The organism is Streptomyces sp. NPDC002958 (assembly GCF_055563255.1).
The window spans coordinates 1-115,343 of sequence record NZ_JBVHDS010000004.1 but is presented as its reverse complement, the minus strand read 5'-3'; the positions used below and the strand labels follow the sequence as shown (position 1 = coordinate 115,343).

At 68.6% G+C, this 115,343-nt stretch carries 83 protein-coding genes and 7 pseudogenes (1 of these 90 running past the window's edge); 43 read left to right on the top strand and 47 right to left on the bottom strand.

The annotated features are described in order from the left end of the window. Positions 1 to 116 carry the start of a cytochrome P450 gene (locus tag ACZ3IC_RS09355; protein ID WP_467414726.1) on the bottom strand. It extends 976 nt beyond the left edge of the window, so only the first 116 of its 1,092 coding nucleotides appear in the window; the start codon lies at positions 114 to 116; its stop codon lies beyond the left edge, outside the window. Between the two features lie 353 nt (positions 117 to 469). Here ACZ3IC_RS09355 and ACZ3IC_RS09350 point away from each other — a divergent pair. Continuing rightward, a pseudogene (locus tag ACZ3IC_RS09350) lies at positions 470 to 628 on the top strand (GNAT family N-acetyltransferase); the annotation flags it as partial. 115 nt (positions 629 to 743) lie between these two features. On the opposite strand, the gene ACZ3IC_RS09345 reads toward ACZ3IC_RS09350, so the two are convergent. Beyond that, entirely contained in the window at positions 744 to 1,874 is a 1,131-nt protein-coding gene (locus ACZ3IC_RS09345) for an alpha-L-fucosidase (RefSeq protein WP_467414235.1), read from the bottom strand. A gap of 220 nt (positions 1,875 to 2,094) precedes the next feature. Between ACZ3IC_RS09345 and treZ the strand changes: the two genes are divergently transcribed. After that, a complete protein-coding gene (gene treZ / locus ACZ3IC_RS09340) occupies positions 2,095 to 3,876 on the top strand; it encodes a malto-oligosyltrehalose trehalohydrolase (protein WP_467414234.1) in 1,782 nt (593 codons plus the stop codon). Between the two features lie 197 nt (positions 3,877 to 4,073). Here the strand turns inward: treZ and ACZ3IC_RS09335 are convergent, their stop codons facing one another. The 6 genes from ACZ3IC_RS09335 to ACZ3IC_RS09310 all read right to left on the bottom strand — a co-directional run bounded on the left by ACZ3IC_RS09335 (position 4,074) and on the right by ACZ3IC_RS09310 (position 9,515). Then, positions 4,074 to 5,201 carry an aminopeptidase P family protein gene (locus ACZ3IC_RS09335; protein WP_467414233.1) on the bottom strand — a complete coding sequence of 376 codons (1,128 nt, stop codon included), beginning with the start codon at positions 5,199 to 5,201 and terminating at the stop codon, positions 4,074 to 4,076. Between the two features lie 71 nt (positions 5,202 to 5,272). Beyond that, a complete protein-coding gene (locus tag ACZ3IC_RS09330; protein ID WP_467414231.1) occupies positions 5,273 to 5,518 on the bottom strand; it encodes a hypothetical protein in 246 nt (81 codons plus the stop codon). A gap of 126 nt (positions 5,519 to 5,644) precedes the next feature. Further along, positions 5,645 to 6,577 (bottom strand): LysR family transcriptional regulator, encoded by a 933-nt coding sequence (locus ACZ3IC_RS09325; RefSeq protein WP_467414229.1) that lies wholly within the window; start codon positions 6,575 to 6,577, stop codon positions 5,645 to 5,647. A 90-nt stretch (positions 6,578 to 6,667) separates the two neighbouring features. Continuing rightward, complete coding sequence (locus ACZ3IC_RS09320) at positions 6,668 to 7,861, bottom strand: glycine C-acetyltransferase (protein ID WP_467414227.1); 1,194 nt, start codon at positions 7,859 to 7,861, stop codon at positions 6,668 to 6,670. Between the two features lie 36 nt (positions 7,862 to 7,897). Then, on the bottom strand, positions 7,898 to 8,926 hold the full coding sequence (gene tdh, locus ACZ3IC_RS09315; RefSeq protein ID WP_467414226.1) for an L-threonine 3-dehydrogenase: 1,029 nt from the start codon (positions 8,924 to 8,926) through the stop codon (positions 7,898 to 7,900). A 379-nt stretch (positions 8,927 to 9,305) separates the two neighbouring features. Then, entirely contained in the window at positions 9,306 to 9,515 is a 210-nt protein-coding gene (locus tag ACZ3IC_RS09310) for a hypothetical protein (RefSeq protein ID WP_467414223.1), read from the bottom strand. On the opposite strand from ACZ3IC_RS09310, the gene ACZ3IC_RS09305 reads away from it, so the two are divergent. After that, entirely contained in the window at positions 9,510 to 9,707 is a 198-nt protein-coding gene (locus tag ACZ3IC_RS09305) for a hypothetical protein (RefSeq protein ID WP_467414221.1), read from the top strand. The two genes, ACZ3IC_RS09310 and ACZ3IC_RS09305, sit on opposite strands and share 6 nt — an antisense overlap. 200 nt (positions 9,708 to 9,907) lie before the next feature. Beyond that, complete coding sequence (locus ACZ3IC_RS09300) at positions 9,908 to 10,681, top strand: sugar phosphate isomerase/epimerase family protein (protein WP_467414219.1); 774 nt, start codon at positions 9,908 to 9,910, stop codon at positions 10,679 to 10,681. Positions 10,682 to 10,969: 288 nt separating this feature from the next. On the opposite strand, the gene ACZ3IC_RS09295 is transcribed toward ACZ3IC_RS09300, so the two are convergent. The 4 genes from ACZ3IC_RS09295 to ACZ3IC_RS09280 form a co-directional block, all read right to left on the bottom strand. Beyond that, entirely contained in the window at positions 10,970 to 11,398 is a 429-nt protein-coding gene (locus ACZ3IC_RS09295) for a TIGR03668 family PPOX class F420-dependent oxidoreductase (RefSeq protein ID WP_467414216.1), read from the bottom strand. A 98-nt stretch (positions 11,399 to 11,496) separates the two neighbouring features. Continuing rightward, entirely contained in the window at positions 11,497 to 11,754 is a 258-nt protein-coding gene (locus ACZ3IC_RS09290; protein ID WP_467414214.1) for a hypothetical protein, read from the bottom strand. A 44-nt stretch (positions 11,755 to 11,798) separates the two neighbouring features. Next, positions 11,799 to 12,917, bottom strand: a complete 1,119-nt coding sequence (locus ACZ3IC_RS09285; protein ID WP_467414211.1) for a hypothetical protein — start codon at positions 12,915 to 12,917, stop codon at positions 11,799 to 11,801. Next, the gene (locus tag ACZ3IC_RS09280) at positions 12,917 to 13,585 is read right to left on the bottom strand and encodes a hypothetical protein (RefSeq protein WP_467414210.1); all 669 of its coding nucleotides are present in this window, start codon (positions 13,583 to 13,585) and stop codon (positions 12,917 to 12,919) included. The genes ACZ3IC_RS09285 and ACZ3IC_RS09280 overlap by 1 nt, the downstream gene beginning before the upstream one ends. Before the next feature lie 113 nt (positions 13,586 to 13,698). Between ACZ3IC_RS09280 and ACZ3IC_RS09275 the strand changes: the two genes are divergently transcribed. Together ACZ3IC_RS09275 and mtnK are read left to right on the top strand one after the other, a co-directional pair. Beyond that, a complete protein-coding gene (locus ACZ3IC_RS09275; protein ID WP_467414207.1) occupies positions 13,699 to 15,264 on the top strand; it encodes a flavin monoamine oxidase family protein in 1,566 nt (521 codons plus the stop codon). Positions 15,265 to 15,323: 59 nt separating this feature from the next. Continuing rightward, positions 15,324 to 16,583, top strand: a complete 1,260-nt coding sequence (mtnK, locus tag ACZ3IC_RS09270) for an S-methyl-5-thioribose kinase (RefSeq protein ID WP_467414205.1) — start codon at positions 15,324 to 15,326, stop codon at positions 16,581 to 16,583. A gap of 370 nt (positions 16,584 to 16,953) precedes the next feature. On the opposite strand, the gene ACZ3IC_RS09265 is transcribed toward mtnK, so the two are convergent. After that, complete coding sequence (locus ACZ3IC_RS09265; RefSeq protein ID WP_467414202.1) at positions 16,954 to 17,559, bottom strand: helix-turn-helix domain-containing protein; 606 nt, start codon at positions 17,557 to 17,559, stop codon at positions 16,954 to 16,956. 87 nt (positions 17,560 to 17,646) lie between these two features. Here ACZ3IC_RS09265 and ACZ3IC_RS09260 point away from each other — a divergent pair, with 87 nt between their 5' ends. Both ACZ3IC_RS09260 and ACZ3IC_RS09255 read left to right on the top strand, forming a co-directional pair. After that, positions 17,647 to 18,273: an SAM-dependent methyltransferase gene (locus ACZ3IC_RS09260; RefSeq protein WP_467414201.1), complete on the top strand. Its 627-nt coding sequence runs from the start codon at positions 17,647 to 17,649 to the stop codon at positions 18,271 to 18,273. A 1,197-nt stretch (positions 18,274 to 19,470) separates the two neighbouring features. Continuing rightward, positions 19,471 to 20,496, top strand: coding sequence for a cytochrome P450 (locus ACZ3IC_RS09255; RefSeq protein ID WP_467414199.1), 1,026 nt, complete (start codon positions 19,471 to 19,473; stop codon positions 20,494 to 20,496). A 263-nt stretch (positions 20,497 to 20,759) separates the two neighbouring features. Here ACZ3IC_RS09255 and ACZ3IC_RS09250 read toward each other — a convergent pair. Next, positions 20,760 to 21,101, bottom strand: a pseudogene (locus tag ACZ3IC_RS09250) (ATP-binding protein); the annotation flags it as partial. Positions 21,102 to 21,103: 2 nt separating this feature from the next. Here ACZ3IC_RS09250 and ACZ3IC_RS09245 point away from each other — a divergent pair. After that, positions 21,104 to 21,238: pseudogene (locus ACZ3IC_RS09245) on the top strand (transcriptional regulator); the annotation flags it as partial. Then, positions 21,235 to 21,480 (top strand): DUF397 domain-containing protein, encoded by a 246-nt coding sequence (locus ACZ3IC_RS09240; RefSeq protein WP_467414197.1) that lies wholly within the window; start codon positions 21,235 to 21,237, stop codon positions 21,478 to 21,480. The pseudogene ACZ3IC_RS09245 and the gene ACZ3IC_RS09240, both read left to right, overlap by 4 nt. A gap of 95 nt (positions 21,481 to 21,575) precedes the next feature. Here ACZ3IC_RS09240 and ACZ3IC_RS09235 read toward each other — a convergent pair whose 3' ends face one another. Beyond that, positions 21,576 to 21,782, bottom strand: coding sequence for a hypothetical protein (locus ACZ3IC_RS09235; protein WP_467414195.1), 207 nt, complete (start codon positions 21,780 to 21,782; stop codon positions 21,576 to 21,578). Positions 21,783 to 22,086: 304 nt separating this feature from the next. Here ACZ3IC_RS09235 and ACZ3IC_RS09230 point away from each other — a divergent pair, with 304 nt between their 5' ends. Both ACZ3IC_RS09230 and ACZ3IC_RS09225 read left to right on the top strand, forming a co-directional pair. Continuing rightward, entirely contained in the window at positions 22,087 to 24,525 is a 2,439-nt protein-coding gene (locus tag ACZ3IC_RS09230) for a GTPase-associated protein 1-related protein (RefSeq protein ID WP_467414193.1), read from the top strand. Positions 24,526 to 24,662: 137 nt separating this feature from the next. After that, on the top strand, positions 24,663 to 25,133 hold the full coding sequence (locus tag ACZ3IC_RS09225) for a hypothetical protein (RefSeq protein ID WP_467414192.1): 471 nt from the start codon (positions 24,663 to 24,665) through the stop codon (positions 25,131 to 25,133). 147 nt (positions 25,134 to 25,280) lie between these two features. Here ACZ3IC_RS09225 and msrB read toward each other — a convergent pair whose 3' ends face one another. From msrB to ACZ3IC_RS09205, 4 genes are all read right to left on the bottom strand, one after another. Further along, a complete protein-coding gene (gene msrB / locus ACZ3IC_RS09220) occupies positions 25,281 to 25,688 on the bottom strand; it encodes a peptide-methionine (R)-S-oxide reductase MsrB (protein WP_467414189.1) in 408 nt (135 codons plus the stop codon). A 9-nt stretch (positions 25,689 to 25,697) separates the two neighbouring features. Then, positions 25,698 to 27,092, bottom strand: a complete 1,395-nt coding sequence (gene murC, locus ACZ3IC_RS09215; RefSeq protein ID WP_467414188.1) for a UDP-N-acetylmuramate--L-alanine ligase — start codon at positions 27,090 to 27,092, stop codon at positions 25,698 to 25,700. Positions 27,093 to 27,133: 41 nt separating this feature from the next. Next, a complete protein-coding gene (locus tag ACZ3IC_RS09210; RefSeq protein WP_467414187.1) occupies positions 27,134 to 27,586 on the bottom strand; it encodes an indole-3-glycerol phosphate synthase in 453 nt (150 codons plus the stop codon). Positions 27,587 to 27,735: 149 nt separating this feature from the next. Beyond that, on the bottom strand, positions 27,736 to 28,500 hold the full coding sequence (locus ACZ3IC_RS09205) for a pyrimidine reductase family protein (RefSeq protein WP_467414184.1): 765 nt from the start codon (positions 28,498 to 28,500) through the stop codon (positions 27,736 to 27,738). Between the two features lie 37 nt (positions 28,501 to 28,537). Between ACZ3IC_RS09205 and zapE the strand changes: the two genes are divergently transcribed. The 3 genes from zapE (at position 28,538) to ACZ3IC_RS09190 (ending at position 31,729) form a co-directional block, all read left to right on the top strand. Then, a complete protein-coding gene (gene zapE, locus ACZ3IC_RS09200; protein ID WP_467414183.1) occupies positions 28,538 to 29,677 on the top strand; it encodes a cell division protein ZapE in 1,140 nt (379 codons plus the stop codon). A 118-nt stretch (positions 29,678 to 29,795) separates the two neighbouring features. After that, positions 29,796 to 30,221: an OsmC family protein gene (locus ACZ3IC_RS09195; RefSeq protein ID WP_467414181.1), complete on the top strand. Its 426-nt coding sequence runs from the start codon at positions 29,796 to 29,798 to the stop codon at positions 30,219 to 30,221. Positions 30,222 to 30,346: 125 nt separating this feature from the next. Next, the gene (locus ACZ3IC_RS09190; protein WP_467414180.1) at positions 30,347 to 31,729 is read left to right on the top strand and encodes an alkaline phosphatase PhoX; all 1,383 of its coding nucleotides are present in this window, start codon (positions 30,347 to 30,349) and stop codon (positions 31,727 to 31,729) included. 408 nt (positions 31,730 to 32,137) lie between these two features. On the opposite strand, the gene ACZ3IC_RS09185 is transcribed toward ACZ3IC_RS09190, so the two are convergent. Continuing rightward, a complete protein-coding gene (locus ACZ3IC_RS09185; RefSeq protein ID WP_467414177.1) occupies positions 32,138 to 32,815 on the bottom strand; it encodes an AIM24 family protein in 678 nt (225 codons plus the stop codon). A 72-nt stretch (positions 32,816 to 32,887) separates the two neighbouring features. Here ACZ3IC_RS09185 and ACZ3IC_RS09180 point away from each other — a divergent pair, with 72 nt between their 5' ends. Together ACZ3IC_RS09180 and ACZ3IC_RS09175 are read left to right on the top strand one after the other, a co-directional pair. Beyond that, positions 32,888 to 33,658, top strand: coding sequence for a peptidyl-tRNA hydrolase (locus ACZ3IC_RS09180; RefSeq protein WP_467414176.1), 771 nt, complete (start codon positions 32,888 to 32,890; stop codon positions 33,656 to 33,658). Positions 33,659 to 33,846: 188 nt separating this feature from the next. After that, entirely contained in the window at positions 33,847 to 35,175 is a 1,329-nt protein-coding gene (locus ACZ3IC_RS09175; RefSeq protein WP_467414173.1) for an MbnB/TglH/ChrH family RiPP precursor modification enzyme, read from the top strand. 390 nt (positions 35,176 to 35,565) lie between these two features. On the opposite strand, the gene hemQ is transcribed toward ACZ3IC_RS09175, so the two are convergent. Together hemQ and hemG are read right to left on the bottom strand one after the other, a co-directional pair. Beyond that, positions 35,566 to 36,279, bottom strand: a complete 714-nt coding sequence (gene hemQ, locus ACZ3IC_RS09170) for a hydrogen peroxide-dependent heme synthase (protein WP_467414172.1) — start codon at positions 36,277 to 36,279, stop codon at positions 35,566 to 35,568. A gap of 4 nt (positions 36,280 to 36,283) precedes the next feature. Further along, the gene (gene hemG, locus ACZ3IC_RS09165; protein WP_467414169.1) at positions 36,284 to 37,771 is read right to left on the bottom strand and encodes a protoporphyrinogen oxidase; all 1,488 of its coding nucleotides are present in this window, start codon (positions 37,769 to 37,771) and stop codon (positions 36,284 to 36,286) included. 127 nt (positions 37,772 to 37,898) lie between these two features. On the opposite strand from hemG, the gene ACZ3IC_RS09160 reads away from it, so the two are divergent. Together ACZ3IC_RS09160 and ACZ3IC_RS09155 are read left to right on the top strand one after the other, a co-directional pair. Further along, positions 37,899 to 38,888 (top strand): DUF4349 domain-containing protein, encoded by a 990-nt coding sequence (locus ACZ3IC_RS09160; protein WP_467414166.1) that lies wholly within the window; start codon positions 37,899 to 37,901, stop codon positions 38,886 to 38,888. A gap of 21 nt (positions 38,889 to 38,909) precedes the next feature. Further along, positions 38,910 to 39,196: pseudogene (locus tag ACZ3IC_RS09155) on the top strand (FAD-dependent oxidoreductase); the annotation flags it as partial. Between the two features lie 28 nt (positions 39,197 to 39,224). Here the strand turns inward: ACZ3IC_RS09155 and hemE are convergent. Beyond that, positions 39,225 to 40,298 carry a uroporphyrinogen decarboxylase gene (gene hemE, locus ACZ3IC_RS09150; RefSeq protein WP_467414163.1) on the bottom strand — a complete coding sequence of 358 codons (1,074 nt, stop codon included), beginning with the start codon at positions 40,296 to 40,298 and terminating at the stop codon, positions 39,225 to 39,227. Positions 40,299 to 40,389: 91 nt separating this feature from the next. Between hemE and ACZ3IC_RS09145 the strand changes: the two genes are divergently transcribed. The 5 genes from ACZ3IC_RS09145 to ACZ3IC_RS09125 all read left to right on the top strand — a co-directional run bounded on the left by ACZ3IC_RS09145 (position 40,390) and on the right by ACZ3IC_RS09125 (position 47,043). Next, positions 40,390 to 41,049, top strand: coding sequence for a DUF3000 domain-containing protein (locus ACZ3IC_RS09145; RefSeq protein ID WP_467414161.1), 660 nt, complete (start codon positions 40,390 to 40,392; stop codon positions 41,047 to 41,049). Between the two features lie 260 nt (positions 41,050 to 41,309). Further along, the gene (locus ACZ3IC_RS09140; RefSeq protein WP_024488613.1) at positions 41,310 to 41,972 is read left to right on the top strand and encodes a helix-turn-helix transcriptional regulator; all 663 of its coding nucleotides are present in this window, start codon (positions 41,310 to 41,312) and stop codon (positions 41,970 to 41,972) included. A 116-nt stretch (positions 41,973 to 42,088) separates the two neighbouring features. Then, the gene (locus ACZ3IC_RS09135; RefSeq protein WP_467414158.1) at positions 42,089 to 43,363 is read left to right on the top strand and encodes an HRDC domain-containing protein; all 1,275 of its coding nucleotides are present in this window, start codon (positions 42,089 to 42,091) and stop codon (positions 43,361 to 43,363) included. Positions 43,364 to 43,687: 324 nt separating this feature from the next. Next, positions 43,688 to 44,908 carry a thiolase family protein gene (locus ACZ3IC_RS09130; RefSeq protein WP_467414156.1) on the top strand — a complete coding sequence of 407 codons (1,221 nt, stop codon included), beginning with the start codon at positions 43,688 to 43,690 and terminating at the stop codon, positions 44,906 to 44,908. Further along, a complete protein-coding gene (locus ACZ3IC_RS09125) occupies positions 44,905 to 47,043 on the top strand; it encodes a 3-hydroxyacyl-CoA dehydrogenase NAD-binding domain-containing protein (RefSeq protein ID WP_467414154.1) in 2,139 nt (712 codons plus the stop codon). The genes ACZ3IC_RS09130 and ACZ3IC_RS09125 overlap by 4 nt, the downstream gene beginning before the upstream one ends. 360 nt (positions 47,044 to 47,403) lie before the next feature. Here the strand turns inward: ACZ3IC_RS09125 and galE are convergent, their stop codons facing one another. After that, a complete protein-coding gene (gene galE, locus ACZ3IC_RS09120) occupies positions 47,404 to 48,411 on the bottom strand; it encodes a UDP-glucose 4-epimerase GalE (RefSeq protein ID WP_467414153.1) in 1,008 nt (335 codons plus the stop codon). A gap of 208 nt (positions 48,412 to 48,619) precedes the next feature. Between galE and ACZ3IC_RS09115 the strand changes: the two genes are divergently transcribed. Beyond that, entirely contained in the window at positions 48,620 to 49,018 is a 399-nt protein-coding gene (locus ACZ3IC_RS09115; RefSeq protein ID WP_467414151.1) for an NTP pyrophosphohydrolase, read from the top strand. Between the two features lies 1 nt (position 49,019). Here ACZ3IC_RS09115 and ACZ3IC_RS09110 read toward each other — a convergent pair whose 3' ends face one another. The 11 genes from ACZ3IC_RS09110 to acnA form a co-directional block, all read right to left on the bottom strand. Further along, a complete protein-coding gene (locus ACZ3IC_RS09110; protein ID WP_467414148.1) occupies positions 49,020 to 50,531 on the bottom strand; it encodes an amino acid permease in 1,512 nt (503 codons plus the stop codon). A 173-nt stretch (positions 50,532 to 50,704) separates the two neighbouring features. Continuing rightward, the gene (dxs, locus tag ACZ3IC_RS09105) at positions 50,705 to 52,633 is read right to left on the bottom strand and encodes a 1-deoxy-D-xylulose-5-phosphate synthase (protein ID WP_467414146.1); all 1,929 of its coding nucleotides are present in this window, start codon (positions 52,631 to 52,633) and stop codon (positions 50,705 to 50,707) included. Between the two features lie 215 nt (positions 52,634 to 52,848). After that, on the bottom strand, positions 52,849 to 54,120 hold the full coding sequence (locus ACZ3IC_RS09100) for a sugar ABC transporter permease (protein WP_467414143.1): 1,272 nt from the start codon (positions 54,118 to 54,120) through the stop codon (positions 52,849 to 52,851). Then, complete coding sequence (locus tag ACZ3IC_RS09095) at positions 54,117 to 54,905, bottom strand: ATP-binding cassette domain-containing protein (protein ID WP_467414140.1); 789 nt, start codon at positions 54,903 to 54,905, stop codon at positions 54,117 to 54,119. The genes ACZ3IC_RS09100 and ACZ3IC_RS09095 overlap by 4 nt, the downstream gene beginning before the upstream one ends. Positions 54,906 to 55,159: 254 nt before the next feature. Further along, positions 55,160 to 56,275, bottom strand: coding sequence for a substrate-binding domain-containing protein (locus ACZ3IC_RS09090; protein ID WP_467414138.1), 1,116 nt, complete (start codon positions 56,273 to 56,275; stop codon positions 55,160 to 55,162). 116 nt (positions 56,276 to 56,391) lie between these two features. Beyond that, positions 56,392 to 57,594, bottom strand: coding sequence for an ROK family transcriptional regulator (locus ACZ3IC_RS09085; protein WP_467414135.1), 1,203 nt, complete (start codon positions 57,592 to 57,594; stop codon positions 56,392 to 56,394). Between the two features lie 197 nt (positions 57,595 to 57,791). After that, positions 57,792 to 58,709: a carbohydrate ABC transporter permease gene (locus ACZ3IC_RS09080; protein ID WP_467414133.1), complete on the bottom strand. Its 918-nt coding sequence runs from the start codon at positions 58,707 to 58,709 to the stop codon at positions 57,792 to 57,794. A 91-nt stretch (positions 58,710 to 58,800) separates the two neighbouring features. Further along, the gene (locus tag ACZ3IC_RS09075) at positions 58,801 to 59,724 is read right to left on the bottom strand and encodes a carbohydrate ABC transporter permease (protein ID WP_467414131.1); all 924 of its coding nucleotides are present in this window, start codon (positions 59,722 to 59,724) and stop codon (positions 58,801 to 58,803) included. Positions 59,725 to 59,777: 53 nt separating this feature from the next. Then, entirely contained in the window at positions 59,778 to 61,223 is a 1,446-nt protein-coding gene (ngcE, locus tag ACZ3IC_RS09070; protein WP_467414129.1) for an N-acetylglucosamine/diacetylchitobiose ABC transporter substrate-binding protein, read from the bottom strand. A 452-nt stretch (positions 61,224 to 61,675) separates the two neighbouring features. Continuing rightward, positions 61,676 to 62,320, bottom strand: coding sequence for a histidine phosphatase family protein (locus ACZ3IC_RS09065; RefSeq protein ID WP_467414126.1), 645 nt, complete (start codon positions 62,318 to 62,320; stop codon positions 61,676 to 61,678). A gap of 502 nt (positions 62,321 to 62,822) precedes the next feature. Then, positions 62,823 to 65,537, bottom strand: coding sequence for an aconitate hydratase AcnA (acnA, locus tag ACZ3IC_RS09060; protein WP_467414123.1), 2,715 nt, complete (start codon positions 65,535 to 65,537; stop codon positions 62,823 to 62,825). A 414-nt stretch (positions 65,538 to 65,951) separates the two neighbouring features. On the opposite strand from acnA, the gene ACZ3IC_RS09055 reads away from it, so the two are divergent. Beyond that, entirely contained in the window at positions 65,952 to 66,683 is a 732-nt protein-coding gene (locus tag ACZ3IC_RS09055) for a TnsA-like heteromeric transposase endonuclease subunit (protein WP_467414121.1), read from the top strand. A 231-nt stretch (positions 66,684 to 66,914) separates the two neighbouring features. On the opposite strand, the gene ACZ3IC_RS09050 is transcribed toward ACZ3IC_RS09055, so the two are convergent. Beyond that, complete coding sequence (locus ACZ3IC_RS09050; protein ID WP_467414120.1) at positions 66,915 to 67,460, bottom strand: GNAT family N-acetyltransferase; 546 nt, start codon at positions 67,458 to 67,460, stop codon at positions 66,915 to 66,917. Between the two features lie 273 nt (positions 67,461 to 67,733). Here ACZ3IC_RS09050 and ACZ3IC_RS09045 point away from each other — a divergent pair. Beyond that, positions 67,734 to 68,189 (top strand): annotated as a pseudogene (locus ACZ3IC_RS09045) (RraA family protein); the annotation flags it as partial. Between the two features lie 477 nt (positions 68,190 to 68,666). Then, positions 68,667 to 69,314 carry a class I SAM-dependent methyltransferase gene (locus ACZ3IC_RS09040; RefSeq protein ID WP_467414117.1) on the top strand — a complete coding sequence of 216 codons (648 nt, stop codon included), beginning with the start codon at positions 68,667 to 68,669 and terminating at the stop codon, positions 69,312 to 69,314. A 187-nt stretch (positions 69,315 to 69,501) separates the two neighbouring features. Here ACZ3IC_RS09040 and ACZ3IC_RS09035 read toward each other — a convergent pair whose 3' ends face one another. Beyond that, positions 69,502 to 69,870, bottom strand: a complete 369-nt coding sequence (locus ACZ3IC_RS09035) for a YrdB family protein (protein WP_467414115.1) — start codon at positions 69,868 to 69,870, stop codon at positions 69,502 to 69,504. A 184-nt stretch (positions 69,871 to 70,054) separates the two neighbouring features. Between ACZ3IC_RS09035 and ACZ3IC_RS09030 the strand changes: the two genes are divergently transcribed. The 4 genes from ACZ3IC_RS09030 to ACZ3IC_RS09015 all read left to right on the top strand — a co-directional run bounded on the left by ACZ3IC_RS09030 (position 70,055) and on the right by ACZ3IC_RS09015 (position 75,422). Further along, positions 70,055 to 71,116, top strand: coding sequence for a LysR family transcriptional regulator (locus ACZ3IC_RS09030; protein WP_467414112.1), 1,062 nt, complete (start codon positions 70,055 to 70,057; stop codon positions 71,114 to 71,116). Between the two features lie 68 nt (positions 71,117 to 71,184). Continuing rightward, positions 71,185 to 72,399, top strand: a complete 1,215-nt coding sequence (locus ACZ3IC_RS09025) for an MFS transporter (RefSeq protein ID WP_467414109.1) — start codon at positions 71,185 to 71,187, stop codon at positions 72,397 to 72,399. A gap of 357 nt (positions 72,400 to 72,756) precedes the next feature. Further along, positions 72,757 to 74,286: a helix-turn-helix domain-containing protein gene (locus ACZ3IC_RS09020; protein WP_467414107.1), complete on the top strand. Its 1,530-nt coding sequence runs from the start codon at positions 72,757 to 72,759 to the stop codon at positions 74,284 to 74,286. Positions 74,287 to 75,116: 830 nt separating this feature from the next. Next, positions 75,117 to 75,422 carry a hypothetical protein gene (locus ACZ3IC_RS09015; RefSeq protein WP_467414105.1) on the top strand — a complete coding sequence of 102 codons (306 nt, stop codon included), beginning with the start codon at positions 75,117 to 75,119 and terminating at the stop codon, positions 75,420 to 75,422. Positions 75,423 to 75,481: 59 nt separating this feature from the next. On the opposite strand, the gene ACZ3IC_RS09010 is transcribed toward ACZ3IC_RS09015, so the two are convergent. The 4 genes from ACZ3IC_RS09010 to ACZ3IC_RS08995 all read right to left on the bottom strand — a co-directional run bounded on the left by ACZ3IC_RS09010 (position 75,482) and on the right by ACZ3IC_RS08995 (position 79,655). Continuing rightward, positions 75,482 to 75,610 (bottom strand): DUF4839 domain-containing protein, encoded by a 129-nt coding sequence (locus ACZ3IC_RS09010; RefSeq protein WP_467414102.1) that lies wholly within the window; start codon positions 75,608 to 75,610, stop codon positions 75,482 to 75,484. 118 nt (positions 75,611 to 75,728) lie between these two features. Further along, on the bottom strand, positions 75,729 to 76,454 hold the full coding sequence (locus tag ACZ3IC_RS09005) for an 8-oxoguanine DNA glycosylase OGG fold protein (RefSeq protein WP_467414099.1): 726 nt from the start codon (positions 76,452 to 76,454) through the stop codon (positions 75,729 to 75,731). A gap of 148 nt (positions 76,455 to 76,602) precedes the next feature. Then, positions 76,603 to 78,693, bottom strand: coding sequence for a DUF262 domain-containing protein (locus tag ACZ3IC_RS09000; protein ID WP_467414096.1), 2,091 nt, complete (start codon positions 78,691 to 78,693; stop codon positions 76,603 to 76,605). 443 nt (positions 78,694 to 79,136) lie between these two features. Then, complete coding sequence (locus tag ACZ3IC_RS08995; protein WP_467414093.1) at positions 79,137 to 79,655, bottom strand: hypothetical protein; 519 nt, start codon at positions 79,653 to 79,655, stop codon at positions 79,137 to 79,139. A gap of 532 nt (positions 79,656 to 80,187) precedes the next feature. Here ACZ3IC_RS08995 and ACZ3IC_RS08990 point away from each other — a divergent pair. From ACZ3IC_RS08990 to ACZ3IC_RS08965, 6 genes are all read left to right on the top strand, one after another. Continuing rightward, entirely contained in the window at positions 80,188 to 81,375 is a 1,188-nt protein-coding gene (locus tag ACZ3IC_RS08990) for a serine/threonine-protein kinase (protein WP_467414092.1), read from the top strand. Positions 81,376 to 81,518: 143 nt separating this feature from the next. Further along, the gene (locus ACZ3IC_RS08985; protein WP_467414090.1) at positions 81,519 to 84,683 is read left to right on the top strand and encodes an SNF2-related protein; all 3,165 of its coding nucleotides are present in this window, start codon (positions 81,519 to 81,521) and stop codon (positions 84,681 to 84,683) included. Further along, a complete protein-coding gene (locus ACZ3IC_RS08980) occupies positions 84,683 to 90,328 on the top strand; it encodes a hypothetical protein (RefSeq protein ID WP_467414087.1) in 5,646 nt (1,881 codons plus the stop codon). The genes ACZ3IC_RS08985 and ACZ3IC_RS08980 overlap by 1 nt, the downstream gene beginning before the upstream one ends. Then, complete coding sequence (locus tag ACZ3IC_RS08975; RefSeq protein ID WP_467414085.1) at positions 90,325 to 97,173, top strand: DEAD/DEAH box helicase; 6,849 nt, start codon at positions 90,325 to 90,327, stop codon at positions 97,171 to 97,173. Before ACZ3IC_RS08980 ends, ACZ3IC_RS08975 begins: the two co-directional genes overlap by 4 nt. Further along, positions 97,173 to 99,500, top strand: a complete 2,328-nt coding sequence (locus ACZ3IC_RS08970; protein ID WP_467414084.1) for a UvrD-helicase domain-containing protein — start codon at positions 97,173 to 97,175, stop codon at positions 99,498 to 99,500. Before ACZ3IC_RS08975 ends, ACZ3IC_RS08970 begins: the two co-directional genes overlap by 1 nt. A gap of 199 nt (positions 99,501 to 99,699) precedes the next feature. Then, a complete protein-coding gene (locus ACZ3IC_RS08965) occupies positions 99,700 to 99,933 on the top strand; it encodes a hypothetical protein (protein ID WP_467414082.1) in 234 nt (77 codons plus the stop codon). An 817-nt stretch (positions 99,934 to 100,750) separates the two neighbouring features. Here the strand turns inward: ACZ3IC_RS08965 and ACZ3IC_RS08960 are convergent. Beyond that, positions 100,751 to 101,662, bottom strand: a complete 912-nt coding sequence (locus ACZ3IC_RS08960) for a Dyp-type peroxidase (RefSeq protein ID WP_467414079.1) — start codon at positions 101,660 to 101,662, stop codon at positions 100,751 to 100,753. A 491-nt stretch (positions 101,663 to 102,153) separates the two neighbouring features. Between ACZ3IC_RS08960 and ACZ3IC_RS08955 the strand changes: the two genes are divergently transcribed. Next, positions 102,154 to 102,498 (top strand): transposase, encoded by a 345-nt coding sequence (locus ACZ3IC_RS08955; protein WP_467414077.1) that lies wholly within the window; start codon positions 102,154 to 102,156, stop codon positions 102,496 to 102,498. A 653-nt stretch (positions 102,499 to 103,151) separates the two neighbouring features. On the opposite strand, the gene ACZ3IC_RS08950 is transcribed toward ACZ3IC_RS08955, so the two are convergent. Beyond that, on the bottom strand, positions 103,152 to 106,415 hold the full coding sequence (locus ACZ3IC_RS08950; RefSeq protein WP_467414075.1) for an RHS repeat-associated core domain-containing protein: 3,264 nt from the start codon (positions 106,413 to 106,415) through the stop codon (positions 103,152 to 103,154). A gap of 37 nt (positions 106,416 to 106,452) precedes the next feature. Here ACZ3IC_RS08950 and ACZ3IC_RS08945 point away from each other — a divergent pair, with 37 nt between their 5' ends. Together ACZ3IC_RS08945 and ACZ3IC_RS08940 are read left to right on the top strand one after the other, a co-directional pair. Then, entirely contained in the window at positions 106,453 to 107,004 is a 552-nt protein-coding gene (locus ACZ3IC_RS08945; protein ID WP_467414073.1) for a hypothetical protein, read from the top strand. Then, positions 107,004 to 107,192 carry a tyrosine-type recombinase/integrase gene (locus ACZ3IC_RS08940; protein ID WP_302217024.1) on the top strand — a complete coding sequence of 63 codons (189 nt, stop codon included), beginning with the start codon at positions 107,004 to 107,006 and terminating at the stop codon, positions 107,190 to 107,192. Before ACZ3IC_RS08945 ends, ACZ3IC_RS08940 begins: the two co-directional genes overlap by 1 nt. Before the next feature lie 886 nt (positions 107,193 to 108,078). On the opposite strand, the gene ACZ3IC_RS08935 is transcribed toward ACZ3IC_RS08940, so the two are convergent. The 4 genes and pseudogenes from ACZ3IC_RS08935 to ACZ3IC_RS08920 form a co-directional block, all read right to left on the bottom strand. After that, positions 108,079 to 109,173 carry a ComEC/Rec2 family competence protein gene (locus ACZ3IC_RS08935; RefSeq protein WP_467414069.1) on the bottom strand — a complete coding sequence of 365 codons (1,095 nt, stop codon included), beginning with the start codon at positions 109,171 to 109,173 and terminating at the stop codon, positions 108,079 to 108,081. After that, positions 109,170 to 109,880 (bottom strand): response regulator, encoded by a 711-nt coding sequence (locus tag ACZ3IC_RS08930; protein ID WP_467414068.1) that lies wholly within the window; start codon positions 109,878 to 109,880, stop codon positions 109,170 to 109,172. Before ACZ3IC_RS08930 ends, ACZ3IC_RS08935 begins: the two co-directional genes overlap by 4 nt. 2 nt (positions 109,881 to 109,882) lie before the next feature. After that, positions 109,883 to 112,096 (bottom strand): sensor histidine kinase, encoded by a 2,214-nt coding sequence (locus ACZ3IC_RS08925; protein ID WP_467414065.1) that lies wholly within the window; start codon positions 112,094 to 112,096, stop codon positions 109,883 to 109,885. Between the two features lie 154 nt (positions 112,097 to 112,250). Next, a pseudogene (locus ACZ3IC_RS08920) lies at positions 112,251 to 112,973 on the bottom strand (transposase family protein). A gap of 160 nt (positions 112,974 to 113,133) precedes the next feature. Here ACZ3IC_RS08920 and ACZ3IC_RS08915 point away from each other — a divergent pair. Together ACZ3IC_RS08915 and ACZ3IC_RS08910 are read left to right on the top strand one after the other, a co-directional pair. Then, positions 113,134 to 113,589 (top strand): annotated as a pseudogene (locus tag ACZ3IC_RS08915) (IS110 family transposase); the annotation flags it as partial. A 445-nt stretch (positions 113,590 to 114,034) separates the two neighbouring features. After that, positions 114,035 to 114,469: a transposase gene (locus ACZ3IC_RS08910; protein WP_467414063.1), complete on the top strand. Its 435-nt coding sequence runs from the start codon at positions 114,035 to 114,037 to the stop codon at positions 114,467 to 114,469. Positions 114,470 to 115,343: the final 874 nt, after the last annotated feature.

Sequence of the window (115,343 nt, the reverse complement as noted above, 5' to 3'; positions counted from 1 at the left end):
GCCGCGCCGGGCGCGAGCAGGCTGGGGCCGGCGCCCGGGCGGGGGCCGCGCACCGTTCGGCCGGCTCGGCGGCCGAGGTCCGGTGCGGATATGCCTTCGGGCGCGTCGGCCTGCATCCGTACCCCCGGGGCGTCAGGGCGCCGGTGTGCGGCGCGGTTCCTCACCAGGGGATCACTGTCGGGGGCGGTGCGCAGTCGGCAAACGGCCGTCCGGGTGACGGAGGTGTGCCCGGTCGGGCCGGGTTCCAGTGCGTGGGTGGCCGGGCGGAACGGGCGGGAGGATGCCGACGGCCGCCGCGTGCACCGTCACCATGTGCGGCGCGCTCCGCGCCCACCGCCCTGGTCCACACCACAGCCTCCTCCGCACCGCGGGCCCTCCGCACCCGCCGCCGCTCTGCCCCGCAGCAGCCGTCGCCCTGGCCCGCAGCAGCCGGGCCTTCGGCGGGCTCTCAGGCAGGGGGGCCGAGGAATTGACCATCCGTCCGCTCGCCGGACCGCAGGAGCTCGGGCTGTTCCGCCGGCTGTCGTACGTACTCGATCACGAGCTCGCCGAGGACCTGAAGAGCGGGCGTCGTCGGCCCGAGTGGATGTGGGTGGCGCTGCGCGGCAAGCGCGTGGTGGCGCGGATCCGCGCGGCCCGCCCTACGCACTTCCTGGCGGCCGAGGGCGCCGAGTTGATCGCGGGCGCCACCGACCGGGGCGATGCGCCGGTGGCTGCCGCGTTCGCTCGGGCCGGTCATCGCATCAGCCAGGAACGCATCCATCCGGTGCGAGTCCGGGAGTGAGTTCCGCCAGCCAGTCCAGGCGGAGCTGCTGCTCGGCGGGGATCGTCGCGTCCTCGCCGCGCGGCCCCACGTTGAGCAGCAGATTGCCGCCGTCGGACGCCGTCTCCCGCACCAGCGATTCCAGCGCCTGACGGCCGAGGAACGCCTCGGGCGGGGAGTTGCGGTTGTAGCCGAAGCTGTGGTCGATGCCGCGGTTGATCTCGTACGGGTCGGGGCCGGTGTAGCGGGCGAATTCGGGTGTGCGGAAGTCGTAGTACGGAGGTTTGCGCGGGACGAAGCCTTCGCCCTGGGCAATGGTGCGGCGCTCCCACCGGTCGTACAGGGCTTTGGCGCCCGGGAGTCGCAGTGCGCGCCACATCGGGGCGTAGGGGAACAGCCGGTCGTTGACGACGCCGTGCGGGACGGTGAAGCGGTAGTACTCGACGAGCCGCTGGATGTCGGTGCGGGAGCCGGGCCAGGCGATGTCGTTCCAGAGGATGTCGGGGTGGTAGCGGCGGATCAGTTCGCGTATCTGCGCGCCCGCGTACGCGGGGTAGCTGCCGCGCGGGACGGCCGAGACGGTGTCCGCACCGGTACCGATGGGCCGGTCGTCGAAGGTCCAGTCGAGGCCGCCGGAGTAGTAGACGCCGAAGCGCAGCCCCTCGGCCCGTACGGCTTCGGCGAATTCACCGACCACGTCGCGCGAGGTGTGCCAGCCGGTGCGGTGCGGATTGCCGACCTCGGAGGGCCAGAGACAGAAGCCGTCGTGGTGCTTGGTCACGAGGACGGCGTAACGGGCGCCCGCGGCGCGGAAGCTGCGGGCCCATGCGGCGGGGTCCCAGGTGTCCAGGGCGTCGTTGAAGTCGCCCCCGAAGGCGGTGTACGGGCGGGTGCCGTAGGTGGCGCGGTGGTGGGCGGAGACGGGGCTGTCGGGGAAGCGGAGCGCGTTCTCGTACCACTCGGCGTACGACGTCCAGCCGAGCGGTGAGCGGCGGCCCGCCAGGGGCAGTTCGTCCGCGGGGACGTACGGCGGGGCCCAGCCCGGTACGGAGGCGGGCGTCCAGTGCACAAAGATCCCCAGTCGGGCCCGGGACCACCATGAAGCAACCATGGCGCGAAGTATTGATCACTCAGTGGGCCGTTCGAAAGATCCGGGCACCTAGCCGCAAGGGGAGTGCGTATTGAGGAGTACGTATTGAGCAGAACCTGGCGGGGCAGTGATCAGAAACAGACCTTAATCGCCAGTATCGGGCTCGATCCGGTGTTGTGAGTCAGCCGTCGCGGCTACTGCCGACCATGGGGCACGGGGGCGAGGAGACGAGGAGCGTTGCATGCTGTTCGAGGTATGGGCACCGGATGCGGACTCGGTCGAACTGCGGCTGGCGGGTGCGCCGCGGGCGATGGGGCGTGATCCCCTGCGGGACGGCTGGTGGACGGCCGAGGCGGAGGCGTCGGACGGGGACCGCTACGGCTTCGTTCTGAACGAGGGCGAGGGCGGCGGGACCGATGCGCCCGTGCTGCCCGATCCGCGATCGCGCCGCCAGCCGGACGGACCGGACGGCGAGAGCGCCGTCGTCGACCACTCGGCGTACACCTGGCGCAGCGACTGGGCGGGCCGGGGGCTCCCGGGCGCCGTCCTGTACGAGCTGCACATCGGTACGTACACCGACGAGGGCACCTTCGACGCCGCGGCGGAGCGGCTCGGCCATCTCGCCGAACTGGGCATCACCCATGTGTCGCTGATGCCGGTCTGCCCCTTCCCCGGTACCCATGGCTGGGGGTACGAGGGGGTGTCGCTCTGGGCCGTGCACGAGCCGTACGGCGGCCCGGAAGGGCTCAAGCGTTTTGTCGACACCGCACATGGTCTCGGGCTCGCGGTCGTCCTGGACGTGGTCCACAACCACCTCGGCCCGTCCGGCAATCACCTCCCGGCCTTCGGCCCGTACTTCACCGAGACCCATCACACGCCGTGGGGCGCGGCGGTCAACCTCGACGCCCCCGGTTCGGACGAGGTTCGGGCCTATCTGCTGGGCAGCGCGCTCGCCTGGCTGCGGGACTACCGGCTCGACGGGCTGCGGCTGGACGCGATCCACGCCCTGGCCGACACCCGGGCACTGACCTTCCTGGAGGAGCTGTCCGAGGCGACCGACGCGCTCGCCTCGGAACTGGGCCGTCCGCTCTCGCTGATCGCCGAGTCCGACCTCTGCGACCCACGGACCACGACACCGCGCACATCCGGCGGCATCGGTCTGCACGCCCAGTGGAACGACGACTTCCATCACGGCCTGCACGCCGCGCTGACGGGTGAGTCCCAAGGCTATTACGCGGACTTCGCCACGGCTCCGCTGGCCGCCGTCGCCAAGACCGTGACGAGCGCGTTCTTCCACAACGGTACGTACTCCAGCTTCCGCGGCCGTACGCACGGCCGCCCCGTCGACGTCGCGCACACCCCCGCCCACCGCTTCGTCGGCTACGCCCAGACACATGACCAGATCGGCAACCGGGCACTGGGCGACCGGCTGTCCGCCACGCTCTCCCCCGGACTGCTGGCCTGCGCCGCGGCCCTCGTGCTGACCGGGCCCTTCACCCCGATGCTGTTCATGGGCGAGGAGTGGGGGGCCCGCACCCCCTGGCAGTTCTTCACCGATCACACCGATCCGGCGGTCGCCGAGGCGGTCCGGGACGGCAGACGGCGGGAGTTCGCGGCGCACGGCTGGGCGTCGGACGACATCCCCGACCCGCAGGACCCGGCCACCCGGAACCGCTCCTGCCTGGACTGGAGCGAACCGGCGCGGCAACCGCACGCCCGCCTGCACGCCTGGTACCGCGAGCTGATCGCGCTGCGCCGCGCACTGCCCGACCTGTACGACCCGGATCTGGCGTCGGTGCAGACCGCCCACGACGAGCAGGCGCGCTGGCTGGCGTACCGGAGGGGCGATTTGCGGATCGCGGTCAACCTCGGCAATAAGCCGGCCACGATCCCGCTGGGCGGCGGCCGGCGCCGGGGAGGCGCGGGCAGGGTGGTGGCCGCGTGGGAGCCGGTTCAGGCGCCGGGCGGCGACGGGCTGCTGCATCTGCCGCCGGAGTCGTGTGTGGTGCTGGCCGACGACTGATCTCGGGCGACCGGGCGTCACGGCCCCCATCATCGGCGCGCTCACGGTCGAGCAGCTCACCGACAATCTCGGCGCCGTGGGCTGGGAGCTGACGGCCGGACACGGCGAGCGCCCGCCCGCTGCCATATCCGTACGACGTCCGGGAGCGGCTGAGCGACCGCGACCGGTGGGGCCGGGCCCGTCCGCCCCGCGTCCGGCTACTCGACGATCGCCAGTTCGCGCGCAGTGCTGTTGAGGCGCCGACCGCCGTCCTCGGTCACGGTCACGATGTCCTCGATCCGGACACCGAACCGGCCCGGCAGGTAGATGCCGGGCTCCACGGAGAAGCACATGCCGGGCACCAGCGGCTGCTCCTCGCCCTCGATCATGTAGGGCGGTTCGTGGGTGGTGACACCGATGCCGTGGCCGGTGCGGTGGATGAAGCGCTCGCCGTAGCCGAATTCGGTGATGACGGCGCGGGCCGCCCGGTCGATCTCCTGGCAGGCGACACCGGGCCGGACCGCGTTGCAGCCCGCCTCCTGGGCCTCCCGCACGATGTCGTGGACCCGCTGCTCCTCGGCGGTGGGTTCACCGACATGCACCGTACGGGAGGTGTCGGAGCCGTAGCCGTGCTTGAGGCCGCCGAAGTCGAGCACGACCATGTCGCCGTGCTCGATGGTGCGGTCGCCCGCCTCGTGGTGCGGATTGGCGCCATTGGGGCCGGAGCCGACGACGGTGAAGTCGACCTGGGAGTGCCCGAACTGCTTGAGCAGTGCGGCCAGATCGGCGGCGATGTCGGTCTCCTTGCGGCCGGCGAAGCGCACCTTGAGGATCTCGCCGTACGTGGCGTCGGCGGCGGCCCCGGCGGCCGCGATCCGCTCCAGCTCGGCGGCGTCCTTCACCGCGCGCAGCATCGGCAGGGCCTCGGTGAGGGAGACGTACGAGCTGTCCGGGAGCGTCCGCTGGAGACCGAGCAGATGCATCGCCCAGGCGTTGTCGCTGACCGCGAACCGGCCCCGGCCGTCGAGCAGCGGGGCGGTGACGGCGTACGGGTCCTTGCCGTCGGTCCAGTCCCGGAGGGTCAGGGCGGGCGCACCAACGGCCTTCTCGGCGTCCGGGGCCTCCAGGGTCGGAACGACGAGGACCGGGTCCTGGCCCGGCGTGAGTACAAGGACGGTGAGGCGTTCGGTGTTCACGGGCTGGTAGCCGGTGAGATACACGAGATCGGGTCCGGGGGCGACCAGCACGCCCGCGAGCCCGGCCTTGGCGGCGCTCGCGGCGGCACGCGTCATCCGGGCCCGGTAGTCGTCGGCAGTGAACGGTACGGGCTGGTTCGGGCTGGACATGCGGGACCTCCTGGCGACGCGACACGGCATACAGCATCCTGCCCGTGCGTGCCGGTCCACGCGAGCAGGGGTCAGGTTTCCGGAGGCCGCCGTACGACGAGGCCGGCGCGGGGACGGCCCCGCTCGACCAGGCGTCCGTTGGGCTCGTCGGCCCCGGCCACCCAGTGCTCCGCGTACGGACGGGGCTTGCCGAACCGCACATACCGGTCGACGAGTCGGCGGACCCGCAGGCCCGGTTCGAGCTCCAGGAACCAGGCCGCGTCCAGCAGACCGTGCACGGGCGCCCAGGCCCCTTCGTCGTGCAAGTTCGTGCTCACGCGCCGGCGGTGAGCCCGTATGGCACCCCCGGTGCGGCCGGCTCGGTCCGTGACGGCCGTGCGGGCGAGGACGGCACCACCACGGACGCGCGTCGCGGGCGGCCGACATCCCGCCCCCGGCGCGCGTCAGGGCAGGGCGGGCAGCGCCGGCGCCGCCTCCCGTACCGCCGCCGTGGCCAGCGCGTCAAGCACCGGCGCGATCAGCGGATGCCCTTCCGCGCCGTGCCGCACCGCGGCGAAGACGCGGCGGGTCGGCGCGCTGCCCTTCACCGGCCGCACCACCACCCCGGTCAGCTCCATCCCCCGCAGCGCCGACCGCGGCACCAGCGCCACCCCGGCACCCGCCCCGGCCAGCGCGACCACCGCGCGGAAGTCGTCCGAGGAGTGCTCCAGCCTCGGCTGGAACCCGGCGAACTCGCAGGACAGGACAACCACGTCATGGCAGGGGTTGCCGGGGTACGGGCCGATCCACGAGTCCTTCTCCAGGTCGGCGATCGCCACCTGTTCCTGACCGGCCAGCCGGTGTTCCACCGGCAGCACCGCGTCGAACGGCTCCGAGTACAGGGGCACCCGGGTCAGCCGCCGGTCGTCCTCGCCCGGGGCGCCGCGGTACTCGACGGCGACCGCGACGTCGACCTGCCGGTCCAGCACCATCGGGACGCTCTCGTCGCCCTCCGCGTCCTGAACACGGACCCGGATGCCGGGCGCGGTGAGGGTCAGTTCGGCGATCGCGGGGGCGAGGACCAGGCCGATGCCGGTGGCGAACGCGGCGACCGTGACCGTGCCGGCGTCCCCCGCGTCGTATGCGGCGAGCTCCGCCTCGGCCCGTTCCAGCTGGGCGAGGACCGCGTTGGTGTGGGTCAGCAGGATCTCCCCGGCGGGGGTGAGCCGGGCGCCGCGCGCGTTGCGTTCGACCAGCCGGTGCCCGGTCTCCTGCTCCAGCGCCGCGAGCTGCTGGGAGACGGCGGAGGGCGTGAGATACAGCGCGGCTGCTGCGGCAGTCACCGTGCGATGGTCCGCCACCGCACGGAGGACGCGCAGCCGTCGTGCATCGATCATGTGACCCATTGTCCCAGGTCACGGAGGGAACCCGGCCGCCCGGGTGAGGCTCCCGGGCGGGGTCGCGTACGGCGCCCCGCCCCGGCGCCGCTACTCCCCCAGCGCGGCCCGCGCGTCGACGAACGCGTCCACGGCCCGGTTCACATCCGCCGTGGAGTGGGCGGCGGAGAGCTGGACGCGGATACGGGCCGCGCCCTGCGGGACGACCGGGTACGAGAACCCGATCACGTACACACCGCGCTCCAGGAGCAGCTCCGCCATCCGGCCTGCCTTCGCCGCGTCCCCGATCATGACGGGGGCGATGGCGTGGTCGCCGGGCAGGACGTCGAAGCCTTCCTCGGTCATCCGGTTACGGAAGAGCGCGGTGTTGGCATTGAGCTGCTCGCGCAGGTCGCCTGCGGCCTCCAGCAGGTCCAGGACCTTGAGCGAGGCCGCCGCGATGACCGGGGCGAGCGAGTTGGAGAAGAGGTACGGGCGGGAGCGCTGGCGCAGCAGCGCGACGATCTCGGCGCGGGCCGCGACATAGCCGCCGGACGCACCGCCGAGCGCCTTGCCGAGGGTGCCGGTGATGATGTCGACGCGGTCCATCACATCGTGCAACTCGGGCGTTCCGCGGCCGCCGGGGCCGACGAAGCCGACGGCGTGCGAGTCGTCGACCATGACCATGGCGTCGTAGCGCTCGGCCAGGTCGCAGATCTCGCGCAGGGGGGCCACGTACCCGTCCATGGAGAAGACGCCGTCGGTGACGATGAGCCGGCGCCGGGCGTCGGACGCCTCCTTGAGCTGCTTCTCCAGGTCGTCCATGTCGCGGTTGGCGTAGCGGAAGCGCTTGGCCTTGGAGAGGCGGATGCCGTCGATGATGGAGGCGTGGTTGAGGGCGTCGGAGATGACCGCGTCCTGCGGGCCGAGGACGGTCTCGAAGACACCGCCGTTGGCGTCGAAGCAGGAGGAGTAGAGGATCGTGTCCTCCTGGCCGAGGAACGTGGAGAGCCGCTGCTCCAGCTCCTTGTGGACCTCCTGGGTGCCGCAGATGAAGCGGACCGAGGCCATGCCGTAGCCCCAGCGGTCCAGCGCCTCGTGGGCGGCGGCGATCACATCGGGGTGGTCGGCGAGGCCCAGGTAGTTGTTGGCGCAGAAGTTGAGCACCTCGCCGGGGCGGCCGCCCGCGGTGACGGCGACGGTCGCGGACTGCGGGGTGCCGATCACGCGCTCGGGCTTGTGCAGTCCGGCGGCCTGGATCTCGTCGAGGGTGGTGTGCATGTCGTCGCGTACGGAGTCGAACATGAGGGGTGTCTCCCAGCTGTCTTCGAGGGCGTCGGGTCAGGAGGTCCAGTCGAGGATGACCTTGCCGCCGCGGCCGCTCGCCGCGTCGTCGAAGGCCGCTTCAAAGTCTCGGTAGCCGTACCGGCCGGTGATCACGGGGGCGAGGTCGAGGCCGCCTTCCAGAAGTACGGACATGGCGTACCAGGTCTCGTACATCTCGCGGCCGTAGATGCCCTTGATGGTGATCATCGAGGTCACGATGCGGGACCAGTCGACGGCGAACTCCTCGGACGGCAGTCCGAGCATGGCGATCCGGCCGCCGTGCGTCATGTTCGCGATCATGTCGCGCATCGCCTCGGGCCGACCGGACATCTCCAGGCCGATGTCGAATCCCTCGCGCAGTGCGAGGCGCTTCTGCCCTGCGGCAATGGTCTCCTCGCCGACGTTGAGGGCGAGGCTGACGCCGACCTTCCTGGCCAGTTCCAGCCGGGCCTCGCTGACGTCGGTGATGACGACGTTACGGGCGCCCGCGTGCTTGGCGACGGCGGCGGCCATGATGCCGATGGGGCCGGCGCCGGTGATCAGTACGTCCTCGCCGACCAGCGGGAACGAGAGCGCGGTGTGCACAGCGTTGCCGAACGGGTCGAAGATCGCGGCGACATCGAGGTCGACGGGGACCCGGTGCACCCAGACGTTGGACGCGGGCAGGGCGACGTACTCGGCGAACGCCCCGTCCCGGCCGACGCCGAGCCCGAGCGTGGAGCGGCACAGGTGGCGACGTCCGGCCAGACAGTTGCGGCACTTCCCGCACACCAGGTGGCCCTCGCCGCTGACCAGGTCGCCGACGGTGATGTCGACGACATCGGCGCCGGTCTCCGCGACCTCGCCGACGAACTCGTGGCCGAGGACGAGCGGGGTCTTTACGGCCTGCTGGGCCCAGCCGTCGTAGTTCCGGATGTGCAGATCGGTGCCGCAGATGCCGGTGCGGAGCACCTTGATCAGTACGTCCGAGGGGCCGATCTCCGGCTCGGGCACGTCCATCAGCCAGAGTCCCGGCTCGGCCTTCTGCTTCACGAGTGCCTTCACGGCTGTGGCTCCCTGCGCTGTACGGCGTTGAGTACCCCGGGCCGGGGGCAGCTCTGAGGAAGCCTGCGGCCCGGGGAAGAATGAGAGGGACGGCATGGCAGCACGCGTCGATCGGCTGCCGCGCACCATCCTCTGCCGTCACGGAGAAATCTGCCGCACCCCGCGCCACAGGTCCATCGAGGTTTTCTTAAGCGCGCCCGCAGCTCCGCTTCATGCCGGCGGCCGGTGCCGCCGGAGGGCCGGCCGCCTCTCAAGCAGGTCAAACGGGCGACCGGCCCCCGCGAACGTGCCCGTGATCAGTCGCCGAGCTCCTGCGGCAGGTTGTCGCGGCCCGTACCGCCGTGCCGGGGCCGCCAGTGCCGGTGCGGCTTCTGCGACGTCAGGCCAGCGACGCGGCGCGGGTGGGGTCGATGGCGTACTGGAGAGGCTGGTCCCGTACGAAGCGGCGGAGTTCGTCGAGCACAAGCCGTCCGAGACGGTGACGCTCGGCCCCGAGGGCACCGGCGAGGTGGGGCCGGTACGCCCAGCCGCGGGGGCTGTACGGATCCGGCCCGGTACGTCCTTGTCGCAACAGGAGGCCATCATGCAACGACGCACGTTCCTCAGGAGCACGGGAAGCCCGGCAATCGGCGCGGCCACGCTGGGCAGCCCTGCCGTGACCGATGACATCGACGACAACCCGCGCGGCAGCACGCGGGACACCGGTGCTGACGAATACTCGACACTGCCCGCCCTCCGCCATCCCCTCACGACCGCGGACGTAGGTCCGAACGCATCGTGAGCGGCCACCGGTGACGGGGCGCCGGCGAGACGGCCCGCCGACCCGCCGACCCGCCGGCCGCCACCGTACGGCCCCGAGAAGGGCCACAGAAGAGCCGCCGCGAGGCGACCGCAGAAAGGGGATGTCCTGACCGTGAGGAGAAGATGCGTAGTGCGGCGTACCGCGTTCCGAGCCGTCCACCGACCGGATCGGGTGACACCGTGACCAGGCTGGGTCTGTGCTCGGTCACCTTCCGGCGACTGCCCGCCGACGAGGTCGCACGCTGCGCCGCGGACGCGGGCCTGGAAGTGGTCGAGTGGGGAGCGGACGTGCACGCGCCGCCGGAGGAGCCCGGCGCTGTCCGCGCGGCCCGTGACGCTTCCGACAGGTACGGGCTCGTCTGCTGCTCGTACGGCTCGTACTTCCGCGCCACCCCGGGCGAGTCGGCCCAATTCCCGGCGGTCGCCCGTGCCGCGGTGCTCCTCGGGGCGCCGCGGGTGCGGGTCTGGGCGGGCGAAGTCGGGTCGCGGGCCGCCACGCCGCAGGAGCGGCGCGGGATCGTGGCCGGCCTGCGGGAGGCGGCCAAGATCGCCGCGGACCACGGGGTGGAGCTCGCGCTGGAGTTCCATTCGAGGACCCTCACCGACACCGTCACCTCGACCCTCCGGCTGCTGGACGAGGTGGGCGCGGACAATCTCCGCACTTACTGGCAGCCGCCGCTCGACGCCGCCGACGAGGAGGCGCTGGCGGGACTTGCCGAGCTCGGCGACCGGGTCAGCGCGGTGCATGTCTTCTCGTGGTGGCCGGGCAATCACCGACTGCGGCTGGCAGATCGTGAGGACCTGTGGGCCGGGGTCTTCGACCTGCTGAAGGGCCGACGCGTCGGGCTCGATGCGCTCTTGGAGTTCGTGCCCTGCGACGATCCCGCCGTGCTGGCGCGCGAGGCAGCGACGCTGCGGCGCGTGGCAACTCACCGACCTGGTCCTACGGCGTAGCCGAACGCACACCGCGCAGAAACTGTCCGCACAACTGGTCGTCATCACCCCTTTCCTGCTCCCGGTCACCTCCGACCAGCAGGACTGGTACGAGGACTTGTCGCCCCGTACCGACGCCGTCCTTCGCGCCGCGCTCGCCAACGACGCCCAGGTGGTTCGTGCGGACCTCGCCCTGCCCCGTGCCGCAGAGGAGAGGGGGCGGCGGAGCTGGCCCCGGACGGAGTTCACCCAAGTCCCCTCGGTCACAGGCTGATCGCTGCCGTGCGCGCACTCTCCGACGACATGCTGTCACGACGCGCGCCAGCCGCTCCAGCACAGAACCGAGACTTCGACCACCGGTCCGCCGGGCGGCAGGTCGGCGTACTGCTGGTATTTCGCCCTGAGCAGGCCAATGCAGCGGGCTGCCTCGGGGGACCGATCCGGCGGCGGGAGCAATCGAGCCGTGCCGTCGGCCCGTGCCCACCACAGGCAGTCCCAGTCCTCCTCGTAGTGATCGGTGAGCAGGCAAACCGACGGATTGGCGGCTATGTTGGCCAGGCGCTTCAGCCACGTCGTCCGCTTCGGTTTCTGGTCCACGGCCAGCATCACCGCGTCACCGTCCAGGGCGAACACCACCGGAACCAGGTGCGGGCGGGCCTCCGTATCGGCCGTCGCGAGGTGGGCGATGCGCGCCGCGGCGAACCGCTCCCGTGCCTCAGCGCTCGTCAGAGTGGGCATCGCACCTCTTTCCGGCGGTCACGGCGGTCACGGTGGTCACGGCGGTCACGGGATTCGAATCTGTCCCACATTCCCGAGACGCAGCGGTTCCCGGCACCTCAGCGGTACCGGGCAGTGACTTCGGCCAGTCGGTCCAGGTACTCCAGCGTCTCCCGTTCGGGCATCGTCGGCACGTGGAACAGCAGCCTCTCGACCCACAGACGGCGGTAGCCCTCGATCTGCTCGGCATCGTCGGGCACCGCGTACACCATCGCCGGCACCTCTCGGCCGGCAAGGGCGCGCAGCCGCTCGATCTGCGGACCGAGCTCCTGCGGCGACACGCTGTTGGCCGACCACGCGTCTCCGAACTGCGCCACCCGTCGGAACGCGCCCTCGCCGCCGCCGACGTAGACCGGCGGATCTACAACCGGCGCCGCCGCCACTCCGCGCTCGGCGGCGACCGGTCGTCCTGGCTCGCCAGGACATGCGCAGTGTGGGCGCCCGTGAGGTGGGCGTAGGCGTCCTTGGCCTCCGCCGTCTGGCCGTGAACCAGGTGGAACGAGGCTTCCGCCATCAGCCTCGCCGCCGTGGTGTCCGATCCCATGGCCCGGGCACCGGACGCCGCTACGCACGCGGTGGCGCTGCGCAGCGCCAGGTCGACGGCGGCCGCGCGGGTCGCGACGCGTTCCTCGGTCGCCTCGTGAGGCGACCGCGTGTCGATCAGGCCGTACGCACGGTCGCGGAGCCGGTCGGCGAGGAGCGCCGCGCTGTCGGCCCAGCCTTTGAACGCCTCGTACCGGCCGAGGTACTGAGTGGTCGCCCGCAGATGACCGAAGACGGCTGGGTGGGTGTTGGCGTTGTGGTGGAGGTAGGTGCGCAGCCAGTCCTCGTGGCGGGACACACTCACGACCTGGTCGTGCGTCACGGGCACGTCGTGGAGGTCGACCGCCACCGCGTGGGTGGCCGACATGCTCCACAGGCTGTGCCGTTGCACCGCCTGTGGCACGTCGAGGTCCTCGGCGGGGAGCAGGGCGAACAGGACGCGGTCGGCGGGGGTGGTCGCGCCGATCAGGATGACATCGGCCAGTCCCCAGCTGGTGAGCCAGGCGATGCGGCCGTTCAGCGTCCAGCCGCCGGACCGGCCGGGTGTGGCGGTGATGGCGGGTGGGCCGGGGCGGGCGAGGTGGGAAACGGCGTGGCCGCTGAGGCAGTGCCCGGTGACCAGCGGAGCGAGCCATCGCTCCCGCAGAGTGCGGTTGTCGCTGGCGGCGACCGCCCGCACGGGCTGGTGGTGTTGGGCGTAGACGAACCAGGTGGCGCCGTCGGCCGCCGAGATGATCTCCGTGGCGTTCCGGAGCGACACCGGGTCCCGGGCGGCGAGACCGAGCGCGCCGGCCTCGGCGAGGGCGTCCAGGTGGGCGCGGGGCACTCCGTCGCGTGCGGTCCGGTCGGCGTGGGGGCTCAGCAACTCGTCGGCCACGCGGGCCGTCTCGGCCAGCACCTCGGCGTCGGGACGCGCTCGGGCCGTAGAACCCGCCATCAGGCGGTCGCCGAGCCGATCAGTGCGGTGAACTTCTCGCCGAGCGGCCTGATGACGTTGCGCTCGACCTCGTAGTAGCTGGTCAGCTCCGCCATGGGGGCACGGCGCAGGTGCCAGCGACCGCCGAGGTTGCAGCCGATGTCACGGCCGGCGAAGGTGCCGGTGGCCCAGCCGTCCTTCTCGTCGTCCAATGTGCGCTCGACGCGGAAGTAGTTGAACAGGCTGGTGGCCGTGGTGCGTACGGTCTCGTGCGGGTCGTCCGGGCGGGGGTCCGCGACCCCGAACCAGACCTCGGGTCCGTCGGCGTCCTTGACGTAGGCGTCGTTGAAGCCGAGCCAGGGCCAGATGAAGGCGACGAGGCCCGCCTTGTCGGTGGGACACTCGTCCACCGGGCACCCCGCGGGAACGCGCTCGGGGTCGATGTAGAACCGGCCGAGCCAGGTGGGCATCCACAGGTAGTAGGGGTAGGAGCTGTTGTCGGACAGCAGATAGCTGTTGGCGTTGGCGTGCAGCTCGTTCCCGGCGAGGGGCGTGAGGCGTACGCCGTACTCGGGTATCGCGAATCGGACGCTGATGACTTCGTAGAAGGCGCGGATGTCGCGGAAGTATTCGGCCAGCGCGTGATAGCCGGAGGGGGCCTGGGCGAGAACGTTGGTCCTGAAGATCACATGGTCTCCTTGTGCCACGACAGCCACGGGATTTTCTCCACCCGATGTTCCATGTGGGGTCTACAGCGGTAAAGACTGACGAGTCGGATTGGCTCGATCTGAATGGAAGACACGTGACGGGTGTGGCCGTGATCGGCGCGGGAGTGGGAGGGTGTTACGCCGCCTATCGGCTGGCCGCGAGCGGGCAGCGGGTGGCGCTGTACGAGAGCGGTCACCGGGTGGGCGGCCGTATCCGGTCCGTACCGGTGCGAGACGGGGGGTGGGCGGAGCTGGGTGCCATGCGCCTGAACAGAGAAGCCACGCCGGTGATGGAGTTGCTGAGTCACCTGGGGCTGGACGGCTCGTTGATCCCCTTTCATTTCGGTCGGCCGGAGAATGTGGTGCGGGCACGGGGAATTCTCGTGCACCAGCGAGATTTCGCCGATTCCACCCGCATCCCGTACCGCTTGGTAAAGCGGGAAAAGGGATCGGACGCGGACGGGCTGACGTTCCTGGCCGTCGAGTCGGCGGTGCCTGAATTCGGACGGCTGCGGGAGAAATACCACCGAGCGATACGGGAGGACTCGCACGCGGACGCGGCATCGGCCCACGCCCAGTACCAAGCGGCACGGGGTGCGGCTCTGGTCGGCGGTGAGCCCCTGGCGGAAGTCTCCTGGCCGTGGGTCCTCGCGGCTGCCCTGAGCCGCGAGGCGTTGCGGCTCGTCGCCGACACCGATGGGTACGACGTACACCCGGGCGGCGCGGCAGCATGGATCGACGTCCTGTTCCGGACACCGCCGCGGGCCCAGTACGTCACGCTCTCTTGTGGCATGGAGGCTCTGCCCAGGGGCTTGCACACCGCGTTCGAGGAGTTCGGCGGCCGCACGCGTCGGGGCCGGCGACTGTGCCGGATCGACCGCGTGGGCAAGACCGGCAAGGCCTATGAGCTGACGTTCGCCGTCGACGACCCCGCGGGCCGGGACACCGGCCGGCGTGAGCGCGTCCAGGCAGACACGGTGGTGCTGGCACTGCCCCAGGGTCCCCTGCGGTGCCTCCAGGCCGGGCCCGGGGTGTTCGGGCCCTCGTGGGCCGATGACCTGGAAGCGGTCGAGCCGGTGCGGGCGTCGAAGCTGTTCCTGGCCTACGACGAGCCGTGGTGGCGCGCGAGCGGCGTACGGTCTGGGCGCAGCACCACCGACCTGCCGCTCCGCCAACTGTGGTACGAACCGGGAGGGGCCTCCCGATTGCTGCTGGCCGCGTACCCCAGTGGTCCGTCCGCGTCCTACTGGGACCGGTTCGGGACGGAGCCCACACAGGACGAGCCGGCGAGTTCCGCCGCTTTCGAGGGCGGCCCGCCCGCTCCGGCCGCGGTCGTATCCCACGCCCATCGACTGCTGTGCCGCATGCACGGGGTATCGGCCCGCCCGCCGGTGGCGGCCTGCTGGCAGGACTGGGGGCACCGACCCCACTCGGAAGCCTGGCACGTGTGGCGGGCCGACCAGGACCCGGAACAGGTCGCGGCCCGCATGCGCGCTCCGGCACCCGGATCGTCCGTGCACGTGGTCAGCGACTGCTGGACCGAGGACCCGGGTTCGATACCCGGCGCCCTCGGCTGCGCCGAGCAGGTGCTGCAGCAGCACCTCGGTCTGCCCCGGCCGCCCTGGGCGTCTTCGCTCTCCCTTTCCCCCTCGTCCTCGTGACGTTGACGCCTCACCGCCCGTCCACGGCCCGATCGAGCCCTCGCCGCAGGAGGAAGAACATGACCACTCACCTCTCCCCCGTCGAACCCGACTTCGCGAAGCTCCTCGACCACCTGACCCGACAACCCGCGCTCGCGCGCAGACTGGGCGGCGTCCGGGAAGAGTGGTCCGTCCAGGAGATCGGTGACGGAAACGTCAACCTGGTCTTCGCCGTCCGCGGCCCGGCCGGAGCCGTATGCGTCAAGCAGGCGCCCCCGTACGTGCGGGCGGCCGGCCCGAGCTGGCCGCTGACGCCACGGCGAATCGAGTTCGAGCACCGCGCCCTGGTCGAGCACCGGCGCCACGCCGCCCAGTACGTGCCGGAGCCGCTACACATGGACCCCACCGAGCATCTCCTCACCGTGGAGTACCTGGAAGGGCACAGGGTCATGCGGACCGGGCTGACGGCCGGCGCGTGTTACCCGCACTTCGCCGAGCAGGCTGCCCGATACCTGGCACACACCCTCTTCTTCACCTCGGACCTCGCGTTGCCGGCCGGGCGCAAGCGGGAGCTGGCGTCGTTCTTCGAGACCAACACGGCCATGTGCCAGATCATGGAGGACATGGTCTTCACCGAGATCTTCCTGCCACACCCACGGAACCGGTGGACCAGCCCGGAGCTCGACGGGGAGGTGAAGGACCTCCAGCAGGACATCGAGCTGAAACTCGCCTTATCCCGGCTGAAGTTACGCTACCTCTCCTCCCGCGACGCACTCCTGCACGGAGACCTGCACACCGGCTCGATCATGATGACCGAGTCCGGGACCGAGCCGTCCATCGGCGTCATCGACCAGGAGTTCGCCTGCTACGGACCGATGGGCTTCGACCTCGGCACCCTCCTGGCCCACCTGCTCATCGCGTACTTCGCCGCCGGTGCACACGGATCCGACCGGTCGCTGCAGCGGAACTGGCTTCTGTCCGCCTTGGAGCAGCTCTGGGACGGCTTCCGGACGCACTTCGCCCGGTTGTGGCACAGCCACGCGGACGGGGACGCCTATCCACTCGCCCTCTTCGCGGAGGCAGCGGCAGTAACGGCGCTGGAGACCGAACGGCAGCAGTACCTCGACGAGTTGTTCACAGAGACACTGGGCTACTGCGGCGCGGAGATCATCCGACGGATCGTCGGTTTCGCACGCCCCGCCGACTTCACCACCATCGCCGACACCACCGCTCGCGCCGAGGCCGAACGCCGAGCACTGACCCTGGCCCGCTCGCTCGTGACAGCGCCGACCGCCTACCGCACCGCCGCCGACCTCACCGCAGCTGCCCGGAGCGCCTGACGGGCAGCGCGTCGCCCGGCACCACGGCCGGTCGGCGCTCTCCTCCTGGCAGCCATGCACGGGCGGATGGTGACGTAACGAACCGTTACGGCGTGTCGTACCTGCTCGTGGGGCTCCGCACCCTCGCACCAATCCTGCGCGCGCCGCCTCACCGGACTCCCGCCTGCTCGTGCTGGAGGACCTGTACCCGCGCACCGAACTGGCCGAACTGCTGCACCGCGACGGCCACACCCCGGCCCTGGACGCCGAACTGACTGCCTTCGCCTCCTCGATGGGCGAGCTGGCCGCCGCATCCGCTGGCCGCGCCGCGCTGTTCAACGCCCGCCGCACGGCACTGGGCACCGGCAAAATACAGGATCTCTCACTGAGTTCACCGTCGGCTCCCGGCCTGAGACGACCGATGAGGGTCGGTGCGTACGTGCGCACGCATCCCGTGCAGGCCGAACAGGATGAGAAGTTCAACCACGCCGCCGTCGGCGCTGCCCAGCCAGTGGGGCAAGGACGTGTCGAACTCGGCCGCCTCACCGGGCGGCGTCAGGTCGCGCTCGCCGATCACGAGTCGCAGGCGTCCATTGAGCACGTAGAGCCATTCGAAGCCTTCGTGAGTCTGCGGGGTCGGTTCGAGTGGTTCCGGCTGGGCGGGGATGATCATCTTGAACGCGTGAACACCGCCCGGTCGCCGGGACAGGGGCACAAAGGTCATTCCGTACCGTCTGATCGGCTTGAGGTGGATCCGGGGGTCGCCGGTGCGCGGGGCACCGACAAGGTCGTCCAGCGGAACGTCGTAGATACGGGCCAGCGGCAGCAGCAGTTCCAGGCTCGGTCGGCGCTGCCCGCTCTCCAGCCGGGACAAAGTGCTCTCCGACACGCCGGTCGTCGCCGCGAGGTCGGCGAGGGTGAGGCCGCGGTCACGACGCAGAGCACGAAGTCGCGGCCCCACCGCGTCAAGCACGTCGTCGTCCGTCTTGCGATCCACGCGGCCATCTTGCCATTACCGCAAGATTCCGTGCCAGATCTTGGGGAGCCTGGCAAGACTGAGTGCATACCAACACAAGGAGTCTTGATGAGCACCACCGATGCGGTCGCCTTCTGGGACGGCGTCTACGCGGCCCGACCGGCAGTCAGCAACCCGCAGCCGAACGCTCGCCTCACCGAGACGGTGACAGGCCTGCCGCCCGGTGACGCGTTGGACCTCGGATGCGGCGACGGCGGCGACGCGCTGTGGCTCGCCGGTCAGGGGTGGCAGGTCACCGCCGCCGACATCTCGACCGTGGCGGTCGAGCGGCTCGCCGCCCTCGCCCGCTCACGCGGCCTGGGCGACCGCGTCATCACCGTGCGGCACGACTTGCACAAGACTTTCCAGCCCGGCGGATTCGACCTGATCTGCGCCCACTACCTGCATACCCCCTGTGACCTGGACCGGGCAACCGTCCTGCGCTCGGCCGCGCACGCACTGCGCCCGGGCGGGCGGCTGCTGGTCGTCGACCACGGCTCGGCCGCGCCGTGGTCGTGGAACCAGGATCCCGACATCCGCTACCCGAGCCCGCGGGAAGTCGCCGCTGGTATCGACCTGGCTCCGGAGACATGGACGGTCGAGCGGGCCGACGCCCCCCGCCGGATCGCAACCGGACCGGACGGGCGCACCGCCGAGGTCACCGACCACGTCCTCCTCATCCGCCGCGCCGCCTGACACGGCGATTGGCGCCGCCCTCGACAAAGGAAGGGAGACCACGATGCCCAGCACCACACGCCGCAACCGCCGCCGCGATCGACGGCACGACCGGCCGCTGATCCACCTTCTCCAGGAGGGGAACACGTGCTCACAGCACCACGCCGGTTCCGCGCCGCTTCCTCCGATCCGCGCACGCGGTGGCCCCGCGCATGACCAACATCGTCGCCTGGGCGTGGACCACCAGCAGCTCCAGCAGTTCGTCTCTTCCTCCACCTGGGACTACTCCAAGGTCCGGAAACGGCTGGCACGTTGGCTGCGGCGCATATCTCGCTCGATTCACGAGCTGAATCGACCTCAACTGATCTGGTCGTCGCAAGTCACAGTCACCGCCACGGACTTGATCGTTTAAGACGGGACAGCCGCCTTGCCGAGGCGCGAGGTGACCAGTTCGCACGAAAGTCGTTCCGTTCCTTCGGGGCGCTGGCGCCCCCGGTCTTGAGGTGACCGGAGCCCCACAACTCGCGGCCTGAGGCGGCACTGACCTCCAGCACCGGGGCGACGGTGGCTGACTGCGGACCCAGCCCGCAAGCACGCGCCTTATGTCCATGCGTGCGACTGATGCCCTGAATGTGACATACATGGCATGTGTGACAAAATGGTGTATGGGGTGTTTGGCGGTGGCGGGAACTTGAACTTCTTTACTGAACCCTCGGCTGGGAGGGCTCAGACAAGCGAGAGGAGCGCATCATGATCGCCAAGCTGCTCGGCAAGCTGACCTTCACCCGCCACTACGGTGCGTACGGGGCCCACGAATGGGATGCGTACGCCGGCGACGACTGGGTCTGACCGCACTGCCGGCGGGCGCCCCCGGGCGGCCGCCGGCTCCCAGCCACGCTGCCGACGATATCGGCCTCAGGTACGAGAGTCAGGGACGATCTCATGGGCCGAATGAATGAGCCGCCGCGGTTGCCCGAAGGCAGCTTCGCGGCCTGGAGCCGCGACCGGCTAGCACTGGCGCGCCGTGGCGCTGACGAGTGCGGGGACGTTTGGCAGCTGGAGCCGGGTGTCTATGTAGCCGCTACGGCCGGGCCGTGTGAAGCAGTCCTGCGCCGCGCGCAGGACTTCCCCAAGGCATCCTCGCCTCTCTTCCCGCCGTTGAGGCGGTCGAGCGGAGCACCGACGCCTGAGGAGCGTGCGCACGCTCACGCCGCCCGTATGCGCGGACTACGCCCGCAGGCGGTTGCAGCCCGGATCGGTGAGATTGCGCCCAGGGCCGCTCGATTTGCTGACCAGTGGCCCACGGGCCAGGACGTCGAGGTTCTGCCCCCGGTCCGGCACGCCCTGGCAGAGATCGGCGTGGGCTACCTCTTCTCCGAAGACGCTCCCACCCTGCTGCCCTTTGCCTCACAGCTCTTCCTGGCCCGGGAGGTGCTCGTACGCCCCTCGCGCTGGGTATGGCCGCGCTGGATCCCCACACCGGCACGGCGGTTCCGCACACGGCAGCAAGTCGCCTTCACCGACGCTTTGCGGCCCATCGTCCACCGACGCCGTTCATCGGGCCGACTCGGTGACGACATGCTGGGACAGATGCTCCGGCCCTCCTCCCACTACGGCCTACTGCCGGAAGAGGCCATCCTCGACACTCTCCCCGGAATCACCGTCGCCACCTTCGAGACACCTTCCCGGGCAGCCGGATGGATCCTGCTCCACCTGGCCCGGCACCCCCAGGCAGCCGACCGCGTCGCGGCCGAAGCCGCCTTGCTGCCCGCGGACCCGGCCGCGACGACCAGCACCCACCTCGACTGCCTGCAATACACCCAGGCACTGGTACGTGAGGTGCTCCGACTGTATCCCCCGAGCTGGCTACTGACCCGTCGCGCCAAGCGACAGGCTCAGCTCGCCGACTACACCATCGACGCCGGGTCCACCGTTCTCGTCTGCCCCTACACCGCCCAACGCGACGCACGGGAACACTCCGAGCCGGACCAGTTCAAGCCCGAGCGCTGGCTCGATGATTCGAACTCGCCAGCGAAACCCGGGGTCTTCCTCTCCTTCGGTACCGGGCCGCATGGCTGCGAGGGAGCCGCTCTGGCCATGGCGATGCTGACGCTCCTGACTGCGCAGACCGCCCGCTGCTACCACTTGAGCGAGCCGCCCGGACCGGAACCCAGCTACCAGGTCACCACCCTCGAAGGTCTCGCAACTGTCGGCTTGCGCCTGCGTGCCACCTTGCGCAGCTGAGGGCATTCCTGCTTTCAGTGACAGGCCGCCTCCCCCGCGAACAACGACCGCGGCGCCATCGTCGCCCCCACTGCCGCTGGGTGGCTACTGGATGCCGACTGGACACCGCACGCCCTCTACATCACCGTCGGCGTGATCTTCGCGGCTGCGGGCCTGCTGTTGTTCTTCATGCAGTCCGGCAGTAGGCCCGCTGTCGTGTCTGCCGACCAGGCCGCCGCTACGGTGTAGACCGACCGGGGCTGCGACCGGCGGTCCCGCGACGGTCAGTACAGCAGGTCCAACTCGGCGCGGACCGTCTTTCCCGGCGGTACGCGGTCCAGCACCGCCCACCGATCGGCCAGCGCCTCGACCAGGATCAGCCCGTGCCCGCCGCCGGAACCGGGCGGCGGCGGTACGAGCTCCCCCGGCCCCGGCGGGCGCCGCTCGCCCCGCGTATCACTGACCTCGACGCGTAGAACGCCAAGCATTTCTGCGTCGCCCGGTGCGTGGGTGAGCCGCAAGTCGAAGTCGCGGCCCGGCACCCGGCCGTGCGTTGCCGCATTCGTGGCCAGTTCGACAACGATCAGCGCCGCCGTCTCCGATGCGTCACTGCGGTACGGGATGCCCCTACGGCGAAGGCCAGGAGCATGGCCACTTCATGTCCGACCCAAAGGTCGTCAGCACACTCCAGATGCGGTATGCCAGGATGCGTTCACAGGCTCACTCCCTCGGCCTGTTGCAGCGGATGCGAGGAGCAGCATGAGCACCACAGACCTGGCCTGGTTCAAGAGCAGCTACAGCAGCCCCTCAGGCGACTCCTGCGTAGAAGTCGCCCTCTCCTGGCACAAGTCCACCTACAGCGGCGGCTCCGGCGACGACTGCGTAGAGGTGGCCACCTGCCCCACCACCGTCCACGTCCGGGACTCCAAGGTCGAGCAGGGCCCCCAGCTCGCCCTCTCCCCCGCCGCCTGGAACGGCTTCGTCGCGTACGCCGTGAACGGCTGACCTGACTCGGACCGGCACGACACCGCGCCGCGCACCGGATCAACTCCGTTGCGCGGCACGGCGGGTATCAGTGGTCAAGCGTCATGCGTCGGACGTCAGGACAGCGCCAGCTCGATGACGCCGTCGGCCTCCAAGACCCACGTCGCGCTCAGGCCGCCCTCCTTCACGTACGCGCCGCCGTTGCCCTTCACGATGCCGATACGGTCGCCAAACAGGGCGATCTGCTGAACGTCGTCGGCCTCCCGGACCCAGGTGGCACTGAGGCCGCCCTCCAGCGAAGGGTTCGCCGGGCAGGCGATCACCGAGCCGTCGTCGCGGGCGGCGACGGTGCGGTCCAGCCGCTCGCGATGTCCGCGGCGCTCGCCGGCCCCATGTCCGAGGCGGAGAAGCGGCGTTGCGCCGCCTCTTCCGGGGTTGTTCAGGTGACCTTCCGGCAGGGTGCATGCGGGAGCGGCGTGCCTTGATAGCGTCGCTCCCGCGATTGCGGACCGCTCCCCGCCGGGGTCGTCGCTGCGCCCGGACAGCCCTGCCCTCGACGGACGGCCGACTGAGCGAGCGTGCTGACGGTACGGGGAAGTTCGCGGCAAGGACGAAGAGGGCCGACGCATGAGCCTCGCGCAGTTGCACTACACCTCTGCCCCTGCGGGGGACGACGGGGGCGGTGCACGGTTCACGGCGGTCAGCGCCGGCCTACCCACGCCGGTGCTGGCCGAGGCCGAGCAGCTCCTCGGCTACGAGCCGCCCGCCGACGCCCCGTACCGCCCGACCACCGACGAACTCCGTTCATTCCCCGAGGCGTTCGCGTTCAGCGCGCTGCCCGACGGCAGTCATCTGCTGAGCCGTACGGTGGCGCTCGGCGGCCCCGGTACCGGCCGCTTCCACGCGCACGCGGTGCATCTCCCGGCCGGTACCCGGCTGCCGGGAGACGCGCTGCCGATCACGGCGTGGCAGTCACCGAACTGGGCCTCCACGCCACCGGTCGGCGGCACACCCGGCCGAATAGTCTCCCTGCCCGCCTCCGCCGCCTTCGGGCCGGAGGCACTGAACGACTTCGCGGTCTCCCGGAGCCCCTGGCTGGCGGCGGTCTTCGCCGATCTGCGCCGTGCGAGCGAGGAACCGTCGTCGGCGCGAGTCGTGCTCGTGGAGCGGCAGAGTGCCGATGTGGCCCGGTGGATCGCCCTGGCCGGAGCCGTGCTCCCGCCGGAGCACGCGCAGCGGCTGACCTTCACCACTTACACCCGCCGTCCGGCGCGGTCCCCGCACCAGGTCGTCGGCGTGCTGCCACAGGACGCACCGGAACCGACCGGCTCCGACAACGGACTGCGGGTGCACACCTGCACCGGGGCGCGCCGGGAGGGTCCGGTGGGCGACGCCTGGGCCGAGACCTGCGCCCGGATCTGGCGGAACCGGTCTCCGGAGCTGTTGCGGGCGGCGGCGGAGCTGCCCGGCGAACCCTTCGCCGCCGGACCGCTCGCGGTCACGGCACTCTGCGCGGGCGTCGCGCTCGGCCCCGACGAGCGTGCGGCGGCAGCCGACTGGACCGCCGAGCGGCCGTACGCGCTGGACGAAGAGCGGACGCGACGGCTGACCGACGCGCTGACCGCTCCCGGAATCGATCGCACGCCCTATGAACTCTCTTGTGTAGCACGCCTGTTGACCGCTCTTGACGGGCGGTCCCCCGCCGCCACTACCGCATCGCTCGCCGCTCTGCTGGTGACGGAGGCGGTACGTGGTGGTGATGTCACACTCGCGCCGCCCGCGCGCTCGGCCTTCGCCGAACCGGACGGGGAGCGTGCTGCCGCCGCACTCGTCGCGGCCCTGGGCGACGACCTGCGTACCGAACTCGCCACCGGTGCGCCCACCTCAGCCACCGCACCCGGCCAGGGCGTGGCGCGGACTGTGCAACTGCTGCGGATCGCACGGCTGCTCGACGTGGAATGCTCCGACCTGCTCCCCGATGTCGTACGCCGGATGGCCCGGTCCCTGCTGGACGAAGGGGCGGCCGGCTGCGCGCCGGTGCTGCTCGACCTCCTGGACGAACAGTTCGATGTCCGTACGGCGCTGCTGGGCGAGCTGGACCGGATCACCCCGCACGATCCGGCGGCAACGGAGCGGCTGCTGACCGGTGTCGCCCTGCCGTTCACCGGGGCACAGGCGCTGCCGCATCTACGGATGTGCGTGGCGGCGCCGGACGCCAGGGCGGGAGGTGGCGACCGGGTGAAGGTGCTGCACACGGTGCTCCGCGCCGGTGGAATGTCACCTTTCACCGAACCTCTGGTGCTGCGGACCGCCGTGGGGCTGGTGTGGGGCGAGGACACGCCCACGGCGGGCGAGGCCCGGCTGCTGCTGGGCGAAACCACCTCCGACGCGCACCGCACGGCCGGTACATGGTCCGTTCTCGTCGCGGCGGCGCTCGGCGCCCTGGCCGACGACGAAGAGGCCCCCGAACTCGCCCATGACCTGCTGCGCGGCTTCCCGCAGGAGATCGACGCGCGGATGCGCGGCGCCCTGCTGCTCCTGGAGTTCGCGCGGGACGTGCGGTCGGGGGCGGCGGAGCCCGGCTGGGCGGAACGGGCCCGGAAGCTGTGCGCCGGGGCCGAACCGGTGGAGCCGGGCGTACGCGACCAGGCGTTCAGCGCCCTGGCCGAGAATCTGCTCGCTCCGGACCGGCCCGAGGCGGAGCTGTATGCGTTCGTCCACAGCGGCGACGCGGACCTCATCGCGGCCTACGGCAGGGCCGCCCGCCATGACACCGTCCTCGCCCGGCTGCGCTCCGAGCCTGCTTATGTGGCCGACTGCTTCACCGTCTGGAGCTCGCACCCGCATGCGGGCCGCGCCTGGAGCGAGACGCGGGCAGCGCTGCTGGAGGAGGTGCTGCGGCCGGTGGTGCGCGGCCTGTCCGCCGGCGAGGTGGCGGCCGTGGAGGAGGCCGCCGAGCATATGGGCAGCAGCCGCACGGCGGAGGCGTTCCGGGCATGGAACCGGCCGGGCGGCTTCGGCAGACGGTTCGGCAGCAGGCTGACGGCACGGGTGCGGCGGTCGTAGGGGCAGCAGCCCTGTCGGGAACCACGAGCGCCGTCGGGAACCCTGGGTGTCACGACCCGTCCGGGGCGACCGGTACCGTGTGACATATCGATCTCGTGCGCTCCCGGCGGGCTGCGTGACACCCCCAGGAGGAACAGATGACGACGAACCGCGGACGCAAGGACGTCATCCGGGACCGGATGGCCGCGACCGGCGAGTCGTACAACGTCGCCGCCCGCAATCTGAAGGCGATGAAGGACATGGGCGCCACGCGTGAGGCCGTCCTCACGCAGCGCTGGCGTCCCGCCGACTCGCTCGACGTTCCGTGCCCCTGCGGTGGTACGTGCGAGCCGGGCGAGCGGTGCGAGCGCTGCCACGCGCAGCACCGGCATGTGGCGCGCTACCCCGGCAGTGTCACGGACGTGGAGACCTGGGCGGACCGTTACGACTGCATGGGCTGCGCGTCCTCGTACATCCTGACCGTGGCGCTGCCCGGCCGTCCGTGGGGCGTCGCCGAGACGGTGATCCTGGGCGGGTCCGGGGAGCCGGTCGTGCGGGCCCGGGTCTTCCCCGGCGTCGCCCACCCGCTGCTGCGGCCGGAGAACCCCGAGGACGAGAACGCGGGCTGACGCCCGGCGTCAGCCCGCGCCCAGTCATGGCCGTGAGCCCTCGCTCACGTCGTGGGCGTCCGCCCTCGCTCACGTCGTAGGCCTCAGCGTGGGCGTCAGCCCTCGCTCACGTCCGTGCGCGCCAGCCCTCGCTCACGTCCGTGGGCGTCAGCCCTCCTCGGGCGTCAGACGCAGTGAGATCGAGTTGATGCAGTACCGCTGGTCCGTCGGGGTCGGGTAGCCCTCGCCCTCGAAGACATGGCCGAGGTGCGATCCGCAGCGGGCGCAGCGGACCTCGGTGCGGACCATGCCGTGGCTGCGGTCCTGGATCAGTTCGACCGCGTCCGTGTCCTTCGGGTCGTAGAAGGACGGCCAGCCGCAGTGCGACTCGAATTTGGTGTCGGAGCGGAACAGCTCCGCGTCACAGGCGCGGCAGGAGTAGACGCCCGTGGTCTTGGTGTCGGTGTATTCGCCGACGAAGGCGGGTTCGGTGCCGGCCTGGCGCAGGACCGCGTACTCGGCGGGTGTCAGCTCCGTCCGCCACTGTTCGTCCGGCTTCTCGATGTCGTACGACACGTCGCTCCCTCAGCTCGACAGGTGGTCCAGGATCTGCGGGCCGAGGTCCGTGACGTCGCCCGCCCCCATGGTGAGAACGAGGTCTCCGGGCTTCGCCATTCCCGCGATGACCTCGGGGACCGACGCCTTGTCGTGGACGGCGGTGACATCGGCTCCTGCGGACCTCGCGGCGTCGATGATCAGGGCGCTGGTGATGCCGGGGATCGGGTCCTCGCGGGCCGGGTAGATGTCCAGGACCACGGAGACGTCGGCCAGTGCGAGGGCCTGGCCCATCTCGGTGCCCAGCTCCTGGGTGCGGGAGAAGAGGTGGGGCTGGAAGACGACCAGGAGGCGGGCTTCGGACGCGGCGCCGCGCATCGCTTCGAGGTCCGCGGTCATCTCGGTGGGGTGGTGCGCGTACGAATCGATGACCTGCACGCCCGCCGCCTCGCCCTTGAGCTGGAGGCGGCGCTTGACCCCGGTGTACTTGCCGAGGGCCGAGGCCAGGTTGTGGGCCGGGATGCCGAGGGCGACACCGGCGGCGAGGGCCGCGACCGCGTTGTGGGCGTAGTGGCTGCCGGGCACGGAGACCGTGAACGTGAGGTACTTCCCGTTCAGGATGACCGTGACCTCGCTGGTCAGACCACGTGGGGTGACCTTGTGGACGCGTACGTCGGCGGTCTCGGACTCGCCGTAGGTGACGACCTTCAGCGAGGAGAGGTCGCGCACCCGCTTCGCCAGCTCGACGGCGCCGGGCTGATCGGCGGAGATCACCAGGGTGCCGTCGGGGACGATCTTACCGGCGAACGTCTCGAAGGATTCGTAGATCTCGTCCATCGAGGCGTAGTTCGCGTGGTGGTCCAGCTCGACGTTGAGGACGATCGCGACCTCGGGGTCGTACTTCTGGAAGCTGCGGTCGCTCTCGTCCGCCTCGGCGACGAAGATGCTGCCCTCACCGTGCGCGGCGTTGGTGCCGGGGCCCGCGAGGTCGCCGCCGATGGCGTACGAGGGATCGAGGTTCAGCTCGGACAGGGCGACGGCCAGCATCGATGTGGTGGTCGTCTTGCCGTGCGTACCGGCCACCGCGATCGCACGCAGGCCCCCCATCAGGGAAGCGAGCGCGTCGGAGCGGTGCACGACGGGGATCGACAGCTCGGCGGCGCGCATCAGCTCCGGATTGTCGGGGCGGATGGCGCTGGAGACGACCACGCACGAGGCGTCGTCCGCCAGATGTCCGGCGGCGTGTCCGATGTGGACGGTCGCCCCCAGCGCCCGCAGCGCCTCGGCCGTACCCGACTCCTTGGCGTCGCTGCCCGCGACCTTCGCACCGCGCTGGGCGAGGATCTTCGCGATGCCCGACATTCCGGCGCCGCCGATGCCGATGAAGTGCGGCCGTTCCATGGCGGCAGGAATACCGGGTGCCATGCGTGTGTCTCCCCAGAAGTCGAAACAAGTACCCGCCCAGCCTATTCGCTGTGCGCGAAGAGCTTGAGCACCGGTACGCCGACCTTGTGCCGGGCCCTGGAGGCCCAGTCCCGGTGGAAGAACTCTTCCACGTAGTGCGGCGCGGTCAGCACGATGACTTCGTCCGCCCCCGCGTCGTCGACCACGGACTTCAGCTTGTCCAGGGGGTGCTCCTCGATCACCTGTCCGACGGCTTCGGAGCCCGCCTGCCGCAAGGCCTCCAGGGACACTTCGAGCGCCAGTTCGGCGGGCTGCCTGGCGTTCTTGCCTTCCGGCTCCTCACTCTCCCGGGCGGCTTCCTTGAGTTCTCCCATCGCCAGGTCGTCGATGGCTCGCAACAGCACATCGGCCTGGTCACCGCGCGGCTGCATGAGTACGACGAAGGAGGTCCGCTCTTCCCCGTGCAGGGTGGTGACGAACTCGACGTCCTCGGAAGTGAGGGGCTTCTCGATCATCAAAACGCTGGTGAACACCACAGGCGCCCTTCTGCTTCAGTGACCGTCGCCGGTCTCTGCTGAAACCATCCTTCCCCGTGCGCGCACGGGGTCTGCGAGAGTAATTGTGCCCACCGGAAGCTAACCGGAGCGGCACATTCCGCCGATTGTCAGATCCGACGGTATCGGGAGAAGAGGAACCCGGCCTCTTCCAGCAGTGATGCCAGGGCGAATCGTTCCGGCACGGCCACCGAGGGGCCACCGGCGATCCGCTGCGCGTCTCCGGCGGTCAGCATCGGCGACAGGGTCAGACAGAGCTCGTCCAGCACCCCGGCCGCCACGAACTGGCCCAGCATCCTGGGGCCGCCCTCGGTCAGCTGCCGCGTGAGTCCGCGGTCCGCCAGCTCCCGTACGGCCCTGGCGGGGTCGACCCGTGAGCCCTCCCCCGCGACCACCACCTGGGCGCCGGCCTTCCGTGCCGCCTCGACCCGGCCCGCAGGGGCTCCGGCGCCGGTCAGCACGAGGGTCGGGACGAGCGGCGAGACGAAGAGCGGCAATGAGAAGTCCAGATCCAGGCTGCCGCTCACCACGGCGATCGCCGGTGCGGGCCCCTGCCCGGCCGCAGCCCGGCGGGTGGCGAAGGCCTCGCGCGCCCTGGCGGGCCGGTAACCCTCCAGCCGTACCGTCTCCGCCCCCGCGACGACCACATCGGCCAGTCCGCGCAGGGTGCCGAAGATCCGCATGTCGCTCTCGCAGGAGATCGGCTGCGAGCGCCCGTCGTGCTGGGCGGCGCCGTCGAGCGTCGAAACCATGTTGGCGCGCAGCCAGGGGCCGGCCTGCTCGGGGTACGCGTACGCGTCGGCCAGATCGTCCAGGGTCCACTCCCCCTCGTCGTCAGCCGGTGTCAGGTCGGTCACAGGGAAGAGGCGTCGCATGTCCTGCAGTCTGGCACGGCGCTTAAAGTGGAGAGTTGTGTCGTCCTCCATCGCCGTGCCGGGGCAGAGCCCCATAGCCGAAACGGCCCCGCTGTCCCTGTGCGCCCGTGAGCCGCATGTCCCCGCCGACCGCCTGGTCGCCGAGATGGTGCCGCCGCCGCGCTTCGACTCCGTGCGCTTCGATACGTACGTCCCGGACCCCAACCAGCCGAGCCAGATCGACGCGGTCACGGTCCTGAGCGGCTTCGCGGCCGGACTCGGCGGGGCGCACGCCACCGGCTCCGGCAAGAACAGAAGAGCGCGAAGCGCATCCTCGGAGGGGTGGTGGCGGGCGACGGGTGGGCGGTTCAGCAAGAAGCCGACGGCCCCGTCGACACCCCTCGGGGTCTATCTCGACGGCGGCTACGGCGTCGGCAAGACCCATCTGCTGGCCTCCCTCTGGCACGCCACGCCCGCCGCGCCCTCCCTGAAGGCGTTCGGTACGTTCGTCGAGCTGACGAACCTGGTCGGTGCGCTGGGTTTCCAGCAGACCGTGCAGACGCTGAGCGGGCACCGGCTCCTGTGCATCGATGAATTCGAGCTGGACGACCCGGGCGACACCGTCCTGGTGTCGTCGCTGCTCAGCAGGCTGGTCGAGGCGGGGGTCGCGCTCGCCGCCACCTCCAACACGCTGCCCGGCAAGCTCGGTGAGGGCCGGTTCGCCGCCGCCGACTTCCTGCGGGAGATCCAGGGGCTGTCCTCGCACTTCCGCCCGCTGCGCATCGACGGCGAGGACTACCGCCACCGAGGGCTGCCCGAGGCCCCCGCGCCGTACTCCGACGAGCAGGTCACCAAGGCCGCGTACGCCACCGAGGGCGCCAGCCTGGACGACTTCCCCTCGCTCCTCGACCATCTCGCCCGGGTCCATCCGAGCCGCTACGGCGCGCTGACGGACGACCTGCGGGCCGTCTGCCTCACCGAGGTCCAGCCGGTGCCGGACCAGTCCACCGCGCTGCGACTCGTCGTCCTCGCCGACCGGCTGTACGACCGGGAGGTTCCGGTGCTCGCCTCCGGGGTCCCGTTCGACAAGCTGTTCAGCGAGGAGATGCTGAACGGCGGGTACCGGAAGAAGTACTTCCGGGCGATCTCCCGGCTGACGGCGCTGGCGCGCGACGCAAAGGGTCTGGTGGCGCAGTAGGTTCGGGGCGTACGGCCACCCGAAGCCGATTCGGGTGGTACCACCCGAGGTGCCTTGAGGTGCCTCGAGGTGCTCGTATCTCCCGTATCACCGCGCACACCGTTCGAAGGGATCCATCATGGCTACCACGCGTCAGGCGCACACCGTCTGGGAAGGCAACCTGATCGAGGGCAAGGGCGTCGTCACCTTCGACTCCTCCGGCATCGGCGACTACGCCGTCTCCTGGCCGTCCCGCGCGGAGAAGGCGAACGGCAAGACCAGTCCCGAGGAGCTCATCGCGGCGGCTCACTCCAGCTGCTTCTCGATGGCGCTGTCCAACGGCCTGGCCACGGCCGGCACCCCGCCGACCCGGCTGAACACCCAGGCCGAGGTCACCTTCCAGCCCGGTACCGGCATCACCGGTATTCACCTCACCGTCCAGGGCGAGGTACCGGGTCTCGACGAGGCGGGCTTCGTCAAGGCCGCCGAGGACGCCAAGGCGAACTGCCCGGTCAGCCAGGCGCTCACGGGCACGACGATCACGCTCAGCGCGTCCCTGGCCTGACCCCACGGGCCCCTGTGGGCCCGTGACGCGCACGAGGCTCAGTGGCCCGCATGGTTCCCGCGCGACGATACGCGTGATACACACATGCGGGTCACTTCTCCTGTCCGCCAGCAGGGAGTTGCCTCATGTCATCAGCAGCAACAGCACGACACCTCGCGACACGACGACAGGTCCTGGCCGGCAGCGGCGCGGCCGTTGCCTCGATCGCCTTCGCCGGGGCGTTCTCCGAACTCTTCGCCGGTACCGCCGCCGCCCGGGGACACAGCGGCTACGGCCCGCTCGTGCCCGACCCCGACGGTCTGCTCGACCTCCCGAAGGGATTCCGCTACCGGGTCCTGTCCCGGGAGGGCGAACCGCTCCGCTCCGGCGAGGGCCAGGTCCCCAGCAACCACGACGGCATGGCCGCCTTCGCGGGCCGGCACGGACATGTCCGTCTCGTCCGCAATCACGAGAACCGCGCCACCGGAAGAATCCCGGTCCCGACCGTTGAGGGTCTCACCTACGACCCGATGGGCAAGGGCGGCTGTACGGCCCTGGAGCTGGACGGCCGCAACAACGTCCTCGGCGAACGCGTCGCCATCGCCGGTACGGCGGTGAACTGCGCGGGCGGCCGCACCCCTTGGAACACCTGGCTGACCTGCGAGGAGACCGAGGACAAAGCCGGCACCAACGGCTACACCAAGGACCACGGCTTCATCTTCGAGGTGGACGGCGCCGATCCGCACCGCACCGGGGCCGTGCCGCTGACCGCGATGGGCCGCTTCCAGCACGAGGCGATCGCGATCGATCCGAAGAGCGGGATCGTGTACGAGACGGAGGACGCGTTCGACAAGCCGTTCGGGCTCTTCTACCGCTTCCTGCCGAGTAAGCCGCTCGGCGGGACGGGCTCGCTGCGGGCCGGCGGCCATCTGGAGGCCATGCGGGTGCCGGGCGTCCCCGACCTCTCCGTGGTCCAGGAGACCGGTGCGTGCTTCGAGGGCATCGAGTGGGTTCCCGTACCAGATCCACTGGCGTCCGAGACCCCGATCAGGTTCCAGGACTTCGGCCCGAAGGGCATCACGCACGCGCAGAAGCTGGAGGGCTGCTACTGGGGCGGGTCCTCGGTCTACTTCGTCTCCAGTTTCGCCCGGAGCTCGCAGGGTTCGGCGGCCGACCACTACGGCCAGGTGTGGCGGTACGAGCCGAAGCGGCGCCGCCTCACCCTCGTGATCGTCTTCGGTCCCGGTACGGACATCCAGCTGCCCGGCGAGTCCCCCGACAACATCTGCCTGGCTTCCGACGGGGGGCTGATGGTGTGCGAGGACGGCGACGGCGCGCAGCATGTGTTCGGCCTGACGCGGGGCGGCGAGGTGTACGCGATGGCGCGGGGCCGGCAGAACGTCGGGACGCCCGAGGAGCCCGAGTGGGGCGAGTTCGCCGGGGTCACGTTCGCGCCGGACGGCGGGACGATGTTCGTCAACTGCTATACGCCGGGGACGACGTTCGCGGTGACGGGGCCCTGGCGCTGACGCGTTGACGCGCAGGTGGCGGGCAGCTGCTGTCCGCCGCCTGCGCACTGCGGGGCGCGGGCTCCCGCGAAGCCTTCCACCAGTTGGTGAACGCCCCGTCCACTGTGCGCAGATGGGGCCGTTCGGCCGCGGTGGCCCACTGCAGGTGAGCGCGGCCGCTGCCGCGGCGAGGGCGGCGGCTGCGACGCGCGGCAGGACCGGCACGCACACCGTGCCGGTCCGCGGTCCGGTGACCAGACCCGTCACAGCGTGGTTCGCGGGCGATCCGCTGGTCATCAGGGCCAGCAGTGCGCGGGCGATCCGCTGGTCACCAGAGCCAGCCGTGCGGCAAGCACGGTGGTGGCGACGGACAAGCCGCGCCGGTGCAGCAGCGGCCGGGGCACAGCGCGCCGCCCACCCCGCTCAGGTTCAGTTGGACGATGCCTTCTCGGGCTTGGCCTCGCTGGGCCGTACGATCACGAACCCCTCGCCGTCCAGCCGCAGTTGGACCGCCTCCCCGGACCCACCGCGCATCATCGAGCCGAGGCTCTGCGAGCGGTGCAGCGATGTGGTCAGATTGGCGCTCCAGCCGACCACCGCGTCCGTGTCGACACAGACCGGCTGCTGGGCTGTGACGGGTATGACGATGGGGTGGCCCTCGCACATCAGGCCGAGCTTGCCGTACCCGGTGAAGACGCTGTTGAAGATTCCCCCGCCGGTCATTCCGGCGCCCTTTATGGTCTTGATCTCGTAGGAGAGCGTGGGGTCGAAACAGAGCACGTTGCGGCCGTTGATGGTGAGGACGTCGCCGTGCTCCATCTCCACGATGAAGCAGTTGGCTGCCTCGTGCGCGAACCATGCCTCGCCCTGGCCACGGACCGCCATCAGCGCCAGCCCCTCGCCGGTGACGGCGCGCTTGAGCATGCCGCCGAAGCCCTGGCCCTTGCGCTCGAACTGGAGATCGCCGCGGAAAGCGATCATCGATCCCTGGCGGGCGTGCATCTCGCCGTTGATGACGTACTTGATGGATTTGGCGTTCTGCAGGGTCATTCCGGGGACGGTTGCCTGCTGCGCCATGTTCTCGCTGGAAAAGAGATCGCTCTTCATGCGGTGCATCCTCACCCGGAGTGATCCATTCCGCCAAGAAGCGGTTCGCAGGCGGCTGGCAGACTGGGACGGGTGAGCGACAACGACACCCCCGCACCCCCGTCCGTATCCCCGGCCACCTCTCGGCCCGCGTCCTTCTCCCCTGCGGCGGACAGCCCGTTCAGGTCCGAGCGGACGAGCCGCGACGAGGCCCCGCAGTACGTACTGCCGCTGGTCGTGCACATCGAAAAGACCGCTCCCCCGGCCCGTACCGACGCACTGCGGACCGCGGCCCGCGCGGTGCTCGTGATGCTCTCCGACGAGCGGTCGGCCGACGAGGGCGAATGGGCGCAGGCGATGCGGGACTGGCAGGACGCCCGGATCCGCAAGGTGGTGCGGCGGGCGCGCGGCGCGGAGTGGCGCAAGGCGTCCGCGCTGCCCGGCATCACGGTCACCGGCGAGGGCGCCGAGGTGCGGGTCTTCCCGCCGGTGCCCCTGGACGGCTGGCCGAAGGAACTGGCGAAGCTCCAGGTATCGGGGACGGATCTGGACGACCCCGAGCCGCCGACCGCGCCCGACCCCGCGGGCCCGGTGCTGTGGCTGAACCCGGAGTTGGACATGTCGGCCGGCAAGGCGATGGCGCAGGCCGGGCACGGTGCACAGCTCGCCTGGTGGGAGCTGACGGATACGGAGCGCAAGGCATGGCGCGAGGCAGGCTTCCCGCTCTCCGTCGCCACTCCGGAGGCAGGCCGCTGGCAGGAACTCACGGTGAGCGGACTGCCGGTGGTGCGTGACGCCGGGTTCACCGAGATCGCTCCGGGATCGTGCACGGTGGTCGCCGACCATCCCGCACTGCGCGGCTGAGCGGGGCGGAACCGGGGCCGTTCGCCTCTGTCCGCTCTGCAACGGCAACGGCGAGAGCGACAGCGACGTCCCGACCACCCCGGATCGGAACCTCAAATCAACCTCTGAACGTCACTCTGTTCGGATTCACCACAGCCCGCCGGGGCCATGAGCCCTGCACGGAACGGAGTGGAGGAGGGGGACGACACATGACGCTGGGAATCGGTATCGGCTGGCGACCGGAGATCGCGGACACCGTCGAGGCACTGCCGGGGATCGACTGGGTGGAGGCGGTCGCGGAGAACCTCTGCACCGGCCATCTGCCCGATTCGCTGGTACGGCTCCGGGAGCGCGGCGTCACCGTCGTCCCGCACGGCGTCTCGCTGGGCCTCGGCGATGCCGACCGCCCCGACGCCGGTCGGCTCGCCGATCTCGCGGCCCGGGCCGAGCTGCTCGACACTCCGCTGGTCACCGAACACATCGCGTTCGTACGGGCCGGGGGGCCGCGCACCGCCTCGCCGGGACTGGAAGCGGGCCATCTGCTGCCCGTACCGCGGACCTGGGACGCGCTGGACGTACTGTGCGAGAACGTACGGATCGCGCAGGACTCGCTGCCGGTGCCGCTGGCACTGGAGAACATCGCGGCACTGATCTCCTGGCCCGGCGAGGAGCTGACGGAGGGGCAGTTTCTGGCGGAGCTGGTCGAGCGCACCGGTGTCAGGCTGCTGATCGATGTCGCCAATCTGCACACCAACCACGTCAACCGCGGCGAGGACCCGGCCACCGCGCTCGACGAGCTGCCGGTGGAAGCCATCGCGTACGTACATGTGGCGGGCGGCGTCGAGAAGGACGGCGTCTGGCACGACACCCATGCCCACCCGATCACCGAGCCCGTCCTCGACGTACTCGCCGAACTGCGCTCCCGGGTCGACCCGCCCGGCGTACTCCTGGAACGGGACGACGACTTCCCGCCGGCCGGGGAGCTGGCGGGCGAACTGGCCACGATCCGCGCCACGCTGGACCGGGCGGCAGTGCCGAGCGCGAGTGCGTCGGCGCACGCCGGGAAGTCCGCATCGCGACCTGCCCCGAGCCCCGCTCCGTCCCTGGACTCCGTCCGCGACCGGGTCGCGGTCGCCCAGACCACGCTGCTCTCCGCCCTCGTCGCGGGCACCCCCGCCCCGCACGGCTTCGACCACCGCCTTCTCGGGATTCAGAGCCGTGCCCTGGCGGCCAAGCGGGCCGGGGTCGTCGCCAAGGTGGCACCCGAGCTGCCGGAGATCCTCGGCGCCGCTTACCGTGACGCCTTCCTCTCGTACGCCAGGACCCGTCCGATGTCCGCCGGTTACCGGCGCGACGCGCTGGACTTCGCCGAGCAGCTGCTGGTCACCGGCCGACCGGCCGACAACGCGGCACGGCGCAGGCTGACCCACTGGTGGCAGGACCGGGCCGCCGCGCGACCACCGCGCCGCTCCACCCGGCTGGTACGAGCGGCCCGCGCGGCTCTGGTCGGAAAGGTGAACGGAAGGCGAGCGGCTTGACTTCCTCCCCCTCGTGAACGAGGGGGATTCCTACGGCTCGCGCCGTGGGGGTTTCTGCTTCGTCGCCGACTGCCCGCCCGGAGAACCAGGGTGGTGGACACCGCACTCACCGCGATACAGACGGACGGGCGGCTCGCCGTCTGCGGTCCCGGCGCTCGGGGCGGTGGGCCGGGCGAGCAGAACGGTCGGTCTGCCGGTCTGCACGGTCTGTTACGGGGCCGTGCGCATCAACTGTTACGGGGAAATGCGCATCAAAAGACGCCGGTGCGGCGCGCAGAACGCGCGCCGCACCCGGAGCCGAACCCGGTGTCGCTGGAACGACGGGCAGCGCGGAACGCGCCAAGTGCCCGCCGTCTGATCTTCCGGGTTGGGGTGGTCGGAGCCCGCTCGCTACGCGAGCCCGGCCACCAGGTCTGCAACCGACTTCCTGCGCCCCGTGTAGAACGGAATCTCCTCGCGGACGTGCAGCCGCGCCTCGGAGGCCCGCAGGTGGCGCATCAGGTCGACGATGCGGTGCAGTTCGTCGGCCTCGAAGGCGAGGACCCACTCGTAGTCGCCGAGCGAGAAGGAGGCGACGGTGTTGGCCCGGACGTCGGGGTAGCCGCGGGCCATCTTGCCGTGGTCCGCGAGCATGCGGCGACGGTCCTCGTCCGGCAGCAGGTACCAGTCGTAGGAACGCACGAAGGGGTAGACGCTGATGTAGTTGCGCGGCGTCTCGTCGGCCAGGAACGCCGGGATGTGCGACTTGTTGAACTCGGCGGGGCGGTGCAGCGCCATGTTCGACCAGACCGGCTCCAGCGCCAGGCCCAGCTTGGTGCGCCGGAAGAGGTTGTACGCCTCCTGCAGCTCGTCCGCGGTCTCGGCGTGCCACCAGATCATGATGTCGGCGTCGGCACGCAGGCCGGAGAGGTCGTAGGTGCCACGGACGGTGACGTCCTTCGCCGCGAGCTGATCGAACAGCTCCTGGACCTCGTCGGCGTAACCGGCACGATCCGCGGGCAGGACGTCGCGCAGCTTGAAGACGGACCACAGCGTGTAGCGGATGACCTCGTTGAGGTCCTTGGCCTTCTTACCGGCGTTGGAAATCTTCTCAGGCGCACTCATATGGCTATTGTCCCGCCTCGCTCCGTGTGCCCTGAACCGGGGTCGACGTGGCGATGATCTCTTCCCCGGAGCCGCCCGCGATGCCGTCGGCGATCTCGTCGGCGGCACGGTGGGCGCTCGCGATGCACGCCGGGATGCCGACGCCGTCGTAGACCGCTCCGCAGACCCGCAGCCCGGGCAGCTTGGCGACCTCGTCGCGGATCCGGGCGACCCGGGAGAGGTGGCCCACGGGGTACTGGGGCAGTCCACCGATCCACCGGGTGACCTCGGTGTCCACGGGCTTCGCGGCCAGTCCGGTCGCCGCCGCGAGGTCGCGCAACGATACGTCGACCAGCTCACTGTCCTCGCGGTGCAGGTGGTCCTCCTCGCCGTACCGGCCGACGGAAGTGCGCAGGACGAACAGGTCGGGCGCGGAGTCGGCGACCCAGTTCCACTTGCGGGTGGAGAAAGTGGAGGCCTTGATGGTGCGGCCGTCCACCGGCGGTACGAGGAAGCCGGAGCGCCCGTCGAGTGCGCCGGTGGCGGCCACGTCGGAGCGGCGGAACGCCATGGTGACGAGCGCCATCGACGCGTACTCGACACCGGCGAGCTCGGCGGAGGCGGCCGGGGACTCGGCGGCGAGCAGGGTGGAGGCGGACCAGGCGGGGGCGGCCAGCACGATGCCGTCGGCAGTGATCACCCGGGTGTCCGTGCGGACGTCCCAGCCGTCGGTGGTACGGGTCAGGCCGAGGACTGGGGTGGCGGTCAGGATCTCCCCGCCCGCCGCACGTACGGCGTCGGCGACCGCGTACGGCAGGGTGCCGATGCCGCCGTCGATGCCCTGGAAGACCGGTCCGGTCTGCTGCCGGGCCGCGGCCCGTTCCTGGACGCGCCGGACACCGTCGAGCAGCGAGCCGCCCTCCCGCACCACCTCGAAGAGCTGCGGTACGGCGGCGCGCATCGAGATCCGGTAGGCGTCGCCCGCGTACACGCCGCCGAGCAGCGGTTCCACGAGCCGGTCGACGACCTCGCGGCCCAGCCGGTCGGCGACGTACGCACCGACCGCGACATCGTCGCCGACGGTGGTCGGGGTGAGGTCGCGCTCCTGCGCGATGCGTGCGAGGCCCTCCGGGGAGAGCACCCCGCTCAGCGCCGCCGGGTCGCCCGGTACGCCCATCACATGGCCCTTGGGCATGGGCCTCAGGGCGTCGCGCGTCCAGACCGATGCGGTGGCTGTGGCGGGCGGCTGGAGGCGGTCGCCGAGCCCGACGGCCCGTGCCAGGTCGACCGCTTCCGGGCGCCGGGCGAGCATCGACTCGGCGCCCAGGTCGACCCGGGTACCGGCGATCTCGCCGGTCATGAGCTTGCCGCCGAGCCGGTCGGTGGCCTCCAGGAGGGTGACCCGCAGCCCAGCCCCGAGAAGCCGGTGGGCTGCGGCGAGACCGGCGATGCCACCGCCGATGACGACGACATGACCCGTGCCTGTGTCCGCGCGGTTTATTGAACGCTGCATGCCCCCACTCTCTCAAATCTCATCCGAGTCCTGAACGTGACCGCTTCGAAACCGGTATCAGGCAACCCGCACCCCCGCCCCGCACGTCGAACCGGCGCCATCAACCACTCGCCCCGGGGGAGCAGTTATGCAGACAGACCGGCATCCTGGCCGTTCATCCGTCCGTCGTTCACGCACGGTCCTGGCCGCCGGACTCCTGGCCGGCCTCCTCGCACTGAGTGGCTGCGGCGCCGCCGACACTGCGAGCGACGGGAGCTCCGGGGACAACAAGAAGGCGATCGCCCCGGCGCGGCAGGGCGCCGCGGACTCCGCAGCCGAAGAGCCGGCGCAGGGCGCGAAGGGGGCCGAGGGTTCGTCGGCGCTGCCGAAGAAGCCCGACGCCCTGCCCGCCGGCACCCATGTCATCCGTACCGCGTCGCTCTCCGTGGAGGTGGAGAGCGTGCCGAAGGCCGCGGCTGCCGCCCGCTCGGTCGCGGAGAGTTCTGGCGGTCTGGTGGCCCGCGAGGAGACCGAACGGGTCGACGACACACGCGAAATGTCACATATCGTGCTGCGCGTTCCGCAGGGCGAGTACGATGCGGCGCTGAAGGATCTCGCGGGCGCGGGAAAGCTGCTGTCGCGCACGTCGTCCGCGAAGGACGTCACGGATCAGGTGGTCGACGTGGAGAGCCGGATCGCCACCCAGCGGGCGAGTGTGACGCGGGTACGCAAGCTGATGGACCGGGCCGAGGAGCTCACCGATGTGGTCGCGCTCGAAGGTGAACTGAGCGACCGCCAGGCGTCGTTGGAGTCGCTGCTCGCCCGGCAGGCGTCACTGGAGGACCGCACCGCGCTGGCCACGATCACCCTCGACCTCCACGAGCCGGAGCGGACGGCGAAGGAAGGCGACGACGACCCCGGCTTCCTGGACGCGCTCGGCGGCGGCTGGCACGCGTTCGTCACGATGTTGCGGTGGCTCGCGATGGCGGTGGGTGCCGCGGCCCCGTTCCTGGCCACGGTCGCCGTACTCCTGCTGTTGTGGCGGCGGCTGAGCAGCCGGCGGCCCGGACACCGCGCGCCGCGGACGCCCGAGCCGTCCAAGCCGTCCGAGTCCTCGTCCACACCCCCCGCGTCGTAGCGTGGTCCCTTCGGACCCGGTGTCGAAGGGACGGGCCGGGCGGGCTACTACCCGGGGGCGCAGCCCATGACGGTGAAGAGCTCGCGGAGTACCGCACAGGGCGGCTCCTCGGTGTGCAGATCGTCGGCCGGGACGGGGCGGCCAAGCACGTGGACATCGCGGCCGTGGCGCTCACGGCCGGTATGACGGTGGACCGGGTGATCGCCCTGGACCTGGGCTACGCCCCGCCGTTCTCACCGGTGTGGGATCCCATTCCGGTGGCGGCCCGCAAGGCGGTGACGGCACTGCGGCAGGCGGGCACCGCCTGAGTGCGCGGTGCCCGGTGTCCTTCGCCGCTCAGCGCGCGGTCCGTTCGTGCACGTACTCGACGAGCCGCGTCAGGGCGTCCGGGTCCATCGACGGCATCACGCCGTGGCCCAGGTTGAAGACGTGGCCCTCCAGACCGGCGGATGCGTCCAGCACCTCCTGGGCCTTCTCCTCCACCGTCGCCGTCGGCGCGAACAGCACCGCGGGATCGAGGTTGCCCTGGAGCGCCTTGCCGGGGCCGACCCGGCGCGCGGCCTCGTCCATCGGGACCCGCCAGTCGACGCCGACGACATCCGCGCCCGCCTCGCCCATCAGCCCGAGGAGTTCGCCGGTGCCGACACCGAAGTGGATGCGTGGAACCTCGTACGGGGCGACGGCTTCGAAGACCTTGGTTGAGGCGGGGAGCACCGAACGCCGGTAGTCGGCGGGGGCCAGCGCGCCCACCCAGGAGTCGAAGAGCTGGACGGCCGAGGCTCCGGCCTCGATCTGCACCTTGAGGAAGGTACCGGTGATGTCGGCGAGCCGGTCGAGCAGATCGGCCCAGAGCTGCGGGTCGCCGTACATCAGGGCCTTGGTGTGCTCGTGGTTGCGGGACGGGCCGCCCTCCACGAGGTAGCTCGCGAGGGTGAACGGCGCACCCGCGAAGCCGATGAGGGGGGTGGAGCCCAGTTCGGCGGTGAGCAGGCCGATGGCCTCGGTGACGTAGCCGACGTCCTCGGGCGTCAGGTCGCGCAGCCGGGCCAGATCGGCGCGGGTGCGGATCGGATCGGCGATGACCGGGCCGACGCCGGGCTTGATGTCGAGGTCGATCCCGATGGCCTTGAGCGGTACGACGATGTCGCTGAAGTAGATCGCGGCGTCCACCTTGTGGCGGCGGACGGGCTGCATCGTGATCTCCGCGACCAGCTCCGGCATCATGCAGGAGTCGAGCATCGGGATGCCTTCGCGCACCTTCAGGTATTCCGGCAGCGAACGCCCCGCCTGGCGCATGAACCAGACGGGCGTGTGCGGCACGGGCTCGCGTCGGCACGCCTTCAGGAACGCCGACTCATGGGTGGCGGATGTCTTCGTCTGCTGGCCCATGGGGCGATCGTTGGCACTCACACCAAGAATCTTCGCACGAAGCCGCAAGCAGCCGGGCCCGCCCGGGTGTCCCTCCCTGCGCGAGGCTCGGGTTCCGCCTACTCTTCCCCGCATGGCTCCGGCTCAGGGACAGTTCTCCGATCAATCCGATGGCGCTGACAGCAAGGACAGCGCGGAGGGTGGTTCCGTCCCACCCGCGTTCCGGTCGGCGGTGGACGCGCTGCGCTCGGCGCGGCTGCGTCCCGAGCTGGAGGTGGAGTCGACGCAGCCGCCCAAACGGCTGGCCCCGTACGCGTACGCCCTGGAGGCGGCGGTCGTGGACGGCGAGGACGATCTCGCCGACGGCCGCCTCGTACTGCTCCATGATCCGGCCGGGCACGACGCCTGGCACGGCACCTTTCGCCTGGTGACGCTGGTACGGGCCGAGTTGGAGCCGGAGATGGCTTCCGATCCGCTGCTGCCGGAGGTGTGCTGGTCGTGGCTGACCGGTGCGCTGGAGGCGCGCGGTCTGTCGTACGAGGAGGCGGGCGGCACGGTGACCCGGTCGGGGTCGCACTACTTCGGTGCGCTGGCCAAGAGGCGTCCGGCGACACAGATCGAGATCCGGGCATCATGGACACCGCGCGAGGGCCGTGCCGGGGTGCCGGACACGGCGGCGCATCTGATGGCGTGGGGCGATCTGCTGTGCCAGATCGCCGGCCTTCCTCCATCGGGCGCCGCCGATGCGGCGGTGGTGACCCTGCCTCAGCGGCGCGGCCCTCAGGTTCCCTGAATCCGTCCCGAAGCCGTCCTGAACCTGTCCTGAACCCTCCCCTTGCCGGTAACTCTGCGTCACAACCATCGCAGAGTCACCGGCATTCTTTTCGTACAATCGATCGCATGCCCGATTTGCCCGAATTGTTACTCACCAAATAGTGATCTTCCTCTAAAGGAGGACGGGTCTGCTGCCGAAGAGGTCAATGACCCTTCAAGCACGGTTCGCCCCGGCTTCATCCCCGAGCCGGCCCGTCCCGCCACTCCCCAGGAGGCCTGGTGTCCGTTCTCCTAGAGCAGCCCGCAAGCCTGGTCGCCTACCGCCCGAACAAGCCGACGGCCATGGTCGTCGTGGCCGACCCGCGCGTCCGTTCCACCGTCACCCGCCATCTGTGGGCACTCGGAGTACGTGACGTCATCGAGGCGTCGTCCATCGCGGAGGCCCGTCCCCGCGTCGGCAATCCACGCGACATCTGCGTAGCCGACGTCCACCTGCCCGACGGTTCCGGGCTGACCCTGTTGTCCGAGACCCGAGCCGCCGGCTGGCCGAACGGCCTCGCCCTCTCCGCCGCCGATGACATCGGCGCCGTACGCAACGCCCTCGCGGGCGGCGTGAAGGGCTACGTCGTCACCGGCACCCGAACCAATATCGGCCACCCCACCCGTCCCGGCGTCGCCCCCATCGGCGCCAATGCCGCCCGTATGCACCGCCGGCCCCCCGGCACCCCGAGTCACCCGGGCGGCTACCGCGAACTGTCCGGCCGCGAGGTGGAGGTCCTCCGGCTGGTCGCCGAAGGGCAGTCCAACAAGGCCATCGGAGTCTCCATGGGCCTGTCCGCGCTGACCGTCAAGAGCCACCTCGCCCGAATCGCCCGCAAACTCGGCACCGGAGACCGCGCAGGAATGGTCGCCGTCGCCCTGCGAACGGGCATCATCCACTGATCCCCGCCCCCGGCACGTATGCGCAGCCATACGGACCGGCTGGTTTACATTCATCGGCGCCCGTCGACGGAACGTTCCGTCGACGGGCGCCGTGCATACACAGATACCCTTTACACGTGACCGACGCCCAAGAGACCGCAGCAGACACTTCACTGCGAACCACCGGGGGCGCTCCCCCGGACGACGTCGCCCCGGCGCCGATCCCCTTGCTCGAACCTCGCGAGGGCATTCCCCCGGTGGTGGCGGCCGACGACGCCCTCGCCCGGGTGATCGCTGCCTTCGCCGCGGGGTCCGGCCCGGTGGCCGTCGATGCCGAGCGCGCCTCCGGCTACCGCTACGGCCAGCGCGCCTACCTCGTGCAGCTGCGCCGCGACGGCGCGGGCAGCGCACTGATCGACCCGGTCGGCTGTCCCGATCTGTCGGGACTCGGAGACGCCCTGCACGGCAGCGAGTGGATCCTGCACGCCGCCACTCAGGACCTGCCCTGTCTGCGCGAAATAGGGATGACCCCCACCAGGCTCTTCGACACGGAGCTGGCCGGACGGCTGGCAGGCTTCCCGCGGGTCGGCCTCGGCGCCATGGTCGAGAGCGTGCTCGGATATTCGCTGGAGAAGGGCCACTCCGCCGTCGACTGGTCCACCCGTCCGCTGCCCGACCCCTGGCTGCGCTACGCGGCGCTCGACGTCGAGCTGCTGATCGACCTGCGCAACGCCCTGGAGGACGAGCTCGACCGGCAGGGCAAGCTGGAGTGGGCGCGGGAGGAGTTCGACGCGATCACCTCGGCACCACCCGCTCCCCCACGCAAGGATCCGTGGCGCCGCACCTCCGGTATGCACAAGGTCCGCCGTCGCCGACAGATGGCGGTGGTAAGGGAGTTGTGGACTGCCCGCGACCAGGTCGCCCGGCGCCGGGACATCTCGCCCGGCAAGGTGCTGGGTGACGCCGCGATCGTCGAGGCGGCACTCGCGCTCCCGCCGAACACGCAGGCGCTGACCGCCCTGCCCGGGTTCGGCCACCGCATGGGGCGGCGGCAGCTGGAGCAGTGGCAGGCGGCCATCGACCGGGCCAAGGCGCTGCCGGACTCCGAGCTCCCCCAGCCCGGCCAGACCCTCGCCGGTCCGCCGCCGCCCCGTGCCTGGGCGGACAAGGACCCGGCGGCAGCGGCCCGGCTCTTCGCCGCCCGCACCGCGGTGTCGGAGCTCGCCGAGCGGCTGCACATGCCGCAGGAGAACCTGATCACCCCGGACACGGTGCGCCGGGTCTGCTGGGAGCCGCCGAAGAACCCGACCCCGGACAAGATCGAGTCCGCGCTCGTCGGGTACGGCGCGCGGCGCTGGCAGATCGAACAGGTGACCCCGTTGCTGGTCCGCGCGCTGACGTCGGTGGCCTGAGAGTTCGCCGTCGAGGATCGTGATCGCGCCAGGTTGCACGGCCCGGGCCGCATTGTGCCGTCTGTCGCCGGACGGGCTGTTTTCTCCGCCCCGTCCGGCGATCGGTGTTTCCGGCGCGACGTCGGCACGTCCGGCAGGCGCTTCCAGCCCGTCCGACGTTTGAGGACGAAACGGCCCTCGCGCCCACCCCGCCCGCATGTGACCTTCGCCGCTCGCGGCGCAAGGGGTGGGCAGTCTGGTTACCCACAAGTAGCATGAGGGGAGCGGCGCGCCTGTGGGCGTGCCCCGCAGCAGTGCCATCCCGCACCCTGGAGGAGGGCCACCGTGCCTCGTACCATCCGGGACGTCGTCTTCGTCGACGGCGTCCGCACCCCGTTCGGCAAAGCGGGTCCGAAGGGCATCTACCACGAGACCCGCGCCGACGATCTCGTCGTGAAGGCCATCCGGGAGCTGCTGCGCCGCAACCCGGAACTGGACCCCGCGAAGATCGACGAGGTCGCCATCGCCGCGACCACCCAGATCGGCGACCAGGGCCTGACGTTGGGCCGTACCGCCGGAATCCTGGCCGGTCTGCCGCAGTCCGTACCCGGTTACTCCATCGACCGCATGTGTGCGGGCGCCCTGACCGCCGTCACCTCGACGGCCGGCTCCATCGCCTTCGGCGCGTACGACCTCGTCGTCGCCGGTGGTGTCGAGCACATGGGCCGCCACCCGATGGGCGAGGGTGTGGACCCGAACCCGCGCTTCGTATCGGAGAAGCTGGTCGACGAGTCCGCCCTGTTCATGGGCATGACCGCGGAGAACCTGCACGACCGGTACCCGCAGATCACCAAGCTCCGCGCCGACGAGTACGCGGTCCGCTCGCAGGAGAAGGCCGCCAAGGCGTACGCCGACGGCAAGATCCAGCAGGACCTGGTGCCGATCTCCGTACGCCGCACCAACGCCGAGGCCGGGGAGACCGGCTGGGGCCTGGTCACCGCCGACGAGCCTATGCGTCCGGGCACCACGCTGGAGTCCCTCGCCGGTCTGAAGACCCCGTTCCGCGCCCACGGCCGCGTCACCGCCGGCAACGCCGCGGGTCTCAACGACGGTGCCACCGCCTCGCTGCTCGCCGCCGAGGATGTCGCCCGCGAGCTGGGCCTCCCGGTCAAGATGCGCCTCGTCTCGTACGCCTTCGCGGGCGTTGAGCCGGAGGTCATGGGCTACGGACCGATCCCGTCGACCGAGAAGGCCCTCGCCAAGGCCGGGCTGACCATCGGTGACATCGGTCTGTTCGAGATCAACGAGGCGTTCGCCGTCCAGGTGCTCGCCTTCCTCGACCACTACGGCATCGCCGACGACGATGCGCGGGTCAACCAGTACGGCGGCGCCATCGCCTACGGTCACCCGCTGGCCTCCTCCGGTGTGCGTCTGATGACGCAGCTGGCCCGCCAGTTCGAGGAGCAGCGAGAAGTCCGCTACGGCCTGACGACCATGTGCGTCGGCTTCGGCATGGGCGCCACGGTCATCTGGGAGAACCCGAATTTCGACGGAGGCAACAAGTGAGCACCACCGCTGAGCTTCTGAAGGGTGCGGCCGAGCTGTTCCCCGGCGAGGTCGTCACCCAGGCGCACGTCCGCCACCTCGACCTTCCGGCCGGCGCGGGCCGCTTCGCCCTCATCACGCTGGACAACGGCCTGGACCACACCAAGCCGACCACCTTCGGACCGCAGTCGCTGGCGAACCTGAACGCCGCCATCGACCAGGTCGAGAAGGAGGCCGCCGAGGGTGCGATCGTCGGTATCGGCATCACGGGCAAGCCGTTCATCTTCGCGGTCGGCGCCGACCTCAAGGGCGTCGAGCTGCTGAAGAACCACGGCGACGCTCTGGCCATCGGCAAGGGCGGCCACGACGTCTTCCGTCGCCTCTCCGGCCTCGCGGTACCGACGTTCGCGTACTACAACGGCGCGGCGATGGGCGGCGGTGTCGAGGTCGGTCTGCACTGCTCGTACCGCACCGTCTCCAAGGCGCTGCCCGCGTTCTCGCTGCCCGAGGTCTTCCTCGGTCTGGTGCCCGGCTGGGGCGGCTGCGCACTGCTGCCGAATCTGATCGGTGCCGACCGCGCGGTCTCCGTCATCATCGAGAACTCGCTGAACCAGAACCGTCAGCTCAAGGGCAAGCAGGTCTTCGAGCTCGGGATCGCCGACGCGCTCTTCGAGGGCGCGGACTTCCTGGAGCAGTCGCTGATCTGGACCGCTTCCGTGCTGAACGGCACGGTCACGGTGGAGCGCCCGGCGGTCGACCGTGGTGACGCCTGGGACCAGGCCGTCGCCCGCGGCAAGGCCATCGCCGACTCCAAGGTGCACGGCGCGGCCCCGGCCGCGTACCGCGCGCTGGAGATCATCGCCGCGGCGAAGAACGGCGACCTGGGTGCCGGCTTCGACGCCGAGGACCAGGCCCTCGCGGACCTGATCATGGGCGGCGAGCTGCGTTCCGGGATCTACTCCTTCAACCTGGTCCAGAAGCGCGCCAAGCGCCCGGCAGGTGCCCCGGACAAGAGCCTGGCGCGTCCGGTCACCAAGGTCGGCGTCGTCGGCGCCGGTCTGATGGCCAGCCAGCTCGCCCTGCTGTTCCTCCGCCGCCTGGAGGTGCCGGTCGTGCTGACCGACATCGACCAGGAGCGCGTCGACAAGGGTGTGGGCTATGTCCACGCCGAGATCGAGAAGCTGCTCGGCAAGGGCCGCATCAACCAGGACAAGGCCAACCGGCTGAAGGCCCTGGTCTCCGGTGTGCTGGACAAGGCGGAGGGCTTCTCCGACGCCGACTTCATCATCGAGGCCGTCTTCGAGGAGATCGGCGTCAAGCAGCAGGTGTTCGCCGAGGTCGAGGCGGTCGCCCCGGCTCACGCGATCCTGGCCACCAACACCTCGTCCCTCTCGGTCACCGAGATGGCGTCGAAGCTGCAGCACCCCGAGCGGGTCGTCGGCTTCCACTTCTTCAACCCGGTCGCGATCCTCCCGCTGCTGGAGATCGTCCGCGGCGAGCGGACCGACGACGCCTCGCTGGCCACGGCGTTCGGTGTGGCGCGGAAGCTGAAGAAGACCGCGGTGCTGGTGAAGGACGCCCCGGCGTTCGTCGTCAACCGCATCCTCACCCGCTTCATGGGCGAGATCCAGAACGTCATCGACGAGGGCACCCCGGTCGAGACCGCCGAGAAGGCCATCGAGCCGCTCGGTCTGCCGATGTCCCCGCTGGTGCTGCTGGAGCTGGTCGGCCCGGCCATCGGTCTGCATGTCTCCGAGACCCTGAACCGTGCCTTCCCGGACCGGTTCACCGTCTCCGAGAACCTCGCGGCGGTCGTCAAGGCCGGCAAGCGCGGCTTCTACGTCTACTCCGCCGAGAATCCAGCCAAGCCGGAGCTGGACCCGGAGGTCGCCGCTCTCCTCAAGCAGGGCGATGTCGTCCTGTCCGAGGAGCAGGTTCGCGACCGTGTCCTGGACGCTGTCGCGCAGGAGATCGGCCTGATGCTGGACGAGGGCGTCGTCGCCGAGGCCCAGGACATCGACCTCTGTCTGATCACCGGCGCGGGCTGGCCCTTCCACCTGGGCGGCATCACGCCTTACCTGGACCGTGAGGGCGTCTCGGAGCGGGTGAACGGCAAGAAGTTCCTGGCACAGGGCGTGGCGAGCGTTCCGGCGTAACACCTGGTCGAGAACGACGGCGGGCCGTACGGGATTTCTCCTGTACGGCCCGCTGTCGTGCGCGGGCGCGGATCAGAGTGTCACGGCCTCGCGATGGCGTGCGGCGACGATCGCGACGATCGTCACCCGCTCCGCCGAACCCGCGGCGCTCATACCCGGCTCCGGTCGCTGGGGGTCAGCCCCTGACCGTCCTCCTGGCATGCGACGACCAGCCCGCGGGCGCGTCCGCGACGGGCTCGTTCCGCTGCTTCGCTTCACGTGGGGAGGAGCTGCGCATCGCTGTTCGTCACCCTCCCCGGGAGCAGGCCCGCGCAGGTCGCAGGCTCTGGATCGAGACATCATGAACAGACCAGAAAACGCTCAAGCCGAGGTGGCGGCGGTGGGACGACGCGCCGCGGGGTGTCCGAGGCACCAGCCCTCCCACGCCGACGCGACCATCTCGCGTGCGTCGTGCCGGGCGGACCAGCCCAGCTCGGTACGGATCCGGTCGGCCGAGGCGACGACCCTCGCCGGGTCGCCCGCTCTGCGCGGGGCCGCAACCGGAGCCGCCTCGGCCCCGTACCCCGTCACATCACCGATCAGTTCGATCATCTCGCGCACCGAGACGCCTTCGCCGCGGCCGATGTTGACGGTCAAATCGGTGCCCGGCTCCCGGTCGAGGAGTGCGCTCGCCGCGGCGAGATGCGCCGAGGCGACATCGTCGACGTGGATGAAGTCGCGTACGCAGGTGCCGTCCGCGGTGTCGTAGTCGTCGCCGAAGACCACCGGGGCAGCCCCCTGCGTCAACTTCTCGAAAACCATGGGCACCAGGTTGTACACGCCGGTGTCGGCGAGCGCCGGCGTGGCCGCGCCGGCGACGTTGAAGTACCGCATCGAGGCGGTGGCGATGCCGTGTGCCTTCCCCGCGGCACGCACCATCCACTCGCCCGTCAGCTTGGTCTCGCCGTAGGGGTTGATCGGGGCGCACGGAGTCGTCTCCGTCACAAGCCGTACATCGGGCATGCCGTAGACGGCCGCCGACGACGAGAAGAGGAACGCGCGCACCTCAGCTTCGGCCGCGGTCTCCAGCAGGGTCTGCAGACCCTGCACGTTCTCCCGGTAGTAGTACAGCGGGCGTTCGACGGACTCCGCGACCTGCTTCTTCGCAGCGAGGTGGACCACACCTCGTACCGGCAGTTCCGCCAGGGTGCGCCGCAGTTGAGCCGCATCGAGCGTCGATCCCTGGACGAACGGAACATCCGCGGGTACGCGTGAGCGGTCGCCCGTCGAGAGATCGTCGTACACGGCGACCGACTCACCGGCCGCGCGCATGGCGCGGACGACATGCGCCCCGATGAAGCCCGCCCCACCTGTGATCAACCAAGTCATGAACGAATAGTAGTTCGAGGTGTGCAGATCATGATTCCGGGGATCAAAACACCCATTTGCACGATCATCTTTTTCTGGAGTGCACGGTCAGTCATGTCTGCAAGGACCGGCCACACCCCCACCCGAGTCTCCCACGCACTTCGAAGAAGTCCCCCGCCACCGGCGGCTGACGGAGCGCGCGGCGGCCGGTGCGTGACACCCTTCCGGCATGCTGACCGAACCGACCCTGGTGATCGTGGACGCGGCCAATGTGGTCGGGTCCGTGCCCGATGGCTGGTGGCGGGACCGGCGCGGGGCAGCCGAGCGGCTGCGTGACTCCCTGGTCCCGTTCGCCGCAGCCGGTCTGCCGGGGCACCCCGGCCCCGTCGAACTGGTGCTGGTTGTCGAGGGCGCGGCCCGTGGCATCGGATCGGTGCCGCAGGTGCGGGTCGATTCGGCGCCCGGCAGCGGTGACGACCTGATCGTGGAGCTGGTCGGGGCCCGGAAGGACCGCGCCTGTGTCGTCGTCACCGCCGACCGGGAGCTGCGACGGCGGGTGGAGGCGCACGGGGCGCGGTGCGTGGGCCCCCGTACGGTACGGCCGCAGCCTCCGACGCGCAGCGACTGATCTACGGCCGGCCGACGGATTCGTTCATCCGGCTGTGCCTGCGCCCGTACGCGAAATAGATGATCACACCGATGGCCATCCAGACGGCGAACCGCAGCCAGGTCTCGGTCGGCAGATTGAGCATCAGCCAGAGCGAGGCGGCCACCGAGAGGATCGGGATCAGCGGCACCCACGGGGTGCGGAACGCGCGGTGCAGTTCGGGGCGGGTCCGGCGCAGCACCATGACGCCCAGGGCGACGACGACGAACGCGAAGAGCGTGCCGATGTTCACCAGCGTCGCCAGTTCGTTGATGCTCGTGAAGCCCGCGACGATCGCGATGATCACGCCGAGCAGGATGGTCGGGCGGTACGGGGTGCGGAAGCGGGGGTGCGTCACGGAGAAGAACCGCGGGAGCAGCCCGTCGCGGCTCATCGCGAAGAACACCCGGGTCTGCCCGAGCAGCAGGATCAGACAGACCGTGGTGAGGCCGATCGCGGCGCCGAAGCTGATGAATCCGGCGTAGACGGGATGGCCGACGGCCTTGAAGGCATCGGCCAGTGGGGCCTCGACCGACAGCTCGCTGTAGTGCTGCATGCCCGTGACCACCAGTGATACGGCGACGTAGAGCGCGGTGCAGATGAAGAGCGAAGCCAGGATGCCACGTGGCATGTCACGTTGCGGAACCTTCGTCTCCTCGGCGGCGGTGGCCACCACGTCGAAGCCGATGAAGGCGAAGAAGACGATGGAGGCGGCGGTGAAGATGCCCATGACGCCGAAGTTCGTGGGCGCATAGCCGAACATCAGCTGGACCAGCGGCGCGGTCAGTCCGGAACCGGGGGGCTGCGGCTGTGCCTCGGGGATGAAGGGCGAGTAATTGGCGGCCTCGACGAAGAACGATCCGGCGACGATGACGATCAGGACCACGGCAAGCTTGATGGCGACCACAATCGTGGTGACCCGGGCGGAAAGCTTCATGCCGAGCACCAGCACGACGGTCAGGACGAGCACCAGGATGAAGGCCAGGACGTCGAAGCCGAATCCTTTCGCCACATCGGGTCCGGAGAGCACTTCGGGCATGTTCCAGCCGAAGTTGTCCATCAGCGAGCGGACATAGCCGGACCAGCCGACCGCGACCACCGCAGTGCCGAGTGCGAACTCCAGCACCAGGTCCCAGCCGATGATCCAGGCGACCAGTTCGCCGAGCGAGGCGTACGAGAAGGTGTACGCGGAGCCGGCGACCGGGACGGTGGAGGCGAACTCTGCATAACAGAGCGCGGCCAGGGCACAGACGATGCCCGCGACCACGAAGGCGATGGCGGTGGCGGGGCCCGCGGTCTCCTTGGCGACCTTGCCGGTGAGCACGAAGATGCCGGTACCGATGATGACGCCCACTCCGAAGACGGTGAGGTCCAGCGCGGAGAGGGACTTCTTGAGCGCGTGCTCCGGCTCCTCGGTATCGCGGATGGACTGTTCGACCGTTTTGACCCTGAACAGTCCGTCACTGCTGGGTGGTGTGTCCTGCTGGGCAGTCACCGGCGTACCTCCACGCACTCGTCGTGTACGCCATGATTGGGACCCCGTCGGCGGCGAAGGGCCCCGCACCGGGCGATTTCACGCGAATGGGCCGGTCGGACCACCCGTACAGGGTGGCCGACCGGCCCATTCGCGGTATCGCTGGTCGCTCGCGCGGACGCGTGGTCCTCGGGTCAGTCGCGGACGGGCTCGATCACGGAGCTGGTGTCCGCGTCCGTCTCGTAGCGGCCGTCCAGCTTGGCGACCAGGCCGGTGACCTGGCGGGCGATGTCCGGCGCGGTCAGCCCGATCTCGACCATGACCTCCTTGCGGGAGGCGTGGTCGAGGAAGCGCGGCGGGATGCCGAAGTCACGCAGCGGAATGTCGACGCCGGCGTCGCGCAGCGCCTGGGCGACGGCGGAGCCGACGCCACCGGCCCTGCTGTTGTCCTCGACGGTGACGACGACCCGGTGCTGCTCGGCGAGCGGGGCCATGGCCTCGTCGACCGGCTTGACCCAGCGCGGGTCGACGACGGTCGTCGAGATGCCCTGGGCGTCCAGCAGATCGGCGATCTCCAGGCACATCGGGGCGAGCGCGCCGACGGAGACCAGGAGGACGTCCGGCCGGACGGTGCCGGGCTCGCGCAGGACGTCCATTCCCCCGACCCTGCCGACGGCCTTGACCGCCGGGCCGACCGCGCCCTTGGAGAAGCGGACCACCGTCGGTGCGTCGTCGACCTGGACGGCCTCGCGCAGCTGGGCGCGGACCTGGTCGGCGTCGCGCGGGGCGGCGATCCGGAGCGTGGGCACGCACTGCAGGATCGACATGTCCCACATGCCGTTGTGCGAGGCGCCGTCGGTGCCGGTGACACCGGCCCGGTCCAGGACGAAGGTCACACCGCACTTGTGCAGCGCGACATCCATCAGGACCTGGTCGAAGGCGCGGTTGAGGAAGGTGGCGTACACCGCGAAGACGGGGTGCAGTCCGCCGGTGGCGAGGCCCGCCGCGGAGACCGCGCCGTGCTGCTCGGCGATGCCGACGTCGTAGATCCGGTCCGGGAACGCCTTCTCGAACTTGGTCAGACCGACCGGCTGGAGCATGGCCGCGGTGATCGCGACTATGTCCTTGCGCTCCTTGCCGAGCTTGACCATCTCCTCGCCGAAGACGGAGGTCCAGTCGAGGCCCGAGCTGGCGACCGGGAGGCCGGTGTCGGGGTGGATCTTGCCGACGGCGTGGAAGCGGTCGGCCTCGTCCAGCAGGGCGGGGGTGTAGCCGCGGCCCTTCTCGGTGAGGCAGTGCATGATGACGGGCCCGCCGAAGCGCTTGGCCCGCTGGAGCGCGGACTCCAGGGCCTCGATGTCGTGGCCGTCGATCGGGCCGACGTACTTCAGGCCGAGGTCCTCGAACATGCCCTGCGGGGCGATGAAGTCCTTCAGCCCCTTCTTGGCGCCGTGCAACGTCTCGTACAGCGGCTTCCCGACGACGGGGGTGCGCTCCAGGAGGTCCTTGCCGCGAGCCAGGAAGCGCTCGTAGCCGTCGGTGGTGCGCAGCGTCGCAAGGTGGTTGGCGAGGCCGCCGATGGTCGGGGCGTAGGAGCGCTCGTTGTCGTTGACAACGATGACGAGCGGGCGGTCCTTGGCGGCGGCGATGTTGTTCAGCGCCTCCCAGGCCATACCGCCGGTGAGCGCGCCGTCACCGATGACCGCGACGACATGGTCGTCCTTGCCCAGCACCTCGTTGGCCTTGGCGAGACCGTCGGCCCAGCCGAGCACGGTGGAGGCGTGCGAGTTCTCGATGATGTCGTGCTCGGACTCGGCGCGCGAGGGATAGCCGGAGAGGCCGCCCTTGCTCTTGAGTTTCGAGAAGTCCTGGCGACCGGTGAGCAGCTTGTGCACATAGCTCTGGTGACCGGTGTCGAACAGCACCTTGTCCTTTGGTGAATCGAAGACCCGGTGCAGGGCGATGGTCAGCTCGACCACACCCAGGTTGGGGCCGAGGTGGCCGCCGGTCTTCGAAACGGCGTCGACGAGGAAGGTCCGGATCTCTCCGGCGAGCTGGTCCAGCTGCTCGGGAGTGAGCCGGTCCAGGTCGCGCGGTCCACCGATGCGGGTCAGCAGAGCCACCCGTGCCTCCTTGCGTCTTGAGCTGGTCGAGCGTGCCGATCCGATGAGTCTAATGTTCCGTCCGCGCGCGAGGTCATCGGGCGGGGAGTTCGGGACGCACTCAGTACGTGATCGGTGCTTCGTGCGTAGTACGTGATCGGTGTTTCGTGCGTACATACGGACGCCATCCGTGCCCGGCACCGCGAAGGTCGCCGGGCACAGGAGCACGGCCGTGCTCAGGCGCGGCCTGCGGTTTTCTGGGTCTTGCGGGTGACCGAGTCGATGACGACCGTGGCGAGGAGCACACCGCCGGTGATCATGTACTGGATCGGGGTGGCGATGCCCTCCAGGGCGAGGCCGTACTGGATCGAGGTGATCACCATGACACCGAGCAGCGCGTTCCAGGTGCGGCCGCGGCCACCGAAGAGGCTGGTGCCGCCGATGACGGCTGCCGCGATGGCGTTCATCAGTAGGTCGCCGGTGCCGGCGCTCTGGTTGGCCGCGGCGATCTTCGAAGCCAGGAACAGGCCGCCGATGGCCGCGAACGTCCCGGCGATGGTGAAGACCGAGATACGGATCGCCGTGACGTTGATACCGGCCCGGCGGGATGCCTCGACGCTGCCGCCGAGCGCGAAGATCTTGCGGCCGTAGGCGGTACGGCGCAGCACGAAGTCCGTGGTCACCAGGAACGCCAGGAAGATCACCAATGCGAGCGGCAGGCCCTTGTACTGGTTGAGCACATAGGCGACGACCAGGGACAGGACCGCGAGCAGGCCTGTGCGCACCACGATCTCGCTGAGCGGCCGGGAGGGGATGCCCGCCGCCTCACGCCGCCGGTTGCCGAAGAACGTGCTGAGGAAGTACACCACCGCGGCGAAGACGGCCAGGCCGTAGGCGGCTGCCACATCGGTGAAGTAGTACGTGGTCAGATGTCCGACGACGCCTTCGGAGTCCAGATTGATCGTGCCGTTGTCGCCCAGGATCTGGAGCATGAAGCCCAGCCAGAACAGCAGACCGGCCAGTGTGACGGCGAAGGCCGGGGCGCCGACGCGGGCGAAGAAGAAACCGTGGACAGCGCCGATGACCGCACCGCTGACGATCGCGACGAGAATCGCGAACCACTCGTTCATGCCGTGCGTGACCGTGATCACGGCGACGACGGCACCCGATACACCGCTGACCGAGCCGACCGAGAGGTCGATCTCGCCGAGCAGCAGCACGAAGACGATGCCGACGGCGATCATGCCCGTGCCGACCATCGTGATGGAGATGTTGCTCAGATTCTCCGCGGAGAGAAAGTTCGAGTTGAGGCTCTGGAAGATCCCCCAGATGATCAGCAGGCCGAGCACGACGGGCAGGGAACCCAGGTCCCCGGCCCTTGTCCTGCGCCCGAACTCCGACACATAGCCCATCAGGCCCTGCTCACGCACGAGCAGCCGGGGGTCCACCGCGGTGACGGCGCCCTTCGCGGCCTCGGCCGTGGGCGCGGCGGTCTTTTCGATGTTCACTTCTGAACCTCCGCGTTGCGCGCCGCACGACGGGTCACGGCGTTCTCCGTGGCTCCGGTGATGGCGGAGATGATCTCTTCCTGCGATGTGCTCTTCACATCGAAGACGCCGTTGTTGCGGCCGAGACGGAGTACGGCCACCTTGTCGGCCACGGCCTTCACGTCCGCCATGTTGTGGCTGATGAGGATGACCGCGTGACCACGCTCGCGCAACCGCTCGACCAAGTCGAGGACTTGGGCGGTCTGCTCGACACCGAGCGCCGCGGTGGGTTCGTCCAGGATGACGAGCTTGGGCTCACCGAGCATCGAGCGCGCGATCGCGACGGTCTGGCGCTGACCGCCGGAGAGCGAGGCGATCGGAATGCGTACACTGGGGATGCGGATGGAGAGGGTGTTGAGCAGCTCGCGCGAGCGGCGCTCCATCTCGACCTCGTCGAGAATGCCGCGCCTGCGGAGCTCCCGGCCCAGATAGAGGTTGCCGACGACATCGATGTTGTCGCACAGCGCGAGGTCCTGGTACACCGTCGCGATGCCCAAGTGCTGGGCGTCCTGAGGCTTGTTGACCTGGACGGGCCTGCCTTCCCACTCGATGACGCCGTCATCGATGGGGTACACACCGGCGATCGTCTTGACCAGCGTGGACTTTCCGGCTCCGTTGTCGCCCACCAGGGCGACGACCTCACCGGTGTGGACCTCAAGCTCTACGCCGGTGAGTGCCTGCACAGCACCGAATCGCTTGGAGACCCCTCGCAACGCCAACACTGGCGCAGCGGACACATGAACCATCTCCTTCGCCGCCTGACCGGCGGGCATGTCGCGCCCGGGAAAGGCACGGTGGTCGAGCAGAAGAGAACAGCACAACAGCGGGGAAGCGTTCCGCCCGGCGCCCCGCCCGAAAGCGTGACGGTTGATGAGCGGGCGCCGGAGAGGCCTGAACAGATGCGAGTCACGGACAGATCAGTCGACTTGCTGCCGGATAGAGATCAACCACCCGTGCATTTAACGGAATTGACCGAACGGTCCTGCGGCGAGAAAGACCCCTACTTCAGGCCGAGCTTGTCGCAAGCGGCCTTGTACTTCGGGGTGCAGATCTCGCTCACCTGGTAGATGCCGTCCTTGAGAACGGTGTCCTGGATGTTCTTTTTGGTCAGCGAGACGACCGGCAGGATCACCGAAGGGACCTTCTTGGCCGTCGGGCTGTCGACCGTGGAGGTCGTGAGGGAGCCGAGCTCCTTGCCCTGGGCCAGCCTGACGGCCATCTCGGCGGCGATCGGGCCCTCCTGCACGTAGGGCTTGTAGATGCTCATGAACTGCTCACCGGCGACGATGCGCTGCACACCCGCGAGCTCGGCGTCCTGGCCGGTGACCGGCGGGAGCGGGGAGATACCGGCGGCCTTGAGGGCGGTGATGATCCCGCCGGCCATGCTGTCGTTGGCGGAGTAGACACCGATGATCTTGTCCTTGCCGATGGCCGAGATCGCCGCGTCCATGTTGGCGTTGGCGTTCTCCGGCTTCCAGTCCTTGGTGTCGTACTCCTTGCCGATGTCCACCTTGCCGTCGAGCTCGGCGTGCGCGCCCGTCTTGAAGTCCTTGGCGTTGGGGTCGGTGATCGCACCGTTCATCATGACGATCTTGCCGGACTTGGCCTTGTCGCCGAGGGCCTCGACCAGCGCCTTGCCCTGGACGTGTCCGACCTGGACGTTGTCGAAGGAGACGTACGAGTCGATCGGCCCCTCCGCCAGACGGTCGAAGGCGACGACCGGGATACCGGCGTCGTGGGCCTTCTGGACCGAGGTCTTGATGGAGGCGGAGTTCACCGCGTCCACGATCAGCGCGTCGACCTTGTTGGTGATCATGGCGTCGACCTGCTGGGCCTGGGTCGGCGCGTCCTGCTTGGCGTTGAGGTACTGGACCTTGCCCTTGCCGTTGGTCAGCTCGCTGACCTTCTTCTCGATGAGCGGCTTGTCGAACTTCTCGTAGCGCGCGGTCTGGTTCTCCGGAAGAAGCAGACCGATAGTGATGTCGTCGCCCTTCTTGGCGCTCGGCTCCGTGCTCTTCTTGCCATCGGCGTCCTTGGCACTGCCGCAGGCAGCCAGGGACACGGCCATCGTGGTGGCGGCAACGGCAACGGCGGCACGACGCATACGCGTTTTCATTCTCGAACCTCCCTGACGAGGCCGCGACGTTGCGGCCGAGATGGCTGGCAGTCAACTCGGCTGCGACGTCAGCGTCAAGGAGTGCATCTTTCACGAGATGACAACGGTGCCATTCGTTACCTAAGTGAAGACAGGGTGTCCGTCGACAGGATCCTTCCCAAAGGGGTTGAATCCCCCATCTCGCTCAGCACCAGGGCCAGCGCTCCCAGCACCTCGGCCCGGCCGCCGAGCGCCCCGGGCAGCACCGAGAGCTGCCCGGCAGCGCTGGGAATGGCATAGCGGGAGACCGAGTCGCGGATCGGTGCGAGCACCAGCTCGCCCGCCTCGGCGAGCGAACCGCCGAGCACCACCCGGCTGGGGTTGAGCAGATTGCAGAGATTGGCCACCCCGCTGCCGATGTGCCGCCCGACGTCCCCGATCACCCGACGGCAGCCGGGATCGCCCTCGCGGGCCAGCTGGACCACCCGTTCCATGGTGAGGTCGGGCCCGTGGCTGGGCTGGAGCAGCGGCAAGACGTAGCGCGCGGCCGTGAAGGTCTCCAGGCACCCCCGGTTGCCGCAGCGGCACACCGGGCCCGATTCGTCGAGCGTGATGTGCCCGATCTCGCCGGCCGTGCCGCCCGGCCCCCGGTAGATATGCCCGTCGATCACCAGACCGGCGCCGACACCGTCGGCGACCTTGATATAAGCGAGGTCCTTGACCCCGCGGCCGCTCCCCCAGACCAGCTCGCCGAGCGCCCCGAGGTTGGCGTCGTTGTCGACGTACACCGGCACACCGAGCCGGCCCGCGAGCTCCTCGCTGGGGTTGATGCCCGTCCAGCCCGGCAGGATCGACGTGGAGCCCAGCGTGCCGGACTCGACGTCGATCGGGCCGGGAACACCGAGGCCCACCCCGATCACCTTGTCCGGGCTGATCCCGGTCGTCTCGATCAGCCGTTTGACCAGCCGCTCCGCCCGTCCGAACCCCTCCGCCGCGGAGGCGTCGACATCCATCGGCGCGGACTCCTCGGCAAGGACCTGGTGGGCGAGATCGCCGACCGCCACCCTCAGATGCGTATGGCCGAAGTCGACACCGATCACAATGCCCGCGTCGCCGCTGAGCGAGACGCTGCGGGCCCGCCGGCCGCCCGCCGAGGTGGGGGTCACCTCGACCGTGCCGGCGTCCTTCAGTTCGCGAACGATATTGGAGACGGTGGCCGCTGACAGGCCGGTGCTCCGCGCGATCTCCGCCTGGGTGAGCGAGCCCGCCATGCGTACCGCGCGCACGACCCGCTCAAGGTTGGCGCGATGCAGAGACGTCTGCGACCCCGGAGTCTCCATCGACTCTCTCACTCCTACCGATTTCTCCAACATGTGAACCCTAAGCTGAGCGTTTTGGGGCACTCCCCGTCAAGACCTTGAGCGTGCGAAGCCTCGGATGAGCGCAGTGCCCGCACCGGAGAAGGCCGCCCGCATATGCGAACCGCCCGTCGGCGCATGACCGACGGGCGGTTCGTGTGTCCGCGGGGGTACGAGGGCTACTTGACCGCGCCTGCGGTGAGCCCGGCGACGACCTGACGCTGGAAGATGATGTAGGCCGCGAGGACCGGCAGCATCGCCATCACCAGGCCGGCGAAAAGACCGGACCAGTCACCCTTGTATCCCTGGCTGTTGGCCAGTTCGACCAGCCCCTGGGAGAGCACACGGTGGTTCGGATCGGTATTGAGCACCGTCGGCAGCATGTACTGGTTCCACTGGCCGAGGAAGTTGAAGATACCGACGCTGATCAGGCCGGGCTTCGCCATCGGCAGCATCACCTGGAAGAACGTCCGGGTGTGCGAGGCCCCGTCGAGCATCGCCGCTTCCGCCACCGAGGTCGGCAGCGTCCGGAAGAACGAGGTGAGGAAGAAGACGGTGAAGGGCAGCGAGTACGCGATGTAGACCATGATCAGTCCGTGCCGCGTGTTCAGCAGGGCCATGTTGTTCATGACGAAGAACAGCGGGACCAGCGCCAGGATAATCGGGAAGCTCATCCCGCCGATGAACGAGTAGTAGAGGAAACGGTTGCCGGGGAAGTCGAACCGCGCCAGTACGTACGCCGCCATCGACCCGAGCAGCAGGGTGCCGACGAGCGAGCAGCCCACCACCACGACGGTGTTGAAGAAGTAGTCGCTCATGTGCGCCTGGCTCCAGGCGCGCGACCAGTTCTCGAAGTGCAGCTTGTCGGGCAGCGCCCAGGGGGTCGACAGGATCGAGTCGTCGGTCTTGAACGAGGCCATCACCGCCCACAGCAGCGGCATGACGACCAGGATCGCCCAGATGATCAGCACACCGTGCGAGAAGACGTTGAGGACCTTGCCCTCGCTGCTCTTCGCCTCGCCGGCGGGCGCGGGCGCCTTGGACACGGGGACGGGGTCCACCGCCGGGGCCACGGGAGGGGTGTCAGTGGTCTTCACGTGTACTCACCTCGTACTGTCGAGCCGGACACGGAGACCGACCTGTGGTGCCTGCCGGGGGTCCGGGGATCGTCTCCCGTCAATCGCGGCATCAGAACTCCAGCCGCTCGCGCCGGCCCAGTCGCATCACGATGGCGGCGAAGGCCATGGTGACGATGAGCAGTCCGACACCGATCGTCGTCGCGTATCCGGCCTGGCCGTCGCGGAAGGCCGTCTGGTACACGTACAGCGGAAGGACCGTGGTCGAGTAGTCGGGACCACCGGGGCCCACGGTCATGACCTGTACGGCGGTGAACGCCTCCACGCCGAGGGCCAGGATCCCCATGTAGACCCAGCCCGACTGCACCGTGTCCCAGAGCAGCGGAAGCGTGATCCGGAAGAACGTGGTGAAGCGGTTGGCGCCGTCGAGGAGCGCCGCCTCGTAGAAGTCCTTCGGGATGGATGCCATTCCCGCCGAGAAGAGGACGACGAAGAATCCGACCGTCGACCAGATCAGTACCGACATGACACAGACGAGCGCCAGACTCGGATCCCCCAGCCAGTCCGGCTGAAGGGAACCCAGGCCGATTCCCTTCAGTGTCGCGTTCAGCATCCCGCCACGGGGGTTGAAGGCGAACTGGAAGAGCAGGGCGACGATGACGATCGAGAGCACCTGCGGGAAGAAATAGGCGATCTTGTAGAAGCTTGAGCCACGCACGCCGGAGACCGCGGCGTTCTTGCGCCGGCGGCCTCCGACATTGAGCATGAAGGCGAAGAACAGCGCCAGGCCCAACGTCACCAGCGGCAGCAGCAGCACAAGCAACGCGCTGTGCTGCAAGGACTTCCAGAAGATGTCGTCCTTCAGCATCTTCGTGTAGTTGTCGAACCCGACCATCGTGAAGTCAGGGCTCAGGCCGGTCCAGTCCGTGAACGAGTAGTAGATGGACTGGACGAACGGCCAGATCACGAAGACCGCGTACAACGCCAGTGGGACTACCAGGAACCCCACGATGAAACGGTACTTGCCATGCTGCATCGTTTACCGACCCCGATCTTTTCGCGGGTGCCGCCGCTGGTGACGGTTACTCATTAGTGCTTGTAGTGCTTGATGGACTGGTCCTTGGCCGTCGCGTCGGCGAAGGCCTGGATCTTCTTGATGGTCTCCGCCGGGGTCGCACGGCCCGCCATCATCTCGCCGAGACCGGCGATGCCGACCTGCTCCTTCTGGAACTTCGAGTACCAGCCCTCCAGGCGCGGTGTCAGCACGTTGTCACCGGCCTTCTTCAGCGCGTCGACACCGGACTGCAGGGCGGTCGACAGGGACAGGCCGTCGGTACCGCCGTTGAAGGAGGTGAGCGACTTGACCTGCTTGGTGAAGTTCTTCGAGGACTCCTCGGAGAGCATGATGCGCAACTGCTCCATGCCGCCCTCGGGGTTCTTCGCCTTGGCCGGGACGATGAAGGGCTCACCGCCGGAGGCCCAGATGGTGCCGAACGGCATGTTGTCGGACGCGTCCAAGCCGGACGGCGCCGAGACCATCATCTTGAAGTTCTCGGGCGTCGTCGGTGCCGCCTCGTTCTCCACCCATGAACCATTGGGGATGAAGAGCGCCTTGCCCTTGGTCCACTCGGTCTGCGACTGGATGTGGGTCAGGCCCGGGGTGCCCTTGAGCACGTACCCCTTCTTGTACAGCTCGTAGTACGCCTCGAACGCCGCCTTGACCGCAGGGTCCTTCCAGGCATTCGGCTCCAGGTTGTCCATCCTGTCGAGGACCTCCCGGCCACCGATCTTGGCGATGAACGGGTAGAGCGAGTACGCCAGGTAGTAGGGGTATTTACCCGGGTACGTCCAGCCGGCGATGCCCTTCCTCTTCGCCTTGGCGCACAGGGCGAGCATGTCGTCCCAGTTCTCGGGGTACTGCGCGTCGAGGTTGTCGAGCGCGGTCTGCGAGTACCAGACGCCGTACACGGTGTACGCGTAGTACATGATCCAGACCGGGTCGCCCTCGAGCTGGCCCATCTCCAGGACGCCCGGGCGCAGCGTGTCGCGGACCTTCTTGGTCGGGTCATCGATGGACGGGGCGTCCATCAGCGGCGTCAGGTCCATCAGCTGCTTCTTGCTTGCCAGGATCCCCATGTCCATCTGCTCGGCACCCGCGTTGTCGATCAGGTCCGGCGGAGTGCCGCCGTTGAAGCGCGGCTGCAGCTGCGACTGGATCTTCTGGGTCGCGACGTGCTTGACCTTCGGAGCCTTCGGGAACGCCGCGTTGTACTTCTTCTCCGCGTCGATCGCGTACTGCTCGCCGAAACCGCCGTTGAAGATGACGACCTCAAGGGGAGCCGTCTCGTTGACGCCGAACGGGTTCGCCTCGGTGGCCTTGCCCTTCTCGACCTTCTTGTCGCTGCCGCTGTCGCTGCTCGCGCACGACGACAGGAAGCTCATCGTCGGAACGGTGAGCAGGCCGAGTGCGGCAGATCGCTTGATCACATCGCGACGGCCGAGGCCCTCATTCTTGTGGGCGGAGGTGGATCCCATGCTCAAGTCCTCGCCTTCTCCAGGACTCAGGCGGTGTGTACCGGTCGCCCGTCGATATCGCCTCAGGCGAAGGGCCCCGCCACCGCGGTCAGTTGCGCTTGGGTAGTACTGATTTCAGGCTAGCCATGTGCAGCGGTGGGCTTCGGGAGATCGGACAACGAATGCACGTGTTGTGCCCCCCTTGACCGTTCCCCCGCGTCCCCTTGTCCGCGTCGCCGGAAACGACTGTGCAGACGCCGACAGGTATAGTCCACTCGCAGTCAACTGAGCAAGATCGAGTGCAAAGTTGAGCAGCAGTCTTTCCCGAGTTGAGACCTCGCGGGTACCTGGGCCCCGTGCGCCCCGGTCGGGGTGCAACGCTTCGACGCAGGCAAGGACCGCACGGTCGACCTGCGCCTGGCGACCTCGCTGATCAGCATCGGCCCGCCGTGGACCGGCACGACGCGCAGGTCTCAGTCCCGCTCCGGGGATTCCGGAGCAGCCCTGGGGAACAAGCTCTCCAGCAATGTCACATTCCACGCCGTCATGACCGGCTGACCGTGCTCGGTACCGAGCCGGGAGACGGCACCCGTGGCGAGCTGGAACAGAGTGCCCTCGGCCGGGGTCAGTCCGAGATAGCGGGCGGTGAGCACGCGCAGGAAGTGGGAGTGGGCGACGAGCGCGATGTCCTCGTCCGCGTCGCGGCTCGCCGCCTCCGCGACTTCGGCCAGCACCCGGTCGGCACGGGCACCGACCTCGGCGGGGGTTTCGCCGGGGTGCGCCTCGGGGCCGGGGGCAACCCCGTCGGTCCAGAGGTTCCACTCGGGACGGGTGCGGTGGATCTCGTCGGTGGTCACCCCTTCGTATCCGCCGTAGTCCCATTCGCGCAGCTCGGGTGTGATGCGGGGTGCGGCGAGTCCGGCGAGCTCCGCGGTGCGCCGGGCGCGTACCGACGGACTGACCAGGGTGAGTACGATCTGCCGGTCGGCGAGCAGGGGTGCCAGCGCGCGGGCCTGACGTTCACCGAGGGGGGTCAGGGGCAGATCGGTGTGGCTCGTGTGCTGCCCGGACCGCGACCACTCGGTCTCACCGTGTCGGATCAGGATCAGCTCGCCCATGGGTGTCATCCGCTCTCTCTGTGCCGATGTCGCTGTCGCTGTCGCTGTCGCTGAGTGAACCCGCGCGCCCACGATCGCATTCCACCGGGTCGGCGGCAGGTGCGGCTCGCCCTCGGGTGTCCGGGCGGCGGCAGCCACCTGCGGGTGGCGCGTTCCCCGGTTCCCGGACCGGCTCGTCCGTGCGCCGTTCCTTTTCGGCGTATGCCGCAGCCCAAGGACCTTGATCCGTACACCGACGCCCGCTCCTTCGACGGCTCCGAGTTGCGCCGCCTGCGTGAGGCCGCCGGGATGTCCCAGAGCGAGCTGGGCGACCGGGTGTTCTGCTCGGGCACATACATCGGCCCGACAGACAAGCCCGGTCCTGGTCTTCCGGGCCGCAGGCTGGGCAGCGTTCGTGCGGACCATCAAGCGGTAGGGACGACCGCGGGCGTCGTACAACGCGAAGGGCCGCACCCCGGGAGATCCGGGATGCGGCCCTTCGGCTCTGCTGACTGCCTGGCGCCTACTTGCGGATCAGGCTGCGGAGCACGTACTGCATGATGCCGCCGTTGCGGTAGTAGTCCGCCTCACCGGGGGTGTCGATGCGGACGACCGCGTCGAACTCCACACCGGTGTCGGTGGAGACCTTGACCGTGCGCGGCGTGGTGCCGTTGTTCAGCTCGGTCACGCCGGTGAAGGAGAAGGTCTCCTCGCCGGTCAGGCCGAGGGCCTCGGCGGTCGCGCCCTCCGGGAACTGGAGCGGGAGGACGCCCATGCCGATGAGGTTCGAGCGGTGGATGCGCTCGTAGGACTCGGCGATGACGGCCTTGACGCCGAGGAGCGCGGTGCCCTTGGCGGCCCAGTCGCGGGACGAGCCGGAGCCGTACTCCTTGCCCGCCAGGATGACCAGCGGGGTGCCGGCGGCCTGGTAGTTCTGCGAGGCGTCGTAGATGAACGACACCGGCGCGTCGGCCTGGGTGAAGTCGCGGGTGAAGCCGCCTTCGGTGCCCGGGGCGATCTGGTTGCGCAGGCGGATGTTCGCGAAGGTGCCGCGAATCATGACCTCGTGGTTGCCTCGGCGCGAGCCGTAGGAGTTGAAGTCACGGCGCTCGACGCCGTGCTCCGTGAGGTACTTGCCGGCCGGGGTGTCGGCCTTGATCGCACCGGCCGGGGAGATGTGGTCGGTGGTGACCGAGTCGCCCAGCTTGGCCAGCACCCGGGCGCCGGCGATGTCCTCGACCGGGGTCGTCTCCATCGTCATGCCCTCGAAGTACGGGGGCTTGCGCACGTAGGTGGACTGCGGGTCCCACTCGAAGGTGTTGCCGGTCGGGATCGCCAGCGCCTGCCACTGGGCGTCGCCCGCGAAGACATCCCGGTAGGACTTGTTGAACATGTCCTCGCCGATGGCGTTGGCGACGACGTCGTTCACCTCGGCCTCGGACGGCCAGATGTCCGCGAGGTAGACCGGCTTGCCGTCCTGGTCGATGCCCAGGGCATCCTTGGTGATGTCCACCTTCATCGAACCGGCGATGGCGTACGCGACGACCAGCGGCGGGGACGCCAGGTAGTTCATCTTGACGTCCGGGTTGATCCGGCCCTCGAAGTTACGGTTGCCGGAGAGCACCGAGGTCACGGCCAGGTCGTGCTCGTTGACGACCTTGGAGACCTCCTCCGGCAGCGGGCCGGAGTTGCCGATGCAGGTGGTGCAGCCGTAGCCGACGAGGTTGAAGCCGACCTTGTCGAGGTACGGGGTCAGGCCCGCCTTGTCGAAGTAGTCGGTGACGACCTTCGAGCCCGGGGCGAGAGTGGTCTTGACCCACGGCTTGCGGGTCAGGCCCTTCTCGACCGCCTTCTTCGCCACGAGCGCCGCGGCGACCATGACGTACGGGTTCGAGGTGTTGGTGCAGGAGGTGATCGCGGCGACGGTGACGGCGCCGTGGTCGATCTCGTACGTCGTCCCGTCGGGGGCCGTGACCGTGGTCGGGTTCGACGGGACGCCGTTGTGGGCGGCCGGGGCGTCGGAGGCCGGGAAGGACTCCTTGCCCGCCTCCTCGTCGTCCGAGACGTAGTTGCGCACGTCCTGGGCGAACTGCTCCTTGGCGTTCGCGAGGATGATGCGGTCCTGCGGGCGCTTCGGGCCGGCGATCGACGGAACGACCGTCGACAGGTCCAGCTCCAGCTTCTCGGAAAAGTCCGGCTCGGCGGCCGGGTCGAGCCAGAGGCCCTGCTCCTTGGCGTACGCCTCGACGAGCGCGACCTGCTGCTCGTCACGGCCGGTCAGACGCAGGTACTTCAGCGTCTCGTCGTCGATCGGGAAGATCGCGGCGGTGGAGCCGAACTCCGGCGACATGTTGCCGATGGTGGCGCGGTTCGCGAGGGAGGTAGCGGCGACGCCCTCACCGTAGAACTCGACGAACTTGCCGACGACACCGTGCTTGCGGAGCATCTCGGTGATGGTCAGCACGAGGTCGGTGGCGGTGGTGCCGGCCGGGAGCTCGCCGGTCAGCTTGAAGCCGACGACGCGCGGGATGAGCATGGAAACCGGCTGGCCGAGCATCGCGGCCTCGGCCTCGATACCGCCGACGCCCCAGCCCAGCACGCCGAGGCCGTTGACCATGGTGGTGTGCGAGTCGGTGCCAACGAGCGTGTCGGGGTACGCCTGGCCATTACGCACCATGACCGTACGGGCCAGGTGCTCGATGTTGACCTGGTGCACGATGCCGGTGCCCGGGGGGACGACCTTGAACTCGTCGAAAGCGGTCTGGCCCCAGCGCAGGAACTGGTAACGCTCCTTGTTGCGGCCGTACTCCAGCTCAACGTTCTGCGCGAACGCGTCGTTGGTGCCGAACTTGTCGGCGATGACGGAGTGGTCGATGACCAGCTCGGCCGGGGCGAGGGGGTTGATCTTGGCCGGGTCGCCGCCCAGCTCCTTGACGGCCTCACGCATGGTGGCGAGGTCCACGACACACGGCACACCGGTGAAGTCCTGCATGATCACGCGGGCCGGCGTGAACTGGATCTCCTGGCTGGGCTGCGCCTGGGAGTCCCAGCCACCGAGCGCCCGGATGTGATCGGCGGTGATGTTCGCGCCGTCCTCGGTGCGGAGCAGGTTCTCCAGCAGCACCTTCAGGCTGTAAGGGAGGCGCGCGGAGCCCTCGACCTTGTCCAGCTTGAAGATCTCGTACGACTCGTCGCCCACGCGCAGCGTGCTGCGGGCGTCGAAGCTGTTCGCCGACACGACAGTCTCCTTCATCAATGTGCGCGTACTCCGCGCCGCGCCTCCTTACGGCGGGCGCCGCGTGGTGCCGCCTACGGCCCCTCGACCATCCGCTAAGGTAAGGCTTAGTTAGGTAGCCCTTACCGAGTGGCGGACTGCGTTGCGCCTTCGGCATATATCTCGATGTCGAGATAACTCTAGTACATCACCGCCGCACGGTCATGCGCGGGCGGCCGATGTCCGCTGTCATCCAATCGAGGCGTGTGACGGCGAACCCAGTCGTTTCGGCTTCCTTGCCAGCGAACCTAGTCGTACGAGGTGTCGAGCTGGGGGTGCTGGTGGCCGTACCGGTCGGGGTGGATCTTGCGGTGCCGTACGTCGAGCTGTCGTACGTAGATGCTGTACGCGAGCGTCGGCGGTCCGCTGCTGGACTGTGTGACGGCCCGGTTCGAGGACGTGGCTGCCGTACGACCGTTTCGCTGGTCGCGCGGTGAGCGTCACTTCTCCGGCTGGTACTGGGCGGCCACGACCGGGCAGCACGTCGATTTCGAATCATGGCTGGAGCGGGACCGGCTTTTGCTGATGGACTTCGATCCCGTGGTGACAGGGATCGCCTCGCAACCGTTCTGGCTGCACTGGCACGACGGCAAGCGGGAGCGTCGGCACGCTCCGGACTACTTCGTACGCCGCACGGACGGCTCGGCAGTGGTCGTCGACGACGTCCGCGCCGATGAACGGATCGAGCCGAAGGACGCCGAAGCGTTCGAGGTCACGCGCTTGGCCTGCGGCCAGGCGGGATGGCGCTTCGAGCGGGTCGGGGCGCCAGATGCGGTGCTTCTGGCGAATGTCCGGTGGCTGTCGCGCTACCGGCACCCGCGGTGCCTGCAGGGATCGGTCGTGGACCGGCTCCGGGCAGCTTTCTCGGCCCCGGTCCCGCTCATGATCAGAGCCGATGCCGCCGGCGACCGGCTTGAGACGCTACCTGCCTTGTTCCATCTCCTCTGGCTCCAAGAAATGGCTGCCCAGGGACTGGCGGTCGAGCTGCTGGGGCCGTCCACCACTCAACTTAGTCCGCCGAGGTCACGCGGCACCTCAACGACTAACTTCGCTGGCAAAGGACAGCTGACGATCCGCTCACTGGCCGAGCACTACAAAGTCCCGTCATGAACAGTCCGCCTCGCGCTGGACACCTCACGCCCAGCCGAAAGGGAAATCTCCTGGGGAAGGGACCCGCTCAGAGGCAGGCTCATCGGTCTGATCGACAGCACGATCACCGACAACCTCAACGTCAGGGGCCAGGGGCATCTGGACCAAGCTCGTGACTCCACCCACGACTACTCGGTCTCCTACGCATCCATCCGCTGCCGCGCCCTGGAGACGAAGCCACCCAGCCCAAGCTCAACCGGACGGCCTGACTGAGGACCACACGCCGAACCACTGCTCGGCGCCGTAGTCCTCGTACCGCTCCACCTCCGTGAACCCCAGCTTTGCCGCGAGGCGCATCGAGCGCTCGTTGGCGGTCTGGGTGCGCAGCACCACTGGCTTGCCGGGAAGCGCGTCGGCGAACCAGTCGAGTGCTGCTGCGCACGCCTCGGCGGCGTACCCGAATCCCCACGCCTGTGGCAGGAACAGGTAGCTGAGCTCGGTCTTCCCGACGTCCGGACGGACGTGCCCCGGACGCTCTGCGTGCGGATCGAGCGTGATCGTGCCGATCATCGCCCCGTCGAGATCGATCACGAAAAAGCCGGGGCGTCGCCCGGGAACCTCGGGCACCGTGCGTTCGAGCTCGGCACGCGGTCGAGGGCCACCGAGGTAAGTGCCCACCTCTGGTGAGGCGTTCAGCTCGATAACCACCGCACGGTCCCGGGCTTCGGACTCGCGGAGTACGAGCCGCTCGGTCTTGATCGGCGTAGGTGGCCAGGCGACGGGCCCGAGTTCAGTCATGGCGGGCAACCTATCGCACGCCCGCGAGAGTGGTCCGAAAGAGAAGGCCTACGTCACAGATCTGTTCGAGGCTCTGTCATTCAACATAGTCGCCGCAGATCAGCGCCCTACCTAACGACTGACTTCGTTGTCCAAGGACAGCCACTGTCCCACCCCACTCACTCAAGTCGTCTTCTCAACGAACCGAGTCGTTCGGGCTTCCGTCTCAGCGAACCTGGTCGCGCGACCGAGGGCGCCGGGCGTCGGGAACGGGGACGTCGTACGCGAAGAGGATACGCGGCCATCCATCGCGCGGCACGCGGCTCCGTCATCGTCGTCGAGTCGGGCGACGTGGACTACGCGCTCGCCGGTGGCAACGTCTGTGCCGTGGCCCAACGCCGGGGAATCGCGGCGTTCGTGGCCGACGGGGTAATCCGCGACCTCGCCGAGGTACGCGAGTTGGGATTTCCCGTCTTCGCCAGGGGCGTCATCCCGATCCCGGGGACGAAGAAGGCCGTCGAACCACTGGGCGGCCCCGTGCGGTGCGGCGGGGTGGACGTATACGCCGACGACATCGTGGTGGCGGACGAGGAGGGCATTGTGGTCGTTCCCCGCGCCCGGCACGAGCAGGTGCTCATCGACGCCCGCGCGAAGGCGGCCAAGGAGGCCGGCGAATCCCTTGACGCGTGGGAGGCGGCGCACCGCGCCCGCCTCGACAGCATCCTGCGCAGCGGCGGTTTCCAGGACTGACCACCGGAGGAAGACGATGTCCGGGGCCGCGTCGTCTTCGGGAGACCACTCCCGGAGGGCCGGACCCCCGGACGTCGCCGTTTCCCCCTGCCGTCCCCGTACGGACACACACCGCGCGCGGTCGCGGCGATCCGGGTGGACCATGGAAAGCCGGCGCATCGTCCGGGACGACTTCGGGATCGGGGAACACCCGGCGAACAGACCGGCGACGAGGCGTAGCCGTGCCCGGCCCGGCTGTCACCTCCCGCAGCTTCAGCCGGGCTGCGAGGATGCGCCCGCCCCACCTCGGCGTGACGAACGGAACGAACGCAGGAAGGCACCCGCGGGAGGCTTGCATGCCGTCGTCGACGGTCTGGACCGGCGCTATGTCGTTCGGCCTGGTCGCTCGCCGAATCAGCGATAGCCCGGGCGAACAGGCGGGAGGGAAGATCGTGATTTTCTCGGCTCGCCTCCGCGCCAGGAATTACTGTTGCGAGCATGGTCGAACACGATGCCCTCAGTGTCACCCGCAAGGCCTACGACGCTGCTGCCCCCACCTATGCGCAGCTGTTCCGCGACGAGCTGCGTGACAGGCCTTTGGACCGCGCGATCTTGGGTGCCTTCGCCGAGGTCGTATGCGCGGGCGGAGACGGCCAGGTCGCGGATCTGGGATGTGGGCCTGGCCATATCACCGCCTGTCTGGACAAGTTGGGGCTTGACGCGTTTGGCGTTGATGCCTCTCCCGCGATGATCAAGTTGGCTCGACAGGCCTATCCGGGCCTGCGGTTCGACGTGGGCTCAATGGATGCGTTGGACATCGCTGACGGCGCGCTGGGCGGCGTACTCTCACGTTGGTCCATCATCCACACTCCGCCGCAAGAACTCCCCGTCATCTTGGCGGAGTTCCACCGCGTGCTGGCACCTGGCGGTCACCTTCTGGTCGGCTTTTCGGCCAGCGATGATCCGTCTCATCCGACGCAGGTCTTCGATCACGCAGTCGCGCCGGCCTATCGGTGGTCGCCTGATCACCTAGCCGCGATGCTACGCAAGTCCGGGTTGGCCGAGGTGGCCCGGATGGTTCGCGAGCCTCAGCCCACCGACCGGCGGCAGTTCCAGGAGATTCAACTGCTCGCGCGCAAAGCCTAGAACGCTTGTAGGCGCTCGATCGGCCACGCGCTCATTCCGTGCTCTGGTTCTTCGCAATGATCGGCTGGGCGGGCCGGTTCTCCCGACCCGCCCAGCCGTGACCACGGACGCCGGGGTCTCTCCCGACGGCACGGGATCGCACCGGCTCGTGATCGGCTGAAACGCACGGGAACAGCTGCCGGACCGGTCAGGCTTCCCGGCGCATCGCAGCGTGCCGGTCCAGGGTCGCCAGGACGGTGTTGGCCGCCGTCACAACGGCGAAGACGGTGACCGCCCCGTGATGGCCCATGGCGTACAGGGCAGCTGCTGCGGCACCGAAGACCAGCACCTTCACGGTCAGGATGCCCGCCAACGGGACTCGTATCCGGGCCTTCGGAGCGGCGAACAGCCCCCACAGCACGGCCGCCGCCGCAGGGGCGGCCACGGCGAGAAGGAGACGTACGGCTGTGGTCTCCGCGCTCTGCCACCCCCACACCGCGAGGACGGCGAGGGCCGCAACTTCCAGGAGGAATGCCAGCCCCTCGTTGATCACATGCAGGGGGGCAGGGAGCGTCATCGGGTGTCGTCCTTCGTCATGGGCGCGGGCCCGGCATTGGAGCGCGCCCGACATTAGAACAGAGAGCCACACCGACGGCCGGGGACCTGCTGCGGTTGCACGTGAGCCATGGAGTCGGAGCCGTGCTCGCGTCCCGCCGAACCGGCCGAAGCACCGGGTCCGCCCGAGAGGTACCGTCGACCGGGTGCTGGAAAGACTGGAGATCGAGAGCTTCCTGATACTCGCCGACGAGCTGCACTTCGGCCGCACGGCCGAGCGGCTGCACGTCTCGCGCGCCAGGGTCAGCCAGACGATCCGTAGCCTGGAGCGCCGCATCGGCGCTCCCCTCTTCGAGCGGACCAGCCGCACCGTGCGCCTCACCCCTCTCGGCCGTCGGCTGCACGAGGAGGTGGAGCCCGGCTACCGGCGTGTCGAACAGGGCGTGGCACGGGCACAGTCCGAGGCACGGGGCTTCGCGGGCGTGCTGCCGGTCGGATATCTGGGAAGCGCGACCGGTGAGTTCGTGATGGATGCGGCACGGGCCTTCGGCCGCATCCATCCGGACACGGAGGTGCAGATCCACGAGACCCAGCTCAGCGACCTGCTCGGCCCGCTCCGCACCGGCCGGGTCGACGTGCTGGTCACCCACTTCCCGGTCGCGGAACCCGACCTGACCCGTGGTCCGGTCGTGCTCCGGGTGCCCCGGATGCTCGCGGTCCCGGCCAATCACACGCTCGCCAAGCGGCAGTCGGTGTCCCTGGAGGACCTGGCTCGGGACCGGGTGTTCGCGTGCTCCGGCGACGTACCGGACTACTGGCAGGAGCACCTGGCGCCGCCGCACACCCCGAGCGGGCAGCCGGTGCGGCGGGGCAGGTCGGCGGCGACGATGCAGGAGACCCTCGCCATGGTCGGCGCCGGGCAGGGGATCTCCCCCGTCGGTGCCGATGTCGCGGCGCACTACACACCGAGAGGCGTGGTGTATGTGCCGTTCACCGACGCGGAGCCGGTGGAGTACGGGCTGGTGTGGCGTACGGCGGGCGAGACGGGGCGGGTGCGGGCCTTCGTCGATGCGGCCGCGGAGCTGGCGGCCGAACTGGGGACCTGCGGGCCGAAGACCGACGGACCGAAGGCCGATGGACGGAAGACCTCCGGGCCGAAGACCGATGGGCAAATGGCCAATGGGCAGAAGGCCGACGGGCTGAAGATCACGGACCAGGAGACCCACGCGCCGAACACCCCGGACCACGCGCCCGCGACCGATCGGTAAGCCGGGTTTACCGATCGTTGCGCAGACAGGCGCTGCTCCCGGCAGGAAGCGACGCGAGCCTGAATGACGTGACAAATGATCTCGCAGCCGCCCCGCTCCATACCCGAGCGCCCGGCGCCCGTCCCCGAAGAGCGGGCATCGCGTCCCTGTCGGCCCTCGCCCTGGGAGCTTTCGCCGTCGGCACCACGGAGGTAGTCATCGCCGGGCTGCTCCCCGAAGTGGCCACGGACTTCGGCGTCTCACTGCCCACGGCGGGCCTGCTCGTGTCGGGCTATGCCGTGGGCATGGTGGTGGGCGCCCCACTGCTCACGGTCCTGGGCGCGAGGCTCCCCCGCAAGCACCTGCTTCTCTGGCTGGTCGGCCTCTTCACGGCGGCCGGTCTGCTCAGCGCACTGGCCCCCGGATATGAAGTACTGCTCGTCGGGCGGGTGTTGTCGGCCCTGGCCGGAGGTGCCTACGTGGGGACCGCCGCGGTCGTAGCGGCGGGCCTCGTCGCGCCGGAGCGCAAGGCGAGCGCCATCGCCACGGTCTTCATGGGGCTGAGCCTCGCCAATGTGCTCGGCGTCCCCGGGGGCACCGCGCTGGGTCAGGCGCTCGGCTGGCGGGCCGCGTTCTGGGGGGTCACCGCTATCGGCGCAGTGCTGCTGGCCGCGATCGCGGCTCTGGTCCCGCCGATGACCCGGGAGCGGGGCACGGGCTTCCGCCAGGAGCTGGCGGTCTTCCGGCGCGGCCGGGTCTGGCTCGCCCTGGCGGCGACCGCCTTCGGCTGGGCGCCCTACCTCACCATCCTCACGTACATCACCCCCCTGCTCACCGAGGTCACCGGCTTCGACGACCGTACGGTCCCGCTCATGCTGGTCCTGATCGGCATCGGAATGGTCGCGGGCACCCCGCTGGCCGGGCGGCTCGCGGACCGGGCCCTGCTGCCCACGCTGTACGGGGCGCTCGCCGGAATCACGGTCGTCTCCGCGTTCCTGATCGTCGCCGTGCAGAGCAAGCCCGCCACGATCGTCGGTTTCCTGCTCTTCGGCCTGGCGGGGGCCGCGGTGATCCCGCCCTCTCAGACGCGGGTCCTGGAGGCGGCCCGGGGCGCCGACAACCTCGCGTCGGCGGCCAACGTCTCCGCGTTCAACATCGGCAACGCGGGCGGCCCGCTGCTGGCGGGCGCGGCGCTCTCGGCGGGCCGGGGCTACACGTCGTCGCTGTGGATCGCGGCAGCCCTGGGCGCGACCGGCCTGGCCCTCGCGCTCGCCACGACGGCGCTGCACCGCCGCACACGCTGACCCCGCACGGACCCCGCCCGCCCGTGCCCGTTACCCGCCGTCGGCATGAGTCGATGAGCCGCAAGGGGGCCGGGCGGCGCGGGCGGCCCTGGATTCGAGGCCGTTCACGGCCGTCCGGGACCCTTCACGTTCGGATCTGCCGTTCACGGTCGCGGTCGCGCCGGCGTCCGTCCGCCCCGGATGGACGCACACCGCGTGCCGTCCTGGCGATCCGGGTGAACGATGGCAACGACGCACCGTGGCCGGCGCCTCTCACGCACACCAGGCCGCGCAACTGACGTGCCTCCACCCGCCACCGTCACCCGAATGCCACACCCCGGCGCAGGTTGCATCTCATATCTGAGATAGCCTTTCGCCATGTCAGATGACTATCTCGTACGCATCGGCAAGCTCATACGTGACGCCCGTCAGCACCGGGGCTGGACACAGAGTCAGCTCGCCGAGGCGCTCGCCACCAGCCAGAGCGCCGTCAACCGCATCGAACGCGGCAATCAGAACATCAGCCTTGAGATGATTGCGCGCATCGGTGAGGCACTCGACAGTGAGATCGTGTCACTCGGCTACGCCGGGCCCATGCACCTGCGGGTGGTCGGCGGTCGCCGGCTCTCGGGCTCCATCGACGTCAAGACGAGCAAGAACGCGTGCGTGGCGCTGCTCTGCGCCTCGCTCCTCAACAAGGGCCGTACGGTGCTGCGCCGCGTGGCCCGTATCGAGGAGGTGTACCGGCTCCTGGAGGTGCTGAACTCCATCGGCGTACGGACCAGGTGGATCAACGAGGGAGTCGACCTGGAGATCGTCCCGCCCGCGCGGCTCGACATGGACGCCATCGACGCGGACGCCGCCCGCCGGACCCGCTCCATCATCATGTTCCTCGGTCCGCTGCTCCACCGGATGGACTCCTTCAAGCTTCCCTACGCGGGCGGCTGCGACCTCGGCACGCGGACCATCGAGCCGCACATGATCGCCCTGCGCCGGTTCGGGCTGGAGATCGCCGCGACCGAGGGGCTCTACCACGCACGAATAGACCACTCGGTCACGCCCGACCGTCCCATCGTGCTGACCGAGCGCGGGGACACCGTGACCGAGAACGCGCTGCTGGCCGCCGCCCGGCACGACGGCACGACCGTCATCCGTAACGCCTCCTCCAACTACATGGTCCAGGACCTGTGCTTCTTCCTGGAGGCACTGGGCATACGCGTGGACGGCATCGGCACGACCACACTGACCGTCCACGGCGTTCCGCACATAGATGTGGACGTCGACTACTCCCCCTCCGAGGACCCGGTCGAGGCGATGAGTCTCCTCGCCGCCGCCGTGGTGACGGAGTCCCGGCTGACGATCCGTCGAGTACCCATCGAGTTCCTGGAGATCGAACTCGCGGTGCTGGAGGAGATGGGCGTCGACTGCGACCGTACGACGGAGTACGCGGCCGACAACGGCCGTACCCGCCTGGTCGACCTCACGGTCCGCCCCTCCAAGCTGGAGGCGCCGATCGACAAGATCCACCCCATGCCGTTCCCCGGGCTCAACATCGACAATGTGCCCTTCTTCGCGGCCATCGCCGCCTCGGCCCAGGGCCAGACCCTCATCCACGACTGGGTCTACGACAACCGGGCCATCTACCTCACCGACCTGAACCGCCTCGGCGGCAGGCTGCAACTCCTGGACCCGCACCGGGTACTGGTCGAGGGCCCGACCCGGTGGCGCGCCGCCGAGATGATGTGCCCGCCCGCACTGCGGCCCGCCGTGGTGGTGCTGCTCGCCATGATGGCGGCGGAGGGTACGTCCGTACTGCGCAACGTGTATGTCATCAACCGCGGTTACGAGGAGCTGGCGGAACGGCTCAACTCCGTGGGCGCGCAGATCGAGATCTTCCGGGACATCTGATTGCCGGGGTGTCGTGCCCCTTGAGGGCAAGGGGCACGACAGCTCAGCATGCCAGCTGACCTGCGGAAACCTACCTTCACAGCCCTCCACTGATCACTGTTGTTTTTCAGCACCTTGTGCAACGCATGTGCAAGATGATCTTGAATGGTTGACGGTACGTCAGAAAAATCTGAGCAACCGTCAGCCTTTACGGAGAGTTGTCGCCGAAGTGGCCTCGCAACTTCCGATGTCGGTCGCGTCACGCCGACCGCGTGTGGTCGCCGAGGTGAACCGCCATCTGCCCGATGTCTCCGGCCTCGCGACGCAACCTGGGGTCCGGCCGCGCATCCGAGTCCTCCGGCTGAATACCTCGCCACGACAGAGGGCCCAGACCACGCGGGCGCGGGCCCTCTGTCGCAGACGGGCGCCGTGACGGGCTGAGCCTGCGCCGACCTCGTGGGAGCACCCGCCGTGACGTCCGGGCCAGCGGGGTGTCAGGCCCCTACGATGAGCAGCGCGACAAGCCTCCGCGCCCCAGGCTCTGGCCCTCAGCGCATAGTCATGGGGACCGCTGAGACCGACCGACAGCTGACCGACTCCACCCACCTGATGTATTCCGCCGACATGGCCGCCTTCACTGCCTGGTGCGCAAGCGTCGGTCGGCGGCCGCTGCCTGCTACCCCGGAGACGGTCACTGAGTACGTGGCGCACTTGACCGTAACCCCGTCGCCGCATACCGGCCGCCCGCTCGCCCCCGGGTCCATCAATCGCGTCCTGACCAGCGTCCGCGCTGCGCACAGAGCGGACGCTGTGGCCGCCCCTGAGACCTAGGGCTGCCGCGGTCGGTGTGCATGACCGCACCCTTCGTCCAGAACGCAGCGTCCTGCGGCCATCCGACGGGCGGCGACCGGCAGGGCGGCACGGTGGTGGTCGGCCATTGCCCAGCCGGTCACTTCACGGGTAGCGAGATCAATGCAGGTCGCCAGGTACAACTTTTCCTCAGGGGTGACAAGTTCGGTCATTTCGCCGACAAGCCCCAAGCCGGCGCGAGGCGCGGTGAAGTCCGGCCCATGAACCAGGAACGGTTCACACTCAGCCCGAGCCGGATCAGCGACATCGCCCATGCCGCCCTCGTCCTCAACGGAATCTGGAAGTGATCACCGCTGAGTAAGTGGCCGGGCACCCTGACCCGCGACGACGCGGCTGCCCATCTTGACTACCGGACTTCCGTCGAGACCGGGTCGAGGAAGAAAAGGCACTGGGCCGCGGTGAATTCGCGCACCTCGGCGATGAAGCGAAACTTGTCGCCTACGCCGACGGTGGCGGTCGACCGCCAGATTTGCACGCCCCACCTGGCGGCAGGCGCCTCGTGAGGGCGGTCCTGGAGTATTGGCCATGGGGGCTGGATCCAAAGGAGCGGCGGACGCGGCGCCGCCGAATCGGAGGACGGCCCGGGGGGCCTTCTACGGGGCCCATGCGCCGCTGAACAGTGCCAGTTCCAGTAGGTCGGGAGCGAACGGCCAATGCGTGGACCCGGTCAGCTGCCCGGTGGCGCCGTGTGCCCATCTCAGGTATACGTCGTAGCGGTGCGGGGTCCACCCGCCGTCGCTCCACAGCCAGGCAGCAAGCTTCGCGGGTTCCTCGAGCCTGGCCTCCTCCCCCAGTCGTGTCGTGTACGCGCGCAGAACACGGGCTATGCGCTGGTCGAGAATGAGCGGGCGCGGCCCCGACGCGTCCACTACGGCACCGCCAGCAAAGTAGAGGAACTTGGTGAAGAACGCCGGTCCAAGGCCTGCGATCGCGCCGCGCAGCCTGCGGTAGCCCGCCACGGCGCCATCGGCCTCCAGCACCGCCTCAATCGGCGCTGGGCGCAGGATCTCACCCAGCCGGTAGGCCCCATAGCCGTTTTCACCCTGTCCCCAGACGTAGCTGGCGACGAGTGTCTCGGTCCAATTCGCCGTTGCTGCCCCAGTCCGGGCCACCGCCAGCACCTGCGCCCGGCTCAGCGCCGTCGGCATACGTCCGACCCGCTCAGCCAGCGCCGAGGGCCACGGTCGGATCCCGGCCCAGGACGCCGGGATGTAGCGAACGGCGTGCGCGCCGGTCCCGTCCGCGTACGGCGCCCCGTCTCCGGCCAGCCAGACTCCCAACTTCCCCACCGCGTCCGAAGGAAGCGGACGCTCGAGCATCCGCGCGTCCAGTTCCCCAGCGCCCTCTCGCCACCCCATACGAAACCCTTCCCTGCGGATCCGCCAGTTTGCCGCGGCAACAGGCGTCACCGGTTCGTGACGGGATCCTGTCCCGAGGAAGTGCACTCCCGCACGAGTGCGGGACAGTTCAGCTGATCTTGCGGGCGGAGAGTGGGCTGGAACCGGGCACGGCCCGGATACCGGGAACGTTGTCGGCGCGCAGTCTGGCGACCACAGCGCCGGGACTGATCTCACCGGCCTCGTACTGGCTCGTGGGGACCGCCACTATCTGCGAAACCGCCAGGACGCTCCCGACCGGGAGACCGGCGAAGACCTCTCGCATGTGGCGGGCGACATCACGCCGGGACCGGGGCATCTGAACCGTCGCCGGCCTACCTACGGGGGTAGTCTCCCGCGCCCCCAGCGGGGGTGCCGGGAGGCCTGCGACGAAGGCGGGCGCGCCTCCATCCGGGCGTTGCCAGCGCCGGGAGAACGCCTCGGACAGATGGTCAGCCCGGGCCAGGATTGTCTCCTCGTCCCACTGAGCGGGCAGGGCACGGTTCAACGAAAGTGCACTGTGCACGAGGATGTCGGATCTCTTGCGCTCCCAGGGGCCATTGGATACCGATGTGTTCAGTCTGCCAGTGAGCAGAGTCAGGTTTCCCACGGTGTGGAGGAGGGACTGCCTGCGCTCATGAGCCTCGACGCTTCCGCGGCCTCCGCCATCGGGAAGCGGCCAGTGTTCCTCCCAGGCCTGGGGCAGTAGGTGCTCGATCGTCAACTCCCCGTTGTGAACCTGTCGCTCGGTCTTGCCCGAATACAGCGAGTCCTCCAACTCGGCCAGCAACAGCCGCATCCGGGTCCGCGTGAGTTGCTTGTACAACGGCTGGGACCGAAAAACGTCGCGGATATCGCGATCGCGGGGCCAGAACCCGGAGTCGGTGTCCTGTCGGAGCAGAAAGTCCTCCACGACCGATGGGTCGTCCTTCGCCTTCAGCTCCTTGAGCAGTTCCAGGAAGAGCCGGTTGTAGTTCTTCGTCGTCAGGCGGCAGACGGTGCGTCGCACCAGGTAGGAGTCCAGGGTGGCCACCGCGCCGGCCCGGTCGTCCTCGTCGAAACGGCTCACCAGCCACAGGAGCACGGGCATCGCGGTGTTGGCGTCCAGAACACCAACAGTGCGCAGAAATCGGCCCTCCGATGTCAGCGGCTGTTCCTCGGCTGTCAGCCGTCGGTAGGCCCCTGCCCGCTCCACCAGGCGCCTCATCAGGTTGACCAGACCCATATCAGTGGCGTTGACGTACCTGCGAAAGGTCAGGAAGAGCTCGGGAGCCATCACCTCCTCGGCGAGTTCACCCGTCAGGTACTGCATGAGGAAGACATCCAGACGAGGCCGCTTCAGCCTTCCCTGCCGCACCTCCTTGCGCCAGTCAGGAGTCTCCAGCTGCGCCCATAGGTCCCTGTACAGTTCCTCCACCGGGAACCCTTGCTCCTCAGCCTTCTGGAAAATCAGGTTCTTGACCAGGTCAGAGGCCTGCAACGGGGTACCTCGGTCGTTCAGAGCTTCGAAGATGACCTGAGCGTTGTCCTCGGGCTTGAGATCAATAACGACCAACTCGAACTTGTCACGAAGTACGCGCACCAAGGCATCGAAGCCCTCGTCCAGCCTGTTTTTGTAGTTCAGCTCTTGTGCCCACCCGACCGTGCGATTGCGAAAGAACCAGTACGCCTGCACGATCGCCGAGGCGTCCGGAGTAACGGGGGACGCGACGTCGACGGGCCGTCGCAGCCGACCGTCCATGACCATGCGGAACGAGTCACGGTCAATGTTGGTAGGCCACACCTTGTATGCCGCATGCGAGTCGTCGGTCATGTCGTCGTCGTTGGCGGTCAGTTTGACGAGCGCACGTACGTACCTGTCCTGGACATCGAGCTCCCGTGCGACATCGCGGACCGCGGCAAGGAGAACCTGCAGCGTCGTCAGCCGCTGCTGTCCGTCGATGACCTGTCTGGCGGGCATCGACCCCGTGAGTGTCAGCAACTGATCCAGCACGACCGCACCAAGAAAATGCGGATGAACTTCCTCATCCTCCATCCTTTGGTGAACCAGAGCGGTGACGTCCTCCCACAGCGGGCGCCAGTTCCGGTCCTCTGTCCAGACGTACGGCCTCTGGAAGACCGGCACGACGAGTCGCCGGTCCGGCCCGAACAGGTCGCGCAGGGTCATCGATTTCGCGTCCATACTGTCCTCCAATAGGGGCTGGTCACACGAGCCGAGTACCTGTCATTGAAGTCCTCTCGGCCGATTCAGGAACTAGCGTCAACCCTGCAACCAGTGGCGAGACCGATGCGAGACGGACGGGGTACCGCCGGAAATCGCCCCTACAGTCGCGACTGCATCGGAACTGCCCAAGAAACGACAACCGCACCTGCCGGTTGTGAACCGGCTGCGGACCCGGGCCCGCAGCCGGCCCGCCCGCTCCACCGACCTGCGGAAGCTGCCCCTGAAGCACACCGCGCACAACCGTGTCCGGCTCGAGATCGCGCAGATCACACGCAACCTCCTGGCCTGGATGCCGATACTCGCGTTGACCAACCGGCACTCGGGCCACCATCCTGCCCGCGCACGGCCACAGAGTGTGAAATGGGTCGTCGCCACCCTCGGCAGCCCGCCACGAATGAGCGTCAGGATTCGGTGGGCTCGACGGCCTCCTGTTTCACCAATCTGTCCCGCAGCTTCTTGGCAGCAGGTTTCACCTTGTTGTCCCAGAAGGGCTTGACATGAGGAGCGATGAGAACAGCGCCTACTACGGCCCCGCCGATGGCCAACTTTTTCCAACTGAGCTGAGGGTCTTCGTCACCATCACTGCCGCTGTAGTCCACGATGGGCTCGTACTCGAAAATGGCCTCTTCTTCAGTGGGAGACCCTCCGGCGTCGAAGCCTCCGGGATTGGCTTCCATATCAGCCTTAAGTGCCGCTACCGTCTCCTCGCTCCAGGTACGAGTTTCCCAGTTTCGGTTGTACTGGGCGTAGCCGCCCGTACCGCGTGAATGGTATTGCTCCTTCGCGTACTGCCGCCCCTTCTCGGTGAGCCCATAAGCGCCGGGGTTTCCGTCCAGGTAGCCGTATTCCTTGAGGAGCGCATTCATTTCACGAGCCGTTCGGCCAAACTCCTCGCCCAGCACCCGTGCTGATTTCCCCATGACTCAGCGCCCCCTCTTACACTTCGGCCGCACTCGGGCCGTCGCTGATGACATGGTGCGACGTTACCGGCAGCACACTGCGCTGCGGGCTAGTTCTGTCAGACGCGTACCGCCTTCGCTGGGGCGCCGAGCAGCGCCTGGCCTTCAACGGCCGCAGCGGCCTCACTGATCCACGAAGGAGCATCGCCTCATGACGACGAACGGCCAGACCTGAAACCGCCTATGCAAGGAACCGAACCACCTGCACGCCCTCACCTGCACCGGCCCGGCCGGCGCCTTCCGTCAGTCCACCAACCTCACCGAGCCCCATTGCGACACCCTCACCGCGGCAGGACCTGCGCGAGCGGACGGCGTTCGCGGACCTGCTTCGTGAGTACGTTGGCTGACTCCCGTCGGGCCAACTCGTCCGCCCTTGACGTCGGCGCACGTCAAGGGCCAGAAACCCGCCCTGTTCCCGTAGCCGCAGGGATAGGGTGACCTTCGGTGATGGTGCAACACGGTGACGCGGTCGCGAGAGGGTGACGCAGAGAACATGGCAGAGGTGCCCGCGCAGATCGGCCGCTACGTGGTCGAGCGCGAGCTGGGCTCGGGGGGCATGGGAGAGGTCTATCTGGCCTATTCGCCCGGCGGGGACCCGGTCGCGGTGAAGGTGATTCGACGGGATCGCCTCGACCAGGCCACGCGCGCCCGATTCGAGAAGGAGGCGCTCATCGCGCGAACGGTCGTGGGTACGAACCGAGTGGCACGCTTCCTCGATGCCGATCCGTACGCCGAGCAGCCCTGGATGGCCGTCGAGTACGTCCCAGGACATACGGTTCAAGAGCAAGTACAGGGCCGGGGCACGCTCCCTACCCCGCTCGTCGCCAGCCTCGGCGCGCTGCTCGCCGAAGGGCTCGAAGCAGTTCATAAGGTGGGCCTGCTCCACCGCGACCTCAAACCGCAGAACGTCATGCTCAGCGAGTACGGTCCGATATTGATCGATTTCGGTCTCGGGGCCTTCGTTGACGCTGACAAGGACAACCTGACGCAGGCCGGGATGATCATCGGCACCATTCGGTGCATACCTCCCGAGCAAGCGCTCGCCCGCACCAAGCCGAAAGAACCTGCCGATGTGTACGGGCTCGGCACAGTGCTTCTCTATGCGGCGACCGGCCACTACCCGTACGAGGGCGCGGACTGGCTCGGAATCGCCACTCAGGTGGCGGACGAGGAGCAGTTCCCAAATCTGGCCGGGCTGCCTGATGCCCTCCTCCCGCTGATCACAGCGATGCTCGCGTACGCGCCGGCCGACCGTCCGATGCTGGCCGAGGTGACCCGGCAGTGTGTGGCCCTCGTAGAGGATGCGGGGCTGTCGGCGGCGCAAGCCCGCCATGCACTGGTAAGTGCGACGGCCTTCTCCGAGGACAGTGCCCGCGCGGCGCAGGACAACGGCCCGTCCTCCTCGGTGTGGGAACGCATCGAACAGTTCACGGCCCCGGTCGGCGAGACCGGCGCTGCGGACGAGGATGACCAGGACAGCCCGCTCGACCGTCCTCTCCCGGTCTCAGAAGGCGCCGGCGCTGAGGCGCCTGCCGATCTCACGAAAGACATCGTGCGGGAAGCCGAGAAAACTTCCGATCCGGAGCCGCCGACCCAGAAGCCGAGGCGAGGTCGGAGGCCGGCCTCTCTGACGGTTTCCGAGGACTTGCGGAAGCGGTACGCGATGCAGTCCGCGCTGTAGCTCGGCTATCAGGCACATCGTCCGCCGGAGGCAATGTCAGTGCACTGCGGTAACACAACGGCAGACGATCGAGTCGCCGTACCTCACCTCCGGGCTTCTCCGGAGCGCATGTGAAACAGCAGTATGAAGGAATGGAGCGGTACGTGACCAGCGTGACGGAGACCGGCGACGGTCAGGGCGCGTTCGACACGGAGGACACTGCGGATGAAGCCGTGGACTCCGCCGTCCCCGGCCCCAGAGGTGCCGCCTCCCTGACCCGCCGGGCCAAGTACGCGCCGGGCGCGCAGGTCCGGGTCCGCGACGAGCAATGGCTGGTCAAAACCGTTACGCCGGTGGGGGACGAGGACTGGATGGTCGAGGCCACCGGAGTCTCCTCCTTCGTCCGCGGGACCGACGCCGTCTTCTACGACAAGCTCGACTACATCGAGGCCCTCGACCCGAAGAAGACCCTTCTGGTCCCGGACGACTCCCCGAACCACCGCAAGGCCCGCCTCTACCTGGAGGCGGTCATCCGCAAAACCGCGCTCCCGCAGACCGAGCACGGTCTCGCGCTGGCCGACAATTTCCTCATGGACCAGCAGACCCACCAGCTGCGCCCCGCCGAGCTGGCTTTGTCCAAGGAGAATCCGCAGCCGCGGGTTCTGATCGCCGACGTGGTGGGGCTGGGAAAGACCCTGGAGATCGGCATCCTGCTCGCCGAGCTCATCCGCCGCGGGCGCGGCGAGCGCATCCTGGTGGTCACTCCGGCGCACGTCCTGGAGCAGTTCCAGCGCGAGCTGTGGACCCGTTTCTCCATCCCGCTGGTCCGCCTGGACTCCACCGGCATCCAGCGCATCCAGCGCGACATCCCGGCCGGCCGCAACCCGTTCGCGTACTTCAAGCGCGCGATCATCTCCGTGGATACCCTGAAGAGCGACGTCTACGCCCATCACCTGGAGAACTCCCACTGGGACGCGGTGGTCATCGACGAGTCGCACAACCTGGTCAACCGGGGCACCAAGAACAACGACCTCGCCCGCGCCCTGGCCGAGCACACGGACGCGCTGATCCTCGCCTCCGCAACTCCGCACAACGGTGCGACGGAGTCCTTTGCCGAGCTGATCCGGATGCTGGACAAGACGGCGATCGCGAACACGTCGGAGTACGAGGTGAAGGACCTGGGCCACCTGTACATCCGGCGGACCAAGACCGACCGCGAGGTCCGTGACTCCCTCAAGGGCAAGTGGGCCGACCGCGGCCCGTCCCGGCCGGTGGTCTGCGAGGCCGGGGCGAAGGAGCGGGCGGTTCTGGAGGAGCTCGCCGCGCGGTGGACACCGCGCGATCCGGCCGCTTCCTCGGTGTGCGCGGACACAATGGTGGCCTACAACCTGCTGAAGTCATTCCTGTCCTCGCACCGTGCCTTCCTGGACTCGGTCGCGGCGCGACGGAAAGTCCTGGAGGCTCCCCTCAAGGTCAGGAGGGGGCAGGATCCGGCGGCCCGCGAGGCCGAGCGCCGTATCGAGCGCGAGGCCATCGTGGATCTTGAGCGCCTTGCCGCCGACATCGGCGACGACGACTCCGCGAAGCTCGACGCCCTGGTGCGCGAGCTGAAGGAGATCGGTGTGGGTCCGGGGTCGGACATGCGGGTCGTGGTCTTCTCGGAGCGCATCCCCACCTTGAAGTGGCTGGCCAAAGTGGTCCCGTCCAGGCTCGGTTTCGGGGCCGGGACCAAGCTGGAGGCGTCCGTGGCGGAGTCGAAGCCTTGGCTGGCCTACGGCGGCGCGGTCCAGGTCATGCACGGCGAGGCCAACAACGAGGACGAGCAGAAGGACATCGTCTCCAAGTTCGGGCTGAAGACCGACCCGGTCCGCATCCTGTTCACCGGCGATGTCGCCTCCGAAGGCGTCAACCTGCACCAGCAGTGCCACCAGTTGATTCATTACGACCTTCCGTGGTCGCTGATCCGCATCGAGCAGCGCAACGGCCGTATCGACCGTTACGGGCAGAGCAAGGCCCCTCAGTTCCGGGCCATGGTCCTCACCGGCGATGTGGAGTGGCGCACGGGTGAGATGGGCGAGCCGCTGCATCTGGACGACCGCCTGGTGGGCTCCAAGCTTCTGGCCCGTGAGGAGGAGGCGCACCGGATCGAGGGCTCGGCGGAGGCCGTCACCGGTATCTACCGGGCAAAGGAGGAAGAGGACCGCCTGACGCGAGACTTGATCTCCGGGCGGACGGTCGAGGAGTCCATCAAGAAGTCCAGCGGCGGCGCGAAGGCGATGCTCGGCCGGCTGATGGGCAACGTCGGGGCCAAAAAGCCGACCGACGACGTGCCTGCTGCCACCGTGCCGAGCCTTTTCGGCGCGTCGGGTTCCACGGCCGCCTACTTCGACGAGGCGTTGCGCCAGACGTACTTCCCCGACAAGCCGGAGAACGTGCTCAAGCTGCGCCGTGAGGACGACGGCACAATCGCCTTCGAACCGCCGCCGGACCTGGTGTACCGGCTGAAGTCGCTGCCCAAGTCGTACCTGACCGATCAGGGCATCCTGCCGACCTCGAAGAAGGAGGGCCGGCTGCGGCTCACCTTCGACAAGGGGCTCGCGGCCAAGCGTCTGGAGGTCGCCCGGGAGACCACCGAGAGCCAGTGGCCCAACGTCAGTTACGTGTCGGACGTCCATCCCGTCCTTGACTGGGTGACCGACAAGGCTCTGGCCGCCCTGCGGCACGACGAGGCGTTCGTTCTCGCCTTCGCCCCCGATCTCGAAGCGGCCGGGAAGCTGGACGAGCAGCTACCGGCCGACCTGGCCGGTCCGGTGTACATGGTCCAGGGCATCTACTCCAACGCGGTGGGCCGCCCTACCGTCGTGGAGTGGATGGCCGTCGTCGGCCTGCCCACCGCACCGCGCGTTCTACGGATCGACGACGCCTTCCTCGCCGCGTGCAATGTCGGCCCGAAGATGCCCGGACGCGCCACCCCGGCCGACCGGGAGGGGCTCCAGGCGCTGGTGCCGGCGGCCGTCGACGCGGCGACCGGGTTCCTCACCGACCGGGCGGCGGAGTACAAGGAGGCGATCGATGCGGTGCTCGCCCCGTACGAGAAGCGGGTCGCCCAGTGGCAGCAGGACGCCCTGTTCGCCGCCTCGGCCCGCTCGCAGAAGGCCAAGCAGGACGTGAAACTCACGGCGAGCCGCCGGAAGTCCATGATCCGGTCGTTGCGGACCTCCGGAGCGCCGATGCTGCGCCTGCTCGGTGTCCTTGAACCGCTGTCCGCGACGCCTACCGAAGTAACCGATGTATCCGCTGCGCCTGTTGCCGGAGAGACGACCGCCTGATGAGTACCGACTTCGACTCCTTCTCCAACCGCGGCGAGTACCTGTCCGCGTTCTACTTCGCCGAGCAGCTCGGCGACGGCCTCAAGAAGGGCGTCTTCGCCGCCTGGGCTAACCAAGAGAGCGACGAGCACGACCCGCGCCCCACGCCGCGCGAGTCGGTGCGGGCACTGCGCTCGACGTACCTGGACGAGAAGTACCGCGGCTTCTTCGCCGAGCAGGCCAAGGCCGACGAGCAGGATGACGAGTACCCGGACGCCGCGGCCTTCGAGGCCCGCCTCAACACCTACGGGGACGAGGAGTGGTGCGAGCGCGTTCAGGACTGGCACCGGCAGGTCCTCGCTGCGCTCGGCTTCCCCTTCGTCTCAGCGGAACCCACCGCACGGACCCTGACTGTGCACCGCGCCGGGCGCGAGCACGAGGTGACCGTGGCCTGGCACGGCGACGGCATCGTGGCCCTGGACTGTGGCTGGTCGGCGAGCAACGACACGGCGCTCGACGCGGGCGGGTACGGCCGCCTGCTCCACCCGCTGCGGGCGGGCAGCGGTGAGAGTTACGAGACCGGGCAGGCGCTCGCCACCTGGTTGTTCCAGAGCGAGCTGGGTGAGGAGGGCGGCGCGGCCCCGCGGTTCGTACTGCTCCTGTGCGGCGGCGTCATCGTCCTCGCCGACCGGCATGCCTGGGGCGAGGGCCGCTACCTCTCCGCAAACCTCGACGCCGCTCTGGAGCGCAACGACCGCCGCCAGTACGGCGAACTCGCCACGATCGCAGGCCTGTTCAGCCATGACGTGCTCGCACCGGCCGAGGACGGCAAACCGCTGGCCATCGACGCGCTGGTCAAGGCGTCCCGCGACAACGCGGTCGGAGTCTCCGGAGAGCTTCGCGAAGGACTCCAGAAATCCGTCGAGATCATCGCCAACGCGATCCTGGATCGCCTGGAGGAGTCCGGCCTCGACCCACGTGACATCGAGCGCCCCGACCTGACGTTCGCCCGGCAGCTCACCCGGGAGTCGCTGCGCTACCTCTACCGCATTTTGTTCTTGCTGTACGCCGAGGCCCGTCCCGAACTGGGTATCCTCCCCGCCGACGACGGCTCCTACGAGGCCGGCTACTCGATGGCACGCCTGCGTGAACTGGTGGAGCGCGACGAGCTGTTGACCGAGGATACGGCTCGTAACGGATTCCATCTGCACGCCTCACTGGACGTCCTCTTCAAGAAGGTCAACAACGGTTACCGACCCTATGGCACCGAGCCGAACGACGACCTGCCCGGCGACGACGAGGACACCCGGCGACGCAAGGCGAAGTACCGGAGCGAGGACCGCCGACTGCGCTTCGAGCCCCTGCGCAGCGAGCTCTTCGAGCGTGACTCCGTCCGCCTCATCGGCAACGAGACCCGCGACCCGCGCAGCGACGAGGACAACGAACCACGCTGGCTGGACCTGCGGCCGCGCAACAGCGCCCTGCACGAGGTGCTGCGTCTGCTGACCCTGAAGAAGGCCGAACGGTCCGGGGGCCGAGCGGGCTTTATCTCCTACCGCAATCTCGGCATCAACCAGCTCGGGGCCGTGTACGAGGGGCTGATGTCGTACACCGGCATCATCGCCGAGGAGGAGTTGTGCGAGGTCGCCAAGGGCGGCGACCCGGCGAAGGGCTCCTGGCTGGTGCCCTCGCAGCGGCTCAAGGAGTACCCCGAGAACACCTGGGTGACGTACGACGACCGGGAGGCGGTGAAGGGGCTGCGCGGCCCGAAGAAGTACCCGCCGGGCCGGTTCGTGTACCGCCTGGCCGGCCGTGACCGGGAGACGTCCGCCTCGTACTACACGCCCGAGTCGCTGACGAAGGTCACGGTCGAGCTGGCGCTCAAGCACCGTCTCGACCAGGAGCGGGACGCCGACGGAAACGTCGTGAAGACACGTGCCTCGGAGCTCCTCCAGTACCGGATCTGTGAGCCCGCGCTGGGCTCGGGCGCGTTCCTCAACGAGGCGATCAACCAGGTCGCCGAGGAGTACCTGCGGCGTCGGCAGGACGAGCTGGGTGTCTCCGTACCGACGGGCGACGTGCTGACGGAGAAGCAGAAAGCCAAGGCGTACATCGCCCTGCACAACGCTTACGGAGTTGACCTCAACGCGACCGGCGTCGAGCTGGCCGAGGTCTCGATGTGGCTGAACACCATGCATCCCGGGATGCGGGCCCCGTGGTTCGGGCTGCATCTGCGGCGCGGCAACTCGCTGGTCGGCGGGCGGCGGGCCGTGTACGCGGCGGGGGACGTGGCCCCGCTGAAGGGCAAGGCCCCCTGGCTCAACGCCAAGCCGCTCGCGCCGGAGCCGCTGCCGTTCCTGCAGGACGGGGCTGAGCAGCCGCTGCCGGACGGGGCGGTGCACCAGTTCCTGCTGCCGACACCGGGGTGGGCGGCAGTCACGGGCGCGAGCGGCGACGCGAAGAAGCTGCTCGCGCAGCTGGCTGAGGGCGGGGTGAAGGATCTCGCGGAGTGGAAGAAGGGGATCCTGAAGACGCCGGCACGGCGGCTGAACAAGAAGACCGGCGAGCCGATCCTCGACCGGAAGTCCGGCGACGAGGCTGCCTCGCAGTACACGCGGCTGCGGGATGCGGCGCGGCGGGCGGAGTTCCTGTGGTCGTTGGTCGTCAAGCGGATGGAGCTGTCGGAGCGGGAGATCGCCCGCAGTATCGACGTCTGGGGCGCGGACACGAAGGACGAGGAGTTCGCCTTCCTGCGGCGGGGCGAGGGAGGTCCGGATGGTGCCGCTGTCCGGATGTCGAAGGAGAAGGTGTACGCGGACCTGTTCCGCGCGGCGGGAACCCCGTACTGGCGGCTCAAGCGCGTCATGAACGCGTGGTGCGCGCTGTGGTTCTGGCCGGTCGGGAAGGCGGGGCTCCTCGACGGGACGGACAACGCGTATACGGGTGCGCCGGTGGTGGGGAGCGGGGGTGCGGGCAGCATCGGTGACCTGATCGAGGCGATGACCGCGACGCTGGTACCGGGCGATGCGGCGCCGCCCATCGAGTCCCCGCCGGCGGCTGAGGCCGGGGTGACCAACCCGCCTTCGTCCCCACCCATGCCCACGAGCGCGCCGCGCTTCGTGGAGAACACCATGCTCTTCGCCATGAAGGGCGACCAGATCTCGATGTCCGACATCGAGGCGTCCTCCGACGGCGTGGTCCACGTGGAGGTCAAGGAGGTCGGCCCGTCCAAGACGACGGTGAAGACCAGGAAGCAGCCCGCCCCCGACCTCTCCCGCCCTGCTCGCCGCCCGCTCATCGCGCTGAAGGACCTCGACGACTGGCTGGACTTTCTGGAAGCCATGCTCGGCCGTGGACCGGTTCCGGACGCCGGCTCGCTCATCGGCTCTCTCGACACCCTGGAGGAGCTCAGCAAGTACGAGCAGCTCATCCAGGACGAGACCGAGATGGACATGGACCAGCGGGAGCCGGAGGCGCGCTTTCCGTGGATGGGAGTGGTCCGCGACATCGCGGAGGATCAGGGGTTCTTGCACTGGGAGTTGGATTTCGCGCTGGCCTTCGCCGAGGGCGGAGGATTCGACCTCCAGGTGGGGAACCCGCCCTGGGTGCGGCCGGAGTGGAAGGAGAACTCCGTCATCGCGGAGTTCGAACCCTGGTTCATGCTCACGGAGAAGCCAGCGGCAGCGGAGAAGCACCGGCGGCGGACGGCGGAGCTGGCGAAGTCGAAGGTGGAGGCGTACACGCTGGGCGAGGTGACGTCGACGGTCACGGTCTCGAGCTATCTGGCGGCGTCGCAGGTATATCCGCTGATCGCAGGGAGCCAGCCGGACATGTATCGGGCGTTCATGTGCCAGGTGTGGGCGCACACGGCTACCGCAGGAAGCGTCGGCATGCTCCATCCAGACTCACACTTCAGCGGTGACAAGGAAGCCGCACTGCGGGAGGCGGCGTACCGCAGGTTGCGGGTTCACGGTGACTTCGTCAATGCGGGACAGCGATTCTTCCCCCGTCCTGTCAGCGATGCCACGCATTTCGGCGTCCACGTTTACGGCACGTCCGGGGAGATCGACTTCCAGCACTTGTCATGGCTGTACTCCGCCGAAGCCCTTCGGGAATCCGCAGGCCACGACGGCAGTGGGAACGCTCCCGGCCTGAAGTTCAATGGAACTTGGGACGAGCGACCTCACAGCAAGCGTGTGGTTCGGGTCACCCTGAACACGCTTGCCCGTTGGCAGCAGCTCTCCGGCGAACAGGACGTCCCAGTCGAGCGGGCGCGCCTGCTGACGCCGGTGAGTACGGCGGAAGACCCGGCGATCGACGCGCTCGCGGCGTATCCGCTGCGGCTCGGGACACTCGCGCCCCGGATCAGCAGCGGATTCCATGAGAGCGGGGCGAAGAAGTCGGTCTACGGACCGAACGAGGACACGCCGCTCATCGACTACAACAAGGAAGAGAAGGACCGGGAGGACTACCAGGCGGACTCCTGGGACGACGTCATCCTCAAGGGACCCCAACTCGGGGTTGCCAACCCGCTCTTTAAGCAACCCAGCCAGGGCGCCGGCGAGGCGCGCGGACTCAACCACGTCGAGCTGGCGTCGGACGCGGTGCCGGAGTCGGAGTACCGGCGGGTGGCGGACGAGGACACGTATCGCGGGGCGCAGGACCGGTGGCTGGACCATACGGAACTCGAGCGGTTGCGGGGGTCCGACGAAGAGATCAAGGCAGTGCGGGAGCGGCTCGCCGCGATACGGGAGTGCCTTCCTCGGGAGATCGAGTACAAGACGGTGGACGAGGCATTCGTCGCCCGGGCTACGAAGCCGTACACGGCGTTCTATCGAGTGGCGTGGCGCGAGATGATTGCCCCAGATACGGAGCGCAGCCTGTATCCGGCGTTGATCCCACCGGGCGCTGCACATATCCATGCCGTGCGATCAGCGAAAGCCGCCGACAACCGAGTGACAGCTTTGCTCTCTGGCATGTGGTCCTCGATGCCGGCGGACTACCTACTGCGCACTGCGGGGGTCGGGCATCTCGACGTGGCACAAGCGCGCCGTCTGCCAGCCCCTGAAGCTGGCTACCCCCTTGCCCCCGCTCTCCTCCTTCGCACCCTCCGCCTCAACTGCCTCACCACCGCCTACGCCGACCTCTGGCAGGAGCTCCACGACCCCACCTGGCCCGCTTACGAGCCCTGGGCCCGCCCCTGGCCGAACATGACGACCGAGCTCCACACGGTCACCCCCACCTGGCAGCGCGACACCCCCCTCCGTACCGAGTACGCCCGCCGGGCTGCCCTCGTAGAGATCGACGCGCTCGTGGCTGTCTGGCTCGGGATTGACGCCGACACGCTCGTCACCATGTACCGGGCCCGATTCCCGGTTCTACAGGGATACGACGACACGACTTGGTTCGACAGCAGTGAACGCAAGATCGCCGCTCATCGGAATGCCTTCGGTCACGGCCAGACCAGCGACCACTGGAAGGCCTTCGAGAAGCACCAGGCCGACCCCGCCACGACCCCCGCCCCCGACGGCTACACCACCCCCTTCTACAAGGCCGACCGCGAGACCGAGATGCGCGAGGCCCACGCCTACTTCCAGAAGCGTCTCGACGCCGCCGTCGAGGCCGGTAAGTGGGACCCGGTCACGCAGGAGGTGCCCAAGCCGTGAGGCCGACGCTCGAGGCACAGGGGCTCAAGGAGAGCCTGCTGCAGTACCTGTCCACCACGTACGCGCTGACCGACGAGGGCGCGCGGCAGGCGCTGCACCGGTTCCTGGGGGACGAGAACTCCGGGATGTTTCGGGGGCCGTTCCTCCGCCTGCGCACGCCGTTCGTCGCGGCCGACGCGTCCTGGACCAGGTATCTGGACTGGCGGCGGACCGACGGCTGGACACCGTACGCGCATCAGGCGAAGGCCTTCGAGCGGCTGTCCTCGGCGGGCGGCCGTATGCCGAAGCCCACGCTGGTGACGACCGGTACCGGCTCCGGTAAAACGGAGTCGTTCCTCTATCCCGTACTCGACCACTGCGCCCGCGAGCGGGGGGTCGGCCGGGCTGGGGTCAAGGCCGTGCTCCTGTACCCGATGAACGCGCTCGCCACCGACCAGGCCCAGCGCATTAACGAACTCCTGTGTGAGCACGAGGCGTTGAAGCAGGTGCGGGCCGGGCTCTACATCGGTGACAAGGCGGCGACGCACTACGACCGGGTGTACACGCGCCGGTCGGACATGCAGATCTCGCCGCCCGACATCCTGATCACGAACTACAAGATGCTGGACCTGCTGCTCCAGCGGGCCCAGGACGCCCCGCTGTGGGCGGACGCGGATATCCGGTACGTGGTCGTGGATGAGTTCCACACCTACGACGGTGCGCAGGGCACGGACGTCGCGATGCTCCTGCGGCGCCTCGCCTCGGCGGTCGGGGTGGCGGAGAAGGGCCGTCCGCTGGGGCGGATCTGCCCGGTGGCGACCTCGGCAACGCTCGCCTCCGACAGCACGGACCAGGACGGTGTCCGCCAGCTGCTCGACGTCGCGACGCAGGTGTTCGGTACGGAGTTCGACGTGTCCTCGATCATCGGGGAGCACCGGCAGACGGTGGACGAGTTCGTGCCCCCGAGCGGCTTCGATCCGATGCTGCCGATCCCGGTCCCGGACGAGTTGGCCACCCTCCCAGACCCCTCACTCGGCGAGGAGGAGTTCCTCGCGCTCGTCGAGGCCGTCACCGGCACCCGCGAGACCGACCCGCTCGTGCTCGGCGGCCTGTTGAAGAACCACATGCTGACCTCGGCGGTGATGCATGCCCTGGACGGGCAGGTGCGCACCGTGCCCGAGGTGCTGGACCTGATGTGGCGGCGGGGCGCGTTCTCCTGGGGGCAGGCGATCACCCGGCAGCCGGAGGTGGCGGCGTCCGCCCTCGCCCGGCTCCTGGCGCTGCTCTCGGTGGCTCGTGATCCGGCCTCCACGCCCGAGCGGCTGCGGCCCTTCGTGCAGGTCGAGGTGCATCAGTGGGCGCGGTCGGTGTCGCGGGTCGTGCGCGGTGTGCTGCCGTGGCCCAAGGCCGAGTTCCAGTGGGACTCGGCCGGTTCCGCCCACCACTCGGGCGAGCAGCCGGCCCGTACCGCCCCGGTGACGACGGCGACCGCGGGCGCGGCCGCGAACCTGTTTCTGCCAGCCGTCTACTGCCGTGACTGCGGCCGTTCGGGCTGGGCGGTGTTCTCCCCGGAGACCGACGACGCGGACGTGCAGGTCGACACGCACAAGATCCGGCGAGCATCGGTCAGCCAGGACAAGATGCGGGTCCGGAACCTGATCGCGGCCACCGAGAAGGAGGCCCAGGAGGGCTCCGGTGCCGCCCCGATGGAAGAGGCCGGGCGCGGTGCGGGCCGCGGCAGCACCGCCCTCGCGGCCACCAACGCCGGGCAGTTGCGTGTACTGGACGGGCCGAAGCGCCGCCTGCGGCTGCCCGATCCGGTCGAGGACTACGACCAGGAGACCGGCGCGCCCCGGCTGGCGGGCTCCGACTCGGCCTTCGTTCTCGTCTACCTCGGGGACACCGCGACCACCGCCGCAGAGGACGACTGGTGCCCGGCCTGCGGCTCGCACAACGCGATCCGCTTCCTCGGTACCGGTGCCGCCGCCCTCGCCGCGGCCTCGGTCACCCAGCTGTTCACCGGCGGCGAGATGGACAAGGCGCAGGGTGAGGACAAGACCCTGATGTTCAACGACTCGGTGCAGGATGCCGCACACCGGGCCGGATTCGTGGCCAGCCGCTCGTACACCTTCTCCCTGCGCGCGCTGTTCAAGAAGCACCTGTCGGAGGAGACGCCGACCGCGCTGCACGACCTGATCGCCGACGTGGTCGCGGCGACCACCGACCGCGAGACCCTTGCCACCGTCGTACCCACCGACCTGCACGACTTCAAGGGCGTCAAGCGGCTCCTGTCCGGTCAGGGACGAGGCGGGGACAAGAAGACCTGGGAGCTGATCGGCGAGCGCTTCGCGTTCGAGGCGCTGATGGAGTTCGGCTTCCGCTCCCGCAACGGCCGCACCCTGGAACTCACCCGCACCGCCGCCGCCCACGTGCGCATCGAGGACCCTGCCTCCGCGATCGCCCTGGTCAAAGCCGCGCACACCGAGCCGTACGGGCGCGGCGGCGGGCTGCCGGTCATCGAACAGGACGACGCCCGCTATCTCGGATTCCTGCGGATCTTCCTGGAGCGGCTGCGGACCCGCGGCGCGATCGGTCACAAGTGGCTGGAGGGGTACCTCTCGGAGGCCGGTACCAGCCGGTACTTCATCTGGGGCAAGCGGCCTCCCGGTATGCGCGCCTTCCCCAAGGGCATCGCGGCCCCGGTGTTCCTGCTCAGCACCCCCAAGACGAGGAGCGAGTTCGACTTCGCGACCGGCCGTCTCTCCTGGTACGAGCGGTGGGCGCAGCGCACGCTCGGGCTACCGCGAGAGCAGGCCGCGGAGTTCTGGTCGCGGCTGCTGCCCGCGCTGGTCGAGGCGGGCCTGCTCTCGGTGCGCACTCCGACCGACAGCAGCCTGCGCGTCTACGGTCTGAAGCCGGGCGCGATCGACGTACAGCTGTTGAAGGACGCCGAGGTGAACGAGGCGTTTGTCCGCTGCCCGGACTGCTTCTGGGAGCAGACCGTCCACCCCGGCCTACTCGTGCAGTGGGACGGGCAGCGCTGCCCGTCCTACCGCTGCCGCACCGGCCTCCTCGTCGCGGGCGACCGGCCCGAGGGGCTCGGCAAGCACCAGCGGGACCGTAACTACCGCGAGGACTATTACCGCAGGCTGTACCGGAAGGCGGGCACGTACCAGGTCATCACGGCTGAGCACACGGGCATGCTGACCCGGCCGGAGCGGGAGCGGGTCGAGGCGGCGTTCAAGGACGGCAGCGGGTTCAAGGATCCCAACGTGCTGTCCTGTACGCCGACGCTCGAAATGGGCATCGACATCGGCGACCTGTCGGCCGTCGTGCTCGCCGCGCTGCCCAGGCGCGCTGCCAACTACGCCCAGCAGGTGGGCCGGGCCGGGCGCCGTACCGGAAACGCGTTCCTGCTGACCATCCCCGACCGCAGCCGCCGAGACCTGTACTACCTGGAGCAGCCGCGCGAGATGATCGCCGGGCAGATCGTGCCGCCGGGCAGTCACCTGTCGGCCATCGAGATCCTGCGCCGCCAGTACCTCGCACACCTCCTCGACCTCGCCGCGCGGGGCCGGCTGTCGCGCACTGACGGCCGTCCGCTGCCTGCAGTCGTACGGGACGCCCCGGCCCTCTTCGGCCCGTCCGGATACCTCGCCGATCTCGTCGAAGCGGCGCTCGCGGACGCCTCGCACCTGGTCGAGGGGTTTCTGGACCTGTTCCCCGTCGGCGTCAACGAGCAGGCCGCCGACGACCTGCGGGCCTTCGCCGGGCGCGGGCTGCGCAGCGCGGTGGAGCGGGCCGAGCGACAGTGGCTCCACGCCGAGGAGGTGCTGCGGCGGCGACTGCGGTACATCGCGGAGGCCCGCGACGAACTCCACGACACCGAGGACGAACAGCGCGACCGTAAGGCCGAACTCGACGCCGAACACCGGGCGCTCGGCAAGCGCTTGAGCAAGCTCGGGCTCATCACCGCCCAGCAGGCCCTGTGTGATCTCGGGCTGCTGCCGAACTACGCGCTCATCGACTCTGTCACCACCCTCAACGCGACGCTGTACTGGGTCGACGGTATGGATCCGAACACCGGCCGGGACCGCTTCGACTCCAAGATCCGCTCCTACGACCGGCCTCGGCGCTACGCCCTGTCCGAACTCGCTCCCGGCAACACGTTCTACGTCAACGGCTACAAGCACGAGATCACCGGCATCGACATCGGCAGCCCCTCTCAGCCGGACTGGAAGGCCTGGCGGTTCTGCCAGGAGTGCGGCTACATCCGCACCGAGGACGCCAAGGACGACCGCTCACCATGCCCGCGCTGCGGCAGCACCGGGATCGCGGACGACGGTTCCTGCCTGCACCAGGTCATCGAGCCCACGACCGTCACCTCCCGCGACAAACGCGAGGACGCCCGTATCGGCGACGACAAGGACGACCGGGAACAGCGCTACTACACCGTCATCGACGCGGTGGACATCCCCCGGGAGGAGATCAAGCACGGCGCGTCCTGGCGACACGCCCACCACACCTTCGGCATCGACTACTGCCGCAAGGCGGTGATTCGCCGCATCAACGTCGGCCCGATGCGGTTCGACAGCCAGACCGAGGACGAACTCGCCGGGCAGGACGTCCGCATGGCCCCGTTCCACGTGTGCACCGCGTGCGGGGCGGCGACCGCCGACGGCAAACCGGTCTTCGACCACGACACCGACGCCTTGGACTCCTCGGCCGCCCGCAACCCGAAGGTCAAGCACCACCAGCCGTGGTGCCCGCTGCGGCGTGGGAAGAAGGCCGCTACCGTGCCCCAGCAGCCGGTGCTCCTCGCCCACCAGCTGAACACCGAGGCGCTGCGGGTGCTCCTTCCGGCGGCCACCGTGCTCGTCGAGGAGAAGATCTACTCCTTCAAGGCCGCACTGCGGCTCGGCGTCGACCGGCAGTTCGGCGGCGACCCCGCGCACCTGGACACCACGCTGGCCCGTATGCCCGACCAGGCCACCGGCGAGAAGCGCCACTTCCTGGTGCTCTTCGACCGGCTCCCCGGCGGCACCGGATATCTGGACCGGCTGACCGACCCCGGCGACTTCAAGGAGATGCTCCTCAAGGCCCGTGCCGTACTCCTCGCCTGCCCCTGCAAGGACGAGGGCCTGCGGGCCTGCCACCGCTGTCTGCACCGCTACACCGAGGAACGCCACCAGGACGTCGTCTCACGCCACGAAGCCCTGGAGATCCTCGGTGACCTCCTAGGCCCGGTCGACGAGAACGGCGAGCCACTGCGCGACGGCGACGGCAACCCCGTCGACGGCTGGGCTGTCACCAAGGTGGCGTCCACCGAACTGATCGGCCTGGACAAGCAGGTCGAGTCCGACTTGGAGGCCCGCTTCCTGGCTGCTCTGCGCAAGTGGAGCGAGGGCCAGGACGACGCCGCACTCGACGAGAGCGGCACGAACAGCGGGTACCTGCGTTTCACCGGTTCCAGGGCCGGTGCTGGAGAGGCCGCCGACTCCGGGTCCGTACGCTCGACCGGCTGGCGGCTCACCGCCCAGCGCAACATGGAGCACACCCGCACCGACTTCACCTTCGAATCCACCGACGGCCCCCGCCGGCTCGTCACCGTCTACCTCGACGGCCACAGGTACCACGCCAGCCGCAAGCACAACCAGATCGCGCCCGACTGCACCAAGCGCAACCACCTGCGGGCCGACGGGCACATCGTCTTCCAGATCACCTGGGACGACCTGGAGCTCTTCGAAAAGGGCGACGCCGCCAAGGCGCAGCCGGTGTGGCCGCCCTACCGGCGCATCGGCCAGGACACCGCCAAGGAGTGGTACGAGGAGCTGGGCGGCGACCGCGCCCACTTCTCGGCCGCTGTGTTCGCCAATCCCATCGACACGCTCCTCGCCTACCTGCGCCAGCCCTCCCGTACCGCATGGGGGCGGCGGGCCAAGGCGCTGGTCGGCGGGCTGATGAGCGCGCCGGAGCCGCTCGTACAGCAGGCCGACCGGGGCCAGGCACGCGAAGCCGTACGGGCCGCCCTTACCGCCCTCGGCCGCGGTCAGGCGCCGGGGCCGGAAGCCGGGGAAGGCGACGGAGCGATCCTCGTCCTGCACGCCGTGGACGAAAACGGGCTGCCGCTGATCTACACCGTGGATGCCTCCGGCCAGGAGCCGGGTTGGAGCGCCATCGCCGTACTCGACGACCGCACCGCGAGCCTGGGCACCGCCGAACACAAGCTGATGTGGCGGTCCTGGCTGTACTGGTCGAACCTGCTGCAGTTCCTGGCCTTCGCCGGCGGCGACGGCATCCAGCTCGCGAGCAGCCAGGCCGCCGAGTACCCGGTGGAGGTCCTCACCATCGGCGGCGGCGTCGGCGAACTCGAATCGCTGATCGTCCAGCGGAACCCGGCTGCCGACGAGGTGAGTTCGGTGGTGGACAGCCGCACCGCGGTACTCGCCGGTGCGGCCGACGCCGAATCGACGGAGGAGTCCTCCCTGGAGAAGGTGGTCGCCGGCGTCCTGCGGGACCGGGCCTGGGACGAGGACATCATCGAGCTCCTAGAGGAGGACGAACCGGAATCCGACCTCACCCGGCTGGCGAAGAAGATCGCCGCCAAGGGCAAGAAGGCCCCTGTCTTCGGCTACGAACTGGGCGAACGGGGTTGGCAGACGGACTTCGCCTGGACCGATTCCCAGATCAAGATCGCCGTCGTCGTGGCCCCGGACACACACGGATCCCAAGCCGAGGAAGAGCGCCGCAAGCGCGACGAGGCATACGCCGCCGACGGATGGACCGTACGTACCGCCACCGACTGGCTCGGCCACCTCGACACCCTCCTGACACTCCTCCCCGACACGGAAGGCTCCAACTCCTGATGACCGCCCGGCTCAGCCTGTACGAAAAGGCCGAACACGAGTTGTACAAGCTCGACCGCTCGGTCAAGGGAAAGTTCTACGACTTCTGCCACCGATTCCGGCAGAACCCCGACCACCCCGGCCTCGACCTCAAGCCCCTCAAGGGCGACGGACGGGTCTTCCGAGCGAAGATCGACCAGTCCTACCGGGCCCTCCTCGCCAAGGCCGGCGTGGACGAGCACGGCCAGGAGCGGTGGCTCGTCGTCGCGGTACGCCACCGCAAGCACGTCTACGAAGAACTCTCCGTCGCGATCAACCGCGTCACCGGTGAGATCGAGTTCGTCGACCTGTCCGTCGTCGGGCAGAGCGTGCTGCAGCGCGCCGGCGTCACCCTCACCCCGGTCGACCCGACGCCCGAGGCCGAGCTCCAGCAGCCGGCACCGACCCCGGAGGTTCACGAGTCGGTCGCCGTAGAGCCCGCCGCACCGCTCCTCTCCGGGATCACCGGCGAGGACCTGCAGTCGCTCGGTGTCGCCGCACAGCTCATCAACCTCGCACTCGCCGTCACCGAGAGCGGCGAGCTCGACCAGTTGGTCTCCGGCGCCCCGCTCCTGACCAAGGACATCCTCTACGGCCTCGCCGCCGGGATGTCCATCGACGAGGTCCGGCGCGAGATCACGGCCCCTGTCGAGGTCGACCTCGCCGACACCGAACATGACGACCTCGGCGCGGCGCTGGCCCGCACCACCGTCACCACCATCGACGACGACCTCCGCGTCGTACTGGAAGAAGGCGACTTCCGGGCCTGGAAGGTCTTCCTCCACCCCGCCCAGGCCAAGCTCGTCGACCGCCGTTACAACGGTCCCGCCCGGGTCTCCGGCGGCCCCGGAACCGGCAAGACGATCGTCGCCCTCCACCGGGTCAAGCACCTGGCTCAGCAGCTCCCTCCCAGCCACAACAAGCCCATCCTGCTCACCACCTTCACCACCAACCTCACCGTCGACCTCCGCGCCCGCCTCTCCTCCCTCCTCGAACCCGAGCTCGTCGCCCGCGTCGAAATCACCAACATCGACAAGCTCGCGGCCCGCGTCCTCAACGAGAACTCACTCAGTGGCACCGGCAAGCAGCGCATCTACGACAGCGTCGCGATCGGCATCCTCCAACGCCTCCTGTTCGAACTCGACGAGAAGCGCTGGGAGCCCGAGTTCCTCTACGAGGAATGGGAACAGGTGATCCTCGGCCAGTCGCTCAGCAACCGCAAGGCGTACTTCGACGCCCGCCGCGCAGGCCGCGGCCGGTCCGTCAGCCGCCCCGAACGCGCCCAGATCTGGAAGATCCTCGAGCAGTTCACCGCCCGCCTCGACAAGGAGAACCGCGAAACCTGGGGCCAGGCCGCCGAACGCGCGGCCCGCTTCGAGATGGAACGCGCCGCCAAGATCAAGGCCAGGCAGGACCGTAAGGACGAGGTCGGCGGCAAGGACCTCATCCACCGCGACGACAGCTCCGGCATGCGCTACATCGCCCACCGCTACCAGCACGTCGTCGTCGATGAGGCCCAGGATCTGCGCCCCGCCCACTGGAAGATGCTCCGCGCCATGGTCGCCCCCGGCCCCGACGACATGTTCATCGCCGGCGACACCTACCAGCGCATCTATGACCAGCAGGTCACTCTCGGCACCGTCGGCGTCAACATCCGGGGCCGCTCCTCCCGCCTCACCCTCAGCTACCGCACCACCAAGGAGATCCTCGCCCGCGCGATGCAGGTCGTCGACGCCAAGGGCAACGCCCCCGCCTACGACGACCTCGACGACGGCACCGACACTCTCGCCGGCTACCGCTCCGTCCTTCGCGGCCCCGTCCCCGAACTCGCCCCCTGCGACACCTGGGACGACGAACTCACCCAACTCGCCACCACTCTCCACGCCTGGCGCGAGGAACTCACCTCCGGCGACGGTGGCAACAACCCGCGCCGCGACCCCCGCGGCAACATCGCCGTCTGCGTCGCCGACCGCGACTCCGTCAACCAGGTCATGTACTACCTCGCCACCGAGGCCGGCATCACCGTAGCCGAACTCACCAAGGACGGCGTCAAGGGCGACGGCGAAGTCCACGTCGGCACCATGCACCGCTTCAAGGGCCTCGAATACCAGAAGCTCGCCATCGTCGGCGCCCGCGACGGTTTCATCCCCCGCACCGCAGTCATCGACCGCTACCGCGAATCCGATCCCCAGCGCTACGCCCGCGAGGAACGCAAGGCCCGCTCCCTCCTCTTCGTCGCCGCCACCCGCGCCCGCGACACCCTCCGCATCAGCTGGCACGGGGCACCGAGCCCTTATATTTCCCGATAGTGAAAGACGAAGGCCTGCCCGGCGGGGGGGGGCGCAAAGGCTGTGCCTCATGACCGTCCTACAAGGCTCTGCATCACGTGATGCTGAACCGGAGGTCGTTGGCTGGACGAGTCAGCTGGAGTCTTCGAGCCGATTCCCCAGCCGTCCCTCTACGTCGCGCTCCGTCGACTTCGGTCTCGGACCGGCGCTTGGGTCTGCGATGCGAGGTGGAGCGGCGACGGGTACGGCGGGGCCGATCCGGCTGGTGTACGGGCCCGACGCCTCCGGCTGTCGGCTGGTGCTGGCCGCGGACGGCAGGCGCACCCCGCCCGTGTGGACGGGTCTGACGACCCTGGACGACAGCGCCGAGGCCATGGCTGACGCACGGGCCCACCGGCGGCGTTGGCGGGCCTGGCTGTACTGGAGCAACGTGCTGCAGTTCCTGGACATCTGAACGGCGCAGTGTCGTGCCCCTTGGAGCCAAGGGGCACGACACCTCAACATGCCCAGCTGACCTGCGGATACTCACCTTCACGACCTTCCATTGATCACTGTTGTTTTTCAGCACCTTGTGCAACGCACGTGCAAGATCATCTTGAATGATTGACGACACGCCAGAGATGTCTGAGTATCAGTCAGCCTTTACGGAGAGTTGTCGCCGAAGTGGCCTCGCAACGTCCGATGTCGGTCGTGTCACGCCGACCGCGTCTGGACGACCATCGGCACCCACATCGAAGACCCGGCAAGCCACAGCGGGCGCGGTTGCGTGTTGGCCGCGACGCGACCGGAGCTTCATCACCCAGCACATCCTGTACCCGGCCGAGCGCGGCTCGTCCCCCATACTCGACCTGCTCGTCGACACACATTTCCTGCAGTCCTGGTCCTACGGCCCCAACCCCGAAAACGTGCAGTGGGAGTTCGCGCTACCGAATCCACTCCCCTGCAACCAAGGAGCAAGCAGCAGAGGCTGTGCTGGCACCCCCACCTCTGGGGCTCTCGATTCAGTCTGAGCAGCGATACGGAGGGCCGGGCCGACGCCGAACGTGCCTCGATCAAGCGAGTTCCGGGGAATCCACACAGCGCACTCAGGCCGAAGAGGAGCAGCGTCGGACACCACGCGTGTCCTCCGGGATCAACTCCCCCGCAGGGACTGGTTAGCCGCTGCCCGGGCGGAGACCCGCTCGTGCCGACTGTCGCGGGCCTCGACCTGGTGCGACCGCACCAGACATCAATGAAGCGGTCACGCACGCCTTGATGATGACGGCCGGGGCTCAGTTTCGGAACAGTGCGTCGATCCAGGCGTCGCCAGGTGGCGGCACGAAGAAGTACCCGCCCCCAGTGGTGAGGATGTACTTGGCCATGGCCTCACCCTCCAAACGTTTCTGTACGGCTTCGAAGCCCTGCTCCAGGTCCCGCTGGAAGCAGGAGAAGATCAGCCCCTTGTCGCCGTCACCCCGGTCGTAGCTGTAGCTGCGCCGTACAAGTGGCGGCGGGTTCCGCCGGTCCGGAGCCGCCATACGCACATGCGCGTCGAGGGGTGTAGCCCTGCCCGCAGGGTCGGCGTCAAAGTTGGGCTGCTCACCGGACGGCGTACCGTCAAGCCAACGGCCGTCGCGCCGACGCCCCATGATGCGCTCCTGCTCGCCGACCGAGTCCTTGTCCCACAGCTCGGTGGCGAACCGCACGATCCGCACCACTTGATAGCTGCCGCCCACGGCCCAGTCGGGCTCGCCCTGCCCGCTGCGCACGACGGCCCGATCGGCCGTCTCCCGCTCGGTGCCCGGGTTCCCGAATCCTTCGGTGAAGTGGAACGGATTACGGGCAAGCCCCTTGCCCCCCTCGACCCGGTTCCCGGCCCGGAACCCGTCGACCTTCCATCGCACGCGCCATCCGGCGGCGTCCCGCACCACCCGTTCGGCAGCCTCCCGCACCGCCCTCTCGCCAGGTGCGGCCACCTGCACGAGCACGTCCCCATGCGACTGGGCATCGTCAAGCAGATCCCCAGCGAACGACGGCATCTCCCGCAGCTGACGAGGCCGTTGCGCACCTTCCGCGAAGACACGGCTCCCCAACGCCACCCAGGCATCAACACCGTCCCCGTCAACCGCCACAACCGACTGCTGCAACCGAGCCACGGCAGCCTTCGTCACCCGGGGCTCCTGCCCAGACAGATCCAGGGCCATGACTCGCACACAAGCGGGGGGCAACACGCCCCGCAGAGAAGCCAACGAACCCGCGGAATCAACCGTTGAAGAATGGAAGGGCAAAGCATTCGCCGCAATCACACCAGCCCCTCCCGCGGCTACCACAGTTGCGCCCAGCAGTATGCCTCTTCTACTTCTCACGCCCACATCCCCACTCCAGGGCTCTCGAACCTTGAGCACCAGACCCAGAACACCACATTACATTCACGCCGAGCCACGAAACTATAGGAAGACCCACCCCTAATCCCGGTCATACGCCCATCAGTTGAGCGAGGAAATCTGCACGAGAGGCTCCGCACCTTTGCCCGACGTGAGCCCCGTCCTGGCAAAGCGGGTAAAGCGCACCAAACAAACCGGCCTCGTCGCCGCCTACACCCAGACAACTCACCGCCGCTGCATACTGGTCCGGCGCCCGTCAGACTGATCGGGCATGGCCGCGCTCGACGAGGCAGTCCTGGCAAAGATTGCAAGTGCTTCACCGCTCCCACGCCGGGGTGGAAGACCGGGTACGCACCAACAAGGCCATGGGGCTGGGCAACCTGCCCTCCGCCTCCTGGGAGGTCAACCGCGGCTGGATGCTCGCCGCGAACCTCGCCGCCGATCTCGACTCATGGCTGCGACTACCGGCCCTGCACGACATCGACGACCTGGCCGACGCCGAACCGGACACCATGCGCTTCCGCCTCTACCACCTGCCCGCCCGCCTCGCCGACCACGCCCGCCCTCGTCGGCTGCGGATCAAGCGGACCTGGCCCTGGGCGAAGGCGTTCACCACCTGCTGGCACCGGCTGACCGCTCTGCCCGCTGCGACCTGACCACCGGACCACCAGCCCCGATGAGACAAGGAAGGGAGCAAACCCGCACGACCTCCGGGTGCCGTGGAACCCCGGCGCGGCCGCAGCGACACGCGAAGGCCCCGTCCGCAACCACGTGGGACAAACAGGGCGAACCGATCGCCCGGCCAGGCACTCACGGCCACTGAAGAATCGAGGCTAAATTACCGCTCCCCCACACCAGGAGTTCCCCAATTTATGGAACTCGGGAATCAAAGAGGTTTAGACTCTGCACGCATTAACCGAAACACTCATCCCCGATCTCTCAATTATCTCACCCAAAAGGGAGACCTCCACTCCGGTTCCTCGGTACCCACCTCCAGCGAGCTCCTTTGCTGCGGACTGCGCTTCCCGGATCGACATCCCGAAAACGTGCCGAAACGCCTTGAGTACCGCCCCCCCGACCCTGGTCCCAGCTTCAAGGGTCAGGCAGTAGTGACCATGCTCTTCAAGAAGAGCATGACGGATCCATTCGGGAGACGGCCCCCAACCTTCATCATGCATAATTCCACATACGTCACAATCCCATTCGACCTCCCAGCCCAATTTCCCCTCTCGAACCGATTGCACCGCCCACCCCTCAATATCCTCATGACATTCAGCGCACCCAGACTGGAGCCGTACTACCTGTTCTTTCATTCCCAACCTCGCATTGATTCATATCTCGCAACCGTCTCGTAGAACTTCTCAGACAACCCGGACCGATCCCGGGGATGATGACGCCCGGCCGAGATGCCACGTGCGAACCATCGATGGTGCAGCTCTTCGTGAACCAACGTATTACGCAGATCCGCTCGACTGGAGAACCTCTTCCATCCAACTTGAGTTCCCACGCCAGGTTTCGCAATTCCAGTACTCACCCAAGGGCTGTATTGCGGGGTATACGTGAAACGCAAATTTGGGAAATCCTCTTTTATAATTGCATTGATTGCCCGATTTCTCGCTCTCGCAGACTTACCTGTCAGATGACTAAGATCACTTGTCCAGACGTTCCCTTCCCCTTGGAACTCATATCTGGCACGCCCCCCAAGTTTGGCACCGAGACCAGCTCCGATCATCCCGAAGGCACAACCCATGGCCGCGGCACGACCGACCTGGCCCCAGTCAACCTTGCGGCCAGCCAAGCGCTGCATCCCCCAGTCCAGCGCACCGTCAGTAAGGCCTCCGACAGCGCATCCGACGAGAAGAGGGTTGTTGCCGGTGGGGTCGGTGTAGGTGGTGGGTGAGGACAGTGCGTATTGGTAGAGGTTGGTGCCGCCGGCCTGGCCGATGGGGTCCTGGGAGATGAAGCGGCCGGTTTCGGGGTCGTAGTAGCGGTTGCGGTAGTAGAGGAGGCCTGTGCCGTCGTTTTCGCGGCCGGTGAAGGTGTACGGGTTGGAGGAGGCGGCTCCGGAGACGGTGGGCTGGCCGTTGGGATCGTAGGCGTATTTCGTGGCGATGGTGCCGTCGCTGTTGGCGAGGCCGATCACTGAGCCGAGTGCGTCGGTCAGGTAGATCTGGGTGGTGCCGTTCTCGGTTCGGGTGAGGAATTCGTCCAGCCCGGAGGTGGCCACGGTCGCGGTGGTGTCGCCTGAACTGTTCTGTTCGAGCAGCGGGTTGCTGCCGTCGGTGAGGAATTTATTCGTTGTTCCGCCGACGGTTCTGGTGCTGCGAGTGCCGAGGGCGTCGTATCCGAAGGTGCTGTTCTGTCCGGCCTTGGTCAGACCGGAGAGCTGGCCGCGGGCGTTCCAGGTGTAGTCGCGGATGCCGTCGGTCGCGAGCTGGCCGTCGTCGTCGTAGGTGAAGGAGCGGCCACCAAAGGTGGTGATGCGGTTGTCCTTGTCGAAGACGGTGCCGTCCTCGGCGGCCGGCAGTGCGACGTTCGCGAGGGAGCCGGTCAGGCGGGTCTGCAGGCCGCGTTCGTCGCGGGTGTAGTTGAGGTCGCCGATGCTGCTGGTGCCCTGGGCGTAGGTGATGGATTTGATGGTGCCGGTCGTGTCGTAGCCGGTGGTGCGGGTGATGCCGTTGGGCATCGTGGCGGTCGTTTCCCGGCCCACCGCGTCCAGGCCGAACCCGATTTCCTGGGTGCCGGATGTGACGGAGGTGAGGATGCTGGACTTGTCGAAGCCGTAGCTGGTCGTCTGGCCGCCTGCGGTCATTTCCTTGCGGCGGTCGGCGGCGTCGTAGTCGTAGCTGACGGTGCCGGTGGGGCCGGTCACTGTCTTGGGCCGTTCGTAGGTGTCGTAGGTGAAGGACTGGTTGCCGGCCTGGCTGTCGGTGATCTGCTTGAGCAGGTCGTGGCCGTCGTAGTCGTAGCTGACACTGGATTCGGCCTGGCCTGCGATGTCGACGCCGTACTGGGCGGTCTTGGCTCGGCCCAGGAGGTCGTAGGTGGCGATCGCGATCTTCCCGGAGCGGCTGGTCGCCTTCTTCAGCAGTCCGGCCGCGTCGTACTCGAACGTGGCCTGCGCACCCATGGCGTCGGTGGCCGACTCCGGGCGGTCCGCGTTGTCGTAGGCCCAGCTGACGGCGTTGTTCCGGGCATCGGTGAGGGTGGTGAGGTTCCCGTTTTCGTCGTAGTCGAAGCCGGTGCTCTGGCCGAGAGGGTCGGTGACCGTGCGGGGCTGGTTCAGCTCGTCATAGACGATCGTGGTGAGTGACCCGGCCGTGTCCGTCAGCGCGGACACCCTTCCGGCAGCATCGGTGAACTGGCTCGACACCCTGCCCTCAGCGTCCTTGACCGAGACCAGGTCGCCGTTGCTGTAGGTGTACTCCGTCACCGCATCGGCGTTGTCGGTGACGGTCTTGACCTGACCGTCTGGCTCGTAGGTGAGGGTGGTCTTGCGGCTCTCCGGGTCAGTGACCGTCTGCAGGTTCCCTTGGGCGTCGTAGTCGAAGACGGTGGGATTGCCCAGCGGGTCGGTTGCCTTGGTGGGCTGGTCGAAGGGCCCGTCAAAGGTGACCGTGCCCGAGGTACGCGCGTCGGCGGTTCCTGCCTGCTCGACGAATTGGGTCACATGGCCGTTGGCATCGTAGGTCAGCTCAGTACGTCGTCCGTACGGGTCGATGACGGCATCGATGCGATGGTTCGGGCCCCGCACGTACTCTGTTTTGCGCTCCAGCGACGACCCGTAGGCGGCAGTGTCCAGGACGCCGTACCCGGCCGCGTCGAACTCGACCCGGCGCACTGCGCCGCCCGGCTGAGTGACCTCGGTGGAGGTGATCTGGCCGGTGCCCGTCTGGGTGTAGGCGAAGGAGTACTTCGCACCTTCGGTGAGGACCTGCTCCTTGACCCGGCCTTCCGTGTCGAAGGTGTTGGTCATGTACGTGATGCCGCGAGCATCGGTAGCTGTTTTGATGCGGTTCGACGTGCCGTCGTAGGTGTAGCGGCTGACCTTGTCTGCCGGGTCGGTGACCGTCTCCAGCCGGCCCGCGGTGTCGTAGGTGTAGGAGGTGGTGCGGCCGGTGTTGTCCCGAGCCTCGCGCACCCGGTGCTGGGCGTCGTAGGCGAGGGAGATCCAGCGGCCTCCCGGTGTGGTGATACGGGTGATCTCGCCCTTGTTGCCAGAAAGTCGAGTCAACTTGAGCGCGTTGCCATGCCGGTCGCGGATCTCCTTCAGCGGCGAATACTGCGGGAAAACCCACACGCTGCCGTCGCGGAAGCGCAGTTCCCACCGGCTGTTGTTATTGAGGATCTTCGATCCGCGGAAGCCGGTGGGGGTGTCGAGCGGCTCGAAGACAGCATCTTCATAACCGGCACCCGGCGACGTGCGAGTGAAGTGGATCTTCTGTCCGCCGGGCAGATACAGGTCGACTTGTTCGTACTGTTTCTCGGAGTGCAGGAAGGCGTTGTAGGGCAGGTCGCGGCCTATGCCGAAGGCTCGCGGATGGGTGTCGCCCTGCCAGTAGGTCCGGTTCACCTCGGCCGAGCCAAGTGGGTCGGAGACGCCCAAATCGGTGCAGGACGCCAAGCCGAAGCGAGGAGGTGGCGGCCGGGCTGATCTGACCCTCGCCTGGGAGGACACCGAGAAGATCCGTGCCGAATTGCCAGACCGTTACAAGGCACTCGTCGACTGCGGTCGCGGCCTGGGTCTTCGTCAAGGAGAGATATTCGGCCTGTCTCCAGATGACATCGACTGGGCGCACCCGGACGGCACGATGGTGCACGTGCAACGGCAAGTAGTCCACGACGGCTCGTTCCTGGCATACGCCCTCCCCAAGGGTGGAAGCGACGAGGACCCGAAGGACCGGTGGGTCGAGCTGACCGACGACGTGGCCATCCCCCTGCGCGAGCACATGGAGAAGTACCCGCCGGTCGAGGTGACCCGACCGTGGGGCAGCAAAGGCGGCGACCCGGTCACGGTGCGGCTGATCTTCTACACCCGGGAGAAGACCGCCATTCAGTCGAATTGGTTCAACTCCTACCGCTGGAAGCCCGCCCTGGCGTCGGCCGGCCTCATCAAGCCCCTTGAGCCTGACGCGAAGGGACGACGCAGTCCCGCGACGTGATGATGCACGCGCTCCGACACCTGTACGCGTCGATGATGATCAACGGCGGGGTAGACGTGTACACGCTCGCGGACCGACTCGGACACGCCGATCCCGCGTTTACCCTGCGTAAATACGTGCACCGGGTCGTGGGAGCCGGTTCCAAGGTCCGCATCGCGGTCCGGAGCGCCTACACCAGGGCCGCGTGACTCCTGCTCCGTTCGGCTTGTGCAACAACCGTGCAAGATGATCTTCGAGAGGGGTCATTTGCACGCGTCAGAAGCTTTGTCTACATCTGACGGGCGGGGTGTCGTGCCCCTTGGAGGCACGGGGCACGACACCTCAACATGCCAGCTGACCTGCGAATATCTACCTTCACAGCTTTCCATTGATCACTGTTGTTTTTCAGCACCTTGTGCAACGCACGTGCAAGATGATCTTGACTGGTTGACGGTACGTCAGCCTTCGCGGAGGGTTGTCGCCGAAGTGGCCTCGCAACGTCCTATGTCGGTCGTGTCACGCCGACCGCGTCTGGTCGACGAGGTGAACCGCCATCTGCCCGACGTCTCCGGCCTCGCGACGCAGCCTGGGGTCCGGCCGCGCATCCGAGTCCTCCGGCTGACCACCTCGCCACGCAGAAGAGGACCCGCACCACGCGAGCGCGGGACCTCTGTCGTAGACGGGCGCCGTGTCGCGGGCTGAGCCTGCGCCCACCTCGTGGGAGCACCGCTCCACCCGCCTGATGTATTCCGCCGACATGGCCGCCTTCACTGCGCGCGAGCGTCGGTCGGCGGCCGCTGCCTGCTAACCCGGAGACTGCCGCTGAGTACGTGGCGCACTTGACCGTGAGCTTGTTCCGCTTTGACGGACACCATTGGTGTGGTGGTCAGGCTGCGAGTGCGATCGATGCCGGCGCCTGGGGCTTCGGAGAAGTCCTGGGCCCGTAGGCCGTGCTCGCCGTCCTCGAACAGGGCGAGAATCTGGCGGTATGCGGACAGCAGCGGCTGGGAGCCGCGCACGTGGGTGCGGTTGGACTCCGCTCCGCTACACCAAGACGGTCTGGGCCGAGATACAGCTGACCTCGTCCACCTGCTGTTATCTGACGCTGTTGCCAGCCGCAGGGTTCGGGATCGGCGACGCCCCCGCGCGGCACAACGGCAACGTTCCTGTCCCCGCCCCTGGCTCCAGCGCGAGCACGAACTCGCCATGACGAGACAGCGGCGGTGCATACTGGAAGCCGTTCTCGGTGCGGGTGATCACGATGCTGCCCGCGCAGCAGCGACTCGTGGAACGGCCACGGGCCATGGCCTTGGAGAGGTGCCCCTCGGGTGGCGGCGGAGAGCTCGCCTCGTGGCAGTGGACCGACAGCTGCGTGCAGGCGATGTGTGCGTCGGGTGCCGCCGCCCGTACGCCTTCGATGATTTCCGGTCGCGGGTTGGCGGTTCGGCCGCTCGTTCCCATCGAGAAGATCACCATGCGCGGGTCGACCGCGGACGTGAGTGAGCGGGCGAACTCCACCGGATTCATAGCCCCGGGGAGGCCGCCGTGATGCGGGAAGACGAGAACATCCGCGCAGAGTTGCTGACTCCGGCGATCCAAGATGTCCCGCAAGCCGACGCCGTCGATGTCACTGGCGAGGAGCACGGCCGCCGCGCCGTCGAGATGGATCCGGATGACGGCGGACATGGTGTTGCTCGTCACCGTGCCGAACCGGGCATCGCGCGTGCGCGGACCCGAGAGCGCCATCAGCGATCGAGGATGACACACTTCGAGCTCCGCCCGGCCCACCCGAATGGGAAGGCCCGTATCCGTAGATACTGGAAGGATGCCGGTGGTGCGTTTGTCGTCCGCCACGAGCTGCAGGGTTTCCTGCAAGTGCCGCCACGCCAGCGTGTCCTTGGACGCGTCGGTGTTGACCCGGACACGGCCGAGCGACCACTGCGGGTCCAGGAGGAGCCTGTTCATTCCCGCGATGTGATCGTTGTCGACGTGCGAGACGATGACTTCCTCGAGGTCCGTGCAGCCGAGTCTTTCGAGTTCGGCGTGTGTGGTGTCGTCCGCGGCGTCGACAACCGCGCACCGTTGCCCGTCGCGGACGATGGCGGAGTTGCCATGACCAACATCCAGGATCGTGACCGCGAGTTCGTCCTCGGAAGATGCGCTCTGACGGGGGAGAAAGGGAACGGTCACAGGGCGCGGATTTCCTCGGACAGTTGGGGGGCCAGGGAGATGTGTGCGAAGCAAAGGTCCTCAGCCCGAGGGGCGTAGCAGTTGACCTCGGCCCGCAACCAGGTGCCGGGCAGCAGGGCGTCGGCGGGAATCCCGGTGTCCTCCTCGAAGCGCAGCAGCGGCAGTTGCGCCACCTGCGTCAGGCTCCAGCCACTGACCAGCACTTCGGCGTATGGTGCTTCACCTGCCGGGTGCACGGCGAGGACCTCGATCGGGGTGCGGAACCGGCTCCGCTCCCGTGACCACCTGCCGGCCGCCTCTTCGAGAGCGTATCTGACAGCGTCGAGGACTTCCTCGTCGTCGGCCTGTTTGGGTAAGACTGCGGGGATGTCGGCCCGCCATCGGTGGATGGATGATGCCTCGTGGGTGCCTACATGCGAACTCATGACGATGGCCGGGAGCTTGTGAGGGCGGCTGTTGGCGCGGGCGGCGAGCTCCGCTCCCGTGAATGCGACCGTCCAACTGTTGCGCAACTGGTGGTCGCAGACGAGTACGTCCAGAGGGGGGAGTGACGACAGATACTCCTCCGCCGTGGCGCGGGGACGCGGCCGGGGCATAATCAGAGCCTGCATGTCGAAGTCTTCGAAGAGTCGGCCTAGGGCTTCTGCGTCGGCCTTCACATCGTCCACGATGCCGACCCTGTGGACATCCTCAAAGCGCAGAGACATCGTCACTCCTCCCGTTCGTCGTACGTGGCCCCGGTGGCGAGAGCCGACGTCGTCGAGGCAGGCAACTCGACCAGTAGCCGGGCTCCTCCCAGAGGGCCGTTTCTGAAAGCTTTCTGGCGTCCCGACATGTCGCCAACCGTGTCACGGACGATGGTCAGACCCAACCCTGTCCCACCGTCTCGGGTGGTGAACCCGGGAACCCAAATCTCATCGGTCGAGGCGTCCTGGATGCCTGGGCCCGAGTCATCCACGGTTAGGCGAATCCACGGAGCGTCCTTATCGACGAAGGAGCGTGTCGCGAGGTGGATCCTGCGCTCCAGGCCGCCGTCCGTACGCGTCAGCGCGTGGATGGAGTTGACGAGCAGATTGGACACGATGGATTCGACCGCAGCCTCGTAGGTTCGTACGCGAAGGTTTTGGCCATCGAGATCATGGGTGACGTGAATGCAGCGGTCACTGAGGAAGTTGTGGAACAGGCGCAGTGTGGCCAGGCACACCTCGTCGATGTCCACGTATGTCAGATCGCGCTTCTTTCGGACAAGGAGTTCCAGGGGGAGCTTCGCAAAGATTTGCAAGGTGCGGGCCCCGTCCATGATGGCACTCAGCGACGGTTTGTAGCGGTCGTCGACGGTTACCGGATCGATGTCCCGACGCACCCTCCGGTCGACCGTGCGCGCTTCCTGGAGGATGCGATCAGCGGGCTGCTGCGCCTCGTGGGCAAACACGGAGGTACTCGTTCCCACAGTGGCAAGGGCCCGGTAGAGGAGCAACTCGGATTGAAGATCCTTGATCTCTCGCAGACGCTGGTCCGCGAGGTGCTGCGAGGTGGTCAAGATACGTTGAACCGACTCGCGGTCAAGGCCGCCATCCAGGCGACCCTGGTTGTCCGCGAGTTGCTCTTCAAGGGCCTTCTTAGCTTCGGTGTAGTCGGCCTCGGCATCGGCCGTTTGCGCCTTCGCACGCTTGCGTTGTACTTGTCGCTCGGCTTCGCGAATCTGACGACGGCGCTGTGATGCCCATTCGATCGCGGACCGGGCGAACTCACGTAGTTCACCGAAGGCGGCGTTCTGGACAAACCCGCTGCGGTCCGTCTTCGGCTGGAGGCGATCTTCCGGGTCGTTGACGACCAGTGCACCTACGGAGTTGTTTGTGTAGGGCCGGAATTCGGAGAGCACAGCACGACGGACGTTGATGCTCAGCCAGTCATCGTCAGGATCCCCATAGGGCTGGACTCGCAGCCCATGGTGATAGAGGTGCACACCGCCGACGTCGGCAAGCCAGTTTTTGATTTCCGGTGTTGGCTGGATTGAGTCACGCAGGGAGACCGAATGTCTCGGGTTGAGGTTGAACATCCACAGGTCGAACTTGGCCGCAGGGGCACTGGTGAAAAGGCGCTGGCCGCCTGTGTCGGTCGTTTGGCGTCGGCCTCCGGCGGCCGCGGAGCGAAGGTCGCTCGCCGTTGCAGTGCCGATCAGATTCCCCTGATGGTCCCTGAGTTCCGCCGACTGGCTGCCATCCTCACCGAGCCTTCCCGACAAGTGGAACTCGGCCCACTGCAGGTGTTCATCCGTCACGGCCGAGGTGAGGTCCTCATGCCCGAACGCCGTGGGGTTCCAAAGAACTTTGAAGGTCGACTCGGCCTGGAAGGGGCCCGTGAGCAGCGTGAGCGAGCGCATCAGCCGGTCGACATCGGCGACACTCAGCCCCTGCCGGAGATCGTGTATCTCGATACGAGTCCCCACGCGGGCGTGAGGCGGGGCGTCGCGGAGTTCAAGCGCTACGTCCTCCACCGCGTGAGCGGAGTCGAGTTCGTCCCAGTCGATACCCAGGGTGTACTGCACCCCTAGGGTCGCCTCGGATCGTGTCGTGACCTTCACACGGCGGCCCAGACGAAGCGCCGCCAGACGCCCGAGACCCTTCTCGCCGACCCGCCGCCTTTCACCGCTGCGGGTGAACGGCGACGATGACTTCCTGGAACTGCCGATGAGCAGGAAGTCGGAGGTGAGCTCGGCATCGGTCATCCCGTGTCCGTCGTCCGAAACGATGATCGAGCCGCCAGGGCGCCCGGAGTCGACCAACTCGATGCTGCACTCAGTGGCGTCGGCGTCGTACGCGTTGCGTACCAACTCCATGATCCCCATGTCTGGATGCGGAACGAGTTCTTCACCCAGACGCGTGAGGATCTTGGGCGCGAAGCGCAGATGATGCCTGGCCAACCGGCGCCGCCTCTCGTGAGCAGTGGGCTCCCAGCATGCTAACTGCATAGAGAGCCTGCAAGTGAAGTATTCTGACGTTCAGTCACAATAGTACGCTCAGGTCGCAGAGACCGCTGAAGCTGCTTGGGCACAGACTAATCCTTTTCCATCTTGATCAGGTGGCGAGTTCGTGGGCGACGACGGCACGGACGACGGCGGTGATCCGGGTGGTGCTGCAATGGAGCTTCCGCAGGAGCCTCCAGCATTTGAGGGTGGCCATGACGCGTTTCGCCGAGGCTGCGGATCTTGGCGTGATCTCGGTTGTGACGCCGGTGCCAGCCGCGCAGGCCTTTACCCCGGAACGGAACGCGGACAGCAGGACCGGCGCCCTGATTCGCTTTGTCCGCCCACCACTTGATGGCATCGGTGGCAAGAGCGGCAGGAGTACCGTGGGTCCGGGCCGTGGCCAGATCGTGCACGGCTCCGGACAGCGCGTCCGAGACCCAGATCAGACGGCCGGCTGGATCCGCGAGGACCTGCACGTTCATTCCGTGGTGCTTCTTCTTCCCCGAGTAGTACGGGCGGTCGGCGGCGATTCGGTCGATCGGCAGCAACGTGCCGTCAGGATCACGTACGCCTTCTTGCGCACGGTCTCCATGGCTTGTTCCAGCGTGGGCGCGAGTGCGGACAGGAGGTCGACGGCCTCGCGGATGTAGCGGTAGACCGTCGCGACCCCGACGCGGAAACCCGCTGCGAGGCGGGCGTAGGCGTCACCGCAGCGCAGGTGGGCAAGAACCAGCAGGGCCTGTCGGCCGCAGGTCAGTCCCCCTGATCCCTTGCGGGTACGCCTTGCTGGCGTGAAAACATGATCGTGGTGCCTGCCCGCCGACCCCGATATCTCGTTGGGACGTTGAGCCCGTAGGTCAGTCTGGCGCCGGGATCGCAGAGGGGCCACGCACTGCTGCCTTCGAGCACGCCGGTCAGATTCTCGCTCCCCCAGCGGTCCCACGGGCAGGCACCGTTCTGTTCGCGGACACGAGGACTGAGGGGAGCTGTCCATGGCCGAGGACCGTGAGGACGTCGAGGAGATCGAGCAGGCTGCCGAGCTGGTGGAACGCGTCGCCGCGATCGATATCGCCAAGGCGTCCGGGATGGTCTGCCTGCGGGTGCCGCACGAGGACAAGCCCGGCAAGCGCGTCCAGCGGGTCTTCAACACCGTCGCGACATCCGGCGCGATCCTGGAACTGGCCAACCACCTGATCTGCCAGGGCATCACCCGCGTGGTCATGGAGGCCACCTCGACATACTGGAAGCCGTACTTCTTCCTCCTCGAATCCCGCGGTCTGGAGCGCCGGCTGGTCAACGCGCGTGACGTGAAGAACGTCCCCGGCCGGCCCAAGACCGACCGTCTGGACGCGGTCTGGCCGGCCAAACTCACCGAACGCGGCATGCTCAGAACCTCCTTCGTACCCCCGAAACCCATCCGCGAACTCCGCGACCTCACCCGGGCCCGCGCGGTCATGACACACGAACGCACCCGCCACAAGCAGCGAACCGAGAAACTCCTCGAAGACGCCCAGATCAAACTCTCCACCGTGATCGCCGACATCTTCGACGTCTTTGGCCGGGCGATGCTCGAAGCCCTCATCGCCGGGGAACGCAGCCCCAAGGCCCTCGCGGACCTGGCCCACGGCACCATCAAGGCCAGCCACGCCGCCCTGGCCGAATCGCTGACCGGCCGCTTCGAAGAACACCACGCCTTCATGTGCCGGATGCTGCTGGACACCATCGACTACCTCACCGTGCAGATCGACAAGCTCACCGCCCGCATCCACCCTGCGCCTGGCCGAGCTGTCCACCACCGAGGACGACGAGGGCCCCGGACAGGGCACCCTCATACCGATCACCGACACCGAACGCCTCGACGAAATCCCCGGCATCGGACCGGGCACCGCGCAGGTGATCCTCGCCGAGACCGGCCTGGACATGAGCGTCTTCCCCACCGCCGGGCACCTGGTCTCCTGGGCGAAACTCTCCCCACGCACCATCCAGTCCGGCGGCAAGAACACCTCCGGACCCACCGGCAAGGGCAACCCCTGGCTCCGCGGGGCCCTCGGCGAGGCCGCGATCTCCGCCGCCCGCACCGACACCTTCCTCGGCGCCCGCTATCGCCGCATCGTCAAACGCCGCGGCCACATGAAAGCCCTGGTCGCCGTCGCCCGCTCCATCCTGGTCGCCGTATGGCACCTCATGAGCGACCCCACCGCCCGCTACCGCGACCTCGGAGCCGACTTCCACACCCGCAACCTCGACCCCACCCGCAAGACCCGCGACCTCGTCCGTCAGCTCGCCGCCCTGGGCCACGACGTCACCCTCACCCCGGCCACCGCCTGACCGAACCCACCGAAGCACCCGCAAGCAGCCCCTCGACATCACCGACCAGGGGCTACCTCGCCGTACCCGTCTCACCCTGGAGTTTTCCGGTCAGACGCGTTGTATAGGAGTTCGGGAGTTGGCAGCGTGACAGGCACCGGTGCGAACTGCTCCATGTACCGTCGGATGGCCCGGGCCACGCTTGACGGCAGTGGCACGTCCCGGACCTTGCGGACCTGGGAAGCGCGAAACACAGTTTCGCCCGCACCATCTTGTCCTGCCGCCGGACGTGGACAGCTTCCTTGGGCATCCACGAGTAGTAGGGCACTCGCCCGAGTTCGCCCCGCGCCACCCTGAGGGTCTCGAATTCCGATTCGATGTCGAAGGCGTCCGGAGACAGCCCGAGCGCCCCCTTGGCGGAGCCCGAGACCTGCTCCGATCACGAGGATGATCCGGTATCGGTCCGGCACGGCCTCCCGTACCGCCAACACCCGTTCAGACGGCCACGCCTCAACCCTGCCGGGCGCGGCGGCCGGAGGACCGACCGTGCGTCGATCAGGCCATGGTGGGCACGCAGCGCTGCAAGGCGCCAGCTGACCGTTCATACCGCCGCGCCTGCCGGGCAGGTATGCTGCCCGGCAGGCGGCCACGACCGCCAACCGCTGAAGGGGCCTTCCGCTCACGCCGGAGACCTCGCTGGTAGGCCAAGCCGTCCTTCGACGCATCGTGCATCTGACCATGCCTGCCTTCAGAGCGGCGTGTGCGTGGGGCGCGCTGCTGTATGGAGTCAGAAGATGCCCCCTAGTACTCCAGCCGTAGATCGTGATCTTCATGCCCGTGTGGCTTGTCGCCGATAGTGGCTGGCCTGGGATCGGGCCTGGTGACGGCGCCGCCA

Coding starts and splice junctions, on each gene's coding strand:
- ACZ3IC_RS09345 (WP_467414235.1), bottom strand. CDS start 1,874: ATGGTTGCTTCATGGTGGTCCCGGGCCCGACTGGGGATCTTTGTGCAC.
- treZ (WP_467414234.1), top strand. CDS start 2,095: ATGCTGTTCGAGGTATGGGCACCGGATGCGGACTCGGTCGAACTGCGG.
- ACZ3IC_RS09335 (WP_467414233.1), bottom strand. CDS start 5,201: ATGTCCAGCCCGAACCAGCCCGTACCGTTCACTGCCGACGACTACCGG.
- ACZ3IC_RS09325 (WP_467414229.1), bottom strand. CDS start 6,577: ATGATCGATGCACGACGGCTGCGCGTCCTCCGTGCGGTGGCGGACCAT.
- ACZ3IC_RS09320 (WP_467414227.1), bottom strand. CDS start 7,861: ATGTTCGACTCCGTACGCGACGACATGCACACCACCCTCGACGAGATC.
- ACZ3IC_RS09305 (WP_467414221.1), top strand. CDS start 9,510: ATGCAACGACGCACGTTCCTCAGGAGCACGGGAAGCCCGGCAATCGGC.
- ACZ3IC_RS09295 (WP_467414216.1), bottom strand. CDS start 11,398: ATGCCCACTCTGACGAGCGCTGAGGCACGGGAGCGGTTCGCCGCGGCG.
- ACZ3IC_RS09285 (WP_467414211.1), bottom strand. CDS start 12,917: ATGGCGGGTTCTACGGCCCGAGCGCGTCCCGACGCCGAGGTGCTGGCC.
- mtnK (WP_467414205.1), top strand. CDS start 15,324: ATGACCACTCACCTCTCCCCCGTCGAACCCGACTTCGCGAAGCTCCTC.
- ACZ3IC_RS09260 (WP_467414201.1), top strand. CDS start 17,647: ATGAGCACCACCGATGCGGTCGCCTTCTGGGACGGCGTCTACGCGGCC.
- ACZ3IC_RS09255 (WP_467414199.1), top strand. CDS start 19,471: ATGCGCGGACTACGCCCGCAGGCGGTTGCAGCCCGGATCGGTGAGATT.
- ACZ3IC_RS09240 (WP_467414197.1), top strand. CDS start 21,235: ATGAGCACCACAGACCTGGCCTGGTTCAAGAGCAGCTACAGCAGCCCC.
- ACZ3IC_RS09230 (WP_467414193.1), top strand. CDS start 22,087: ATGAGCCTCGCGCAGTTGCACTACACCTCTGCCCCTGCGGGGGACGAC.
- ACZ3IC_RS09225 (WP_467414192.1), top strand. CDS start 24,663: ATGACGACGAACCGCGGACGCAAGGACGTCATCCGGGACCGGATGGCC.
- murC (WP_467414188.1), bottom strand. CDS start 27,092: ATGGCACCCGGTATTCCTGCCGCCATGGAACGGCCGCACTTCATCGGC.
- ACZ3IC_RS09210 (WP_467414187.1), bottom strand. CDS start 27,586: ATGATCGAGAAGCCCCTCACTTCCGAGGACGTCGAGTTCGTCACCACC.
- ACZ3IC_RS09205 (WP_467414184.1), bottom strand. CDS start 28,500: ATGCGACGCCTCTTCCCTGTGACCGACCTGACACCGGCTGACGACGAG.
- ACZ3IC_RS09195 (WP_467414181.1), top strand. CDS start 29,796: ATGGCTACCACGCGTCAGGCGCACACCGTCTGGGAAGGCAACCTGATC.
- ACZ3IC_RS09190 (WP_467414180.1), top strand. CDS start 30,347: ATGTCATCAGCAGCAACAGCACGACACCTCGCGACACGACGACAGGTC.
- ACZ3IC_RS09185 (WP_467414177.1), bottom strand. CDS start 32,815: ATGAAGAGCGATCTCTTTTCCAGCGAGAACATGGCGCAGCAGGCAACC.
- ACZ3IC_RS09175 (WP_467414173.1), top strand. CDS start 33,847: ATGACGCTGGGAATCGGTATCGGCTGGCGACCGGAGATCGCGGACACC.
- hemQ (WP_467414172.1), bottom strand. CDS start 36,279: ATGAGTGCGCCTGAGAAGATTTCCAACGCCGGTAAGAAGGCCAAGGAC.
- hemG (WP_467414169.1), bottom strand. CDS start 37,771: ATGCAGCGTTCAATAAACCGCGCGGACACAGGCACGGGTCATGTCGTC.
- ACZ3IC_RS09160 (WP_467414166.1), top strand. CDS start 37,899: ATGCAGACAGACCGGCATCCTGGCCGTTCATCCGTCCGTCGTTCACGC.
- ACZ3IC_RS09145 (WP_467414161.1), top strand. CDS start 40,390: ATGGCTCCGGCTCAGGGACAGTTCTCCGATCAATCCGATGGCGCTGAC.
- galE (WP_467414153.1), bottom strand. CDS start 48,411: ATGACTTGGTTGATCACAGGTGGGGCGGGCTTCATCGGGGCGCATGTC.
- ACZ3IC_RS09115 (WP_467414151.1), top strand. CDS start 48,620: ATGCTGACCGAACCGACCCTGGTGATCGTGGACGCGGCCAATGTGGTC.
- ACZ3IC_RS09095 (WP_467414140.1), bottom strand. CDS start 54,905: ATGGTTCATGTGTCCGCTGCGCCAGTGTTGGCGTTGCGAGGGGTCTCC.
- ACZ3IC_RS09090 (WP_467414138.1), bottom strand. CDS start 56,275: ATGAAAACGCGTATGCGTCGTGCCGCCGTTGCCGTTGCCGCCACCACG.
- ACZ3IC_RS09085 (WP_467414135.1), bottom strand. CDS start 57,594: ATGGAGACTCCGGGGTCGCAGACGTCTCTGCATCGCGCCAACCTTGAG.
- ACZ3IC_RS09075 (WP_467414131.1), bottom strand. CDS start 59,724: ATGCAGCATGGCAAGTACCGTTTCATCGTGGGGTTCCTGGTAGTCCCA.
- ngcE (WP_467414129.1), bottom strand. CDS start 61,223: ATGGGATCCACCTCCGCCCACAAGAATGAGGGCCTCGGCCGTCGCGAT.
- ACZ3IC_RS09065 (WP_467414126.1), bottom strand. CDS start 62,320: ATGGGCGAGCTGATCCTGATCCGACACGGTGAGACCGAGTGGTCGCGG.
- ACZ3IC_RS09050 (WP_467414120.1), bottom strand. CDS start 67,460: ATGACTGAACTCGGGCCCGTCGCCTGGCCACCTACGCCGATCAAGACC.
- ACZ3IC_RS09040 (WP_467414117.1), top strand. CDS start 68,667: ATGGTCGAACACGATGCCCTCAGTGTCACCCGCAAGGCCTACGACGCT.
- ACZ3IC_RS09035 (WP_467414115.1), bottom strand. CDS start 69,870: ATGACGCTCCCTGCCCCCCTGCATGTGATCAACGAGGGGCTGGCATTC.
- ACZ3IC_RS09020 (WP_467414107.1), top strand. CDS start 72,757: ATGTCAGATGACTATCTCGTACGCATCGGCAAGCTCATACGTGACGCC.
- ACZ3IC_RS09015 (WP_467414105.1), top strand. CDS start 75,117: ATGACCGCACCCTTCGTCCAGAACGCAGCGTCCTGCGGCCATCCGACG.
- ACZ3IC_RS09005 (WP_467414099.1), bottom strand. CDS start 76,454: ATGCTCGAGCGTCCGCTTCCTTCGGACGCGGTGGGGAAGTTGGGAGTC.
- ACZ3IC_RS09000 (WP_467414096.1), bottom strand. CDS start 78,693: ATGGACGCGAAATCGATGACCCTGCGCGACCTGTTCGGGCCGGACCGG.
- ACZ3IC_RS08995 (WP_467414093.1), bottom strand. CDS start 79,655: ATGGGGAAATCAGCACGGGTGCTGGGCGAGGAGTTTGGCCGAACGGCT.
- ACZ3IC_RS08990 (WP_467414092.1), top strand. CDS start 80,188: ATGGCAGAGGTGCCCGCGCAGATCGGCCGCTACGTGGTCGAGCGCGAG.
- ACZ3IC_RS08980 (WP_467414087.1), top strand. CDS start 84,683: ATGAGTACCGACTTCGACTCCTTCTCCAACCGCGGCGAGTACCTGTCC.
- ACZ3IC_RS08970 (WP_467414084.1), top strand. CDS start 97,173: ATGACCGCCCGGCTCAGCCTGTACGAAAAGGCCGAACACGAGTTGTAC.
- ACZ3IC_RS08965 (WP_467414082.1), top strand. CDS start 99,700: ATGCGAGGTGGAGCGGCGACGGGTACGGCGGGGCCGATCCGGCTGGTG.
- ACZ3IC_RS08960 (WP_467414079.1), bottom strand. CDS start 101,662: ATGGCCCTGGATCTGTCTGGGCAGGAGCCCCGGGTGACGAAGGCTGCC.
- ACZ3IC_RS08940 (WP_302217024.1), top strand. CDS start 107,004: ATGATGCACGCGCTCCGACACCTGTACGCGTCGATGATGATCAACGGC.
- ACZ3IC_RS08930 (WP_467414068.1), bottom strand. CDS start 109,880: ATGTCTCTGCGCTTTGAGGATGTCCACAGGGTCGGCATCGTGGACGAT.